This is a genomic window from Micromonospora sp. NPDC005324, assembly GCF_040607155.1.
GTDB classification, from domain to species: Bacteria; Actinomycetota; Actinomycetes; order Mycobacteriales; family Micromonosporaceae; genus Micromonospora; species Micromonospora trifolii.
Genome location: NZ_JBEXGE010000006.1, coordinates 165719 through 274953 on the forward strand (window position 1 = coordinate 165719; position 109235 = coordinate 274953).

Here is a 109235-nt window from a genome sequence, read left to right on the forward strand (position 1 = left end):
CCGCAAGCGCTACATCATCACCGACGTCGGCGCGACCGAGGTCGAGCAGTGGCTGACCCAGCCGGTCGACCCGGAACCACACCTGCAGACGGTGCTCTTCGCCAAGGTCGTGCTCGCGCTGATGCTGGACCGCCCGGCCGCCGAGTACCTCGACACCCAGCGCAGCGCCCACCTGCACCGGATGCGTGAGCTGACCGAGATCAAGCGCGCCGGCAGCCTTGTCGACGCGCTGCTCGCCGACCACGGCCTCTACCACCTGGAGGCGGACCTCCGGTGGATCGAGATGACCGGCGCCCGACTGGACGCCCTGCGGAAAGAGGTACGACCGTGAGCGTCGTGATCGAAGCGCGTGACGTGGAGTTCTCCTTCGGTCAGACCCCCGCCCTGCGCGGCGCCAGCGTCGCCGTGGAGGCGGGCGAGATCCTCGCCGTCATGGGCCCCAGCGGCTCGGGCAAGTCCACCCTGTTGCACTGCCTGGCCGGCATCCTGGTGCCCGACTCCGGCGAGATCCTCTTCGACGGGGCACGGGTGCACGCCATGGCCGAGACCGAACGCAGCAGCCTGCGCCGGGACCGGTTCGGTTTCGTGTTCCAGTTCGGTCAACTCGTCCCCGAGCTGACCGCTGTGGAGAACGTCGCGCTGCCGCTGCTGCTCAGCGGCGTACACCGCAAGCAGGCGCTTCCCAGGGCGGAAGCCTGGTTCGCGCGCCTCGGGCTGGACGGCCTGGAGCAACGGCGCTCCGGTGAGCTCTCCGGTGGGCAGGCGCAACGGGTGGCCCTGGCTCGCGGCCTGGTCGCCGAGCCGCAGGTGCTCTTCGCCGACGAGCCGACCGGCGCGCTCGACTCACTCACCGGCGAGCAGGTGATGGACCTCCTGGTCGGCGCCGCCCGCGAGCAGGGCACCACAGTCATCCTGGTCACCCACGAGCCGAGGATCGCGGCGTACGCCGACCGCGAGGTCATGGTCCGCGACGGGCGCGTGAACGCGCCGGACCGGATCACGTCGTGATCCGCTTCGGGCTCCGCCTCGCCGTGGCCGGCGGCCGTGAGGCGCTCACCCGCCTGGTCGTCATCGCCGCCGCCGTCGCGATCGGCAGCGGGCTGCTGCTGACCACCCTCGCCGGGGTCAACGCGGTCGACGCTCAGCTCACCCGGTACGCGTCGGTGTATCCCAGCGCCTCGGCCGGCGGCGACGCCGACCCGCTGTGGTGGTCGACCCGGGACGACTACTTCCGCGGCGAGCAGATCATCCGGATCGATGTGGCCGCCACCGGTGCGAACGCGCCCACCCCGGCCGGCATCCCGACCACTCCCGGCCCCGGTGAGTTCTACGCCTCGCCCGCGCTGCGGGACCTGTTGGCCGCGCAGCCGGCCGACCAGTTGGGCGACCGTTACCCGGGGCGTGACCTCGGCGCCATCGGCCCGGCCGGGCTGACCTCACCGAACGTCCTGCTCGCCATCGTGGGCGGCACCCCGGACAGCGTCGGCAAGCTGCCCAACGCCAGGCAGGTCAACGACCTCGGTGACAAGCCCGCGCTTCCCGAGGCCACTGTGAACCTCATCCTGGGTGTGATCGCCGGCGGGTTGCTGTTCCCGGTGCTGATCTTCATTGGCACCGCCACCCGGCTCAGCGCCGCCCGCCGGGAGCAGCGTTTCGCCGCGATGCGCCTGGTTGGCGCGACGCCCCGACAGATCTCGATGGTCGCCGCCGTGGAGGCGGCCGCCGCCGCCGTCGCCGGCACCGCCGTCGGCTTCGGCCTGTTCTACGCCTTCCGCGACCCGCTCGCGAGCATCCCGTTCACCGGCATGCCGTTCTTCCCCAGCGACATGTCCCTCGGGGTGCTGGACGTCCTGATGGTGGCGCTCGGCGTCCCGGCCGGCGCGGCGCTGGCGGCCCAGGTCTCGCTGCGCCGGGTCCGGATCTCGCCGCTGGGAGTCACCCGGCGGGTCACCCCCCGGGCGCCGCGCGCGTACCGACTGATCCCGATGGTGCTCGGCGTCGCCGTGCTGTTCTTCGCCATCGGCTTCCGGCCCGAGACGTCCGACGGCCAGGCGGCGGTGTTCCTGCCCGGGCTGCTGCTCATCATGGCCGGTCTGGTCTTCGCCGGCCCGTGGTTGACGATGGTCGGCGCCCGGGTGATGGCCCACTACGCCAACCGCCCGGCGACGCTCATCGCCGCGCGACGCCTCGCCGACAACCCGAAGGCCGGCTTTCGGGCGATCAGCGGCATCATGCTCGCGCTCTTCGTCACGAGCGTGTCCGTCGGCGTGATCACCACGATCGTCGCCAACCGCGGCCCGGCACCCACCGGCTCGACCGACGCGGGCACTGTGACCACCGTCTTCGACGAGGGGGCAGCGTCGGTGCCCGACCCGCTCCTCGCCGAGCTGCGGGCGATCACCGGGGTGCGCTCCGCGACCGCCATCCGGGAGAACCCGGTGGTGACCGACTCCGGCGAGGTCGGGGTGATCGCGTGCACCGACCTTCCGAGCGCGTACGGCCGGTGCGCCGACGGCGCGAGCGTCATCGAGGTGCCGTTCGGCCTCAGCCGCTGGCGGGAGTCGGCGTCGTCCGCGACGGTCTGGCCCGCCGCGTCGCTCACCCTCGACGAATTCCAGCGGCTACCGGTCGGGGGGATGGTCGTCGGCACGGACGGCTCCGCGGCCGCCGTCGAGCGCACCCGCACCGTGCTGGAGGTCGCCTTCCCGACCTTCTGGGTGGGGCCGAACGTGCCCGGCGACTTCGAGTCGGACTTCGCGAACACGCTGCGCGGCTGGGAGCAGCTGGCCAACGTCATCATCATCGCCAGCCTCGCGCTCGGCGGGTGCAGTCTCGCGGTCAGCGTCATCGGTGGTCTCACCGAGCGCCGACGACCGTTCAGCCTGCTGCGCCTCAGCGGCGCTCCGGTGCGGGTCCTGCGTCGGGTGGTGGCGTTGGAGAGCGCCGTGCCGATGCTCGCCGTCGCCGCTGTCGCCATCGGCATGGGCCTCCTCGCCGCCCACCTGTTCCTCCGGGCGCAGATGGACTACACCCTCGTCGCGCCGCAGCCGGGCTTCTACGTGATCGTCGTGGTCGGGTTGGCAGCCTGCCTCGGGGTCATCGCCTCCACCCTGCCGTTGCTGGAACGCATCACCGGGCCGGAGACCGCCCGCAGCGAGTAGTCGTCATCCCGTCGGCCCGGTGGTGGTGAGGGCCACCACCGGGCCGAGGACGAAGACAGCGGGTGGGCCGACGCCCTCTCGGGCGGCGACTGCGCCGATCTCGTCCAGCCGGGCGGGCACCGACCGCTGGTCGGGCAGCCCGGCGTCCTGCACGGCCAGCACCGGGGTCTCCGGGGCGCGACCGTGCTCGATCAGCACGGTCGCGATCTTGGCGATGGTGTCGACGGCCATCAGCAGGACGACGGTGCCCCGGGCCCGGGCCAGCGCCGCCCAGTCGACGAGCGAGTCGGGGTGCCCGGGCGGCAGGTGCCCCGAGACGACAGTGACGTCGTGCGCCACGCCCCGGTGCGTCACCGGCACGCCGGCGAGGGCCGGTGCGGCGAGCGCGCTGCTCACCCCGGGGACCACAGTCACCGGGACACCGGCCGCCACGCAGGCCTGCACCTCCTCGTGGCCGCGCCCGAAGACGTACGGGTCGCCGCCCTTGAGCCGGACCACCCGGCGACCGGCGCGGGCGTGCGCCACCAGGGCCTCGTTGATCGCCTCCTGGGCCATCGACGGGCCACGGGGCACCTTCGCGGCGTCGACCACCAGCACGTCGGGGCGCAGCCCGGCGAGCAGCCCCTGCGGGGCGAGTCGGTCGACCACCACGACGTCCGCCGCGTCGAGCAACGCCTTTCCGCGTACCGTGATCAGGTCGTCGGGCCCCGGCCCGCCGCCGACCACGGCGACCGAGCCGTGGTCGTGGTCGTGCCCGTGGTGGTCGTGCCCGTGGTGATGGTGGTGGCCGACCGGGTCGTCGGGGTGGTCGTGCGGGCGTTGCGGGCGACCCACCTTGTCCGCGAAGCCCGGCATCAACACCCGGTACGCGCAGGTGTCGCAGTTCATCCGGATGTCCCCGCCCAGCGCCTCGGCGTACCGCTGCAAAACGAGGTCGGCGAGGGCGTCACAGTCGCCGATCACCTCGGCGACCCGGACGTCCAGGTCGGGGTGGGCGGCGGCGAACTCCGCCGACTGGGCGACGATCCGGTCCGGCAGCACCCCGGCGAACAGGAAGTACGGCGCCACCACGATCCGCCGCGCGCCGAGGCGGCGCAGCCGCTCCAGCACGGCCGGCACCGACGGCTGCGCCAGGGAGATGAACCCCGGCTCCACCCCCGCGTAGCCGCGTCCCTCCCAGAGCAGCCGGGCGACCTTCGCGACCTCGGCGTTGGCGTCCGGGTCGGTGGACCCCCGCCCGATCAACGCCACCCACGTGTCGGCCCGGTCGGCACCCGCCAGTGCGGCGTCGATGCGCTGTTCGAGGGCTTCGTGCAGAAGCGGGTGGGGGCCGAGCGGGCGGCCGTAGCGGTAGCTCAGCCCAGGATGGCGCTGCTGTTCCCGGGCCATCGCGGCGGGGATGTCGCCCTTGCCGTGACCGGCGCCGGTGAGCACCAGCGGCAGCGCCACCAGCGCCCGGTGCCCGCGGGCGACGAGCGCGCCGACCGCGTCGGTCAGCGGTGGGCGGGACAGCTCGATGAAGCCACCCTCGACGTCGCCGACGTCACCGCGACCGCGGACCCGCTCGACGAGAGCGGCGAACTGCTCGACCCCGGCCGCGCTGCGCGTGCCGTGCCCGACGATGACCAACCCGGTCATGACTTCTCCTCCACGTAGAGCAGGGCGTTGAGGGCGGCGGCGGCGACCGCCGAGCCACCCTTCTCCCCCACGTTGGACACGGCGGGCAGGCCGCTGGCCCGCAGCGCCGCCTTCGACTCGGCGGCGCCCACGAAGCCGACCGGCAGGCCGACGACGAGCGCCGGTGCGGCGTCCACTGTGAGCAGTTCGACGAGCGCGGTGGGCGCGCAGCCGACCACCCAGACCGCTGCGGGTCCGACCCGTTCCAGGGCGATCCGGACGGCCGCCGCCGAGCGGGTGATCCCGGCCGAGCGCCCCAGGGCGGCGGCGGCCGGCTCGGCGACCGGGCAGACCAGCTCCAGACCGGCCCGGGTGATGCCGGCGGCGACCATCGCCACGTCGGTGACCACTGGCGCCCCGGCGCGCAGCGCCGCCAGCCCCGATTCCAGGGCGGCCTCGTCGCAGACCAGCTCGTCGACGTACGCGAGGTCGGCGCTGGCGTGCACCACCCGCTCGGTCACCGCGCGGCTCAGCGGCGGCAGGTGCGACAGGTCGACGCGCTCGCGCAGGATGCGGTACGACTCGGCCTCGATGGGGTGCACCACCCGGCTCATCGGGCTCCTTCACAGGGGTCGGGCTCGACGACGCGGATCGCGTCGACCGGGCAGATCTCCAGGCACTCCAGGCAGCCGGTGCACCGGTCGGCCCGGACCGTGAGGCCACCGGCGACCGGGCGGATCGCGTGCGTGGGGCAGGTGAGCAGGCAGGCGCCGCAGCCCTGGCAGGCGTCGATCGTCACGAACGCCACCGGTACCCCCGGGGTGTGACCATCCGGCCGGCGACCAGCCGCGTGTCGCTGCTGCCGACGACCACGACGCTGTACATGTCGACGATGGCCGGGTCGAGCGTGGCCAGTGTGGCGAGGTGCACCCGTTCGCCGGGGCGGCTGGCGTTGCGCACCACGCCCACCGGGGTGTCCGGTGACCGGTGCGCGGCGAGGATGCCGAGCGCCTTGCCGAGCTGCCAGTCGCGGGCCCGGCTGCGTGGGTTGTAGAAGAGTGTCACGAAGTCACCCTCGGCGGCGGCGGTCACCCGCCGCTCGATGACGTCCCACGGGGTGTGCAGATCGGACAGGCTCAGGTAGGCGTGGTCGTGGCCGAGCGGCGCGCCGAGCAGCGCCCCGGCAGCGAGGGCGGCGGTGACGCCGGGCACGCCCACCACGTCGATGCGCTCGTCGGCGTACTCCAGGGCGGGGCTGGCCATCGCGTACACCCCGGCGTCGCCGGAGCCGATCAGCGCGACCGCCCGGCCGGCGGCGGCCTCGGCGACGGCGGCGCGTGCCCGCGCCTCCTCCGCGCCCAGCCCGCTGGAGAGCACCCGGGTGCCGGGGCGGAGCACGTCGCGGACCTGCTCCAGGTACTGGTCGAGGCCGACCACCACGGCGGCGCGACGGAGCTCGGCCACCGCGCGGGGAGTGCGCAGGTCGGCGGCGCCCGGCCCGAGGCCGACGACGGCCAGCCGGCCGCGTGGCGCGTGTCGGGCCACCGCCACTGTGGCCATCGCCGTCGCGGTCTTCCCCACCAGCAGCGTCGCGTCGTCGGCCCGGCCGTCCGGGCCGAGCAGCGCCGCGGCCTCCGCCACGCTCGGCGTGCCGACCGCGGCGCGGACCACCTCGCTGGGGTGCGGCACGTCGACCGCCGCCAGCCGCGTCGCCGGCCAGGTCACCAGGGGTACGCCGAGCGCGTCGGCGGTGCTGCGGATGCCCGCCTCGTCGGCCTTGATGTCGGCGGTGGCCAGGCAGCGCAGGCTCGCCGGGTCGAGGCCGGCCTCGGCCAGCACCCGGTGTAGCAGCTCCGCCACCTCGGCGGTGGGTACGCCCCGACTCGCGCCCACGCCGGCGATCAGCGATGGCGGCCGCAGCACGGCGGTCCGTTCGTCGAGTGACACGACCCGGTCGGTGACCACCAGCCGGTACCCGTCGTCCGTCGGTTCCTCGTCGGCGGCGCGCACGTTCGGAGGCAGGGCGGGCAGCGGCCAGTCGGCGTCGGCGATCAGCCGGACCGGCTCGCCGTCCAGGATGGCCCGGGACACCGCGGCGACAGCGCCCTGGACGGGCCAGCCGAGGGTGTCCAGCCCCGGCAGGTCGACCGCGTCGGTGGCGGTGGTGATCACCGGTCGGGCGTCCAGCAGGGCGGCGACCTGCTCGGTGAGGGCGTTGCCCCCGCCGGCGTGCCCACCGAGCAGCGCCACGGCGTGCCGGGCCGCCTCGTCGACGACCACCACCGCCGGGTCGGTGCGCTTGTCGTCGAGCAGCGGCGCGACGATGCGCACCACCGCCCCGGTGGCCAGGAATGCGATCACCGCGTCACACCCGGCCCAGGCGGTCCGCAGCGCGTCGGCGACGGTCTCCCCCTCGACCAGCCGGGCGTGCGGCCAGGCGGCGGCAAGGGTGTCGGCGTGCCGGCGGCCGGCGGCGGTGGCCGCCACCAGGCCGATCCGGGCGGGCGTGTTCTGGTCGGTCACTAGCGCTCCCCGGTGAGGACGACCACCGGGTTGGTGGCCGCGAGGCGGATCGACCCGCCGGGCAGGTCGGCGAGGCGGGCGGCGGAGAGCTGGCTGCCTTCGACCGTGTAGCCGGCGGCGCGTAGCAGACCCACGGCCGGCGCGACCCGGTCCAGTGCGGCCAGCGTGAGCACCACCCGCTCGGGTTGGCGGGCCACCACGGCGGTGAGGGCGTCGACACCGCCACCGCCGACGAAGACCGCGTCGGGCTCGGGGAGGTCGACCAACGCCGCCGGAGCACGTCCGGTGACGAGCCGGACGTGCACGGCGTGCACGGCGGCGTTGGCCCGGATGGTCGCGCCGGCCTCGGGGTCCTGTTCGACGGCGAGCACTGCCGCGCCGAGCATCGCGCACTCGATGCCGACCGAGCCGCTGCCCGCCCCGACGTCCCAGATCAGCCGGCCCAGTCGGGGGCGCAGCCGGGCGACGACGAGAGCGCGCACCTCCGACTTCGTGATCATGGAGTCGCGGTGGGCGTACCGGTCCTCCGGCAGCGCCCAGCCGCCGGCCGGCGCGGCGGCGGGCTGGTTGTCGGCGCGCATGCCGCCGGCCGTGCCCCGACCGGACGGGACGTCGGCGGGCACGCCGTCGGTGGACGCGGCGGGTACGGGGTCGGCGAGGCTGAGCAGGACGTGTAGATCGGCCCAGGTCTTGGCGGCGGCCTGCTCGGGGGTGACCGCGCGGATCCGTTCGGCGGCGGCGCCCAGGTGCTCGGCGACCAGCAGACGGCGGGACCAGCCGATCAGGCCGGCGCCCAGTTCGGCCGCGCCGGCGCCGGGCGCGGTGAGCACCGCGACCAGTGGCAGCGCCCTGCAGGCGTTCACTGCGGCTCGGGGGTCGCGCCCGTGCGCGGTGACCACGGCGGCGCCGTCCCAGGGAAGCCCGGCGCGGGCGAACGCGGCGGCCACACTGGACACCGCCGGTACCACCCGCAGCGGCAGCCCGGCCGCGCGCAGCCGCCGAACGATGCCGAACAGGCCGGGGTCGCCGCTGGCCAGCACCACGGCCGGCACCCCGGCGTCGACGGCCTCGGCGAGGCGGCGCAGGGCGGGGGCGAGCGGCCCGAGGGTGATGGTGTCCGCGTCGGCCGGTACGGGCACCGCGGCCAGGTGCCGGGCGGCCCCGACCACCAGCCCGGAGGCGGCCAGCACCGGTGCGAGCGCGGGGTGCGGCGGTGCGCCCGCCGCGTCCAGGCCGACCACTGTCACGGCGGTCACCGGGGCCGAAGGCGTCACGTGGGCCACCGAGGCCGTCGGCGTCATCGGGGCCACCGGCCGGACGAGGCGACGACGTGCGCTCCGGCGAAGTCGACCATCGCCACGTCCACTCTGACCGTCGGCCCGGCGAAGCGCCGCAGCACCTGGCGGACCCGCTGGCAGAGCAGGTCGCCGGCCGGTCCGAGCAGCCAGGCGGCCTCCCACAGCTCGTACGCGTGCCGCCCGGTGTTCGCCTCGGTCACGGCGGCGACGAGCGACGGGTCCCCGCCGGCCTCGGCTGTCACGGCGCCGAGCAGGGAGAGGTCGACCTTGGAGCGGGTGTAGTGGGTCATCAGGATGCCGGCCGCCAGTTTGGCGAGCTTGCCGGCCATGCCGACGAAGACCACACCGGTCATCGCGTCACCCACGGCGGCGGTCACCGCGGCCCCGGTGAAGTCGCCGACCTCGACGAAGCAGACCTCGGGCAGGTCGGGCAGGAGCGCACGGGCGGCCCGCTCGGTACGTCCGCCGGTGCAGAGCACCACGGTCCGTTCGCCCTGGGCGGCCATCACGTGCACGGCCTGTACGACGCTGGCCCGCCACGACGCGGTGGAAAAGGGGCGGACGATCCCGGTGGTGCCGAGGATCGAGATGCCGCCGAGGATGCCGAGCCGACGGTTGGTGGTCTTGCGGGCCATGATCTCGCCCCGGGGCACGCTGATCACCACCCGGACACCTACCTCGCTGAGGTCGACCACCTCGGCCACCGCCTCGCCGATCATCCGGCGGGGGGTGTCGTTGATCGCCGGGCCGCCGACCGCGAGCCCGAGGCCGGGCTTGGTGACAGTGCCGACGCCGGCACCACCGGTCAGCCGCAGGCCGGGGACGTCGGTCCAGTTGACGGTGGCGGTCAGCTCGGCGCCGTGGGTGACGTCCGGGTCGTCCCCGGCGTCCTTGACCACCACCGCTTCGACCCGGACCGGTGGGGTGCCGGTCACCTCGCAGCGCTCCACCGGGAAGCGCACCCGGCGTCCGGCGGGCAGCCCGATCTCCACCTCCTGCTGGGTGGTGCCGGTGACCAGCGCGGTGACGGCGGCCTTGGCCGCCGCCGTCGCGCACGCGCCGGTGGTCCAGCCGGTGCGCAGCGCTGTGGGCCGGACCTTCGCGGTACGTGGCAGGTCCGGCTCGCGCAGCGGCGGCTCGGCGTACGTCATGGTGTCTGCCCCGGTGTGGCTGTCCCCCCGCTGCGGGCGCTGGCCTGGCGGCGCAGCTCGGCGCGGGCGGCCGGCTCGGCCCGCCGGAAGGTGTGGAAGTGCCCGGGGTGGTAGAGGTGCGAGCGGGTGCCCTCGGCGGCCAGGGCCGGGCCGACCAGGAAGAGTGTGTGCTTCCACAGCTTGTGCTGCTTGACGGTCGCCTCCAGGGTGCCGACAGTGCAGCGCACCACCAGTTCGTCGGGCCACGTCGCCTGGTACGCCACCACGGCCGGGGTGTCCTCCGGGTAGCCACCGGCCAGCAGTTCGGCCTGCACCTGCCCGGAGCGGGCGGCGGAGAGGAACAGCGCCATTGTGGTGCCGTGCCGGGCGAAGTCGCGGACCCGCTCGCCGGGCGGCATCGGGGTCTTGCCACCTTCGAGGCGGGTGAGGATGACCGACTGGGCCACCTCGGGCACTGTCAGCTCCCGTCCGACGATCGCCGCGACGGCGGTGAACGAGGACACCCCGGGCACGATCTCGACGGCCAGGTCGAGCGCCCGGCACAGGTCCAGTTGCTCCTGCACCGCGCCCCACAGCGCCGGGTCTCCGGAATGGATCCGGGCCACTGTCAGCCCCTGCTCGGCGGCGCGCTGGTAGAGCGGCAGGACACCCTCGATGGGCAGTTGCGACGAGTCGACGATCTCCGCGCCGGGGCGGGCGTGGTCGAGCACGTCGGCGTGCACCAGGCTGGCCGCCCAGATCACGATGTCCGCCTCGGCGATCACCCGGGCGGCCCGCAGGGTCAAGAGGTCCGCCGCACCCGGGCCGGCTCCGACGAACCACACTTTGCCGTCGCTGGTCACAGCTTTCCTCCTCGGTGCTCGCGGCGGGCCGGAACCAGCAGCGTCGACAGGTACGGCAGGTCGTGCTCGGTGTCGTCGACCGGCCCGATGCGTTCACCGGGCAGCCCCAGGCTGCGCCCGAGCACGGCGTCGGCGAGGCGGCCCTGCCGGCGCAGTTCGGCGAGCAACTCCGGGTGCCGCCGCCAGCCCTTGTAGGCGACGACGGTGCCCGGCCCGGCGAGGGCGTCGGCGAAGAGCGCCAGGCCCGCGGTGGCCGGCAGCAGGGTGAGCGGTTCGCGTCCCTCACAGAGCGGGGTGCCGCTGCGGGCCGCCAGCTCCTGCATGGCGGTGACGCCGGGCACTGTCGCCACCCGCACCGCCGGGCGCAGCGCGCGGACGCTCTGGGCCAGGTAACCGAATGTGGAGTAGACGTTGGGGTCGCCGATGGTGGCGAACGCGAGGGACCGCGCGCCCGCGTCGATCGCCTCGACCACCACCCGGGCGGCGTCGTCCCAGGCGGCCGCCCGGCGCGCGGTGGCCCCACCCCGGTCGTCCAGCGCGAACGGCAGCCGGCGCAGCCGGTCCGCCGCGACGTGGGAGCGCACTGTCGCCTCGGCGCGCCCGGCGTCCGCACCCGGCGGCGTCGGACCGGCGGTCGCGGTGGGCGCCGCCCGCTCCGCCATCACGGGTACGAAGACCAGGTCGGCCTCGCCCAGCAGCCGCACCGCCTTGACGGTGAGCAGTTCCGGGTCACCCGGGCCGACGCCGACCCCGGTGAGCGTGGCGTCGGCGCTCACCGGCACGCCTCGACCAGTCGACGGGCCGCGTCCGGGTGACCGGCCCAGTGGGTGTGCAGGTAGGACGCGTGCACCCGGCCGGCGACGAAGCCGTGCTCGGTGTCGTTCCAGCGCCACGCCGGCGCGTCGCCGTGCCCCGGGTCGGTGGTGGTGCGGTGGAACTCGTGGCCGCGTACCAGCTCGCCGGCGCGCGCCACCGGGGAGTCGGTGACGGCCAGGGCCTCCCGGTAGCCGAGGGTGAGCCGGTCGGTCATCCGGGCCGTCAGGTCCAGTCGGCCGCACATCGGCACCCCGTCCAGGGACCGCCCGAGGTAGAGCAGTCCGGCGCACTCGGCCACGATCGGCCCGTCGAAGTCGGCCAGTTCGGCGCGGAGCGCTGTGTTGTCGGCCAACGTCCGGGCGTACGCCTCGGGGAAGCCGCCGCCGATCACCACCGCCCGGGTGCCGGTGGGCAGCGCCGGGTCCCGCAGCGGGTCGACGGTGACGACGTCCGCGCCGGCCGCGCCGAGCAGTTCGGCGGTCTCCGCGTACGAGAAGGTGAAGGCCGGACCACCGGCGAGGGCGACGCGTGGTCGCTCGACGCCCGCCGGCCCGCCGACGGCGGCGACCGGGTCCCACGCCGGGGCGGTCAGCGGCGGGGCGCTGCGGGCCAGGTCGAGCACGGCGTCGAGGTCCACTGTGGCCTCGACCAGCTCGGCGAGCGCGGTGACGATAGCGACGGATTCGGGTGCCCGCTCGGCGACCGGCACCAACCCGAGGTGCCGGGCCGGCGCGGCCACCTCGGCGGCGCGGGTCACCGCCCCGAGCACCGGTACGCCCACCTCGGCGAGGGCGTCGCGCAGCAGCGTCTCGTGCCGGGGCGAGCCGACCCGGTTGAGGATCACCCCGCCGATCCGTACCGCCGGATCGAACGCGGCCATGCCGAGGGTGAGCGCGGCTGCCGACCGGCCCTGCGCGGTGGTGTCCAACACCAGCAGCACGGGTGCCTCGATCAGCCGGGCGACGTGCGCTGTGGAGGCGTAGTCGCGGCGGCCCACAGCGCCGTCGTGCAGACCCATGACGCCCTCGACCACAGCGATGTCGGCGGGCGTGGGGACGTTCGCGCCGTGTCGCAGCAGGGCGGCGATCCGGTCGGCCCCGACCAGAAACGGGTCGAGGTTGCGCCCGGGTCGCCCGGCGGCGAGAGCGTGGTAGCCGGGGTCGATGTAGTCGGGGCCGACCTTGTGCGGGCTGACCGTCAGACCCCGTCGGCGCAGCGCGGCGAGCAGCCCGGTGGCCACGGTCGTCTTGCCGTGGCCGCTGGCCGGTGCGGCGACCACCAGTCGGGGCAGCGCCCAGTGCGCGCTCACCACTCGATGCCCTTCTGGCCCTTCTGACCGGCGTCCATCGGGTGCTTGACCTTGGTCAGCTCGGCGACCAGGTCGGCGGCGGCGACCAGGCGCGGGTCGGCGTCCCGACCGGTGATCACGACGTGTTGGAAGCCGGGGCGGTCGGCCAGGGCGGCGACCACCTCGTCGACGTCCACCCAGCCCCACTTCATCGGGTAGGTGAACTCGTCCAGCACGTACAGCCCGTAGCGCTCGGCGGCCAGGTCACGCTGGATCTGCCGCCAGCCCTCCAGGGCGTCGGCGGCGTGGTCGGCGTCGCCGCCGCGCTGGATCCAGGACCAGCCCTCGCCCATCTTGTGCCACGCCACCGGCGCGCCCTGACCGGTGCGCTCGTGCACCTCGCCGAGCGCCCGGAAGGCGTTCTCCTCCCCCACCCGCCACTTGGCGCTCTTGACGAACTGGAACACCCCGACCGGCAGGCCAGCCGTCCAGGCCCGCAACGCCAGCCCGAAGGCCGCCGTCGACTTCCCCTTCATCTGTCCCGTGTGGACGATCAGCAGTGGCCGGTGCCGCCGCTGCCGGGTGGTCAACCCGTCAGCGGGCACCGAGCTCGGTTGTCCCTGCGGCATCAGCCGGTCTCCCGTCCCGCGATCTTGCGGTTTCTGTTGGTCATGTGTGCGTTTGATCCCTCATGCCGCAACAGGAAGAGCAAGATCGCGGGGATGGGCGTGGGTGAGGGCTTCCAGGGCGGTTCGGGGGGCCTTCAGCTGGGTGGCCAGGCGGGCGGCCAGGTTGAGGCGTACGGGGCCGGATTCGCAGTCGACGACCACGCAGGGGGCGCCTGTCGCGGCCAGGACCTTCGCCGCCACTGCCGCCCGATCGAGGGGACGAGTGCCCGCGGTGGCTCTCCCGTCGGTGACGACGAGGACCAGTGGGCGGCGCTTCGGGTCGCGCAGGCGCTCCACCCGCAACAGGTCTGCGGCGGCGAGCAACCCCTCGGCCAGCGGCGTACGCCCACCGGTGGGCAGCTCGGCCAGCCGGGTCGAGGCGGCCAGCACCGACGAGGTCGCCGGCAGCAGGATCCGGGCACCGGCACCCCGGAACGTGATCACCGCGACCTTGTCCCGCCGCTGGTACGCGTCGGTGAGCAGGGCGAGCACCGCGTCCTTCACCGTGGTCATCCGCTGCCGGGCGCCCATCGAGCCGCTCGCGTCCACCACGAACAGCACCAGATTGCCCTCGCGCCCCTCGCGAACCGCTTCGCGCAGGTCGTCGCGGCGCAGCCGCAGCGGACCGGTGAGCCGGCCCCGGGCCGCCTGGTGCGGCGCGGCGGCGCGGATCGTGGCCGGCAGGTGCAGCGTGCTCACCCGACCCGCCGGCACCCGGGCGCCGGTGGTGCGGCCCCGCCCGGTGCGGGCCCGCGACCGTCGGCCCGGCACCCCGTCACCCAGGCCGGGCGCGGTGAGCACCCGCGCCTTCAGCCCACCCCGGGGTACGGCCACCGGCTGGGACTCTCCACCACGGGTCGGGTCGTCGTCACCGGTCGCCGATTCCCGGCCACCGCGCGGGCGCGAGTTCTGGCCGTCGCCCGTCTGGTGGTGCGGCCAACCGTCGTCGGCGCCGCTGTCGCCCGGCTGGTGCTGCGGCCAACCGTCACCAGCGTCCGGGCCGTCGGTGCGCCCGTCCGGGCCAGCGTCGTTCCGCGCCGACGAGGGTCCGGCCGCCTCGGGTTCACCCTGGCCGTCGCCGTCGCCCAGCCTGCCAACGCCACTCGGGCCGCCCCCGTCCGGGCCGCCGCCACCGGCCGGACCGCCGCCCGACGGGCCGCCGCCGTCCGGGCCACGGTCGTTCGGGCCACGGTCGTTCGGGCCACTGTCGTCCGGGCCGGCGTCGTCCGGGTCGTCGGGGTGGGCGTCCTGGGCGCGCTGCAACGCCTCGTCGAGGCGCTTCTCGTCCAAGCCCGGGGTGTCGAACGGATCGCGGCGGCGGCGGTGCGGCAGGGCCAGCCGGGCGGCCACCCGGACGTCGTCGATGGTGACCCGGTCCCGACCGTGCCAGGCGGCGTGCGCGAGGGCGGTCCGGGCGGTGACGATGTCGGCGCGCATCCCGTCCACGTCGAACGCCGCGCACACCTCGGCGATCTGCCGCAACGCGGCGTCCGGCAGTCGTACCCCGGGAAGTCGGCGGCGGGCGGCGGCCACCTGGCCGGCGATCTCCGCGTCGGCGTCGGCCCAACGGGCGGCGAAGCCCACCGGGTCCGCGTCGGCGGCCAACCGGCGGCGGACCACCTCGACCCGGACCTCCGGGTCCCGGCTGGCGCCCACCTCCACGGTGAGCCCGAACCGGTCGAGCAGCTGCGGGCGCAGCTCCCCCTCCTCCGGGTTCATCGTGCCGACCAGCAGGAACCGGGCCGCGTGGCTGACCGACACGCCCTCCCGCTCGACGTGGCTGCGACCCATCGCCGCCGCGTCGAGCAGCAGGTCGACGAGGTGGTCGTGCAGCAGATTGACCTCGTCGACGTAGAGCACACCCCGGTGCGCGGCGGCGAGCAGGCCCGGCTCGAAGGCGCGCACCCCCTCGCCGATCGCCTTCTCCAGGTCCAGTGCGCCGACCACCCGGTCCTCGGCGGCGCCCACCGGCAGCTCGACGAGGCGGGCCGGACGGGTCTCGGCGGCGGCGTCGGCCGGGTGGGGGCCGTCCGGGCAGGCCGGGTCGGGCTCGGCCGGGTCACAGCCGAAACGGCAGCCGGCCACCCGGCGCACCGGAGGCAGCAGCGCGGCGAGAGCCCGCACGGCGGTGGACTTGGCGGTCCCCTTCTCACCCCGGACCAGCACCCCGCCGATCGCCGGGGAGACCGCGTTGAGCAGCAGGGCCAACCGCATGTCGGCCATGCCGAGCACCGCACTGAAAGGGTAGGTCACGGTCACTGGGCCTTCTTTCGCTCGCGACTGCGGGGCTCGCAAAACCGGCTCACTCCTCGCGCTCACACCCCGTCCTCCAGATCGCCCTCACTGGCCAGGTACGTGTCCCGCAGCCGGTCGAGGGTGGCCGGCTCCGGCTTGGCCCACAGACCCCGGTCGGCGGCCTCCAACAGCCGCTCGGTGATGCCGCGCAACGCCCACGGGTTGGACTTCTCCAGGAACTCCCGGGTGGTCTCGTCGAAGAGGTACGCGGCGGCCAGGTGCTCGTACATCCAGTCGTCGACCACACCGGCGGTGGCGTCGTAGCCGAACAGGTAGTCCACTGTGGCCGCCAGCTCGAACGCGCCCTTGTAGCCGTGCCGGCGCATCGCGGCGATCCACTTCGGGTTGACCACCCGGGCCCGGAACACCCGCCGGGTCTCCTCACCCAGGGTGCGGGTGCGCACGTCGTGCGGCATCGCCGAGTCACCCACGTACGCGTGCGGTGACGTGCCGGTGAGGTGACGGACCATCGCCACCATCCCGCCGTGGTACTGGAAGTAGTCGTCGGAGTCGACGATGTCGTGCTCACGGGTGTCCTGGTTCTTCACCGCCACAGCGATCCGGGCGAACGAGCGCTCCATGTCGGCGCGCGCCTCCCGCCCGTCCAGGCCACGGCCGTACGCGTAGCCGCCCCACACCGCGTACACCTCGGCCAGGTCGGCGTCGCTGCGCCAGGTCCGGGCGTCGATGAGGGGCAGCAGGCCCGCGCCGTACGCGCCGGGCTTGGAGCCGAAGATCCGGGCGGTGGCCCGCCGCTCGTCGCCGTGCTCGGCGAGGTCGGCGGTGACGTGCGCCCGCAGGTAGTTCTCCTCGTCCGGCTCGTCCAGCGCGGCGACCCGCCGCACGGCGTCGTCGAGCAGCGCCACGACGTGGGGGAACGCGTCACGGAAGAAGCCGGAGATGCGCACTGTGACGTCGACGCGCGGGCGGCCCAGCTCGGCTGTCGGCACCACCTCGATGCCGGTGACCCGCCGGGACCGGTCGTCCCAGACCGGCCGGCACCCCAGCAGCGCGAGCACCTCGGCGATGTCGTCGCCCTGGGTCCGCATCGCGCTGGTGCCCCACACGGTCAGCCCCACCGAGCGGGGGTAGGCCCCGGTGTCGGCGAGGTGCCGGGCCAGCAGGGAGTCGGCGAGGGCAATCCCGACGTCCCAGGCGTTGCGGCTGGGGATGGCCTTCGGGTCGACGGAGTAGAAGTTGCGGCCGGTGGGCAGCACGTTGACCAGGCCCCGGGTGGGCGAGCCGGACGGGCCGGGCGGCACGAACCGACCGTCGAGCGCCCCGAGGGTGTTGGTCAGCTCGTCGGTGGTCCGGTCCAGTCGGGGCACCAGCTCGGTGGCGGCGAAGTGCAGCACCGCGGCGACGTCCGGGATCGGCTGACCGGTCACCTCGGTCACCACGGCGTCGACCGTGTCCACGGCCCAGTCCAGGGTTTCCATGCCGACGACCAGCCGCCGCGCGAGGGCCTCGATGAGGTCGATCGCGTCGGCGGCGGTGCCGGCGGGCCCGTCCACCACGTCGGTCAACGCCGTGGGCAGCGCCAGTCGTTGACCCGGCGACGCGAGCAGCTCCTGCTCGTCGAGGGAGTACGCGGCGGCGAGGGCCTGTCGCAGGCCGGGCAGGGCGCGGGCGCCGCCCCAGATCTGCGGGGCGCGCAGCACCGCGAGGACGAGGTTGACCCGTGGTTCGCCGGTGGGCGCGTCGGCGAGGATGTGCAGCCCGTCGCGGATCTGCACGTCCTTGACCTCGCACAGGTACCCGTCGAGGTGCAGCACGAAGTCGTCGAAGTCGTCCGCGTCGGGCATCGCCTCGGCGTGCAGGTCGTGGTGCAGCTCGGCGGCGCGCACGAGGTCCCAGATCTGGGCCCGCACGGTGGGCACCTTGGCCGGGTCGAGTGCCTGCACCGTCGCGTACTCGTCGAGCAGTTGCTCCAGTTTGGCCAGGTCGCCGTAGGTCTCGGCGCGGGCCATCGGCGGGACCAGGTGGTCGACGACCACGGCGTGCGCCCGCCGCTTGGCCTGGGTGCCCTCGCCGGGGTCGTTGACGATGAACGGGTACACCAGCGGCAGGTCGCCGAGGACCGCGTCGGGCGCGCAGTCGGCGGCCAGGCCGAGGCCCTTGCCGGGCAGCCACTCCAGGGTGCCGTGCTTGCCCAGGTGCACCACGGCGTCCGCGCCGAAGCCACCGTCCGCGACGGGCGCTGTCAACCAGCGGTACGCGGCCAGGTAGTGGTGGCTGGGCGGCAGATCCGGGTCGTGGTAGATGGCGATCGGGTTCTCCCCGAAGCCGCGGGGCGGCTGGATCAGCAGCACCACGTTGCCGAAGCGCAGCCCGGCGAGCACGATGTCGCCGCCCTCGGTGTACAGCTCGCCCGGCGGCTCACCCCAGTGCTCCCGCATCCGCTCGCGCAGCTCGGCCGGGACCTGATCGAACCAGCGCCGGTACGTCGGCCCCGGTATCCGGGCCTCGGCGGCGGCCAACTGCTCCGGGGTGAGCCACTCCACGTCGTGGCCTCCGGCGGCGATCAGCGCGTGGATCAGCGCGTCGCCGTCGTCGGGCGGTGGCGCGTCACCCAGGTCGTAGCCGGCCTCGGCCAGCGCGGCGAACAGCCGGACCGCCGAGGCCGGGGTGTCCAACCCGACGGCGTTACCGACCCGGGAGTGCTTGGTGGGGTACGAGCTGAGCACCACGGCGACCCGCTTGTCGGCGTGCGGCGCGTACCGCAGCCGGGCGTGGCGCACGGCGATCCCGGCGACCCGGGCGGCCCGCTCGGGGTCGGCGGCGTAGACCGAGAGCCCGTCGGCGTCGATCTGCTTGAACGAGAACGGCACTGTGACGATCCGGCCGTCGAACTCGGGGATGGCCACCTGCATGGCGGCGTCCAGCGGGGACAGCCCGGCGGCGCTGTCGGCCCACTGCGCGCGGGTGCTGGTGAGGCAGAGCGCCTGGATGACCGGCACGTCCAGGGCGGCCAGGGCACCGACGTCCCAGGCGTCCTCGTCGCCACCACCGGAGGCGTCCGCGGCGACCGCGCCGCCGGCCGCGAGCACAGTGACCAGCAGCGCGTCACAGCGGGCGAAGAGCCCGAGTGGGCCGGCGCCCGCTGTCAGCCCGCGCAGCGAGCCGCAGAAGATCGGCAGCGGGTTGCCGCCGGCTCTGTGGACCGCGTCCGCGAGGACGTCGACGAAGTCGGTGTTGCCGGCGAGGGCGTGCGCCCGGTAGAAGACGATTCCCACTGTGGGCCGGTCCGGGTCGGCGGGGTGTTCGCCGTGCACGCCGTACGCCGGGGTGGGCGCGGGCGGGGCGAACCCCTCGCCGGTGAGCAGCACCGTGTCGGAGAGGAACCGGGCCAACTGCCCCAGGTTGTCCGGGCCGCCCTCCACCAGGTATGCCAGCGCCTGGGTGACGACCCCGGACGGCACTGTGGAGATCGCCATCAGCTCCGCGTCGGGCAGCGCCTCGCCGCCGAGCACGACAGTCGGTACACCGGTGGCGAGCACCGCGTCGAGGCCGTCCGGCCACGCCTGCCGACCGCCGAGCAGGCGTACGACGACGAGGGCGACCCCGTCGAGCAGGGCGGGCACCTCCTCGGCGGTGACCCGGGCGGGGTTGGCCAACCGGTAGTCGGCGCCGCTGGCGCGGGCGGCCAGCAGGTCGGTGTCGGCGGTGGACAGCAGCAGGATGCGCACGGAAGGCTCCGGAAAGTGACGCCCTGGGCCCTCACGGGGGCGACCGGGGCGATGCGGGTGGGTACGGCGTCAGCCGGTACGACGGCCCTGATGGACGGCGCAGCGACGCGTGGCGTCGGGGCCGGTCAGCGACGGGCGGTCGGCTCAGCGGTGCCGGTGGCCGGTGCCCTGGAGCGCAATACGACGATGATCGTCGATGAAAGAGACGCCGTGCGTCATCGGGTCCTCCTCGGGTGTCCACGCCCTGGGGTACATCCCGACGGCCGAAGTATCCTGGCTTCCGGATCGACGCTCTCCCCCGGCCTTCCAACCGCAGACACACGGCCGTGACTCACGAGGGGGGATCGCTCCCCGGTGACAGTGGCGGGACCGCGTCGGATTCGCACCGACTTCCTTCACTGCCGTCAGGCCGCGAATGCTGCCACACCGCCGCGCCGCCGGTCAACGCGGACCCCACCGCCACGCGGCCACGCTCACCACATTGACCTGCGAAGATATCGCTGCACGGGGATTGCCGCGCCCGATCAGCGGGCGTGGCGTTCCGGGTGGGCCCGGCTCCAGGTCCGCATCCGTTCCGGGTAGCCGGTGCGCGCCGCCTCGTAGAGCGGCACCGCGTGCTTGCGGGCGATGGCCCCGGCCGCGCGGGGCGTTCCGGTACGCCGCCGGATCCACTCGCCGTCGTGGGCGATCGCCATCACTGTGGTGTCCGTCGCGGTCGTCTCCGGCTCCAGGTAGAACTCCACCCCGCGCCGGGTGGCCACGAACGCCTCCAGCGCCGCGAGGTCGTCGCGGGTCGCCTCCCGGTCCAGCTTCGTCGGGGTCGCCTCGGCACCCCGTGACCGCCGATTGAACCAGCTCATGCCCCGCCCCTCTCGTCGACGCCCCTCCAGTGCAGCACCGATTCCTGGCAATACGCTGCACGCCGGATGGGAGAGAGCTGACCCGTGTCGGGAAATCCCTGTGGAACCCACTAGGGGTGGGCGGTGTCATGAGTGTGATCCGAACGGAGGCTCCCCTGGACGACGAGGCACTCGTCACCCGTGCTCGGGAAGGTGACCTGGAGGCGTACAACCTCCTGGTCGCCCGGCACACCGCGTCCGCGTACCGGACCGCGGTGCTGCTCGGCGCCGGCTCGGACTCCGAGGACGTCATCCAGGAGGCGTTTGTGAAGGCGTACCGGAAGCTGTCCCGTTACCGGGGTGACGCGTCCTTCCGGTCGTGGCTGCTCGCGATCGTCGCGAACGAGACCCGCAACCTGCACCGCTCCCGGGGTCGGCGCGACGGTCTCGTCCTGCGGGCCGCGGCAGCGGACCCGACGTCCGAGATCGCCGAGGACGACGCGGTCGGCGCGGTCCTCGCCGGGGAGCGCCGGGCGTCGCTGGTGCAGGCGCTGCGGCAACTGCCGGTACGGGACCGCGAGGTGATCGTCTGCCGGTTCTTCCTCGATCTCACCGAGGAGGAGACGGTGTCGGCTCTGGGCTGGCCCCGGGGCACTGTGAAGTCGCGCACGTCAAGGGCGCTGGCGAAGCTTCGTGGCCTGCTCGACGGTGCGGAGGTCCGGCATGGGTGACCTCGAACGGGAACTGCGCGACCTGGCCGCCTGGCTGGACACCCCCGATCCGCCCGACGTGACCGCCGGCGTCAGCGTACGACTCAGGGCGCCCGCGCCCCGGCGGCGCCGGTGGCGGTCGCTCGCCGCGGTGGCCCTCGTCGCAGTGCTGGTGGCGGTGTTGCCGCCGACGCGGGCCGCGATCGCCGACGTCGTCACGGGGCTGCTGCGCTTCGCCGGGGTCAGCATCGCCACCTCATCCGCCCCGACGCCGCCCGGCGGAACCGCGGCACCGTTGCCCGGGCAGCGTGCCGTCGCTCTGGACGAGGCCCAACGGGCGGTGCGGTTTCCGATCCGCCTGCCGGCGATGCTGGGCCCGCCGGAGCAGGTGCTGGTCGCCGACCCGGACGCCACGGGCCGGTACCGGGTGGCGACGCTGCTCTACGACGGCGGCGCGCTGCGCGTCGACGCGTTCGACGGTCACCTCGACCTGGCCTTCCACAAGGAGGTCACCCCGCCGGGCGCGGACTGGGTCCAGGTCAACGGCGACTTCGCCGTCTGGGTCGACGGCCCACACGTGTTGTCCTACGTGGACCGGGCGGGCGGGATCCGCAGGGAGACCGCCCGACTGGCCGCCTCGACCCTGATCTGGCAGGACAACGACGTGAGCTACCGGCTGGAGGGCAGCCTCACCAAGACCGAGGCGATCGAGATCGCGCGTTCACTGGGCTAGTACGCGGTCGGGTCCGGGCGGGTAGCGAATGTGTCGGACGCACGCGTCGACAGCCGGGCGGAGCGCCCGGTCTACGAGTCGTCTCGGCCCTGCCAGGTCGTCACACACGCCTCGTTGCCCTCGATGTCGGCGAGGACCCAGAAGGCGGGAGCATGGGACGCGGAGACAAGTCGGCCACCGGCCGTCAGCGCGGCGTCGATCCGCCGTGGCGCCTCGTCGTGCGGGACACAGATGTCGAAGTGGATGCGATTGCGGTCAGGGCGTGGCTGATCCATCTGCTGAAACCACATCGCCGGCCCCTGTCCGACCGGGTCGACGATCGGGTCCGTGGGACCGTCGGCTCCCGCCTCGTCCATGTAGCCCAGCACGGCCTTCCAGAACGGCCGGACCGCTGCGATGTCGAGCGCGTCGACAGCGATCTCCACGAGCTGGACCGACCGCGGCGCTCCCGTACCAATCTCAGGCTCCGTCAGTAGCCCGACGTCCCGCACTGCGGTGGAAATCCGATGCGCAAGGTCGATGTCGCAAGCGGTGAGCGCCGCCTGATCCGCCGACTGCAGGGTCAGGACGACCCGGTCTGGCCGGATGTCAGCGCGTAGGTGCCCATCGGCGTCGCCACCGCACACCGCCACCACGCGCGCCGCCACCTCGGTCGCCTGGACCAGTGAGCCGACGGGGACCGACGCGCGCAACGCGCCCAGCAGATAGCGCCATCCCTGGTCGCTGACCGCGTCCGAAGCCGCCCGCCGACCCAGTCTCTGTTCCACGTCGGCATCCTCACATGCGCCCGCAATTCCCCCTCTGTCCCCGCCGCCAACCCGGTAGACGTCCCGGTCGGGGCACTGGGAACCCGGCGGGCCCGGGCGGTGTCGGAAAGGTGCGACGAGTCCTCGGCGCGTACCGGAAGGGGCGGGATGGGTTCCTGGGGCAGGTTGATGCTGGCATCCTCGGTGGTCCTGCTGGCGGGGTGCACGACCACCACCAGCGGCGCGGCGCCGACGGCGAGTGCGGCCACCACGGCGAGCACCGCGACCGCCTGCGCGGCGCGGGTCGAGACGGGGTCGCTGCCCGACTGGGCGGACGCCGGGTTCAGCGGGGACGCGCGGGTTCCGCACGTCTTCGGCGCGAAGGGTGACATCGTGGCGGTGCTGTTCGCCCATCCGCTGCGGCGGGTCCGGACGGACGGGTCGAACAACAAGATCCTCTGGGTGGCCCGCGCCGCCACGACCTCGCCCGACCCGACCGCACCGGCAACCCTGGTGATCACCGCGAGGCTGGACGGCGCCGACACCCGGGTGATCCGGGAGGTCCCCGGTGGCCCCGGTCCGTCGATCATCGACCTGCCGCAGGCCGGCTGCTGGCGCCTCGACCTGCGCTGGTCCGGGCACACCGACATGATGGACCTGGTCTACGCCCCCTGACCGCACCCCTCGGGCCGCCTAGGCTGCCGATCATGCCCTTGGACGCACGGGTCGCGGCGGCCCGCAACAACGCTGAGTGGTGCGACATCGTCTGCGGCAGCCACGGGCTGGCCGGCCGTACCGACGGCGAGGCCTGGTCGGTCCCCCACCGTTCGCCACAGTGGTACCCGGACGCGGTCACAGTGCGGCCGGGCGTCGACGCCGAGGCCCTGCTGGCCCGGATCGACGCGGGGCCCGGCGCGTCGGTGAAGGACAGTTTCGCCGACCTCGACCTGTCCGGGTACGGGTTCCGGGTGCTCTTCGACGCGCAGTGGATCCACCGGCCACCGTCGGCACCACCTGTCGGCACACCGCTGGCCGCTGTCACCACGCCCGACGAGCTGGCGGCCTGGGCGGCGGCCCACGGCGGTGGAGAGCTGTTCCGGCCCGCGCTCCTGGCCGACCCCCGCGTACGCGTGCTCGCCCGCCGCGACGACCGAGGTGTGATCATCGGCGGGGCGGTGCTCAGCGGCGACGGCCCGTACGGCGTCTCCAACCTGTTCACCCGCACCGACAACCCCCGGGACATCTGGCGAGCGGTGTGCGTCACCCTGCCCGACGTGCCGATGGTCGGCTACGAAACCACAGCGGACCTCACGCCGGCGCTCTCCGCAGGCTTCACCACCACCGGCCCCCTACGCGTCTGGCTGCACGCCTAGCGCTCCGGCCACTGGCTCCGCGCACGGACAGCTATGCTGGCGGCATCGGCACCGATCCGGCCATCACCGGGGAGCCTCCGGAAGAACGGGCAGCTCGATCGCCCCGGTAGAACCGGACGTCGCGGCACGTCACGTCGCGAAATGGAGCGGCGCCCGCACCATCGGGGCGCAAGCGGGGTGGTACCGCGGAGTCCTGGCCATACGCCCGGCGCTTCGTCCCCGTGTGGGCAGTGAGCTGATGCCCGCGCGAGCGGACGTGGAGTGTAGGGAGAACGTCGGTGCCGGACGGTCCGTCGAAGTCGCCATTCGTGCCACTGCCCACCAAGATCGACCTTGGTGGCGTGGACCGCGCGGTCATCGAGTGGTGGCAGGCCAACAACGTGTTCGACCGGAGTCTGGAGCAGACGGCCGACGGTCCGCCGTGGGTGTTCTACGAGGGGCCGCCGACCGCCAACGGCACGCCGGGCACCCACCACATCGAGGCGAGGGTCTTCAAGGACCTCTTTCCCCGGTACCGCACGATGCGGGGCTTCTCGGTGCCACGCCGTGCCGGGTGGGACTGCCACGGCCTGCCCGTTGAGCTCGCTGTGGAGAAGGAGCTGGGGCTCAGCGGTAAGCCCGACATCGAGAAGATGGGCGTCGCGGAGTTCAACGCCCTGTGCCGCGCCTCGGTGCTGCGGCACGTGGACGAGTTCGTCCAGCTCAGCGAACGTATGGGTTACTGGATCGACCTGGAGCATCCGTACCAGACCATGTCCCCGGAGTACGTGGACAGCGTCTGGTGGTCACTGAAGCAGATCCACGACGGTGGGCGCCTGGTGGAGGACTTCCGGGTCGCGCCGTACTGCACCCGCGACGGCACGACCCTCTCCGACCACGAGGTGGCGCAGGGGTACGAGACCGTCACCGACCCCTCCGTGTACGTGCGGTTTCCGTTGCGCGGGGACGTGGCCGGCCACAGCGGCGTCGACCTGCTGATCTGGACCACCACCCCGTGGACCCTGGTGTCCAACACCGCCGTCGCCGTACACCCCACAGTGACGTACGCCCTCGCCCGCACCGGGGAGGGCACGTTCATCGTCGCCGAACCGCTGACCCGGCGGGTCCTCGGCGACGAGGCGGAGATCCTGGCGACCGTACCGGGGTCGGCCCTGGAGGGTCTGCGGTACGAACGGCCGTTCGACCTGGTGGACATCCCGGACGCGCACCGGGTGGTCCTCGCCGAGTACGTCACGACCGAGGACGGCACCGGCCTGGTGCACCAGGCGCCGGCCTTCGGCGCGGACGACCTCGCCGTCTGCCGCGCCTACGGGTTGCCGCTGGTCAACCCGGTCGCCCCGAACGGGCGGTTCACCGACGGCATCGACCTGGTCGGAGGGGTGTTCTTCAAGGACGCCGACGCGTTGCTCATCGACCGTCTCAGGACGTCCGGCCGGTTGTTCCGGCACGAACCGTTCGAGCACCCCTACCCGCACTGCTGGCGGTGCCATACCCCGCTGATGTACTACGCGCAGCCATCCTGGTACATCCGGACGACCGAGGTCCGCGACGAGCTGACGCGGGAGAACGAGAACACCAACTGGTTCCCGGAGCACATCAAGCACGGCCGCTACGGCGACTGGCTGAAGAACAACATCGACTGGGCGGTGTCCCGCTCCCGGTACTGGGGCACCCCGCTGCCGCTGTGGCGATGCCCGGACAACCACGTGACCGCTGTCGGTTCCCGTACGGAGCTCGGGGAGCTGGCCGGCGCCGACCTGTCCGAGCTGGATCCGCACCGCCCGTACGTCGACGAGATCACCTTCGCCTGCCCGGACTGCGGCCGGATCGCCACCCGGGTCCCCGAGGTGATCGACGCCTGGTACGACTCCGGGGCGATGCCGTTCGCGTCGTTGGGCTACCCCCACGTGCCGGGCAGCAGGGAGATCTTCGAGCGCACCTACCCGGCCCAGTACATCTGCGAGGCGATCGATCAGACGCGGGGATGGTTCTACACGCTGATGGCGGTGGGCACGCTGGTCTTCGACCGGTCCCCGTACGAGAACGTCGTCTGCCTCGGGCACATCCTGGCCGAGGACGGCCGCAAGATGAGCAAACACCTGGGCAACATCCTGCTGCCGATCCCGTTGATGGACACGCACGGCGCCGACGCGGTGCGCTGGTTCATGGCCTGCTCCGGCTCACCGTGGTCGCCGCGCCGGATCGGGCCCGGCCCACTCGACGAGATCGTCCGCAAGGTGTTGATGACCTACTGGAACACCGCGGCGTTCTTCTCCCTCTACGCGGCGAACTCCACCTGGGCGCCGCACCTGGCGCAGCCGGTCACCCAGCGGCCGGTGCTGGACCGGTGGGTCGTCGGCGAGGTCCACGCCCTCGCGGCGGCCGTCGACGAGCGACTCCAGAACTACGACACGGCGCGCGCCGGCCGACTGCTCGCCGACTTCATCGACGACCTGTCGAACTGGTACGTGCGGCGCTCGCGGCAGCGTTTCTGGGAGGGCGACCCCAACGCGCTCGCCACCCTGTACGAATGCCTCGACATCCTCACGCGGCTGCTCGCGCCGTTCGTTCCCTTCGTCACGGAGGAGGTGTGGCAGCAGGTCGTCCGGCGGGGGGCCGCGTCGGCCCCGGAGTCGGTGCACCTGGCGACCTGGCCCACACCCGACACCACACTGATCAGCACCGAGTTGTCGGCCCAGGTGGCCACGGCGCGGGCGCTGGCCGAGGCGGGCCGGTCCGCTCGGAAGACGAGCAGTCTTCGGATCCGTCAGCCGTTGAGCCGCGCGCTCGTCGGGCTGCCGGCCGGCACCGTTCTCCCGCAGGCGTTGCTGGACGACATCGGCGACGAGTTGAACGTCAAGGTCCTCCAGCCGCTCGATCCCCAGAGCGGGGTGATCGACGTGCAGGTCAAAGCGAACTTCCGGACCCTGGGCCGCCGATTCGGCAACCGCACCCAGCACGTCGCGAAGGCGATTGCCGCCGTGGCCCCCCGGGACCTGGTCGACGGCGTCCGGGCGAACGGGACGTACCCGCTGTCGGTCGACGGTGCGCAGGTCGAGGTGGGCCCGGACGACATCCTGATCACTGAGGTGCCGCGCACCGGTTGGGTAGTGGAGTCCCAACGCGGCGCGACGATCGCGTTGGACACCGAGATCACCCCCGAACTGGCAGCCGAAGGCGTCGCCCGCGACGTCGTCCGCATCGTCCAGCAGGCCCGCCGCGACGCTGACTTCGAGGTCGCCGACCGGATCACGGTGTCGATCGCCGCGCCCGCGGATGTCGCGGCGGCGATCTCCGCGCATCAGAAGCTCATCGCGCACGAGACCCTCGCGCTCCAGCTGACGGTCGTGGACGCGTTGTCGGAAGGGTTCTCCGGCACCGTGGGCGACGGTCAGGAGATCGTCGTGCACGTCGTACGGGCGTGAGCGGCGACGGCGTGACGATCAATGGAGACGGGTCAGGTCTTCCGGGGTCAGACGTAGAGCTCCGGCGGCGATGTTCTGCGCCAGGTGCTCCGGGTCGGTGGTGCCGGGGATGGCGAGCACGTGAGGGCCCTGGTGCAGGGTCCAGGCGAGGCGTACCTGCTGCGGGGTGACGCCGTGGGCGCTGGCGACCGCCTCCACGGCCTCGCCCTGCGCGGTGCTCGCGCCCGCCTCCCGCCCGGTGCCGGCCAGCGCGAAGAACGGTACGAAGGCGATGCCCCGCTCACCGCAGAGCCGGACGAAGGCGTCCTGCTCCCGGTAGGCGTCCACCCCGTAGTTGTTCTGCACGCAGACCACCGGCGCGATGCCCGCCACCTCGTCCAGCTGTTCCGGCCGGGCGTTGGAGAGCCCGAGGTGCCGGATCAGCCCGGCAGCCCGCAACTCGGCGAGCGCGCCGAACCGATCGGCCACCGGCACCGCACCCGGCCCCCGGCCGAGGCGCAGGTTCACCACGTCGAGCTGGTCGCGGCCGAGCCGGCGAAGGTTCTCCTCCACCTGGGCCCGCAACTGCGCCGGGGTGAACGCCTCGGTGAAGCCCGCCTCCGGGTCGTACCCGAAACCGACCTTGGTGGCGATCACCAGGTCCTCCGGGTACGGGGCGAGCGCCGCGCGGATCAGCTCGGTGGCGTAGCGGGCCGGGCCGGTGCCGACGCGCAGGGTGCCCCCGGGCGACACGTAGAACGCGGCGGTGTCGATGTGGTTGACGCCCAACTGCACGGCGCGGCGCAGCAGGGCGACGGCCCGGCCACCGTCGGGGTTCGCGGTGATCCGCATGGAGCCGAAGCCCATCCGGTGCACGGTGCGGTCGCCCAGGGTCCAGGTGCCCGCCGCGGCGGCGGTGATCTCGTCGGTTGGCATCGGGCGACCGTAACCAGTGCGGGTGCGCGGCGCAGTCGGCCGCGCACCCGATACCGTCCGGCGGCGAGGTGGGTTAGCTTTTACCTGCCGACGGAGCAGTTTCAGCGGAGTGCGGCGGGCGCAGCACCGGCACCAGCAGCAGGGTCGGCAGCAGCAGCAGCGGCACCGCCAGCAGCGCGCGCAGGGTGCCGACCTCGTCGCCGACCAGCCCCAGCAACGGCGGGCCACCGAGGAACGCGGTGTAGCCGATCACCGCGACCACGCTCACCCGCACCGCCGCGTGCGCCTCGTCGTCGGCCGCCGCGCTCATCCCGACCGGGAAGCCCAGCGACGCACCCAGGCCCCACAGCGCGACGCCGATGACGGCCACCGGCCCGGAGCCCGCCAGCACGGCCAGGCCGGCGCCGACCACGGCGAGGCCGATGGTGCCGCTGAGCACCGGCACCCGACCCCACCGGTCCAGCGCGATGGTGCCGACGGTGCGTCCGACGGTCATGCCCACCACGAACACCGCGAAGACCGCCGCGCCGGCGGCCTCGCTCACATCCCGTCCATCGATGAACGCCACGGCCAACCAGTCGTTGGCGGCACCCTCGGTGAACGCCGCCACCAGGACGAACAGCCCGATCAGCAGGGTGCGCGGCTCCCGCCAGGCGGCGAGTTGCGCCCGGCGACGGGCGGCGGGGGTGGCGTCCGCCGGGTCGCCGGTGTGATCGCTACCCACGGGCAGGAACGTCCGGGCGGCGAGCGCGGTGCCGGTCGACACGACCACCGCCACCGCGACGAGATGCGCACCGACCGACACGTCGAACCGGGCCGCCCCGGCGCCGAGCGCCGCTCCGGCCACCGAACCGAGGCTCCATCCGGCGTGGAAACGGGGCATGATCGTACGGCTCAGCCGCCGTTCCACCGCCGCGCCCTCGACGTTCATCGCCACGTCGCAGGCGCCGGAACCGTAGCCGAAGGCGACCAGTCCCAGGGCGACGATGGCGAACGACCCGGTCATCGTGGCGCCCAGCCCCGCCACGGTCAGGCCGACCGCGACCAGCACGGTGGCCATCGTGACGGTGCGGGCCGCACCGAATCGCTGGGCGAGCAGGCCGGACGTGGGCATGGCGAGCAGCGCGCCGACGCTCATCGCCAGCAGCAGCAGGCCGAGTCGGCCGGCGGAGAGGTCCAACGCCTCACGGACCGCCGGGACGCGGGAGAACCAGCTGCCGACGGCCAGCCCGTTGAGGGTGAAGGTGACAGCGACGCCGTTGCGGGCGAGCCGCACCGTCCGCAGGGTCGGCGATGCGACGTCCGGGGCTACCGGTCGACTGGTGGGGGCGCTCACGAGGGTGGGTCCTCTTTCTCGGGGTGATCTCCTGGCACGATCGCACACCTGAGAGCGCTACCACCACAACCGGCAACCGCCCCTTACCGCTGCTGGTGCGGCCGGGGCATGATGTGAGCAGGCGTTGGTCCGACCGGACGGGCCGCCGCAGGAGGCGACGATGACGACAGCGGCACACCGACCGGCCACCCTCGAGGACGTGGCCCGGGTCGCCGGGGTGTCCCGGTCCACGGCGTCGCGGGTGATCGCCGGCACGGGGTTCGCCTCACCGGCCGCCCGGAAACAGGTCACGGCAGCCGTCGACCAGCTCGGCTACGTGCCCAACCCGGCCGCCCGGGCGCTCGTCCGCGGCGGCGGCGTACGCCTGGTCGTGGCCGTTCTGGGCACCAGCGCCGCGGTGCTCGACGACCCGTACGTGCACCAGGTGGTCGGCGCTGCCGCCCGGGTGTGCACGCCCGCCGGTGTCGGGGTGGCGCTGTACTGGCTGCCGCTCGGCGACCCCCGCAGCCTCGACCAGCTCGACGGGGATCGCAGCGTGTGCGGGGTGATCCTGGTCAATACCACCGAGGAGCTGCTGGCGGCGGTGCCCCGGTCGTTACGCGGTCGGGTGGTCTCGATCGGCGTCGGCTCGGCGACCGTGCCGTCGTTCGACGTCGACAACGCCGCCGGCTCCGAGGAGGTGCTGCGCCACCTGTACGCCTCGGGTCGCCGCCGGATCGCCATGGTGACCGGCCCCCGGTGGCTGCCCTGCGCGCAACGCCCGGTGCAGACGTACCGCAGGCTCATGGCCGAGGCCGGCCTACCGGAGCGGATACTCCCCGGGGACTTCAGGGCGGCGCGCGGCCGGACGGCGGCCGGCGAGGCGCTGCGCCGCTGGCCGGACATCGACGCGATCTACGCGATCAGCGACGACACCGCGCTCGGGGTGATCGCGGGCCTGCGGGACGCCGGTGCGCGGGTGCCCGGTGACGTCGCGGTGGCCGGCTTCGACGACATACCGTTGGCCGGGATGACCGCCCCGGCGCTGACCACGGCGAGTCATCCGGTGGGGCGGATCGCCGTCGCGGCGGCCACCGCCCTGCTGGACGGGCGCCCGGCGGCTCCGGTGACCCTCTTCCCGTCCGCCCTGGTGGCGCGGGCCAGCGGCTGAGTCGGCGCCCAGTCGAGCGCACCGACGGTTAACCCCGTACGGGCCGGGTAACCGCGTCGGACCTTTCGTCCACCGCGAGGAGCGCCGACCCGTGTCCGACTCCGCGCCGTCGCACTGGGACCCGGCGTCGAGCCCTCGGGACGGCCGGTTGACCGCCCGCCGCCACCTGCCGGTGGGGCCGGGCCGCACCGGGCTGGTGCCGATGACCGGACCTGACGGTGACCGGCTGGCCCTGGGGTACGCCCCGGAGCCGGCGACCGACGGTTCGGCGTACCGGTTGGTGCTGCTCCTGCACGGCGCGGGCGGTTCGGCGCGTCAGGGGCTGGACCTGCTGCTGCCGGTCGCTGACGCGCAGCACCTGCTGCTGGTCGCCCCGGACTCGTCGGCCGCCAGTTGGGACCTGATCGCCGGCGGCTTCGGGGCGGACGTGGGGCGCATTGACGGGCTGTTGGCGACCGTCTTCGACACCTACCCGGTGTCCGACGTGACGGTCGGAGGGTTCTCCGACGGCGCCTCGTACGCGCTGTCGCTGGGCCTGGCCAACGGGGATCTGGTCGACGCGGTGCTGGCCTTCTCCCCCGGTTTCGCCGCGCCACCTGTCACCCACGGCCGACCACGGATCTTCATCTCGCACGGCGTCGACGACCGGGTGCTGCCCATCGACGTGTGCAGCCGCCGCCTCGTCCCCCACCTGCACGACCTCGGCTACGACGTGACCTACCAGGAGTTCCCCGGCGGCCACGACATCCCCGCCCCGATCCGCGATTCCGCCATCGCCTGGCTCACCGCCCCTCCCCCCGGGGCAGGGAACCACCATTGAGCAGTGCGCAGGTCAGACCGGCGGGAGACCGAGGGCGTCCGCGCTCCGGTCCGACACCGCGCTGCCGGCCTACGGCGGCGCAGCGCAACGCGCGACACCACGCCGCCGGCTCACCGCAGCATGCCGTCCGCTCCCCCTTTGGAGCTGATGCCGCAAACGAATCAGGCTCGATGTCGTAAACGATTCAGCTCCAAAGGACCGTCCCACGGCACCAGGCCGGCGGGCCACGGCCTCCCGAGGCGATCGTCTCCCAGCACGCGTCGGACGTGATCACCGGGCTGCTCTGCGCCCCCGGCCCGGGTGCCCGCACGCTGCCGGGCCCGCACCCGACCGGGCCCGGCGACCCGCTCGTCGACCGGCGTCGGTCGGGTCAGCTTCCGGTGAGGGCCCGCAGCAGCGTACGGACGGCGGCGCTCAGGTCGGCGCGGCTGGCGACCGTACCGGGCGGTGGGGCGCTGAGCGCGCCCGCGCCGGCCAGTCGGTCGAAGAGCAGCCCGTCCACGAACGCGACGAACTGGTCGCCCTGCCGGTCGGGGTCGGTGGCCCCGGCCCGGGTCAGCAGGTCCCGGGCCTGCACCCGCAGGCCGGTGCCGTGTTGCAGGATGCCGCGCAGCTCAGGCCGGTGCACCGCCTCCAGCAGGCAGGCGTAGCGCGCGAGGCTCCGGCTGCGTCCGGTGCTCAACCAGCGGTCGAGCACCTCGGCGACGCCGGCGGCGAGGGCGTCGAGGTCGCCGCTGTCGAGCCGGGGGGCGGGGGTCGGGGGTGGCGGGCCGGTCGGCAGGTCGTACGCGGCCAGGTCGGCCCGGTCCCGTTCGGCGAGCCGTCCGACGACCGCCTCGATCAGCGCCTGTCGGGTCCGCAGGTACGCGGAGGTGGTGCCCGGCGGCATTCCGGCACGGCCGTCGACCGCCCGGTGGGTCAGGGCTCGCATGCCACCGTCGGCGATCAGTTCGATGGCCGCGTCGGTCAGCGTAGCGATCCGGTTCGCCCGCGCCGTCATGGCACTCCTCCTTCCCGGGGTCCGCAGGTAGTATCCTCCTTCTACAGCTGTAGAAGGAGGATCGACATGGACGACTCACACGCGGTGGTGGTGGGCGCCGGCATCGGCGGGTTGAGCGCGGCGCTCGCCCTGCACCGGCACGGGTGGAGGGTCACCGTGCTGGAGCGCGCCCCTGAAATGCGCGAGGTCGGCGCCGGCCTGAGCCTGATGGCCAACGCCGTGCGTGCTGTGGACGCCCTCGGCCTCGGCCCGGCCCTGCGCCGGGGTGGACACGGTGAGGCCCCCGGCGGGATCCGCGACCGGCACGGGCGGTGGTTGTCCCGGGTGGACGCCTCGGAGATGATCAGGCAGCTGGGCACCACGGCGCTCGGCGTGCACCGGGCCACGCTGCACCGCACCCTGCGCGAGGCCCTGCCCGCCTCGTCCCTGCACACCAACGCCGCGGTGGAGCACGTCGAGTCGGGCCCGGACCGTGCCGAGGTGCGCTATCAGGGGCCGGACGGCGCGCACACCCTCACCGCCGATCTGGTGGTCGGCGCCGACGGCCTGCGCAGCCGGGTCCGCGCCCAGCTCTGGCCGCACCACCCCGGCCCGGTGTACGCCGGATCGACGACGTGGCGGGCGGCCATCGCGTTTCCGGATCCGATCCCGGCCGCCATCACCTGGGGGCCGGGAGCCGAGTTCGGCATGGTGCCGATCGGCGACGGCCAGCTCTACTGGTACGGCGCGCTGAACGCCCCGCCCGGCGGCCACGCCCCGGACGAGCTGGCTGCCCTGCGCGAGCGCTTCGGCGACTGGCACGACCCCATTCCGGCGCTTCTCGCGGCGACCCCACCCGATGCCGTCCTGCGTAACGACATCCACTACCTGGCGGAGCCGCTGCCCTCGTACGTGCGGGGGCGGGTGGCACTGCTCGGCGACGCCGCCCACCCGATGACCCCCAACCTCGGGCAGGGCGCCGGGCAGGCGATCGAGGACGCGGTGGTGCTCGGCGCGGTCTGCGCCGGCGGTGCCGAGGGGTTGCCGGCCGCCCTGGCCGCGTACGACGAGCAGCGTCGACCCCGCAGTCAGTCCGTCGCGCGTGCCTCCTACGTCGCTGGGCGGTTCGGACAGCAGCTGCACAATCCGATTGCCTTCGCGATGAGGAACGTCGCGTTGCGGGTCACCCCGGGCCGGGTCGCCCTGCGCAGCATGGCCCGCTACGCGGACTGGCGACCGCCGACGGGCTGAGCCGGCCAAGCGATCCGGCCGGTGGCCAGGGCGGCGTACTCCGCCGAGGCGAGGAACTCGGTCAACACCTCCACGGTGCCCGGCGTCCACTGACGACCGTCGAGCACCTCGGCACCGGGGACGAAGAGCATCGCCGCGCCCTCGCCGAGCACCACGTCCTCCTGCCAGGCGCTGGTGCTGCCGAGGAAGTAGTGCTTCACCCGGTCCAGCTCGGGCAGCGTCTGCACTGCGACCGGGGATCTACCAGCAGGACGCACGCGACAATTCTCATCGGACCAGACTACGGGTCGCCGTCGGGGCTAATCAAAGGCGACAGTGCGCCGGTACAATCGGCGACTTCGTTGTGACCGATCGCTGACTGCTGATGGTGAAAGCGATCACACACACTGAGCCCATGAACAGGAGAGTCAACCGCGGTAGGGCACTCCGCGTCGCGGTGTGCCTCCTTCTTCTCGCCGCGCTGAGCGGCTGCATGCAACTCAACATGGGGTTGACCGTCAACGCCGACGACACGGTCGACGGGCAACTCCTGCTGACGGCCCAGAAGTCCGTGCTGAGCGGCCGTAACAAGAACCTCCCGGTCGCCTTCGCGGAGTTGCGGCAGAACATCCCCGCCCTACCGGCGGGCGAGGAGACCCTTTACCAGGACGACACTTTCTACGGCTCCCAGATCAGTTACCGCAAGGCGCCGCTGGCCGGTTTCGACACCGAGAGCGTGAAACTGGTCCGGGACGGTGATCTCTACCGCTTCACGCTGCCGCTCGATCCCAAGAAATATGGCGGAAAGGTTGCGGAGCAGAATCCGCAGAACCAACAGGCGTTCCTCAAGCTCATGTCGTTCGAGATCTCGGTGACCTTTCCCGGCCGGGTGATCGACAGCAATGGCACCGTCAACGGCCGTTCGGTCAGTTGGAAGGTCGATCCCAACCAGGAGAAGCCGGCCGAGCTGCGGGCCGTGGCCGAGGCGCCACCTCGACCGTCCACCTCGCCGGTCGCCGCCGGCGAGGAGGACGACGGCGGATTCCCCTGGCTGCTGGTCGTCGGCGGTGTCCTCCTCCTGCTGCTGCTCGCCGCGGTGGGCGTACTCCTGGTTCGCCGCCGTCATCCCGCGGCGCCGGCTGCGCCCGGTCCGACCCCGCCGCCGGGCCCGCCCGCCGGCGGCCCGGGGCCCGGCTGATCCATCTGGTGGCCGGCCCAGCCGGCCACGCCCGGCCCCGGCCGCCCCCGAAACGACGGCGACCGGCCCCGGTGCTCCCCGCGGGCGCACCGGACCTCACCACCACCACATCCCGGTCGCACCATCGCAGAAGGGGGATCGTCATGAACGATCTCTTCACCTGGGCAGCCCTGGGGACCATCGCCGGCGCGAGCGCCGCGACCCTGCTGGCCACCAACGTCATCGGCGGGCTGATCGGCCCGAGCGGCGACAAGCTCCGCAAGTGGATCGCCATCGCCATCGCGCTGCTGCTGTCCTACCTGACAGCGGCGTTCGCCGACGACGCCGGCGGCGAGAAGTGGGTCATCGCGTTCTTCAACGCGCTGGTCATCTTCTCCGCCGCGCTCGGCGTCAACCAGTTCCCGCCCGGCAACCGACAGGCGACGCCGACCCAGGTCGCGAGCGGTCGCGAGCCCCGAGTCTTCCGTTCCTGGGTCTGAGGGGTGCCGTCATGGTCTTCGGAATTCTCAGCGCAGCCGTTCAGGTCGGCTTCGGCGCCCTGCTCGGCTTCCTCGCCGGTGGCCCGATCGGGCTGCTGATCGGCGCCGTCGTGGGCCTGGTGATCGGCGCGGTCTTCGGCTGGTCGGTGGCCTCCGCCGGGGTGTACGCCTCGGACGCCCGCGGCATCTTCCTCTTCGTCGTCGACCACACCTGGAGTCTGCTCAACACCGTCGTCGGCGCCATCTACCTGACCGTGCACCTGATCTTCGGGCACTCGCTGGACCGGCCCACGTCGCTGAACAGCGGTCGGGTCAGCGTGGTGGAGGGGGTATCACCCCGCTACGCCACCACCATCGGCACCGTCTGCGCCGGCTCCAGCTCGGGCATCCAGCGGCACGAGGACGTGCACATCTTCCAGGGTCGCCTGCTCGGGCCGCTCTACATCCCCCTCGTCCTGGCCAACTACGTCCTGTTCACCATCGCGCCGGTGTGGCTGCTCTACCACGACCACACCAACGCGCCGATCAACCGCTTCACCCGGTACTTCGAAATCGGCGTCTACCCGCACGTGTGGAACGAGGCCATCGCGTACCGGATCCAGGGGACGCCGCCGCGATGACCACCCACGGGCGCGGACCGATCGAGACCGCCACCGCCGAGCTGGTCGCCTGGGTGACCAGCGCGGCGGGGGAACCCGTCCCGGTCGGTCCGCCCCGCGCGTGCGACGACGCCGACGGGCTCACCCTCTGGCCGATGGAGCTGCGCCCGGCCCGGCAGACCCGCTCCAGCGGCGCGGTCCGCGAACCGTACCGGTTCACGGTCCGCCACCTGCTCTGCGTCACCGGACCGGCCGGGTTGCCCCGGCTGGACCGGGTGCTCACCGCCGCGACCAGCGACGGCAGTTACCCGGTCGTGCTGGAGGCCGGCGATCTACCACTGTGGACGGCATTCGGTACGGCGCCCCGACCGGCGCTGCTGATCGATGTGTCGGCGCAGGTGGACCACCCGACTCCGGCCGCGCCGCCGGTGCTGCAACCGCTGCGGTTGCGGCAACTCGACGTGCGCAGTCTCAGTGGGCGGGTGGTCGGCCCCCAGGAGCAGCCACTGGCCGCGATGCGGGTCGAGCTGCCCGGCACCGGGTCCGCCACCCGCACCGACACCGAGGGCCGGTTCCTGATCGTCGGCGTCCCACACGACCCCGAGCACCCGAGCCCGGTCCGGCTGCGGCTGACCGGACGCGGGCTCGTCCTCACCGCCGACGTCGACCCGGCCGAGGACGACATCGTCATCGTCTGCGCGCCACCGACCCACTGACACCCACAGGCACAGGAGGACCGATGCCCAGTTACTTCTCCCCCGGCATCTATGTCGAGGAGGTCCCCAGCGGCGCCCGACCGATCGGGCCGGCGAGCACCAGCATCGCCGCCTTCGTCGGCGTCGCCCCGGACCGCTCCGCCCACCTGGGCAAGGCGGTGCCGGTCAACAACTGGACGGAGTTCCTGCGGCTCTTCGCGGGCGGGGAGCGGGTGGAGAGCACCCCGCTGGCCCGCGCGGTCTTCGGCTTCCTGGACAACGGGGGCGCCCGCTGCTGGGTGGTCAACGTCGGCGAGGGCGGAGCGATCACCGGCTCCGGGCAGCGGCGCGGCGGTCTGCAACTGCTGGAGGCCGTCGACGAGATCTCCATCATCGCCGCGCCCGGCTTCCACGACGTGGTGTCCCACGAGGCGCTGCTCAGCATGGCCGAGCGCACCCGCACCATGGTGGCGATCTGCGACCCGGCGCCGGACATCGACGACATCGCCGCGCTGACCCGGGTCGCCACGCCGTCCTCCGGCAAACCCCCCAAGCCCGCCGAGGGTACGGGCGGCGGCGCGGCCGGCGGTCCCGGCGGCGGTCCGGCCCAACCGGGCGGCTCCGGCGGCCACGAGGGGGCCGCCTACCGGCCGCGACAGTCCGAGTTCGGCGCCTTCTACTACCCCTGGCTGCGGGTCCGCGACCCGATCAGCGGCGAGCTGGAACTCACCCCGCCGAGCGGGCACCTGGCCGGCATCTGGGCCCGCACCGACGCCCTGCGCGGGGTGCACAAGGCACCGGCCAACGAGCCGGTGCGCGGCGCAGTCGACCTGGGCTACCTGGTCACCCGGCCGGAACACGACGTGCTCAACCCCAAGGGCGTCAACGTGATCCGCTACTTCGCCGGCGAGGGGATCCGCGTCTGGGGCGCCCGTACGCTCGCCGCCGAGGCCAGCGAGTGGCGCTACCTCAACGTCCGACGCCTCAGCATCGCCATCGAGCAGGCCATCGCCAACGGCACCCGGTGGATGGTGTTCGAGCCCAACGACTTCACCCTCTGGCGTTCGATCCGGCGCGACATCGGGGCGTTCCTCACCCGGGTGTGGCGCGACGGCGCGCTGCTGGGGCGCAGCCCGGAGGAGGCGTTCTTCGTCAAGTGCGACGAGGAGACCAACCCGCCGGACGTCCGCGACGCGGGCATCGTGATCGCCCACATCGGCATCGCTGTCGTCAAGCCCGCCGAATTCGTGGTGTTCAAGCTGAGCCAGTGGGCCGGCGGCACCGAGACCGAGACGATCGGAGGCTGACATGCCCACCACCGCCACCCCGCAACCCGGGGCCCCGGTCGACCCGTACCGGGCGTACAACTTCCGACTGCTCATCAACGGTGTCACCAACGGCCACTTCACCGAGATGACCGGGTTGGAGGTGAACATCCCCGGGCAGCCGTACCGGGAGCACGGCCTGGGTCGGATGCGGATGGTGCCCGGCCAGGCCGAGTACGAACCGGTGACGCTGCACTTCGGCATCACCGCCTCCCGGGAGCTGTGGGACTGGGTGAACGCCACCGCCCAGGGCACCCTCAACCGGCGCAACGTCTCAGTGGTGCTGCTCGACTCGGTCGGGACGGCCGAGGTGCTGCGCTGGAACCTGATCGACTGCTGGCCCACCCGGTGGCGCGGGATGCACCTCAACACGCTCAGCCACGAGATCGCCATCGCCTCGCTGACCCTGCGCTACGAGGGCCTGGAGCTGGAGACCGGCGGTGCCACCGCGCCGACGCCCGCGTAGCTGGCTGGCCGGCCGGCTGCGCTCGGCGGCCGGTGCGGTGCAGCGCCTCGCCGGGCGGTTCGAGCCCGCCGACCACCTTCCGCCGCCGCCGCAGACGCCCGCGGCGACACCACGCCGTTTCGGGGAGCCTCCGCAGCACTGGCTGGACCTCGTCGCCGCCCACGCTCCCGGCCTGCTGCACGACCTGGACCTCGACCCGCCAGGGGCCGGCAACGCCGAGGCCGGCGCCCGCAGCGACGGGCGGGGCGAGTCGACCGGTCAGGTCGACGCGGACGGCGCGGACCCGGTCGCGGACGCCAGGACCGGCAGGCTCGGCGGGCTCGGCAGGCTCGACAGCGGGGCCGGCGTGGGCGGTCCCGGTGCGAGCGGGGACAAGGGGCCGACGAGGTCGCGTGCCGAGAGCCGGACCGGCGGGCCGGGCCGCCCGTCGCGGGCCGGTGACCAGCCCGACGGCACGGCTGCCGGCCCATTCGGCGACGGCACGCCTTCGTCCAGCTCGGACCTGACCACCCCGTCGGCCGGATCCACCTGGCCGGACGCGTCGACCCCGCCAACCGGTTCGACCCGGCCGCCAGGGCCGGGCGCTGCGATGCCTCCGGTACGGCGGGCGGCCGGGGGCGACACCACGGCCATCGACACGACGACCGTCGACACCACGACCGTCGACACGACAGCCCTCGACACCACGGCCGTCGACGCGGGCGGGCTGCCCCGAGCGGATGGGCCCCGGCAGCCGGTCCGCTCCATGGTGTTCGGGCCGCACAGTTCGCCGATCGGCCGCCCGCACCCTGCGGAGGCGGAGGCCACCCGAACCACCTCACGGCCGCCCCTGGACGCACTGCGGTCCGGCGAGGTCGACCGCTGGCGATCCCCGGAGTCGTTGCCCGTACGACCGGGTGGTCGAGACGGGTTCCGGGGTGACTCGGCGGATGGCCGGGTCCGATCCGGAGAGAACCAGAGCGGGCACGTCCGTGGTGATGCACCGAGCGCGGCCCGGACGTCGCGAGGGGACACCGGGGCCGTGCACCGCCCTCTGGACAGGCCGGCCCGGGGCGGGGCCGGAGAATCCTGGACCGGGTCGACGGCGACGAAGGCCGGAGACCCGTCGACCTCTGTGCGCGGCGACGTGGATCGCCTCGTCGACGGTGGACCCTGGCTGGCCCTGCCCGGCGAATCGGCGCCACCCGGGCGACCGGTCGCGCTGCGCGACGGCGGGACGGGAACGGCCGGCGGCGGACGAACGACCGGAATCGACGGGCCGCCGCCCAGCGCGGCGGCGCGGAGCGTCGACCCGTGGCCGGCGCTGCCCGACGACACCGCGCTGTGGTCGGTCGCCGGCGCGGCGGTGGACACCGCCCAGCTGACCCGGCTGGACCGGGAACAGGCGGGTGACTGATGGAACGCGTCGCCTTCCTCATCGACTCCTCAGGCGTCCGGGTGGACTGCCTGCTCAACCCGGAGACCGTGCAGGTGACCCGGCTCGCCGGCGTACGCCAGCGGGGTGCCGGCGGCGGGCAGCTCACCGGGTCCGGTCTGGCCGACGATCCGCTGGTCTTCACCGGCGGGGGTCGTACCGAGCTGGTGCTGGATCTGCTCTTCGACGTCGACTTCGTGGAGGCGCAACTGCGTCCGGCCGACGTCCGGGTGCTCACCCGTCCGCTGTGGATGCTGGCGGAGAACTCCACCGCCGAGCATGGATGGCTGCGACCGCCGCTGGTCCGGTTGGTCTGGGGCAAGACCTGGAACGTGCCCGGTGTGATCATCGCGGTGGCGGAACGGTTCGACGCGTTCACCGGCACCGGGTCGCCGCGACGGTCCTGGTTGCGGTTGAAGCTGGTCCGCGCCGCCGAGACGGCCGATCAGGCCGAGGCCGGCTTCGCCGAGGAGTTGGCCGCCGCGAGCACCCCGACCGCCGCGCCGGGCAGCGCGGTGATCGCCGCCGGTGACGGCGCGGCCGAGCCGGGTCGCTCCGGTGTACGTTTCGACCTGCTGGCCAACGACGCGCTGGGCTCCCCGCTGCGCTGGCGGCTGCTGGCCGAACACAACCGGATCACCGATCCTCTCGCCGTGCCGGCCGGCACCACCCTCGCCGTCCCACCGACCGTCGGCACCGGTGCGGTGACCGGGTTGGCGCAGGCGGTGGCCGGTGCGGTGGGCGCGGGAGCGTCGCACCTGGGCGCCTCGGTCGCCGGCGCGCCGTGGAACGCGGCGACCGGCCCGACCGGCGCGGCTCCGAGCGCGTCCGGCAACCCCGGGGGTACGCCGTGACCAGCGTCGCGCCCCGGGCGTTGATCGTCCTGCTCGACGGCGTCGAGCTGGTCGGCGCGGTCCGTCAGCGGGTCCGCTCGCTGCGGGTGGCGGCCCGCCTCGACCAGCCCACCCAGGCCGAGCTGGTGCTCGCCACCACCGCCGGGACCGGCGCGTTCGACCCGGCGGTACGCCCCGGCACGGCGCTCGACGTTCGGCTCGCCGACCACGCGGACGCCCTGTTCACCGGTGAGGTCACCTGCGTGGAGGTGGAGTACGCCGCCGACGGGGCGGCGCGGCTGCGGCTTCGGGCGTACGACAGGCTGCACCGGCTGCGCAAGCGGCAGGGGTTGCGGGTCTTCACCTCGGTGACCGCCGTCGAGCTGGCCCGGGAGCTGTGCGGCGCGGTGGGGCTGGCGGTGACCGCCGAGGTCGACGGCCCTCGGTTGGAGCGGCTGCTCCAGCACCGGCACAGCGATCTGGAGCTGCTGCGCGAGGTGACCGGACGGGCCGGGCTGCACCTGGCCGCCGACGCTGACGGCGTCCGGCTGGTCACCCTTGCCGGCTACGGGGAGCCGGTCGCGTTGACGCTCGGCGCCGGGGTGCACACCCTGCGGCTGTCCACGAACACCGACCAGGCCAGCGGGGCCAGCGCGGCCCTGGGCTGGCATCCGCAGCGAGCCGAGGTGATCAGCCAGCAGGTCGACGAGGCGCGCTGCGGGCGACCCGCCGGCGACCGCCCGGACCCGGCTGACGTGGGCGCCGACGGCGTTCGCACCGCAGTGGACCAGCCCGGCCGCAGCGACGACGAGCTGGCGGCGCTGGCCCAGGCCCGCCTGGACACCCGCGCGGCGGCGCTGGCCACGGCCGAGGGGGTGGCCGAGGGCGACCCGGAGCTATGGCCGGGCCGCCGCGTCGACCTCGGCGGGGTGCCCGACCCGGTCGCCGGGACGTACGTGCTGACCGAGGTGGTGCACACAGTCGACGGCAACGGTCACCTGACCCGTTTCTCCACTGTGCCGCCGGCCACCCCGGCGACCTCGACCGGCGGCGCGGCGGTCACCCTCGGCAGCGTCACCGACGTCGCCGACCCGGACGGGCTGGGCCGGGTGCGGCTGACCCTGCCGGCGTACGGGGACCTGGACGCCGGCTGGCTCGCCGTGCTCTGCCCCGGCGCCGGGCCGGGCAAGGGCCTGGTGGCGCTGCCCGACCCGGGCGACACCGTGCTGGTGGTGCTGCCCGGCGGTGAGCCAGCCTCGGGCATCGTGCTCGGTTCGCTGTTCGGCGCTGTCGAGCCGTACGACGCGGGCATCGACGACGGAAAGGCCCGCCGCTGGACGATGCGCACCGCCGGCGGGCAGTCGATAGTTGTCGACGACGTGCGGCGCAGCCTGCGGCTGGGCACCGAGGGCGGCAGCTTCCTGGAGTTGACCCCCGACCTGGCCACCCTGCACGCGGCGTCCGACCTGGTGGTCTCCGCACCCGGCCGGGCCATTGTGGTGCGCGCCCGCAGCGTGGACTTCCTGCACGCCGACTCGACCGAGGACCCGACCACCGCGGCGGAGCAGGCCCGAACGCTTGCCCGCGCCCACCACCAAGGAGGCGGCTGATGCGCTGGATCCACAGTGACTCCGTGATCACCTGCGATCACGACGGCCGGGTCGAGAACCGACCCTCGCGACAGTGGGTGACCGTCACCGGTGTGCCAGTGCTCGTCGACGACGACCCGGAGGGACGCACCATCATCGCCTGCCCGAACTACGGCCCGACCATCAAGCCGTGCACGACGACGCTGACCGTCCGGGTCGGCTACAGCGACTGGGTCCGCGTCGACGGGCACCGGGTGGTGCTGTCGCACCTGGAGGGGTTCACCAACGGCACACCGCCGGGGCTGGTCAAGCACACGGTGCGCGACCCCGCTCAGGGGTTCCTGGGGGCGGACCGATGAGGGCCTTCCGCTTCGTCGGCGCCGGCTTCGACGCCGGCCGCACCGGCGGGTTGGCGCTCACCGCGGCCGGCGGCCTGGCGATGACCGAGGGCGACGAGAGCGTACGGCAGGCGCTGTTCCTGCTCCTGTCGACGACGCCGGGCGAACGGCTGATGCGACCCGGGTACGGCTCCCGGCTGCACCGGCTGGTCTTCGCGCCCAACGACGACACCACTGCCGGTCTGGCCATCCACTACGTCCGGCAGGCCATCGCCCGGTGGGAGCCCCGGGTCGAGGTGATCGACGTGGACGCCGGGCCGGACCCGGACGACGCGTGGCGGTTGGTGATCCGGTTGGACTACCGGGTGCGGGCCAGCCTGACACCCGGGCAACTGGTCTTCTCCGTGGACCTGCTCCCGGTCGACGAACCCGCTCAGGGAGGAGCGTCATGACGCTGCCCGTGCCGCACCTGGACGATCGCGGCTTCCTCGACCTGGTCACCGAGGCCCGGGAACGGATCCGGCAGTCCTGCCCGGCCTGGACCGACCTGTCGGCACACGACCCCGGCATGGCGCTGGTGGAGACGTTCGCGCACCTCACCGAGGTGATGATCTACCGGTTGAACCAGTTGCCGGAGAAGGCGTACGTCTCGTTCCTGAACCTGCTCGGGGTCACCCGGCACGCGCCGACCGCGGCCTGGGCGGACGTCCGGTTCACCCGTACCGGCACCGACCGCGGCGCGGTCCGTATCCCGGCCGGGCTGCGGGTCGCCGCGGCCCGGGGAGCGGACCCCCGGCCGGTCCTGTTCGTCACCACCGAGCCGACGCTGTTGCCCGCCGACGAGACGTCGGTGACGGTACGGATGCACCACTGCGAACCGGTCGAGGCGGAACTGCTCGGGGTAGGCACCGGCCAGCCGGGGCAGGTGCTGCGCGCGGCGCACGCGCCACTGACGCACACCGCCGAGGCGCTGGACCTGCTGCTCGGGGTGGAGGTGCCGGCCGGCACTGTCGAGCTGGGCGCGGCGGCCCGCGAGCACGACGGTCGCACGTTCGAGATCTGGCGGCCGGTGGACAGCTTCGCCGGGCTCGGCCCGCAGGCCAAGGCGTACCTGGTCGACCGCTGCTCCGGCACCGTCATCTTCGCCCCGGCCCTCGACCTGCGACCAGCGGCCGCGTCCGCTGCCACCGAACCGGCCGCGCCGCACAGTGCGGTACCGGTGACCGTCGCGGCGGTGCCGCCGGCCGGACGGCAGATCCGGCTCTGGTACCGCGCCGGTGGCGGGCCCACCGGCAACGTGGCGGCGGGCACGCTGACCAGCCTGCGCGACCCACTACCGGGGGTACGCGTGGACAACCCCGCCCCGGCGGCCGGCGGCCGGGAGATGGAGGCGCTGGAGTCGGTGCTGCTGCGCGGCCCGTACGAGTTCTTCGCCCAGCAGCGGGCGGTCACCGCCCGCGACTTCGAGGTCCTCGCGACCAGCTCCGGCGCTGTGGCGCGGGCGCGCGCGTTCACCCGCGCGGCGGTGTACAGCTTCGCCCGGCCGGGTGAGGTCGAGGTGGTGCTGGTGCCGTACGTGCCGGAGGCGGCCCGGCCGGGCGGTCGGCTGCCGGTGGCGGTGCTGCGCGAGCACGAGGTACCCGAGGCGCGGCACCGGGTCGAGGCGGACCTGGAGGAACGCCGAATGGTCGGCATCCGCTCCCGGGCCACCTGGGCGCGGTTCAAGGCGGTGTCGGTGCGGGCCCGGGTGGTGGTCCGCCGCGAGGAGGACGTGGACGCGGTCCGTCGTCGCATCCACGACCGGCTGCACCAGACGTTGAGCCCGCTGCCCACCGCGCTCAACCCGACCGGCTGGCCGTTCGGCGAGCCACTGCGGGCGTCCAACGTGTACCGGCTGCTGGAGCACGCAGAGCCCGGGGTGCGCTATGTCGAGTCGGTGCGGTTCGTGGTCGACGAGGCCCCCGACGCCGGCGTCCGCGCCCTCGCCGTGGACCAGTACCAGCCGCGCACCTGGTACGCGGGGCGCGGCCCGGTGCTGTTCCGCTCCAGCAACGGCGGCGCGGGTTGGGAACCGGCCGGTCGCTTCGACGACGAGACGGTGCAGCGGGTGGCCCCGGCGCCCGCGCCGGTGCGGCCGGGCATCGTCGCGCGTCCCGGCTCGGTGGCCGTGGTGACGCTGCACGCCTCGGGCGGCTCCCGGGTGCACCTGAGCACCGACCTGGGCGAGACGTGGTCGCTGCTCACCGACCTGGACTCGCGGATCTCCGACCTGGCCTGGCTGGACCGCGACGGCGCGGGCTCGCTGCTGGTGGCCACCGACACCGGCCTGTACGAGGTGTCGCTGCTGCCCGGGGCGGTGCCGTTGCAGATCCTGGTCGACCCGTCCGACGCCGACCGGGGCTTCTACGCGGTCCGCACGTTCGTCTCCGAGCGGGGCGCGCCGGGGGTGGCGGTGGCGGCGCAGGCAAGCTTCGGGGTGTACCTGTCGACCAGCGGCGGCCGACCCGGCAGCTTCAGCCACGTCGGCCTGGCAAACGTCGACAACAGGGTCCTCGCCGTGCAGTACGACGGCCCGGCCACCCTGCTGTGGAGCGGCGCGGGCGAGCCGGACCCGAAGAAGCCCGGCCAGGGCTGCCACCGCACCCGGCTGTTCGAGTCCGACGTGAAGTGGCAGTCGATGCAGGCCGGGTGGGTCGGCGGAACCTGCCGGGACCTCGCGTTCGCCGGCCAGCAGGCGGTGACGGCCACGCAGAGCGGCGGGGTGCTGCGGCTGGACACCCTCGCCGCCCAGCCGCAGTGGCAGTCCGTGTCGGTCAACTGCGGCTTGCCGTTGCGGGACCGGACCCGGTTCGTGCCGGTCGACGCCATCGCGGTGAGCGGCCCGACGGCCGGAGGCGCTGCGGCCGGCGGCACCGGCGCGGCGGAGCGGTTGATCCTGGCCAGCGGTGAACGCGGCGTGCACCGCAGCGCCGACGCCGTCACCTGGACGCCCAGCGCCAACCAGGCCACCGCCGACGTGGTGACCGTTCCCGATACCTGGCTGCTCTGCTCCGGCGAGCACGACATCGAGGTGGTGCGCCAGGATGCGACGCTCGGCGATTGAACGGCTGCTGCCCGCCGCCTACCAGCGGGCCTGCGTGCCGGGCAGCGTGCTCTGGGCGCTGCTGGACGTGATGGAGGGGCTGCACGCCCCGGACGAGGCGATCCTCGCCGAGGTGGACGCGCTGTTCGACCCGTACCGGGCGCCGGACGGGCTCGTCGTGCGGTTGACCCGCTGGGTGGCGATGGACCACGTGGTGGCCTCGCCCCGGCCGGACACCCCGCTGCCGCTGCCGGTGGGTCGGCTGCGCGACCTGGTGGCCAACGCCGCCCTGCTGGCCCGTTGGCGCGGCACCCCGTACGGGATGCGAAGAGCTCTCGAGGTGGCTACCGGGTTGAGTGGTTTCGCTCTGGACGAACCGGCCGACCAGCCGTTTCACGTCGTGGTGCGGGTGCCGGTCGCCGCCGCCGGCCAGCTCGCCGTGATCACCCGCATCGTCGAGGCGGAGAAACCCGCCTCGGCCACTGTCGAGATCGTCCTGGAAGAGGAGTCGTCATGACCACCGAGTGGGCGGTCGTCGCCGCCGCCGAGCAGTTCACAGTCGACCCGCGCAACAGCGGCGAGCTGACCTTCACCGTTTCCAACCCGGGCAACGCGCCGGACACCGTGGTGTTCGACGTGGCGCCCGGTGACGGCTCCCAGCGGGCGTGGTTCACCGTCGCCGAACCCCAACGGGTGGTACCCGGGCAGGGCTCGGTGTCGTTCCTGGTCAAGCTCGCGGTGCCGGCCGGCACCCCGCCCCGGCGCTACGACATGACCGGGTTCGCGTACTCGGCGAACACCGCGCCGGAGGAGAGTTCACGCTCCAGCGGCCGGGTCACGTACGAGGTGCGGGCGGTCGCGCCGCCACGGCGTACCCCGTGGTTGTGGATCGCCGCCGCGGCGGCGTTGGTGCTGGTGGTGGTCGCCGTGGGGGTGGTGTTGCTGACCCGCGACGGCGAGCCGGCCCCCGGCGAGCCGCGGGTGGTCACCGTCGAGGCGGAGAGCCTGGTGCCGGGCGCGGTGGTGGACTCCCCGAAGAAGAGCGCGGCGAAGGTGGAGGCGCAACCCAACTGCTGCGGGGTGACCTGGTCCGGCGACAAGCAGTTGTTCTTCCAGGGGCTGGCCATCGGCGACAAGGTCAGCGTGACGGTGCAGATCCCGGCCGACGGCAGCTGGCGTTTCGCCGCGGTACGCACCACCTCCCTCGACTACGCCAACACCGTGTTCGCCATCGACGGCAACCAGGTCGGCGGCACGTTCCTCGGCTTCACGCCGACAGTGCGAAAGACGGAGTTCCTGGACGTCGGCACGGTTCAGCTCGCCAAGGGCCCCCACCAGGTCACGCTGCTGGTGGTCGGCAAGACGCAGGGCACGAACCGCTACTTCGCGGGCGTCGACGAGATCCGGTTCACCGAGATCGTGGCGCAGGCCGTGGCGCGATGAGTGGTCGGCAGAAGGCGCTGCTGGGGCTGCTCGCCGTCCTGCTGGTGGCGCTCTTCGTGGTCGCGGTCGGCGCGGGCCGCGACGACCGGGGTGATCCGGGGGCCCGGCACGGGTTCGTCGACCGGTTGGGCGCGCTGGGCGGCGAGCGTTCCTCGGTGGATCCGGCGACCGTCAGCGCCGACTGCGCCGACGAGGCGGGCCGGCTGGAGTTCTCCGGCAGCTGCGTGGTGCGGGTCGCGGACCCCGGCGGGCTGCGCACCCTGGTGCTGCGCAGCGCGGCGCGGTTCACCGTCGTCGCCCCGGCGCCCGGCGACGCCGACCTCACCATCCGCGACGAGGTCGAGCCGGCGGCGGACGGCACCGGCGCGGTGGCGAAGATCGCCGTCGACCAGACCACCGAGGTGGGCCTGGTCTGCCCCGGCCTGGGCGGCTGCACTGTCGTCGTGGCCACGTCCTGACCCGACCTGGACCGAGAGGAAGGTGCCGCCGTGGGTGACCTGCGCAAGCCGTTCCTGCTGATGGCCATGCTCGCCATCGTCCTGGCGATCGGGGTGGAGCTCGGCGCCGGGCTGCTGCTCGGCGGCGCCGATGCCGGCGCGGCCCTCGCGGACAGCGCCGGCGCGCTGGACGTAGAGATCGATGACGTGTCCGGGGTCAGCGAACCGTCCGGCCGGGGCACCGGCTACCTGGCGTTGATCGACGCGGTGGCGGTCTGGAGCACCGGGCTGTTCTGCCTGGGCCTGCTGCTGCCCGAGCGTGTCCAGGGGCGGGTGCAGGGCGTCGCCAGCCTGATCTTCTCGATCATCCTGATCATCGTCGGGCTGGTAGCGCTGGTCGTCGCGTTCGTGGAGCTGTCCATCATGGTGTCGCTGTTCCTGGCCGTTCCGTTCGGCACCCTGGCGTACCTGGCGCTGTGGGGGTTCTTTCCGGTCGGCGAGGCGGCGGTGCTGCTCGGGCTGGTGCTGCTGCTCAAGCTGGTGTGGGCCGGGATGCTGGTGCTGGCCCAGCCGCGCTTCCTGCAGAACAAGGGCCTCGTCCTGCTGATCCTCACCACCCTGCTGTGCACTGTCGTGCTGGAGTTCCTGCACAACCTGGTGCCGGTGATCCTGGTCAGCATCGTCGACGACGTGGCAGCGTTGATCTTCGCGATCATCGCGATCATCTGGGGGGTGGTGCTGTTGATCGGCTCCATCCCGGCGATCGTCAAGGCCATCCGCGTCACCGCCGCCCTACCGACCCGCTGACGTTTGCGGTATCGGCAGCGCCCGGCTCGATTGTCTGTGACCCTGACGGCGTGGACGAGACGCCGGGGCGCGACGCCGTGGAGCTGCGCGTGCACGGCATCTCCGGCGTCACCGCCGAACGGATCCTCGACCACCCGATCGTGACCCGGGTCGCCGGGAACACGCACGCGGGCTTCTTCCGGCCCCGGCCGGGCAGCGGCACCGCCGGCGGGGCCACCGACGGTGTCACCGTCGAGGCGTACCGCTGGGGTTCGCTGACCGCCGGCGCGGCGGTCCGGACGGCCTCGATGTTGCTGCTGCTGCCCTTCATGTTGAGCAACCTGGCGATCTGGCTCCGGCCGCCGGGGCACGACCGGTGGGGGCTGCTCGGCGTGCTGTGCCGGTTGATCGCCGGCACCCTGACGGCCACGTTCATGCTGGCGGCGGTGGGCGTCACCCTGGACCTGGTCGGCTGGCAGTGCGTGCCGTACCCCGGGTGCCGGGCCAGTCGCCCCTACCTGGCCTGGCTGCACAACCTCCCGGCCGGGCCCCGGCTGGCCCTGCTGTCGATCGTTCCCCTGCTGGCGCTGCGGGTCGTCTGGGCCATCGGCACCCGGTCGGCGCGGACCTTCGAGGGGTTCGGCCCGTCGTCGGCGCAACGCCTACCCGGTGAACCGGCCGGGAGCCTCACCGACCCCGGCTTCTGGCAGGACGAGCAGACCACGGGTTGGCTGCGGCAACTCCATGTGGTGCTCGGCATCGGGACGCTGAACGTCGCCCTGCTCGCCGGCATCTCACCCGGTGGGGTGGGCGCGCCCGGTCACGCCGCGCTGTTCGGCGTCGCCGTCGGGTTGCTCGTGGTCGGGGCGGCCCTGCTCGCCCTGCCCGTGCCGGCCAGCCCTGCGGGGGCACGACGGTTCCTGCGCCCCCTCTGGGTGGCCACTGTGGTGGTGACCGTGTGCAGCCTCGGCTCGGCCGCGCTCGCTGACGCGAAACCGACCGGATCGGGCAAGCTGCCCGGGTACGAGGGCGCCGCCGCCGGGGTGGTCGCCACGCAGGGCATCCTGCTCCTCGTGCTCACCGTCGTCACGTACACGCGTCAGCGTGCCGCCCGCGACGACGAGCGCCCCTTCCTGCGCGGGCTCGGCACCCCGGTCGTGGCGGCGGTGGCGGTGAGCGTCGGCGCGGCCTTCACCGCGACCCTGGTCTACCGCGTCGCGGACGCCCTCGACCACGGCGACATCCCCGACCCGATTCGGCCCAACCCGCCGATCGTCGGCCCGCTGGACCCGCCGGTGGCCTACTGGTGGGCCGCGCTCGCCGGGCTCGCCGCGCTGCTGATCGGCGCGGCGGTGACCTCGGTGACCCTCCTGTTGAGCCGGCGGCGGCGACGGAGGCAGGCGGCGGGGATCATCGAGCGGGACTACCCCGACGTGCCGGCCGAGGACGCGCACCGGCTGCGCCTGGTCCGGGAGACCATCGCCCGGTCCCGGATCACCGAGGAGCTCGGCCCGCTGCTGCTCGCGTTCCTGCTGATCGCGTCACTCGGGCTGGCCACCGTCGCCTTCGACGTGATCGGGGTCGGTCCCACCCAGCTCGCGGACCGGCTGGGCGGGGACGGCGGCGCGGCCGTCGCGCTCGCCTACGTCACCGACGCCGGGGTCTGGGTGATCAGCCTGCTGGTGCTCTGCCTCATGATCCTCGGCTTCCGCGCGTACCGGTCGGCCCAGACCCGGCGGGTGGTGGCGGTGCTGTGGGACCTCGGCACGTTCTGGCCCCGGATGATCCACCCGTTCGCGCCGCCCTGCTACGCCGCCCGCGCCGTTCCGGAGCTGGCAAAACGGGTCACCGGGCTCACCGCGCGGGGGCCGGTGGTCATCTCCGGACACAGCCACGGGTCGGTGCTCGCCGCGGCCACCATCCTGCAACTACCGCCGTCCGTGCTGGCCCGGGTCTCCCTGTTGACCTACGGCTCGCCGCTGCAACGCACCTATTCGCGGCTCTACCCGGCGTACCTCGGGCCGCAGACCCTCCGCGACCTGGGCGGGCGGATCGGGTGGCGGTGGCGTAACCTGTGGCGCGACACCGACCCGATCGGGGGACCGATCTTCCCTTCGGGCCCGCACGGAACACCGCCCGGCGTCGACGTCGACGTCCGACTGCGTGATCCCCGCAGCCTGACCATCGACAGGGCGGACACCGTGCCGCCGCCGATCGAAGGGCACTGGCCGTACCACACCCAGGCCGCGTACCAGGCGGCGATCCGTGAGCTGACCGACCGGTCCCGCTGATCCGCGCTCACGGCGTCAGCGCGACCAGGGCCGTCACCGCGTCGCGGTCGAGGGTCCCGTCGGCCACCCACACCCGGTACCGGCCGTGCCGGCTCCCACCGGCCGGCACCACCGCCGGGCGGTCGAACGCGAACGCGACACAGACCCCCGGATACATCCCGGTCCGCACGAACCACCGGTCGTCGCGGCCGAGGCCCGTGAAGACCAGTGTGTACGCCCCGCCGCCCGGCCCGGCGCCAGTCAGCGCGAGCCACGGCGCCGCACTGCCGTTGACCGTCTGCTCCCCGACCGCGTCGGCGGTGAACACCGCCGGCTCGCCGTCGGCGGCGGCCCGCCAGAAGAACCCGCCGTAACCGGCCCCGCCCGGGCGGCCGTTGGTGGCCGGGCTGCCCAGCCGGATCTCCCGGTCGTCCGGGGCGACGAGGACGGACTCCATCTCGAGGTGCCAGGCGCCCGGTGCGACCACCGACGCGGCGAGGCACCTCCGCTCGGTCAGCAGCACCCCGCCGGCCCGGTCGCGCCACTGGAGATCGTGCGCGTACCGGCCCGGGGACCGTTCGACCTCGCCGGTGTGCGCGATGACGCCGTGGTCGTCCCGCCAGGTGTAGCCGACGTCGCGCACGTAGGTGCGCCCGCCCCAGAGGTTGCTGCCGTCGACGTCCTGCACCGCGAGGGACGCACCGAGGTGCCAGACATGGTCGGCGGGCAGCGCGTCGGTGACCACAGTCCCGCCGAGCGTGCGTACCGGGTGCAGGTACGGTCGCGGCCCGTGCCGCGCGTCCAGCGCCGGGTCGAGCACGTACTCGGCCACCTCCGTGGCCCCGACCGTCAGCCGCACCGGCTCCCCGCTCACGGCAGCTCCCGGCGGCCGATAACGGCGGCCGGGACTGGCCGGCGGACGGTGACGGCGTGCAGGGCAGCCACCGTGTAGCCGGCGAGGATCGGCACCGCGACCGGGGTGACCAGGACGGTGAGCAGCCCGGCCAGCGCGACGACCCCGGTGAGCGCCGCCCAGCGGGTGGGCGCGTCGAGGCAGGCGCGGGCGGCGGACCGGGCCGAGACCCGCCACCGCCCGCCCCCGTTGCCGCCCACCTCGACGACGACCAGCCCGGCGTACCCGGCCAGGCCGGCTGCGATCAGCGCCGTCACCAGCAGCGCCGCCGGGCCGCCCGGCACCCGACCGGTGGCCAGCGCCGCCAGGTCGGCGGCGAGCAGCGCCGCGGCGGCGAGCGCGAGCAGGCTGACCGGCACACCGGGCAGCACCGCGCGGCCGAACCGGCGCAGTGTCGTGCGCGCCGACGGCCAGCTGCCGGTACGCGTCCAGTCGTGCACCGCCGCGCTGGCCGTGCCCGCCGCCGCTGCGGCGGTGAGCAGGGGCACCGCCGCGAGGGTCAGCAGGATGCCCAGCAGCGCGAGGTCGGCGGCGTCGCGGGCGACGTCGCGCCAGTCCCGCCGCCCGCCGGTGTCGATCGGTTCAGCCCTTGATGCCACTGGTGTTGATCCCCTCGACGAGCATCCGCTGGAACGCGACGAAGAACAGGAAGACCGGCAGCAGCGACAGCACCGACATGGCGAACATCGGGCCGACAGCACTCTGGCTGGTCGAGTCGATGAACAGGGTCAGCGCGACCGGGACTGTGTAGTCCTCCAGCTGGGACAGGAAGACCAGTTGGCGGAAGAAGTCGTTCCAGGTCCAGATGAACGAGAAGATCGCCGTGGTGACCAGCGCCGGGCGGCTCAGCGGCAGGATGATGTGCCGGAAGATGCCGAACGGGCCGGCGCCGTCGATGCGGGCCGCCTCGTCCAGCTCCCGCGGAACGCCACGCATGAACTGCACCATGAGGAAGACGAAGAACGCCTCGGTGGCCAGGAACTGCGGGATGAGCAGCGGCAGGTAGGGCCAGTCGCCGCCGACCAGGCCGAGCGTGCGGAACAGGATGTACTGCGGCACGATCAGCACGTGCTGGGGCAGCAGCAGCGTGCCGATCATGACGGCGAACCACATGCCGCGCAGCCGGAACCGCAGCCGGGCGAAGGCGTACGCGGCCAGCAGGCAGGAGAGCCCGTTGCCGATGACGGTGAGCAGGCTGACCATGGCGCTGTTGAGGAAGAACCGGCCGAAGCTGACGTCGAAGTTGGACCACCCGGCGGTGTAGTTGCCCGGGGTGAACCGCTCGGGCAGCAGCCCGACGTTGTTGACGATCTCCTCCTGGGACTTCAGCGAGGTGCCCACCATCCAGATCAGCGGGTAGAGCACCACGGCGACGATCGCCACCAGGATCAGCAGTCGCAGCACGGGCCGTCCGCCGGGTCGTCGGCGCGCGTTCGGCGGCGCTGCGGTCGTCGGGGTCACCGTCACCATCACCGGTCCTCCCCGTCGGAGTAGTGCACCCAGAACCGTCCGGTGCTGAAGAAGATCGCGGTGATGACCGCGATGGCGAGCAGGAACACCCAGGCCATCGCCGAGGCGTAGCCCATGTTGAGGTCGGTGAAGCCGGTGATGTAGAGGTTCAGCGTGTACATCAGGGTGGAGTCGACAGGGCCGCCGGTGCCGTTGCTGAGCACGAACGCGGCGGTGAAGCCCTGGAAGCCGTTGATGGTCTCCAGCACCAGGTTGAAGAAGATGACCGGGGAGAGCATCGGCAGTGTGACGTTGCGGAACTGGCGGAACCGGCCGGCCCCGTCGACAGACGCGGCCTCGTACAGCTCGGTGGGCACCTGCTTGAGCCCCGCCAGGAAGATCACCATCGGTGCGCCGAACTGCCAGATGGCCAGCACCATCAGTGTTTCGAGGGCCCAGTCCGGGTCGTTGACCCACGGCTTGCCCTGGATGCCGAAGAGGCTCAGCAACGAGTTGAACGCGCCGTCGCGGTTGAACATGTTGACCCAGACGATGGCCAGCGCGACGCTGCCACCGAGCAGGGACGGCAGGTAGAACAGCCCGCGGAACACCCCGACGCCGCGCCAGGCGCGGTTGAGCAGCAGCGCCACGCCGAGCGCCGCGGCCAGCTTCAGCGGTACGGCGATCAGCGCGAAGGTCAGTGTGACCCGCACCGCGTGCCAGTACGACGGGTCGGCGGTGAACATCCGTTCGTAGTTGGCCAGCCCCACCCACTCCACCTCGGAGAAGGGGGTGAGGATGTCGTAGTTGGTGAAGCTCAAATAGAGCGACAGCAGCATGGGGACTGCCGTGATACCCATCAGGCCGATGAGCCACGGCGACAGGAAGACGTACCCCGCCAGACCTTCGCTGTTGCGGAAGCGTCCGGGCCCACGCCTCTCAGCGTGGGCCCGGTCGGATCCGGGACCGCGCCGGGTCGGGTCGGGCGCCGTGGTCAACGCCACGAACAGCTCCTCTCCTCGCCTCGCGGCGCGGTCAGGCGATGGCGGACTTGCACGCCTCGATGAACTGGGCGGCGGCCTCGGCGGGGGTGGCCCTGCCGTACTGCGCGTTCTCGGCGGCCTTGATCAGCTCGGACTTGACCTTGCTGTGCCCCTTGATCGGCACCTGCGGGGACTTGCCGAACTTCTGGGTCAGCTCCGCCTCGACGGCGATCGACTGCTTCATGGCCGGGTCGGTGGTGTCGTCGCTGACGACCCGGCGCAGGTCCAGGTTGGACGGCAGGCCCCGGTCGGTGCCGAGCAGCTTGACCGCCTCCTGGTCGTTGTTCAAGAAGTTGATCACGTCGACCGCGACGTCCTTGTTCCTGCTGCCCTTGAAGACCGACCAGTACATCGAGGCGCGGGCCCACTGCGCGCTCGGGTCACCGGGGTAGGCGATGACGCCCAGCTCGTCCTTGGTGTTCTTCTTCAGGTCGGGCATCTGGTTGGCCCAGACCCAACTGGTGCCCGCCTTGCCGGTGACCACCAACTGCTTGGTGATGTCGGTGGCGTTGCCCTCGTGGATGACGTCGGCGGTCGGGGTGGCCTTGCGGTCCCGGGCGCCCTTCCACAGCTCGAACCACGCGGTCACGTCCTCGGCGGTGAAGCCCAGTTCGTTGCCCTTGTAGAGGTCCTTGCCCTGCTGGCGCAGCCAGACCCAGAACGCCTTGTAGTCGGCGCTCGGGTCCTGGGTGCCGGGCACCTTGGTCCTGGCGGAGACCTGCTCGGCCCAGGCGATGTGCTGCTCCCAGGTCATGCCGGTGGCGGGCTCGGGCAGGCTGTGCCTGGCCAGCAGCGTCTTGTTGTAGACCAGACCCTGGGTGTTCTCCCCGGCGGCCAGGCCAGCGAGCTTGCCGTCGACCACGCCGTACTGCCAGAGGCTCTCCGGGAACTTGGAGGTGTCCAGCTTGCCGGCCTTCTGGTACGAGGTGAGGTCCAGTGTGGTGCTGCGGGCCGCGTACTCGGCGAGGTAGTTGTCGTCGATCTGGAACAGGTCCGGCGGGTTGCCGCCGGCGGTGAGCGTGGCCAGCTTGTCGAAGTAGCCCTGGTTGGCCTGCCAGGTCTTCTCGAAGGTCACGTTCGGGTGCTTCCTGGTGTAGAGCGCGAGGGCGTCCTCGGTCAGCTTGGCCCGGGCGTCGCCGCCCCACCAGAAGATGGAGAGCTTGACCGGGGCGTTCGGGTCGGCGGCGCCGCCGTCGTCGCCGCAGGCGGCGGCCCCGAACATCAGCGGCGCGGCGACCGTCACGGCGAGCAGGCCGCGCAGCAGGCGCCGCCGAGGCAGCGCGGTACGGTGACTGCGCCCGGCAGGCGCGTCAGTGGTGGGGGGCGTTGCGGGGTGCATGTGCGCTCACTCCTCGGCATTAGGAGGCGACGGCGTCACCGGTGGCCGCGGTCGGGATGCCCGGGCCCGCAGGGCAATGCGGGTCCGGGCCACGCGGCGCGGCCAGGGGACGTGCCGGTCGGGCGTACGGGCCCGGGCCGGTCGAGTCGCGGATGACCAGGTCGGTCTGGAGCATTACCTGTGCGGTGGTACGACGGACGCCGATCGCCGTGCCGGCACCGGACCCCCGCGCACCGCGCGGTGACTCGATGTCCTGTTGCAGCAGCATGTCGACGGCCGTCCGGCCGGCGGCCCCGGTGGGCGTGGCCACCGTCGTCAGTTTGGGGCGGGTCAGCCGGCTCAGGGTGATGTCGTCGACCCCGACGACGCTCACCTCCTGCGGCACCCGGACCCCGAGCGCGTCCAGCCCCTCGATCAGGCCGATCGCCATCAGGTCGTTGTAGGCGAGCACTGCCGACACACCGCTGCGTCGCACCTGCTCGGCGACGGCGGAGCCGCCGACCTCGGTGGGCGCGTTGGGGCCGAGCACTGTCAGCTCCGCGCCGCCGGCTCGGGCGGCCGCGCCGGCGGCACGGCGCATTTCCCGATTGGTCCACGAGCTGCGCGGGCCACCGAGCAGCGCGATGCTGCGGTGCCCCAGGCCGACCAGGTGCTCGATCGCCGAGCGGGCGCCCTGCCCGACGTCCATCAGTACGCAGGGCAGGCCGGTCACCTGGCGGTTCACCACGACCAGTGGCACCTCGCGGCTGAGCTGCTCGATCAGGCTGTTGCTCATCCGTGGGCTGCACAGCAGCACCCCGTCCACCTGCTTGGCCAGCGCGTGGACCAGCTCTTCCTCGGCGGTCGGGTCCTCGTTGGTGTCGGCCACGAAGACGTGGTAGTCACGGTGCCGGGCCTGACTCTCCGCCGCCTTGATCAGCGGCGGGAAGAACGGGTTCGCGATGTCCGCGATGATCAGCCCAATGTTGTGCGTCCGCCCGGTGATCAGGGCTCGGGCGGCACGGTTCGGCCGGTAGCCCAGATCCTCCGCGCAGGCCAGCACCCGGACCCGGGTCTCCGGGTTGACCAGGTGTGGAGCGGAGAACGTGCGGGACACGGTGGAGATGTGCACACCGGACGCTCGGGCGACGTCCCGGATGGTGACTGGCACGGCGGCCCCTTCGTCCGATGTGGTGGCGGTCACGCAGGTGTGGCCCATTAATGCAAACGGTTGCGCCACTGTCAACGGTCAATGGTTACGGCTTCGTTGCACCCGCACTCCCCTTGGTGACCTGCTGCCCCTCAAACGCTGACAAATAACGCCGATCCCGCCGTCGTCGTTGACGCGAACGGATCGATCGTGATTACTTCACTGCAAACCTTTGCAGCACCACGGGAGGCGACCGCATGTCACCGAGAGCCGCCGGACGGGCCCGGTACGCCGTCGTGGGCACCGGCGCACGGGCCGAGATGTTCGTCCGGGCGCTGGTACTCGACCACCCCGACACCACCGAGCTGGTCGCCTTCGCCGACGTCAACCAGGCCCGGATGGACGCGCACAACCGCTGGCTGGGCGAGCTGGGTCACCGCCCGGTGCCCACGTACCCGGCCGGTGACTTCGCGGCCATGCTGGACAGAGAGCGCGTCGACGTCGTCCTGGTCACCAGCGTGGACGTCACCCACGACGAGTACGTGGTTGCCGCGCTGCGCGCCGGCCGGGAGGTCGTCACCGAGAAACCGATGACAGTGGACGTGGCACGCTGTCGGCGCATCCTGGACACGGTGACCGAGACCGGTGGTCGGGTGACCGTCGCGTTCAACTACCGCTACAACCCGCTGCACGAACAGGTGCGCCGGCTGCTCGCCGAGGGCGCGGTCGGCGAGGTCGGCTCGGTGCACTTCGAGTGGCTGCTCGACGTCCGCCACGGCGCCGACTACTTCCGCCGCTGGCACCGCGACAAGGCCACCTCCGGTGGGCTGATGGTGCACAAGGCCAGCCACCACTTCGACCTGGTCAACTGGTGGTTGGCCGCCACACCCGTCGAGGTGTACGCGGCCGGCCGACTCTTCTTCTACGGCGAGGACGGTCGCCGGCACGGCTACGCCCGCGACTACGACCGGGCGCACGGCTCCCCCGCCGCCGCCGACGACCCGTTCGCGCTGCGGCTGGACGCCCACCCCCGGCTGCGCGAGCTGTACCTCGACGCCGAGGCCGAGGACGGCTACCAGCGCGACCGTAACGTCTTCGCGCCCGGGGTGAGCATCGAGGACGACATGGCGGTGCTGGCCCGCTACTCCACCGGCGCCACCATGACCTACCACCTGACCGCGTACGCGCCCTGGGAGGGCTACCGGGTGATGGTCAACGGCAGCCGGGGCCGACTGGAGCTGGACGTGGCCGAGAACGACCACGTCGACCGGGGCACCGCCGGCGCGGTCAAGGGCGCCGCCCTGCACGGCGCAAAGGCGCCGGCCGAGGGCGGTGGTGTGACGCTGACAGTGCGCCCGTTCTGGGCCCCGCCCCGGCAGATCCCGGTGGAGGGTCGCAGTCGGCACGGGCACGGCGGCGCGGACGCCCGGATGACCGGGGTGCTCCTCGGCGGTCAACCCGACCCGTTGGGCCGCGCCGCGACCGCCGACGACGGCGCGTTGGCCCTGCTCACCGGCTTGGCCGCCAACCGGTCCTTCGAGACCGGCCAACCCGTCCGCGTCGCCGACCTGCTCACCCCCCGCTGACACAGGAGACGAGGAGCCCCACCCCGTGCCCACGTTCGACCACACCGACCTGCTCCTGCCACCCGAACCGGGCCAGCGCGCGCTGGCCCGGGAGCTGTACGCCCTGGCGGCGGAGCAACCCATCATCTCGCCGCACGGGCACGTCGACCCGGCCCTGCTCGCCGAGGACCGCCCCTTCCCGGACCCGGCGCAGCTGCTCATCGTGCCCGACCACTACCTGACCCGGATGCTGCTCAGTCAGGGCGTACCCCCGGCGGATCTGGGGGTGCCCACCCGCGACGGCAGCCCGGTGGAGACCGACGGCCGGGTGATCTGGCGACGCTTCGCCGCGCACTGGCACCTGTTCCGGGGCACCCCGTCGCGACTCTGGCTGGAGCAGACCCTCCGCACCGTGTTCGGTGTGCACACCCCGCTTCGCCCGAGCACCGCCGACGCCCTCTACGACGAGATCGCGGCCCGGCTCGCCGAGCCGGACTTCCGGCCCCGGGCGCTGTTCGAGCGCTTCAACATCGAGGTCCTCGCCACCACCGAGTCGCCGCTGGACGACCTCGCGCAGCACGCCAAGCTCGCCGCCGACGGGTGGGGCGGGCCGGGCGGGCGGGTGGTCACCACGTTCCGCCCGGACGACGTGGTGGACATGGAGTTCGAGGGCTGGTCGACCAATGTGGACCGCCTCGGCGATCGGGCCGGCGAGGACACCGGCACGTACGCCGGCTACCTGGCGGCGCTGCGGGCCCGACGCGCCGCGTTCATCGCCGCCGGCGCCACCTCCTCCGACCACGGCCACCCCACCGCCCGCACCCTGGACCTGACCCCGGCCGAGGCCGAACGGCTCTACGACCGGGGGCGGCGCGGCGAGGCCGACGCCGCCGACGCGGAGGCGTTCCGGGCGCACATGCTCGTGGAGTTCGCCCGGATGTCGCTCGACGACGGCCTGGTCATGCAGCTGCACCCCGGCGCGGTGCGCAACCACAACCGGTGGTTGCACGCCCGGCACGGCCGCGACGTCGGCGGCGACATCCCGCAGGCCACCGAGTACGTGCACGCGCTCGCCCCGCTGCTGGAGCGCTACGGCAACGACCCCCGGCTGCGGCTGGTGCTCTACACCCTCGACGAGGACACCTTCACCCGCGAGCTGGCGCCCCTCGCGGGCGGGTACGCCGCGCTCCTGCTCGGCGCGCCCTGGTGGTTCCTGGACTCCCCGGAGGTGCTGCGCCGCTTCCGGGAGACGGTCACCGAGAGCGCCGGCTTCTACAACACCACCGGGTTCGTCGACGACACCCGGGCGTTCTGCTCCATCCCGGTACGCCACGACGTGGCCCGCCGGGTGGACGCCGGCTTCCTGGCCCGGCTCGTCGCCGAGCACCGGCTGCCGATGGACGAGGCCGCCGAGACCATCGTCGACCTGGCGTACCGGCTGCCCAAGCGGGTCTTCAACTTCGGAGGACAGGCTCAATGACCGTCACCATCACCTCCGTCGAGGTGCACGACGTGCGGTTCCCCACCGCCGCCCGGGGCGACGGCTCCGACGCGATCAACCGGGGTGACTACTCGGCGACGTACGTCCAGCTGGGCACCGACGCCGGCCCGACCGGCGCCGGGTTCACCTTCACCAACGGCCGGGGCAACGAGATCACCTGCGCGGCGGTGCGCGCCCTGGCCCACCACGTGCGGGGACGCACCATCGAGGAGGTCACGGCCGAGCCGGTGGCGTTCTGGCGCTCGCTCAGCGCCGACGTGCAGCTGCGCTGGCTGGGCCCGGAGAAGGGCGTCATCCACATGGCGACCGGCGCGCTGGTCAACGCGGTCTGGGACCTGCGGGCCACACTGGCCGGCAAGCCGATGTGGCGCTTCCTCGCCGACCTGCCCACCGACGACCTGGTGGCCAGCGTCGACTTCCGGCACATCACCGACGCGCTCACCCCGGACGAGGCGGCGGCCATCCTCGACAAGGGGCGCGACGGGCTGGCCGACCGGTTGGCCACCCTCGAACGTGACGGCTTTCCGTCGTACACCACCTCGGTCGGGTGGCTCGGCTACCCCGACGACAAGGTGCGGGCGCTGACCCGGCAGGCGTACGCCGACGGCTGGCGGGCGATGAAGATGAAGGTCGGCGGCCCGCTCGCCGACGATCTGCGGCGGGCCCGGATCATCCGGGAGGAGATCGGCCCGGACGCGCTGCTGATGATGGACGCCAACCAGGTCTGGGACGTCGACGAGGCGATCACCGCGATGGCGGCGCTGGCCGAGGTGGACCCGTACTGGATCGAGGAGCCCACCCACGCCGACGACATCCTCGGGCACGCCCGGATCGCCCGCGCGGTGGCCGAGTTGACCGCCGGCCGCTGCCGGGTGGCCACCGGTGAGGTGGCCGCCAACCGGGTGATCTTCAAGCAGCTGCTCCAGGCCGAGGCGATCGGGGTGATGCAGGTCGACGCCTGCCGGGTCGGCGGCGTCAACGAGGTCCTGGCCGAGCTGCTGCTGGCGGCGAAGTTCGGCGTGCCGGTCTGCCCGCACGCCGGCGGCGTGGGCCTCTGCGAGTACGTCCAGCACCTGGCGATCTTCGACTACCTGCGGGTGGGCACCGGCCTGGACGGTCGGATGATCGAGTACGTCGACCATCTGCACGAACACTTCGTCGATCCGGTGCGGACCCGCGGTGGCCGCTACCTGCTGCCCGAACGACCCGGTTACAGCGCCACCATGAAGCCCTCGTCGATCGCCGAGTTCCGCTTCCCGGACGGCCCGGCATGGCGGTGACCGTCGGGGCCTCCCGGCTCGGCCTCGGCATGCTCCGCCGGCTGCCCGCCGAGGCCCGCCCGCTGATCCGGCCGGGCACGGTGCCGACCGGCGTCGTCCACCTGGGGTTGGGCGCGTTCCACCGGGCCCACCAGGCCGTCTTCACCGAGGCCGCGGTCGGCGCGGCCGGCGGTGACTGGGGCATCGTGGCCGTCGCCCCGCGCAGCACCGCAGTGGTCGAGGCGATCGCCGCGCAGGACAACCTGTTCAGCGTCAGCGCCCTCTCCGCCGCCGGCAGTTCCACCCGGGTGGTCGGCGCCCTGAGCGGCGTCCGGCACGCGCCCAGCGACCCGGACGCCGTGGTGGCGCTGCTCGCCGACCCGGCGGTCCGCGTGGTGACCCTGACCGTCACCGAGAAGGCGTACCAACTCGACCCGGTGACCGGCCGGCTGTCCCCGGACTCGGCGCTCGCCGCGGACCTGGCCGGCGGCAGTCCGCCGAGCACTGTGCCGGGGCTGCTGCTGCGCGGGCTGGCCGCCCGGGCCGCCGCGGACGCCGGGCCGGTGGCCCTGGTGAGCTGCGACAACCTGCCGGCCAACGGTCGACGACTGCGCGGCATGCTCGACCAGGCGGTCGGCCGGGCCGGCGGGGTGAGCGCCGGGCTGGTCGAGTGGGTGGCCGGCAACGTCACCTGCCCGGGCACCATGGTGGACCGGATCGTGCCGGCCAGCACCCCGGAGACGATCGAGGCGGCCCGGCGGGCACTCGGCGTGACCGACCTGGCCGCGGTGGCCGCCGAGCCGTACGCGCAGTGGGTGATCGAGGACGACTTCCCCGGCGGCCGGCCCGGGTGGGAGTTCGCCGGGGCGGTGCTCACCGACGACGCCGGCCCGTGGGAGCGGTTGAAGCTGCGCGCCCTCAACGGGGTGCACTCCGCCATCGCGTACCTCGGGGCGTTGGCCGGTCGGGAGACGATCGCCGACGCGCTGGAGATCCCGCACCTGCGCGACGTGCTGCGCCAGCTGATCGCCGAGGACGTGGCGGCCAGCTTCACCCCGCCGGACGGGGTGCGGGTGGTCGACTACGGCGAGCAGGCCCTCGCCCGGTTCGGTAATCCGGCGATCCACCACCGCACCCTCCAGGTGGCGATCGACGGCTCTCAGAAGCTGCCGCAGCGCGTCCTGCACACCATCGCCGACCTGCGCGCGGCCGGGCGGTCCGCGCGCTGGGGCGCGCTGGTCGTGGCGTCCTGGTTGCGCTTCGCGCTGGGGTACGCCGACGACGGCCGGCCGTTGCCGTTCCAGGACCCACTGGCCGGGCCGATCCGGGCCGCGCTGGACGCCGGGGCGCAGAGCCCTGCGGGCGCTGTCGACGCGGTCTTCGCGCTGCGCGACGTCATCCCGATGGAGGTGGCCGAGGACGACGAGGTCCGCGCCGACGTGATCGCCTGGCTGACCGCGTTGGAGCGGCATGGCGTCGAGGCCACCCTGGCCGGTGCCCGGTGACCTGGCCGACAGGGACCGGTGGGTGGTGAGCGGGGCCGCCCCGCCGCCCCGGGTGGCGGTGATCGGGGCGAACGGGCACGGTCGCTGGCACCGCCGGGTGATCGCGCCCCTGCACGCCGCCGGTCGGCTGCGGTTGGCAGCCCTGGTCGACGTCCGACCGGTGGAGGACGATCCGGCCGCCCCGGTGCCGCCCGGGGTGGCGGTCTTCACCGACCACCGGGCGATGCTCGCCGCCACCCGACCGGAGGTGGTGGTGATCTGCACGCCGCCGCACACCCACCTGGCGATCGCCCGCGACGCCCTGGCCACCGGCGCGGACCTGCTGCTGGAGAAGCCGCCGGTGCTGTCGCTGGCCGAGCACGAGGAGTTGACCTGGGCTCTCACCGCCGCTGGCCGGGTGGCCCAGGTCGGCTTCCAGGCACTCGGCTCGGCGGCCCTCACCGCGCTGACCGACGCGCTGGCCGCCGGCCGGCTGGGCACTGTCACAGGCATCTCCACCATCGCCGCGTGGCTTCGGCCGGACGCCTACTACACCCGCTCCCCCTGGGCCGGTCGGCGGAGTCTGGACGGCCGGCCGGTGCTGGACGGCGCGCTCGCCAACCCGCTCGCGCACGCGGTGATGCAGTGCCTGGCGATCGCCGAGGCGCTCGCCGGGGCGACGCCCTGGCCGGTCGCGATCGAGGTGGAGCGCTACCGGGTCCGGCCGATCGAGGTGGAGGACACCGCGGTGCTGCGGGTCCGGTTCCGCGCCGGGCCGCCGGTGCTGGTGGCGGTGACCCTCGCCGCCGAGGAGTTCGTGGCGGGCGAGGTGGTGGTGACCGGTACGGCGGGCCAGGCGGTGCTGGAGTACCCGACCGACCGGCTGCGGCTGCCCGGGGACGTGGTGACCCGCCGGGTGCCGGGGCGGCTGGGGCTGCTGGAGAACCTGCTCGCCCACCGGGTCGACCCGTCGGGCGTGCCACTGATCGCGCCGCTGGCCCGTACCGCGCCGTTCACCGCGCTGCTGGACGCGTTGCGACCCGCGCCGGAGCCCCGGCTGCTCGACGGCGAGCTGGTGACCACCCTCGGCGAGGGCGGGGAGCGGGTCCGCCACCTGCGCGGCGTCGTCGACGTGTTGCGCCGGGCGGCCGAGCGGGGGGCGCTGCCGAGCGAGCTGGGGGTGCCGTGGGCGTCCGCCGCGTACCGCGCCGAGCTGGCCGGATAGACGAAACCTCCACCACTGACGAACGGAGAGAGTCGATGCGCAGAATCCTCGGCGGCGCCACAGTGGTCGCCCTTCTCCTCGGCGCCACACCGGCCGCCGCCGCTGCCCGTCCGGACGTCCCGTCCGCCGACCGGCTCTCCTGGCTGGCCGACCACCTCGGCCGGCAGACACTGCCCGAGCGCGACGGTTGGGCGGCCGACGGCCCCGGCACCACCGGCGGCTCGGCGGCCACCCCCGAGCGGACCCGGGTGGTCCACGACCGGGCGGAGCTGGTCGCCGCGCTGGGCGGCGACAACGCCGGCAACGCCGCCGACGCCACCCCGAAGCTCATCTACGTCGACGGCGTCATCGACGGCTTCGAAGGGCCCGGCGGCACGCCGCTGAGCTGCGCCGACCTGGCCGACCCGGGCTACCGGTTGGACGCCTACCTGGCCGCGTACGACCCGGCGGTGTGGGGACGGGTGCCACCGAGTGGGCTGCTGGAGGAGGCTCGGGTGCGCTCGGTGACCAACCAGACCCGGCAGACCCAGATCAACGTCGGGCCGAACACCACGATCGTCGGGCTGCGCGGCGCTCGACTGACCGGGCTGACCCTCATGATCGACCGGGCGTCGAACGTCATCGTCCGCAATCTGACCCTCGTCGACGCCCGGGACTGCTTCCCCGCCTGGTCGCCGACCGATGGCGAGGCCGGCAACTGGAACAGCCAGTACGACCAGATCTCGGTGCGCCGCAGCGAGAACGTCTGGGTCGACCACAACACCTTCACCGACGGCGACAACCCGGACAGCGCCCAGCCGGTGCACTTCGGTCGGCCGTACCAGGTGCACGACGGGTCGCTGGACGTGACGCACACCGCCAGCCTGGTCACCGCCTCCTGGAACCGCTTCACGGGTCGGGACAAGCTGATGTTGATCGGCTCGTCCAACACCGTCGGCCCGGACGTGGGCCGGCTGAGGGTCACAGTGCACCACAACCTCTTCGACGGCGTCCTGCAACGGCTGCCCCGGGTGCGTTTCGGTCAGGTCGACGTCTACAACAACCACTACCGACTCGGTGGCGACGACTTCCAGTACGCGCTCGGCGTCGGTGTCCAGTCGGCGATCTACGCGCAGAACAACTTCTTCACTGTGGACCCGGCCGTCGACCCGGCGGACCTGCTCTACGACTGGGGCGGCACCGCGTTGACCGAGCGAGGCTCCTGGGTCCGCCAGGGCGGCGGCGCGGCCCGACCGGTCGACCTGCTGGCGGCGTACAACGCGACCCATGACCCCGACCTGGCCGCGGACGCGGGCTGGACGCCCACCCTGCGCCGCTACCCCGTGCTGCCGGCGCCGCTGGTCCCCCTCCTGGTGAACCCGCTGGCCGGCGCCGACCGGCTGCCGGTCTGACGGCTCGGCGCGCACGCGACTCGCGGTCGGGTCGGCGACGTACGGGCTCATCGATGTGGTGAAGATCGGCTATAAGTGACGCATGGACTTCCCGCCGCACCTGGGCAGCATGCCGATGCACGCGATCACCGAGATCCACGGCGAACCGGGCCTGCTGGAACGTTTCCGGTTGGAGGTCCAGCAGTTCGACGACGCCGCCCGGGCGCGGTTGACCGCCGCGCTCGACCTCGCCGCCGAACTGCACCGCGACGATCGACGCGTCCGCGAGCCGTACCTGAACCACCTGTTGCGGGTGGCGATCCGGTTGATGCACCACTACCAGGTGCGGGACGTGGACGTGATCGTCGCCGGTCTGCTGCACGACGCCGTGGAGGACCACCCGGTCGAGCTGGCCGACGGCGACCCGGGCACCGACCCGACCGGGGCCGCGCTGGCCGCGCTCGCCGCGCGGTTCGGGCCACGGGTGGCCACCCTGGTCGCCGCGGTCACCAATCCGGCGTACGACCCCGAGCGGGACCGCAACGCGCAGTACCGGGAGCATCTGGCGGTCAGTCTGGACCGGGAGCCCTGGGCCCGGGTGATCAAGGTGTCGGACTTCACCGACAACGGCGTGGGCGTGATCCACACGGTCGGGCCGAAGGTGGTCTCGTCGGCCCGGAAGTACCGGCCGCTGGTGCCGCTCTTCCGGGACCTGATCGGCCGGCCGGACACCCCGCTGTCGCCCGCCGTGAAGCGGCACATCTTCGGCCAGCTCGACCTCGCCGAGGAGCGGTTCAGCGCCATCCTGGACCAGCCCGCCCCGAACTGACCCGCCCTGTCGGTTCACCCGACCGGGTTTCGTGACGAGCTCTCAGATCACCCAGTCGGAGGCGGTGGCCGCCCTCGGCGAGCACGGCCTCTCGGCGACGACCGGCACGGAGGGACAGTGGGCCTCTCCGGCGCTACCCTCGGCGGCGGCTTCGGGTTTCTCACCCCCTATCTCGGCATGGCCTGCGACAACCTGATCGGCGTGGAGATCGTCGTCGCGGCGGGCGCCGACGGGGCGAAGGTGCTCGACGTGGACCCGCGGAACTACCCGGACCTGCTCTGGGCGCTTCGCGGAGCGGGCAACGGCAACTTCGGGATCGTCACCCCCTGACCTACCAGGTCGCTCCGCTCACCAGCGTCGCCTACCTTCAGGTGACCTGGCCCGGTCTCGGCGACCTGCACGAGGTCCTCGACGCCTGGCAGCGCGTCGCACCCTTCACCGACCCGCGCCTCGGCAGCCAGATCGAGGTCCACCCTGCGCCACCCGTACCGCCGGGCGCGGCCAACCCGCCTTGTGCGCAACCTTTGCTCTGCTTCAACCGGCGCAACAGTTCGGGCGCCGATCTGTTGCGCCGGTTGAAGCAGAGCAAAGGACGCGTGGGAGACGTTGGGGGTCGGTCAGGCCGGCGCGCGGGGCGGGACGTCGGGATGGTGGCGCGGCCGCTCAGGGGTACGGGAGCGCGGAGCCGGACTTGCCCGCCTGCACGAGGTGCTCCAGCCAGGGTGTCGGGGCGACACCCAACTCCCGGTGCAGGTCGGCGCGGAACAGCTCGAAGCGCCGTACCGCCTCGTTGATGTTGCGCTCCGCCAGGTGCACGGCGATCAACGCACGGGTGGCGCTCTCCCGCAGCGGCTCCAACTGCACGGCGGTCAACGCCACCTGTACCGCCTCGCCGAACCGCCGCCGCGTGGTGAGCCACTCGGCGAGCGTCTCCAGCGCGTACAGCTGGGTCTGGCGCAGCCGCTCCCGCTCGGTCAGCACCCAGTCGTCGTACCAGCCGGGCAGCAGTTCGCCGGTCGCCAACGCCGGCACGCCGGGGCCGACAGCGACCGGCGCACCCCCGGCCAGCAGTGCGGTGGCCGCGGCGCCCAGGGTGGCCACGTCGCTGGTCACCCCGGCGGCCAGGGCCAGCCGGTCGTCCTCCTCCACCAGCGGCTCGGGGGTGACCCGGTGCAGCCGCCAGAGCATGGTGCGCAGGTTGGCCCGGGCCCGCTCCTCGTGCGAGCCGGGCCAGAGCGTGCCGGCGGCCTCGGAGCGGGCACACCGCTGGCGTACGCCGAGGTAGGCCAGCAGTCGGCGGGCGCCCTGCGGCACCGCCACCGCCCGCCCGTCGCGTTCCAACCCGAACCCACCGAGCAGCCGCAACGCGTACCGGCCGGGCTGCCCCGCGTCGGTCTCGGTTGCCCCGGTGCGAAGGTCCTGCGTTACCTCGTGCACAGCCATGCTTGCGCCTCTCGCACCCGATCGCCCCGTGGCAGTTCCACGCTCGGGTGTGGACGGTCGACGCGCCAGCGCAGTGTCGTCTCACCGACCCGGGGAACGGTGGAGATCAACCGTTCGCCGGACTCGGGCCCGGCCGTTCAGCGCAGCTTGCTCAGCGTCCGGGCGTACGCGGTCCACTCGGCGGCGTCGCCGACCTCGGCGCGCACCCCGGCCTCCTTCATGATGCCGAGCACCTGCTCGGGCTGGGCGTCGGCGAGCTTGCCGAGGGTGCTGATCCCGGCGCGGGTCAGCGCCGCCCGGGCCTTGGTCGGCACCCCGGCGAGCATGGCGATGTCGGCGTCGGCGACGTTCTCCAGCTCGGCCTCGATGCCGAGCGCGGCGGCGACCGCCGACTGCGCGCCGACAGTGGTCCGGACGATCACCGCCTCCCGCTCGCTCACCTCGCCGAACATCGCGTCCACACTCGGGTAGGCCGTCTCGGCCGGCAGCACCTTGAGCACGTCGCGGACCGTCCGGCCGTCGGCCAGCTCGTCATCGCCGAAGAAGCGGATGAACTCCGTCAGCTTCACCTCGCGCGGGAAGCGCTGCCGGACGTCGCCGTTCTCGGCCGCGTACCGCTCCAGATAGGCGGCGCCCCTGACCTTCGGGCCGGCGACCACGTCCACGCCCAGGGTCTCCACGGCGGGCAGCACGATGGTGCCGGCCTTGGTCTGCCAGATGCTGACCTTCTTGTCCAGGAACATCGTGGTGCCCATGTACTTTCCGAAGTCCAACGTGCTGATGTAGTTGGGGATCTGCTCGATGGCGTGTGGGCCGAGGGTCACCTTGTTCTCGTGCACAGTGGAGTGCAGTCGGTTGATCTCCGCGCGGATCTCGTCGAGCAGCCGGCGCAGGCTCACCCGCATCGCCGCCATGCAGGAGAACGCCTTGGCCAGGTCGGTGCCGAGGTGGTCCAGGTCGTGCTCGATCCGGTGGAACCGCTCGTTGAAGCCCTGCTCGCCGGGGGTCTGCCCGGCCTGCACCACGTCCTCGCCGTCGACCCAGTCGCTGTGGGCGAAGGTGCGGGCGAACGGCGGCGGCGCGCAGCCCGGCTCCACCGCCGGGAACGACTCGGCGTAGCTGAACACCCGCTTCGCGCTGCCGACGTTCTCGTAGATCCAGGACGAGACCAGCACGCTGGCGTCCGACTGCGGAATGCCGTGTTCGGTGAACATCCGGTAGAGCTCGGTGACTGTCAACCCGTCGTAGTTGATCTCGCTCGCCATGATGATGTCCCTCTCAGAGCTGGTCGTACACGCCGCGGTGCCGGCGCTGCTGGAAGGTGCGGAAGGTGCGGGCCACCGCCGGGGGCAGCGGCTCGGCCGTGCCGTCGTCGTCGAGGTCGACGTGGTCGCGCCGGATGCCGAACGTGTTGATCTCCACCCCGAGCGGGCAGACCCTCGTCAGCGCGTTCATCAGCCGCTCGTACTGCGCCAGTGTCAACGTCACCCCGTCGGGCAGCTCCACCCGGAACTCGTACGGGTCGGTCAGGCCGGTGCGCACGTAGGACAGCGCCACCACGGCGACCAACCCGGCGTGGGTGGGCCGCAGCGTGGTCCGCGCGCCGACCGCCTTGATCTCCGCCGTGCCGCCGCCGAGCCCGACCGTGTACCAGCGGAACCCGGTGGCCCGGCGCTCGCTGAGGTTCAGCCCGGCCTGGGGCAGGCCGATCACACTGCACACCAGCAGCACCCGGTTGCCCGTCTCGACCAGCGGCAGCGCGGCGGCGAGATGCTGGTCGCGCAGCAACCGGACCAGCCGGGCCAGTCGGTCGCCGGCGGCCGGCTGACCGGCGATCAGCGCGCCGGCCAACGCCGCCGGCAGCTCGATGGTCTCCACCAACTCGTCGGGGAGCCGGTTCAGGGCGGCCACCACCGGTGCCGGATCCCGCACCGCCGGCAGACCGGCGGCGGCCAGCACCTGGTCCACCGGCTGTCCGGCCGGCCGGGTCGGCACCGCCGCCCACCGGGTCCGGGCCACCGCGTCGGTCAGCGGCGCCCACGCCGGCTCCCCGGCATCGGTCCAGGCCCTCGCGGCGGCGGACAGACCGGCCAGCAGCAGCGCGTTGCCGGCCGGGTCACCCGGCGCGTAGAACTGCGCCTCCACCGCCGTGTCCGCGCCGAGGGCCGCGCTCAGCGGCGCGGTCACCGCCAGCCCTCGGGTGGGCAGGTGGGACAGGTACATCCGGGTGGTGCTGATCCGGTGCACTGTCGGCAGGCCGCACACCCGCCACAGCCAGGCCAGCTCGCCGTCGGCGGCAACCGTTGGCACACCGGCGGCGCGGGCCGCCGCGATCAGCGCCTCGGCGGTCCGGTCGCCGGTGGGTGCCCGGCCGGCGTCCAGCACCCGGTTGCGCAGATCGGTGGCCTGCGCGGGGGTCGGCCAGCTGACGTCGACGCCGAGACCCAGCTCGTACCGGCTTCCACCGGCGTCGTCCTGGGCTCGGGTCACCTGCCACACGATCGGCGAGCCGAGCGCCCGGCAGACCCGCCCGGCGCGGTCCAGGGCGGCGGCCAGCGGCGGCGCGACGCCGTGGGCGCTGTCGAAGGTGTACGACTGACGCAGGCTGGCCCGCAGGGCCGTCACCTCGGTCAGCCGGCTGGTCGGCAACGCCCGGCCGGCGTGCGTGGTGTTGTTCGGCGGGGTGTTGGCGGGCAGCACCAGGCGGTCGCGGCGCAGTTGGGCGAGGAAGTTCGTGCGGTGCTGCGGATCGCCGACGGCGACCAGCCGGATCGCCACAGCGAACCGGTCGTCGTCCTCGCGCACTGTGAACCGGGCGCCGCCGGGCAGGTCGGCGAAGAGCCCGGCGTTCGGGTCGGTGTCCGCGCCGGGGCCATTGAGCAGGTGGCGTACCGCGCCCGGGGTGGGCAGCAGGAACCGCCGGTAGAGCCCGAGCCGGTGGGCGTACGCGGCGTCCGGCTCACGGGCCGGCGGAGGAAGCCGGCGCGCGTACACCTCGCCGTTGACCGGCTCGTGCACCAGCTCGTCGACGAAGCGGGCCACCCCCACGTCCGCGCCGATCCGGTCCAGCGCGTCGCGCCGGGCGTGCGCGAGGGTCCGGTACGCGTGCACCTCCCGGGCCGCGCGGCGCAGCCGGTGCTTCTCGTACGACATCAGGTAGAGCAACCGGCCCAGGTTGCCCTCCAGTACTGCCAGCTCGACCAGCGCGGGAAGCGCCGCACCGGTGACCGCCGTGGCGGCGGCACCGTCAACGGACCGCTCGACCGCGACGGCGACCGGGAACGACGCGACCAGCGGCTCGTCGGCGGTGTCCGGCACGTACGCCGGCACCGACGCCCCGGCGGCCGACCAGGGCGCGAAGACCACCGGCGGCAGCACCCGCTCGCCGGTCCCGCCCGGGTCGACGGTGACCGTCACCCGCACGGTCTCCTCGGCCAGGTCCCGGCGCAGCACCACGGTGAGCAACGGGTGTCGGCTGGTCCAGTCCACCGCGGCCGCGCCGCTGGCGGCGATCGGCACCACGACCCGCCGGACGGTGCCCGGGTACGGGCCCTCCAACTGGTCGACGAGGTTACGTTCGACGGACGGGTCTGCCCCGTCCACCGGCACCCGGATGTCGGTCACCATGCCCCCGCTCAGACGATCCGGAACGGCCGGGGGTCGTCCCGGTCGACGTAGACGGGTACCTGGTTCGCGGCGAGCACCGCGTTGTCGCCGACCGGCAGCCGCTGCACTCCGTCGCCGATGGGCGCGCTGCCGGTCACCACCACCGCCGAGTCGGCCGGGAAGCGGACCAGCCGCAGGTCGCGGACGTCCGCGACGCCCGGCTCGTTCATCAGCGTCCAGATCACCTCGGCGGCGCGGACCGGCTCGCCGAAGGGCAGCTCGTCAACGTAGCGGCGCAGTCGGGCGTGCAGCCGGGCCCGCAGCTCGGTGGCGGCGGTGGAGGCGTTCACCGTCTCCCGGGAACCGGTGGGCAGCGGCAGGCCCCGGATCACCAGGTCGGCCTCGACGCCGATGCCCACCTCGTCGGCCCGGTCCACCGAGGCGAAGATGCCCACCGGGCGCAGGTCCTCGATGACCGACTCGACGGCGGCGTGCAACCCGTCCGGGCCGTCCCAGATGGCCGCGGCGGTGGGCGCCACCAGCACCGTGACGTAGTACGGACTGCCCAGGTCACGTTCGGTGCTGAAGACCCGTTCGATGAAGGTGAAGTTGCCGAAGATGGACTGGTTGAGGTCCAACCCGCCCCGACCGTCGAAGACCTGCACCTGGCGTACGCCGGGCACTGTCGCCACGGCCAGGCCGATCGCCTCGGCGGTCCAGATCGAGCGGGGGGCAGCCAGCAGCAGCTGCCGGTAGCGGGCGTCGGAGACCTGCTGTTCGCCCCCGGTCAGCGCGACGGTGTGGGTGATGTCCACCAACTCGGCGCCGGCGGCCTGCTCGGCGTCGTCCAGGTCGGCCAGCAGGGTGTCGGCCCGGTTCCACCTGTCGATCTTCTGGCTGGCCTGGGTCGGGTCGAGGTTGTGCGCCGCGCCGGGATAGAACGCGGCGACGGCCGGCACCCGTTCGCCGACGGCGGCGGAGAGCACCACCGTCTCGTCCAGGGCCACGTGGTGCCCGCCCGGTGTGGACAGCCGGGCGCCCCGGGGCAGAGTGAGCTGGGTGCGACCGGTGGGCAGCGCCGCCTTCAGCTTCAGCTTCACGGTCCCCCGGGCCGACAGGTAGGGCCGGGGGATGCCGAGTTCCTCGCCGAGGCGGGTCAGCGCGTCGGCGGTCGCCGACACGACGTAGGAGTTGTCGTAGACCGCGCCGAGCGCCGCCCACAGCCGGGCGTCCTCCAGGGCGGCCAGTTCGAGGACCTTGCGCAGCACCGCGCCGCTGGTGAGGTCGATGTCGTCGCCGAAGAGCAGCCGGGCGGTGGCCAGCTTCTCGGCGAGCAGCCGGGCGAAGGACTTCGGCACGAAGCCGGTCTCGACGATGCCGAAGCCGGTCGAGCCGGTGGCCCGCAGCGCGGCGGCGTCGACGGCCAGGACGTCGGCCAGCTCGGCCGGGAGGGTGGGATCAGACACTGGGCAGCTCCCCGAGATGCACCGAGAGCCGGTCGTCGGTGATGGTTTCGAACTGGACCTGCACCTGGAGGGTGCGAGACGAGCGCAGCGCCGCCCCGGCGGCGTCGTCGGCGCCGGTCGCACCGACGCCCAGCCGCCCGTCGTCGAGGTTGACGTCGACGATCTTGCGGACCCGGGGGTCGCGGTCGAGCAGGGTGATGATGCCGATGCGCACCTGTTCGCGGATCAGGTTCGGCTCGATCTGCTCGGCGAGGGCGTTGAGGCCGTCGAAGCCGAACGTGGCGTCGAAGACGTTCGAGCCGCGCAGGGTGGTCAGCGCCACCGCGAGGCTCTGGGCCACGTTCCCGGTGCCGGCGACGAGGGCCAGCACCCGGCCGTTCGGACCGTCGTCGAAGACGACGTCGCGGGCCAGGTCCACGCCCGGCATCGTGGTTTCGAAGGCGAGGCCCCAGCCGAGGTAGCGGCGCTGGGCGGCCTGCCGTTCGCGCTCGGTCCGGTCCACCTCAGACCGCCTTCAGCTTGCTCTGCCCGGCGCTGGCGGACAGCCCGGGGCTGGAGCCGTCGGTGGCGCCGCTGAGCGAGTCAACTGCCACCCCGGCCCCGCCGACAGTGAGCTTGCTGGCGGCACCGGTCGCCGTGGTCACCGTGCTGCACTGCTTGGTGGAGTTGCTGGTGGTGATGGTGCACCCGGCCACCGACTTGCCGCTGATTCCGTCCGGGCGGGTCACCGCGACGTTGTCGACGGTCAGCTTGCTCTGCCCGGCCGGGGTGACCTTCCCCTGGTTGGGGCAGTGCACGTCGCTCGACGTGGTGAGCACGAAAGCCATGTCTACCACTCCTCAGTGGACGTTCATCGCGTTGTCGACCTGAACGTCGACATCGTCGGCGGCGATGTTGACGGTGCCGCCGCTGATGTTCACCGCGCCGTTGCCCGCGTCCAGGTCTATCTGGGTGGCGGTGATGGTGATCGAGCCGTCCTGCTTCATCACGATCGACGACCCGCCGGCGGCGTGCTCGATGGTGATGCTGTCGGCCTCCTCCGCGCGGGCCGGGCGCTGACCGCGACCCTGCAACTGGGCCCGGCCCACCCGCACTGTCAACTCCCCCAGCTCGATGACCCGGTTGCCGTCACCGTCGGTCAGGTCGTGCGCCACCTTGCCGTCGTGGTCAGCGGGCACCACCGTGTCGCCGATCGACGAGCGGCTGTTGCTGGCAACCCCGACCGGCAGGGACAGCCACCAGTCCCCCGGCTGCGACACCGGGGCGTGCCCGGTCGGCCAGAGCGCGCCCACCTCCACCGGGTCGTCAGGCGCGCCGTTGCGGTAGGCCATCGCCACCCGGGTGCCCGGGTAACGGGGCAGGATGAGCCCGCAACCACCCCAGGCGAACGGGGTCAGGTAGGTCACCCCGGGCAGCGGCGCGGGTTGCTCCCGGCGTACCGGCAGGCGGCGGGCGCCGTTGGGTCGACCGTCCGGGCGGGCCAGCCCCTCCCACACCGTCTCGGTCTGCGCCGGTGGCTCGACCGCGCCGCTGGCGTTGGTGGCCGCCGCGCGTACCTCGCCGATCTCCAGGCCACGCGTCTCACCCCGAGCGGCGCGGGCCGCCCGCCGCACCGCCTCGGCGGCGGCCACCCCGGGCGACGACGCCGGGCCGGCCGGCTCGGCGGCGCCCACCCCGGAGGCGTCGCTCCAGCTGTCCCATGCCTGGGCGCCCGAGGTGACCTCGACGCCCTGCACCACAGTGACGAAACCGGCGGTACGCGACACTGTGTGCCGGGCGGCGCTGAGGTAGAGCAGCTTCGCCCCCGCGCCCAACTCCCCGGTCGACGGGGCGAACGGCGCCGCGAACGAGCCGAGCAGCGCCGCGCCGACGCTGCCCAGCGTGGTGGCCTCGTCCACCGCCGGCGGGTCGAAGCACACCAGGTCGCCGGGTTTCAGGTCGGGGCGGCCCTTGAGGGTCAGGGTCCACGCCCGACGGCGCGGGGCCGCGGTGCCGCCGGACTCGGTGGCGGCGTACGGGTCGGTGTCCTGGCTGCCGTTCTCGGTGCAGGCCAGCAGGCCGGTGGCGAGGGTGAGCGGCTTCGGCTCCCCCTCCGGGTACGGGACGGGCCGCTTGCCGACGTGCACGGTGCCGTCGCGGATCAGCAGCATCCCCCGCCCGTACGCGTTGAGCGACTGCTGCAGCGCGCCGCCGATCCGCTCCACGGCGGCGCGGTAGAGCAGGCCCGCGCCGAAGGCCACCCGCTCGTCGCCGGCCGCCTCGGTGGCGCCCCGGGTCATCGTGCCGTCCGGGTTGGCGCCCCAGGTCGCGATGTCCACAGTGGCGCGCTCGGCGACGGCCCGGATCGCGGCGGTGAAGGTGGCCGCCTCGAACCGCTCCGCGACCCGCTGACCGAGCCGGGCGTACGCCTGCTCGACGAGGGTCAGCTCGGTGTCGTAGGTCCGCTCGCCGGTGAGCCGACGCACCTTGGTCACCCGCAGCACGGCGACCAGCGCCTGGGTCAGCTCGGCCGGGGTCGGGCCGGCGTTGACGCCGACCAGGTTGGTGAAGAACGCGCCGACGGAGGTGTTCGCGTCGCGCCAGTACAGGTGCAGCTTCGCTACCAGCGGCGATTGGCCCTCGGCGGTGCGCAGCGCGGCGAAGTGCTCGTCGATCAGCCCCTGCACGGTGATCGTGTACGCGCCGGGGCCCAGCCCGTCGGGCAGCGCGGCGTCGATGGCCGCGTAGTAGTCGGCGCTGGACAGGGTGAGCGTGGCGTCCTGGCTGAGCCCGGTCGGGGTCTCGCGGTGGAACGTCACGGTCCAGCCGGCGTCGTTGCCGACCGCGCCCTGGCGTACCTGGCCGGTCTGGAACGGCGTGAGCGTCATCGCAGCACCCTCCGCAGCTTCTTGTCGAGCAGGTAGCGGTAGCGCAGCCGGGCGGGGCCCAGCTCGGACTCGACGCGCTGCGCGGGTGGGCGGCGACGCCAGACGAACTCGTTGATCGGCGGTGGCCCGAACTGGTCCATGGCACGGTCGGCCCGACGCCAGGCCAGCGCGATGGACGAGCCGTAGTCGCCGGAGCCGCGGACCGTCCCGGCGTGCAGCAGCCAGCTCAGCACCAGCAGCTCCACGGCGACCGGGGCTCCGACTCCGGCGTCGCTCGACAGGCCGGCGTCGGGGCAGACGCGGCGCAGGCCGGCGGCGAGCGGCACCGAACCGAGGATCCGGGTGCCCTGGCGAACGACGAGGCGCAGTGGCACCCGGCCGACCAGGGCGGGTGGCCGGGGCGCGGCCGACGGCGCGGGCCGGGGCGCCAGGTCGTCGGCGGAGCTGCTGACCACGGCGAGCGGGTCGGTGTGCAGCCACTGCCGGGCCAGACCGGTGGGCAGGATCAGCACCGCGTGCACACCGGCGCCCAGCTCGACGCGGTGCGGGAGACCGGCGGTGAGGCTCTGCCGCACCTCGGTGAACCCGTCGGGCACCTCGACGGGTGTCTCCGGCAGCAGGTAACGGTCGATCGGGAACGGCGGCATCAGTTCCCCAACCCGTCGGCGAGGGCGCCGACTCCGATGCTGGCCACGTCGAGCAGCTTGCCGAGCAGGCTGGGACGGGGCACGTGGACGAGGGTGATGGTGGTGTCCAGGACGTCGCGGCGGGCGGCCGAGGCGTTGAAGGTCAACGACTGCACCTGCATGTCGGTGCGAATGGTCATCGAGGTGACCAGGATCAGGCCGCCGAACTTCCCCCCGGAGTACGCCGCGAGGGCGGTGCCGCGTTTGCTCGCCTCGGCCATCGTCTCCAGGGCGAACTTCCACGCGTAGCGTTCCGCGCCGACCAGCACCCCGGTCAGGGTGATGGTGTCGTCGTGGGTGGCCACGATGGCCTTGTGCGCGGTGGAGCCGATCGGCGGCAGGTGGTACGTCTCGGCCAGCGAGATGGCGGTGACCGCCCAGAGCGGGATGGGCAGGATCCCGTCGCTGATGATCGCGGACGGCACCGTGCCGTACCGCATGAAGCTGCTGGTGATGGCCATACTCAGCGCCCTCCGGTGGGTGGCAGCGGCACCGGCGTACCGGTGGGTTCGACGGCGAGGCCCAGATCGCGCAGCGCCTGGGTGATCTCGCGGACCTCGCCGGCGGCGCTGGTGACCCGCAGCCGCAGGCGGCGGGCCTCCAGTGCGGCGCTGATCCGCGCGGGCCGGGTGGACGCGGAGCCGCGCCGGTTGATCCGCTCGATCTCGGCGGCGGCGTCCTCCATCCGGGAAATGGCGTCGAGGATGCGCGGGTCGGGGGTGAAGCCGGGATCGTCGCGGTGCAGGCGGGCGATGGCGTCACGGAAGTCGGCCGCGTCACGGCGCAGGTTGGTCACCAGGTTGTCGGTGAGCGCGCTGACACCGCCGACGCTGGCGGCCCGGTGCGACTTGTCGTCGATGAGCCACACCCAGCCGTCGTGGCCGATGCCGACCAGGTCGGTGCCGGCGACCTTGACGTTGGCGTCCGGTCCCTTCAGGAACAGCTCGATGCTGCTCAACGAGAACGCCGCGCTGTACTCGCCGAGCACGCCCCGCCCGTAGGTGACCATGTCGTGGCGCAGGTAGGCACGGAAGCCGGGGCCGTCGTCGGCGCGTCCGCCCCGTTCGCGGAAGCGCCGCCACAGTGTGGTCAGGGCCTCCGGGTTGTGCACGGCGAGCTGCTGGGTGAGCCAGACGTCGCCGCCGGCGACGACCGCCCGCAGGTCCGGGTCGCCGATCCGGGCGAGGGCGTCGGCGAGCCGGGCCTCGCTCATCTGCAGACCGCGGGACCGGGCCCGACCCAGGTCGTCGACGGCGGCGCGCAGCCGGGTTACCTCGTCGGGGCTGAGCCGGCCACCGAGGCGGGTCTCCAGGTCGGCGACGGCGGCCCGCTTGCCGCCCTCGCCCTCGGCGGCCACCGCCCGCCAGAGCGCGGCGGGTTCCAGCTCGGCGGCGCGGCGCACCGCGGCCTGCCGGTCCGCCGGCATGGCCCGGAACGCGTCGCCGACGATCGCGGCGGGCTCGACGTGCCGGCCGGCCGCGCCGCCACCGGCGTCGAACTCGCGCAGCAGCGAGTCGGCGTACGCGGCGGAGTCGTCGGCGAGCCGCAGCGGCGCGTCTCCCACGATGCCGTCGCGGGGTCGGCTCAGCTCGCGCATCTCGGTGTTGAGCTGGTCGAAATACTCGCCGAGGGTGGCCACCCGCACCCCCTCGGGCAGGGTGCCGCCCTCCAGCACGTGGTCGAGGATCGCGGCGATGTTGTCCCGCAGCACGGCGATGCGTTCCAGCCGGTTCAGCGCGTTGCCCAGGTGCAGGTCGCCGACGTCGTCGACGATGCGGCGGATGAGGTGTTCCAGAAGTCGCCGTGAGCGCACCTCGCCGGCCTCGCTGTGCGCGGCCACGGTCCGCATGAACTGTCGCAGCCTCGGGTTGGCGTCGGCGGCGGCGTGCACGGCGGCGGCGTCGAGGAACCGGCCGGCGCGGAACCGGCGCGGCCCGGTCACGGCCGCACCACCGGGACGCGCGGGCCGGCGGCGGCGCCACCGGCTGGGGCGTCGAGCACCATGAGGATGAACCGGGCCCCCTCCGGACCACCGACCGCGCCGCTGAGCATCGCCTCGCGCTCCACGTACGCGAGCACCGGCTCCATCAGCTTCTGCACGACCCGTTCCAACACCTCGTTGAGCAGGATCTCGGTGAGGAACCCCTGGAGCAGGTCACGGGACGCGGCCTCGATGATCTGCCGGGTGACGCGGCGCACCACGTACCCCCGGGCGGCGCGCAGCCCGGCGCGGACGCCGAAGCGCAGCGCGACCCGGCCGCCGCGCACGGCCGCGCCGCCGATGGTGCCGGCCTCCGGGATCAGTGACAACGCCAACCCGAGGTACGCGGCGAACAGCTCGACCTCGACCTCGGTGCGGGTGAGCACCAGTTCCGGGTCGAGCATCGAGGTGTAGAGGCGCTCGCGCTGGTGGGCGTGTGCCACGTCCACGGCGGCGACGGCGACCCCGACCACGAAGCCCAGCGGCGGGCAGAGCAGCGACAGCGCGATGATCCCCACCATGACGGCGAACGCGCTGAGCGCCTCCCGGCCCAGCTCGGTGCCGAACAGGTCGTCGATACCTGTGGCGTAGTAGAGGTTGCCGCCGAAGAACTCGCCGATCTGCTGGTGGGTGACCAGGTGGATGCCCTGGAGCGCGAAGCGTCCACGGGGGATGGTGGCCGACGGGATGTGCTCGCTGATCCGGCTGGACCGGAAGGCGAACCGGGCATCGGTGCGGGCGCGGCCGAGCATCTCGGTGTTGTGGCGCCGCATGTCCTGCAACACCCGCCACAGCTCGTCGCGGATCGCCGACCGGTTACCGGCGAAGCGGGCCAGCACGTCGGGCAGGTCGGTGATCTGTTTGACCAGCGGGTCGATGCCCTCGGCCTCGCCGCGTTGGATGACCAGCGCCTGTTCGATCTCGGCGAGGGTCCAGAGCACGGCATGCGAGTCGCGGATCCGCGTGGTGCCGTCCTGTTCGACGATCTCCCCCGCCGCGCCGGGGCTGCTCAGTGCGGCCTCGGTGGCGAGGAAGGCGCTGGAGATGGCCCGGGCGGCCCCGTACCAGGCGGTGGACGGGTTGGCCATGCTCACCGTGGCGAGGGTGCCGCCGCCGACGTCGGTGTGCGCGGACACCCAGCGGGCGGCCTCGTGGCGGCGCAACCGCTCGCGTAGCCCCTGAAGCTCGGCGTAGTCGGTGAGCTGGGAGACGATGAGCCGCTCGAAGATCGGCGCGTACCTGTCGAAGTGGGCGATCCGCGCGTCGATGCCGGTCCGGGAGCTGAGCAGCAGCTGCACCAGCATGGCCTGGTTGCCGACCATGAACAGCTGCCCGACCGCACCCTTGACGGCGGGGCTGAACGCCTGGACGAAGTGCAGGTTCCAGGACGCGGACGTGTCGATCCAGCCGCCCTGGATGCGGGCGAAGTGCTCGGGCTGGCTGTAGCGGCCCATCACCCGCTGGGCGAGGCTGTCCAGTCGGGGCACCACCCCGGCCAGGTGTCGCAGGAACTGCACGGCGGGTGAGGCGACCGGCCGGAAGTCCAGCGGACCGAGCCGGCCGCTGCCCTCCGGCACGGGTCGGGTGAACGCCTCCCGCTCGGTCGAGCCGACCAGCAGGCTGATCGCCGCGGCCCGGCCGCGCAGCATGGCGGCGGCCTGGAGGCAGAAGTTCGCCGGGTATCGGCACGGATCGCCCATCTGCAACCGGAACGCGATGTCGTCCATCAGCCGGCGCAACTCGTCGCCGTCCGGGCCGAGTGCGGCCAGCTCCGGCTCGCCGTTGAACGGTGCGCAGGCCCGCAGTTCGGAGTGCTCGCCGGCGACGGCGGGAAACCGTCGACCCTCCACGCCGGGCGGGGCGCTGGGGCTGCTCGGGTCGAAGACGAACCCGCCCCGCCGGGCGCTCCCGGTGCCGTCCCCGCCGCTGCCACCGGCGTCACCGCCGGGCCCGGTGCCGGTGCCCAGGCCGCCGACGCCGGTGCCACCCGGCCCGGTGCCGGACCCGGTGCCCGTTCCGGGTCCACTGTCCGTGCCGGATCCCGTGCCGCTGCCGACGCCGCCGCCGGGAGGCGCGTTCGGGTCCCGTGGCGTCGCAGGGCGCTGCTCGACGCTGATCGGCAACAGGTTGGCCGTACCGGTCCAGTGCAGCGTGGCGTCGGTCTCCTCGGTGCCCACCAGCAGCAGCGACACCCCGCCGACGCGGACCACCACCAGGCTGGTCGGCAGCGCCCCGCCCACCGAGGCGAGGATCCCGTCGACCCGCCGGGTCACCTCCACGTCGACGGCCCGCTCGATCTGCGTGCGGTACTCCTCGACGCTCGTCGTCTCGCCGCGCGGCTGGGCGATCCGCAGCCGCTGCCGGATGTCGTCGCCGAGCTCACCGTCCACCATGGCCACCAGCCCGGCCCGGTCGGTGACCGGCCGACGCTCCACAGTCCCGGGCTGCGGGCTGGGCACCCGCGCCTCCACCTCGAAGTGCGGCTGCGGGGTGGCCCGGAACACCGTCTCGCCGAACGTGTCGAAGGTCAGGTACGACAGCGGCGTGGTGGTCACCATGACCAGCCACACCTGCCGGCCGGTGGGGTCGATCACCCGGGCGATGACCCCCTGCGGGGTGCCCGACGGCAGGCCACCGTGCTGGCGTACGGCCTCCCGGGCCAGCTCGGCGAAGTGGCCGACCAGATAGGTGACCGGCCGCAGCAGCCACTGGTGAGTGACCCGGGGCAGCTCGTCGCTGTTCACCGGCACCTCGGCGGCGTCCCCACCGTCGTCGTAGGACGGCACCCGGTAGACGGCCAGCAGCTGGCGCATCCGAGACGCGTCGAACAGTTCCTCCGCCGGCTGGCTCAGCGGCACGGCGACCCCGGGCGGCAGCCCCGGATCCAGCCGCGCGGCGGTCACCACCTCGTCGATTCGCCGGCGCAGCCGGGCCTCGACGGCCCGTCGGTCGTCCGGGGACACCCGCGCTCCGTCCGCGCCGGCCCAGAGGAAGGTCGGCGCGTTGGGGCGTACCTCCAGGTAGCCGCCGTGGGGCGCGACCACCTCGCGGCGGGAGCGTTCCAGGGCGCGGGCCAGCGCCGCGCCGAGCGCGTCGGTCACCGCCTCCGGGCGTTCGGCCAGCGACCGGGCGTCCACCCGGATCCGCACCGGAACGTGCACCGAGATGGCCACCGTCAGAACCGCCCGTCCAGGTGCTCGGCGAGGCGGGCGAGCGCGAGGTCGGCGAGCGCGTCGGCGTCGACCGCGCCGCCGGCCGCGACCACCTCGATCTCCACCGGGAAGTGGTACGCGATGACCGCGCGGTCGTCCTCGGCCACCTGCTCGGCCTCCGCCTCGCTACCGGCCGCCGGCAGCACCACCTCACCCGCGTGCACCAGGGCCAGCCCGGTACGGGTGACCCGGGCGGCACGGCCAGCCACGGTCGCCATCTGCTACCTCCGGTCAGTCGTCGTCGGGTCAGGGCAGGACGGACGGGTCGCCGGTCTTCGGGTCGACCGAGGCCGCCAGGCTGAAGCCGCTGAAGGTCGCCGCCGGTGCGCCCGAGATGGTGGCGGTGGTCGGTGTGGCGCTGGTGATCAGGCAGTCCCGCAGCACGAACGACGAGAACGACCAGTCGTCGCCGGTGTGCTCGAGCAGCGCGATGTCGAACAGCTCGCCGTCCAGGGCCAGCTTGGTGAGCCGGCCGGCGACGTCCCCGATCGCCTTGACGGTCATCGTGAAGTTCATCGAGACGGGCGCGTGGATGGCGCCCAGGTGGGTCACCTCGCACGAGTGCAACGCCTCGATGTTGAGCGAGAAGGACGGGCTGAACGAGTCGATCGGGCTGATCAGCACCGTCTCGGTGCCCTTTGTGTACTGCACCGCGAGGCGGGTCTTCCACTCCATGGTCTGGTTCCTCCGGGTCAGAACTTGGCCACGAGCGTGACCAGCAGGCGGCTCACGGCCGGGCCGTAGGTGACGGTGACGACCAGGTCGACGGTGCGGTCGGCCCGGGCGGCGGTGACGATCGAGGTGTCGGTGGCGGTACGCGCGACCTCGGGGATGGCGAGGATGTCCAGCACCGGGATCTCGATGCGGTAGTCGTTGATCACCGCCTGCCGCTTGAGCGGGCCGAGGATGCCGTCGACCTGGGTCTTCAGCAGCGTCATGCCCGGCTTGGTGATCCGTGCGTCACCGACCAGGCCGATCAGGCCGGCGCGCAGCATGAACTCGATCTGGTCGAGGGTGCGCACCAGGTCGACGTGCAGCAGGCTCGCGTCGGAGGTGAACAGCCGCCCGTCGGCGAAGTGCAGGCTCTCCCCGGTGATCAGTGTCGGGTCGATGATCGGCGTCAGGTTGGCCTCGGAGAGCCCCTTGATCTCCGCCGGGCTGTACTGCCTGGCCACCGGGACGGCGACCCCGCGGATCTTCTTCAGCACGATGCTGTGGTGCACCGGAAGCCCGGCCACGGCGGCCATCGCGGCGGTGGCCGCGTCGCCGTCCGCGCCCCGGGCGGCGATCATCACCATCCGGCTGGTGCTGCTCTTGAGCGGGTTCGCGGCGGTGCTGATGTCCGCGACGTAGGTGGGGCCCTTCTCGGTGGCCGGATTGACCATGGCGAAGCCGATCCGCCGCTGGCCGGCCGCGGACATCGTCTCCACGTGCGCCTTGAGCGCGTGCAGCCCGGTCGGCGCTCCGGCACCGGCCGGGTTGCCGACACCCGACTCGTTCGCCAGCGACACCATCGTCACGTCGTCGGCCGCCTCCAGGCCGCTCAGGGCGGCCGCGTATTCGTCACCGGCGACCTTGACCCCGTACACCTTCGCCGGACGCGGATCCTGGAGGAACGCCAGCTCAAGGGAGTTGTAGAGGGCGTTGCGGACCACGTTGCCGGCCTGTCGGCGGGCGAAGTTGGTGACCGCGTCGTCGAGGGTCTCGATCCGCACCGGCGTGTTCGCCGGCGCGGAACCGCCGTCGGCCGTGGCCGGTGCCTTGCCCACGACCGCGATGACGCCCGGCGAGCGCTGGGCCAGCGGCGCCGGTGGCGGCACGATCCGGACCTCGATGTACGGGAATGCTGCTGTCGGTGCCACGGGTCCTCCCGGACGAAGTTGCTGCTGCTGTCGTTGTGCGGCTCCCCGCCACCGCGGTCGTTGTGCGGCTCACGAGTTCAGGGCGGCCAGCCCTATGCCGCTGCGGGCGAGCCACTGGCCGGCCCGGGCGAACCGGGCGGCCCGCTTCTGCGCGTCGGTGCCGGTGTCACCGCCGGGCCAGCCGTCGTCGTCGAACGTCTCGATGGGGACCACCCAGACGGCGACCACCCGGTGCCGCCGTCGCACGTCGTCCGATGCGGGCACGTCCAGACCGAGCTCCTCCGCGCGGGCCCGCACCAGGCGGGTCTCGACCAGCAGGTCGGCCAGGGAGAAGCCCTGGTCGCGGATCAGCACGGCAGCGGCGAACGGCAGCGGGCGTGGGGTCGGCGGGGCGGCCGACGGGGCGGCGTAGCGCAGCTTCACCGTGGCCCCGGCGGCCTGCCCGCGCATCCGGGTCACCAGATCGCCGGCGTTCGCGGCGCCGACACCGGCGAGCAGCCGGTCCAGGTGGGCGTCGGTGAAGGCGGCCGGCTGGTGCAGCCCGGCCCGGAGCCGGGTCACCAGCCGGGTGCGCCGTTCGGCCTCCAGCTGGGTCGGGTCGGCCGGCAACGCGCCCAGGTCGGCGACGATCTGCGGGTCCACGTCGAAGGCGGGCACCGCCACGTCGAGGTCCTCGACCCGGTCCCGGGCGGCGCTGGTCCGCACCACCAGGCTTCCCCGCCACAGGGCGTCGATACGCAGCGCCGAGCCGCCGAGGCCGTGCAGGCGTACGCGTAGCTCGGTGCGGGTGGTGCCGCCGGAGCCCAGCCACTCCCCCTCGGCCACCGTGACCGGCGCGGCGGCGAAGCCGAGGGTCAGCTCGTCGAAGACCGCGGCGTACGGCGGCCCGACCGGCATCGCCTCGGTGTCGTACGCGGCCTCGACCAGGTGCGCCAGCGACGCGTCATCGAAGAGCGCGGCGCGGGTGCCCGGATCGGCCAACCGCACCAGCACCCCGTCGACGAAGTCCACCGCACGGCCTCCCCGCTGCCCGCGCCGGTGCACAGTGCCCGGCCCGGCACGAGGATCGCGAAGGCGCCGTCACCCGAGCGTCACCGCCACCGTCACAGTGCCCGAACCCGGCCCGGACTGTCGGGAACTGAGCACCCACACAGCGCGGCCCGAGGCCGTGTCGCTCCTGAGCGCGATGCCGCACAGTCATCGTGATGCCGCACAGTCATCACGCTCATCCCAGCTCGTGCTCCGAGACCGCCGTCACCCACCGGGAGCCGTGCGAGCATGCCGATGCTGACCCAGACGTACGCGTTGGCGCCCACGAACCCCCACGGTCCAGCCGACCCGTTGGCGAAGACCCAGACCAGCCCACTGCACAGCACCACGTAGCCGACGGCACCGGCCCACGTCCGACGACGGGTCGTCGCGTCGACCGGCGGCCACGGCAGCGTGGACGCGGCGAGCACCACCAGCCCTGGCACCAGCCACACCAGGTGGTGCACCCAGGTGACCGGGCTGACCAGGCACGCGGCGACTCCGGTCAGCGCGAAGCCGGCCCGTTCGTCACCGTCGCGCACGGCCCGGCGTACCCGTAGCGCCCAGACCGCCAGCACGGCGACGACCAGCACCAGCCACAGTCGCCGGTCCGGGTGCGCCGGATCGAGCCGGGCGACCAGGCCGAGCAGCGACTGGTTCGACACGTACGCCAACTCACCGACCCGGTCGGTGTCCCACAGCGCCTCGGCGAAGAACGTGCGGCTGGCCTGCGGCGCGAACGCCGCCGCGACCACTGTCGCGCCGACGGCGGTGCCGATGGCCGTGGCCGCGGCCCGCCAACGCCCGGTGACCAGCAGATACCCGATGAAGATCGCCGGGGTGAGTTTGACGGCGGCGGCCAGCCCCATCCCCACGCCGGCCAGCCGACTGCCCCGCTCCAGCAACCACAGGTCCAGATAGACCAGCGCCACCAGCAACAGGTTGACCTGCCCGAAGCTGACAGTGTCGCGCACCGGGTTGAGCCCGGCCAGCAGACAGCAGGCCAACGTGAGCGCGTACCAGCGGGTCCAGCCGTGCCGCCGGGCCAACGGGTCCACCAGCAGGTGCAGCAGAAACGCGACGGCCAACACGGTGAGCAGCAGGTTCGCCGCGATCGTCGGGTACCAGGCCAGCGCCGCCATCGGCAACATGCTCACCGCGGCGAACGGCGGATAGGTGAAGCCGTACCCGTTGGCGGTCGTCCATCCGTACAGGTCGCCGCCGCGTACCCAGTGCCCGACCGCTCCGTGGTAGACACCGACGTCGAACCAGCCCCGATGCCCGGGCAGCACCGCGATGGCCGCCGCGAGCAGGGTGACCAGACCGAGCACCGTCACCACCTGCCGACGACCCGCGTTCATCGGGCCACCTCCACCGGGGCGGACGGCACCAGCAGGCGCAGCGAACCGACCGCGACCAACCCCACCAGCACCCCGGCGGCGGCCAGCACCGCCTGCGCCGCGTCCGGTCCGAAGCCACTGGGCAGCGCCACGAACGCGAGCACCACAGCGCCCAGCGCCGCCGCCGGCCGGGCCCGCCCGTGCGCCGCCGCCGCGATCAGCACCAGACCCCACAGCGCGTACCAGGGCCGGGTCGCCGGGCCGAGCAGCGCCGCCGCCACCAGCACCAACCCCAGCGCGTACGCCGGGCCGAGCCGCCGCCGATGCCACCACACGCCCACCGCCACGGCCAGTACGGCGGCCACGCCCAACGCCAGGCAGAGCCGCATCGGGGCATCGCCCAGGTGCAGACCGAACCGCCCGGCCCCGCGCGACGCCACCCGACCCAGCGCGCTGGAGATCGACCAACTGTGGCGGTACATCGGGGTGCCGAGCGCGCCGACCCACCCGTACCCGATGCCGGTGGCCCAGGTGACCACGGCGGCGGTGCCCAGCGTGAACCCGGCGGTGCGGGCCACCGAGGTCGGCAGCCCGCGGTGGCGCGCGGCGAGCGACACGACCACCAGCAGCCCGACCACCGCCGGCACCTTGACCAGCGCGGCGAGGGTGACCAGCACGGTGGCCGCGCCGTAGCGGTGCTCGAAGGCGAGACTCAGCCCGGCCACCAGCAGCCCCAGCATCACCGCCTCGTTGTGGGCGCCCGCGACGAGGTGCAGGGGTACGAGCGGATTGAGCACGCCCAGCCACAGCGCGGCGGCCGGGTCGACACCACAGTGCCGCGCCAACCGGGGCAGATACGCCACCAGCAGCGCCACCCCGGCCAGCGCCACCAGTCGCAGACCGAGCACGCCCAGCACCACCTTGCCGCCGGTCACCCCGGTGACCCCGGCCGCCACCGCGAGGAACACCGGCCCGTACGGCGCGGGGGTCTGCTGCCACATCTGCGGCACCTCACCGGCCAACGCGCCGCCCAACTGGGCCACCCCGTGCCGGTAGACGTCGATGTCGGCGAGGACCATCGCGCCCTGCGCCAGGTAGCTGTACGCGTCCCGGCTGAACAGCGGCGGCGCCACCAGCAACGGCCCCGCCCAGCAGAGCAGGGTGAGCGCGGCGGAGCGCCGGTCGACGACCTCGTCGGGTCCGTGCGGGTGCCGGCCCGCCCACCACCAGGCGGCGACGAGCAGTGTCAGGCCGGCGTACCCGCAGAGCAGACCCGGCCCCGCGAGCTGCCGCAGCGCACTCCACCACCCGGCGTGCGCGCCGACCGGGAGCGCACCGGCGGCCAGGCCGGCGCAGGACAACAGCGTGGCACCGACTCCCCCGAGCAGCCGGTACGCGACGACGGTCGGCAGTGTGCGCACCCGGGCAGGATGTCGTCCACGGCTGACCGCTACGCGACGCCCGGACGATCACCAGGCGACGTCGCGATGTCGGACCGGCTCGGCCGTCCCGCCGTCGACGGCGCATGGTCTGGTTCGTGTCGATATGCGGTCTACTCGTGCCGGCGTGGCGGCAGGCATATCGGTCACCGGTTGTTAGCGTGAAACGCGGATCCGTGACAGTGGAGGGGTGCCATGACGGACGCCCCCGACGGGAGGCCGAGGCCCGCGGACCAGTGGCGGCACCGGGGCGTACGAGGGTTGACCATCGCCCGCGACGCCGGTGTGCGCGGCTGGCGGTGGTGGGCGCGAAGCTGGGATCGGCTGGTCGCCGCGCTCCAGGACGAGGCGCCCGTCGGGTCCGCTACCGCGCCGTCACCGTCCGGTCCACTCGTCGAACAACGCGACGCACCCCGGCTGATCGCGGTCCCGGCACGCGGGTACGTGTACTCGTTCTACATCCGCGCCAGTTTCGCCTGGTCGTCACCGGCCAGCCTGCGGTCCGAGGTGCTGAGCTGGTACGTGCAGTACTTCCAACCGAACGCGATCCAGCGGCTGACCCGGCTCGCCGCCGACGCCGCCCGGGACCTGCCCCCGCACCGGGCCGGTGACCTGGAGGTGGCGTTGCTGCGGGCGCTCGCCGACGATCCCCTTTGGCACTACCAACGGGGCGACATCACGCTGACCTGCCGCCCCGACGCCGCCGTACGACTCGACGAGCGGATCATGCCGGCGCTCCAGCCGCACGTCGACCGCCTGGTCAAGCTGGAATACCAGTTCGACGAGCAGATCCGAAAGGCCCGGTACGCCGAGGAGCTCAGCCGCCAGTGGGCGACGATCCTGGATGATCACGCGGACGACGACGACCTTGCCGACGCCCGCGACCACATGCTCACCGCGCACCGAGAAGCAGCGAGATGGATAGCCGAACTCCTCCACCAACACGGCGAGCACCCGCCAGAGTCGGCACCCCCGCCCAGAGTCCCCCCGAGCAGGTCCCCCGCCCCGCCCCGCTCCGCCCCCCCATGATCACGTGATGAAAAGTAGGTCTGGGAGGCCGCTGGGACCTGTTTTTCGTCACCTGATCATGGGGCGGGGCGGGCGCGGTTGGCGAGAATGGCCACCGTCTCCCGGCGGACCTGGACCGGGTCCGCGGTGAGGCGGCGGTGCGTGAAGCGGACGACGAGGATGCCGATGGAGGCGAGCAGGGCGTCGCGGCGGAGGTCGATCTCGCGCTCGGCCGGATCGCCGTGGCTGGTTGCGCCGTCCAGCTCGATGTTGACCCGTTCCGCCTCGGCGAACATGTCGAGATAGAACGTCCGAGCACCGACCCGTACCCGCGCCTGCCGAGTGAACGTCGGCATTCCCGGTCCGGTGAAGACGTGGTCGTGGCCCCAGATCTCCAAAGGGCTGCGGCATCCAGCGGCGAGCCGGTCCAGCAAGTCGCCCAGTGCCCCACGATCGGGCATCCGGGGCACCTCGGTAAGAGCGGCAGCGAGGCGCTGCGGCGTGGTCAGCCGGTCGTTGACCGTACGGATGAGCAGGCTCGATCGGTCGACCGGCGCCAACAGCGCCCAACAGTCCACGAGGGTCCGGTCGAGCCGGACGACCTGCAACCCTCCCCGTGCCACCACCTGGGGCGGCGCAATCGCGAAGGCGGAGCGGTGGGCTACGACGAGATGCGGCCGATCACGCAGGCCTGACCCTCGTAGCAGGTCGAGATAGAGCGGTTCCCCCGGCGGCTGGCGGCGTAGGCCCCACACGTCGAGCGCAGTCAGACGACTCAGCGCCCCACGCCCGCCGGCGTACGCCAGCGCAGCGCGTCGGGCCACGTCCCACTCGACGCGGGCCAGCATCGGCAGGTCGGTGGTGGCGTGACGGATCAGCACGGCGTCGCCGTAGACACCGGGTAACAGCCGTACCAGCTGGTTCGCCCGCCGGGCGGTCTGGATCGTCCAGGCTGGGGCCGCCCGCAGCAGGTCCCGTCGAGTGACCAGCCCATCGCCGCGGACGAGGAGGGATTTTATGCGCGCGTCCACCGGCTCACCCTGCCGTCTTGCGCAGCCCTTGCGCGGGCTGTTGTGGACTGCGGAGGCGACTGTGGATAGCCGTCTGGGCCGACGCAAGATGTGGTAGGTGGCCGTCAATACTCGTGGCACGGTGTCCGGCTCTCTGCCAGACCAGCCTCAAGACACTGGGTGGGGAGGTCACGAAGCTGCGCCGGTCAGATCGGGGAATTGGCGTCCTCGATGCGCTGCGCGCGTACCGACGGGAGGAAGTCGACCTACTCGGCGCGGCTCAAGACGCCGAACGCTTAGTGCGAACCGCCCCCCGCAACGAGCTGCGGTGTGGGTCTTCCCGTCCAGGCCCACACTTCCAGCGCTTTCCGGTCGACGAGCGTGATGTCGAGCTGCTGCGCTATCTGGATGCCGTCGCCCGCGGTGAAGAAGCTGTTCGTCACGAGCATGCAGATCTCGCCACCGTGGATGACCCGGCAGGTGCCGGCGAACCGCTGGATCGCGGCACTGCCCACCCGGTTGCTGACACTCTGCCGCTTGCACTGCACCACGACGCGTCGGCCGTCGGGGGCGACCGCAATGACGTCCGCTCCCCGGTCACCGGAGCCGCCGCAGACCGTCACATCTCGAAAACCGGACGCGACCAGAATCCGCGCGAACCACTGCTCGAACTCGGGTCCGCTCATCGTGTCGGTCACCGCGATCAGCCGGTCCCGCTGGGCTTGGGCGGCCCGCTCGCGGGCACGCTGCTTCGACGCGACAAGATCCACCGCGGTCACCCCCGCGATGATGAGGCTCACCAGGAGAGCGGACCAGTATGGATGCCGCTGCACGAAGTCGATGACCATGCGGAAGAGCACGAAGCCGACGACGGCACACAGCGCCAGAACCCAGCCGTTGGCCGATCTGCCGCCACCGGCCACGCGGCGGACCGTCGATCTGCGCCGAACGCTGCCACTGCGCCGCCTTCGGTAGTGCGACCGAACCCGCGCGCCACCCTTCCTGGTGTGTGACCTGACATAGGGCACGAGGCACCTCCTCAGTCGAGGAAGCCTCAGTGTCGCGGTAGTGTGCGACAAACCGCCTGCACGGTCGTCGACAGTGTCCGGTACCCGTCAGCCGCCGTCCCACATGGGAGCGCCCGCAGCGACCCCCGGCACCGCCGCACTCAGGCGGCGGGCACCTCAGACGCTGCGGTGGACCGGTCGACCAACGCCTTCCGCAGCGTCGCGGACTGCTCCACCGACCCCCCGCGCACCCCGAGACTGTGCCGGGCGGCCCGGTAGTACCCGTCGCGGGCCTCGTCGACCCGGGTCAGCATCTCCACCACGTCCGACGGCGGCTCGACGATTCCCCGGGCGAGCCGTTCGACCTGCCAGATCGCGTCCCGCCAGTTGGCGGCGGCGACGACCGTCGGCTCGTCGCCGAGCAGCAGCAGGTTCTCCCAGACGATGGTGCGCCGGGCGTCCGCCTCAGCCAGCCGGACCAGCCCCTCCTCGCGGTCGATGGGGTGGCTGCGCGATCCCGGCCGGTGCTCGGCCGTCAGTCGCAGCGCCACCGCGTGACTCTCCTTGAGGGCGTGCGCGTAGTCGACGTACGCGTCGAGCCGCCGCTCGTCCCAGCGGACGCTCTGACTGCGCCGCCACCGGGCGCGGTCGGCGAGCGAGGTGGCGAGGATCGTGCCCAGGGTGCCAACCAGGACGCCGAGGAGAGCCGGAAGCTGCGTCAGGAGCGTGCTCACGCGATCAAGGCTGCCAGCCCCGGGCAACCCCGCCACGCCTCAGGTTCGGCGGGTCGCCAGGATTGCGAGGGTTTCCCGGCGTACTTCGTCGACGTCGTACACGAGGCGGCGGCGGGCGAAGCGGACGACCAGAATTCCGACGGCCGCCAGCAGGGCATCACGGCGCAGGTCGATCTCCCGCTGGCTTGAGCTGCCGTGGGTGGTGGCCCCGTCGAGCTCGATGTTGACCCGTTCCCGCTCGGCGAACATGTCGAGGTATACCGTGCGCCGCCCGACCCGGACCGGCACCTGTCGGCGGAACGCCGGCATCCCGGGACCGGTGAAGACCTGCTCGAGTCCCCAGATTTCCAGCGGACTGCGGCAGCCGTCGGCAAGCTTCGTCAGCAGACGCCGGAACGCCGCCCGGTCGATCAGCTTCGGCACCCGCTCCAGGGCTGCCGAGATCCGTTCCGGGGTGGTCAGCCAGTCGTTGACCGCTCGAATCACCAACTCCTGCCGGTCAGCGGACGACAACGTCGGCCACGAGTCGACGAGGGCCTGTTCGAGACGGGTGACAGTCAGGCCCCGCCGGACCACCACCTGCGGCGCCTCGATGGTCAGGCCCCGGCGCCGATGCACGATCACCCCGGGACGGGTGCGCAGGCTCGCGTTCGCCGGCGCACTCAAGTGCACGAGCTCACCAACCACCTCGGGGCGCAATCCCCACACGGTGAGCGCGCTGAGATGGCTGAGCGCGCCGTAGCCGTTGGCCCAGGCGAGGGCCGCCCGCTGACTCATGGTGGGGCCGAGTCGACTCAGGACCGGAGCGCCGGGTCGCCCACCGACGAGGTGCGCCGCCGCGAACACCTCGGGGAGCACCCGTACCAATTCGCCGTTACGGCAAGCCTGCCGAATCGTCCACGACGGCACCACCTGGCCGGCCGCCCCGCGCGTCACCAGTCCTCCGCCAAGCTCCACGAGGTCCCGAAGCACCGAGTTCACGCCCCGAACCGTGAAGCACGCCCCAGCCCTCGGCAACCACACCAGCAGGCCCTTTGTGGACAGCCGCCCACCTGTGCACAACGCCCCGGCTACGGCCGAAGCGTGCTAGCTGTACTGATCGGTGGCAGTTCAGGAGGGCTGGCGTCGGCGTGTCGAATCGCTCAGCTGCCAACGATCATCGGGGCGCCCGAGCTGCGGGTCAGGACGGGACGTCGCGGTGGCGGAAGGCTGCCACGCCGACCACCAGGAGCAGCGCGGCCACCGCCGCCAGCACCAGCAGGGGAAGCGCCGCCGGGTCGACAGCGGGCACGGCCGGCACATGGGTGTACGGCGAGACGTTGAGCGCGGCTTGCGGCAGCTCCAGCACCGCGCCGAGCTGCCCGAGGAGCAGGAATACCAAGAGCGCCGTCCAGGACAGCACCACCGACCAGCGGGGCAGCAGCCCGAAGATCGCAGTCACCACCCCGGCGATCACGAGCAGGGCGGGCAGGCGCAGCAGCGCGGCGCCGCCCAGCTCGACGGCTTGGCCGAGCGGGTCTCCGGTGACGATGCCGTAGCCGAGGCCGGTGGTCACGCCGGCGAGGAGCAGCAGGGCGACGGCGCCGAGTGTCGCGGCGAGCACCTGGGTGCCGAGCCAGCGGGTGCGGCTGACAGCCGTGGCGAGGGCGGCCTCCAGCACCCCGTCGGCTTCGTCGCCGCGTACACGCAGCAGGGCCTGCACGACGTACGCGCCGATGGTCAGAGCGAAAAGGCCGAGCATCGCGGCCAGGTACGCGTTGATCAGGTCGGCTCCGCCGCCCATCGCGTTGATCGCTTCGGCGGCGGCCGGATTCGCGTCGATCATGTCGTTGAACTCGTCGGCGGCGACGCCCATGGAGAGGCCGAGTACTGCCACGCCGACCGCCCAGCCGAGCAGCGTGCCGCGCTGCATCCGCCAGGCCAACCCGGTGGGGCTGAGCAGCCGTGGCGCGCCGGTGGCCGGGCCGCGTCGGGGGGCGATCAGCCCGGCGCCCTGGTCGCGTCGCTCGGCGAGGGCGTACGCCAGCGCCACGCCGGCGAGCAGCAGCGCGACGGGTAGGGCGAGCACCCACCAGCGTTCACCGTCGAAGGCTCGTACCTGGTTGCCCCAGCCGAGCGGGGAGATCCACGACGGCCAGGCGCTCCGCACGCGGGTGCCGTCGGCGCTCTGTTCGCCGAGGACGTCTCCGGCGGCGCGCAGCACGAAGAAGAGTCCGACGGTGGCGGCGGCGAGCGCGTTGGCGCCGCGTGCGGTGACGGAGAGCTGGGCGGTGACCGCGGCGATCGCGGTGAAGGCGACCCCGACGCCGCCGATCGCGGCCGCTGCCGCGACGGAGCCGGCGAGCGGCAGACCGGCGCCGACCAACGCGACCGCGAGCAGCACGGCGGCCAGTGCGTTCGCCGTGACGATGACGAGCAGCGCTGCGCTGAGTGGCGCGTACCGGCCGACGACGTTGGCGCCGAGCAGTTCGGCCCGACCGGTCTCCTCGTTCTGGCGGGTGTGCCGGGTCACCGCGAAGGTGCTCAGCAGCGCGACGATCAGGGCCAGCGTCACGTACGTCTCGGCGACCACCACGGCACCGAGGTCGGTGCCGTGGATGGGGCCGTTGAAGGCGCGGGCGACCAGGCTGGACGCCGAGGTGGTGGCGTAGCCCTGCCGGGTCTCCTGGTCCGGGTAGATGCCGGCGACGCTGCCGGCGAGGGCGTAGCCGAGCAGGGGCGTGCCGAGGATCCAGATGGCGAGGCGGATCCGGTCACGGCGCAGCACGAGCCGGGCCAGAAGGGTCGTGCCGGTGAGGGCGCTCACCGGACACCGCCCTGCGGGGCGTCAGCCTGCGCGTCGGCGTCCGAGGCGCCAGCGGCGGGACCCTCCGGTGAAGCAGCGACGGGAGCGCCCGATGACGCAGCGGCGGGAGCGCCCGTGGCGGCGACGGCGGGAGCGCCCGTGGCAGTGGCGGCCGGGTCGTCGCCGTAGTGGCGTAGGAAGAGCTGCTCCAGGGTGGGCGGCGTGCTGGTCAGCGCGCGCACGCCGAAGCGGATGAGCTGGCCGAGCAGCTCGTCGAGGTGGGCGGGGTCGACCTCCAGGTGGATGCGGCCGTCGACCTCGTGCACGTCGTGCACGCCGGGTAGCGCGTCCAGGCCGGTGACCGGGCGGGCGGTCTCGACGGTCACCGCCGTGCGGGTGAGGTGGCGCAGCTCGGTGAGGGTGCCGGATTCGACGGTGCGGCCCTCGCGGATGATGCTGACGCGGTCGCAGAGCGCCTCGACCTCGGCGAGCACGTGGCTGGAGAGCAGCACTGTGGCGCCGGCCTGCTTGATCCGCCGGACCTCGTCCTGGAACACCGCCTCCATGAGGGGGTCGAGGCCGGAGGTCGGCTCGTCGAGCACGTACAGCTCCACCGGGGAGGAGAAGGCGGCGACGATGGCTACCTTCTGCCGGTTGCCCTTGGAGTAGGTGCGGCAGCGGCGGGTTGGGTCCAGGTCGAAGCGGTGCAGCAGTTCGTCGCGGCGACGCCGGTCGAGGCCGCCGCGCAGTCGCCCGAGCAGGTCGATGGCTTCCCCGCCGGTGAGGTTGGGCCAGAGGCTGACGTCGCCCGGCACGTACGCCAGCCGGCGGTGCAGGCGGACCGCGTCGCGCCACGGGTCGGCGCCGAGCACCTGGGCGTCGCCGGAGTCGCGGCGGAGCAACCCGAGCAGGATCCGGATGGTGGTCGACTTTCCGGAGCCGTTGGGCCCGAGGAAGCCGTGCACCTCTCCCTGCTCGACGTGCAGGTCCAGCCCGTCGAGTGCCCGGATGGCGCCGAACGTCTTGACCAGATTGCCGATCGAGATGACGGGCATGGGCCCTCCTGCCTTGGCTGCGTCGACCGTCACCACTGTACTGACCGTTGGTCAGTCGAATCAACGGTGATCGTGCCCACTGGTCAGGACGTCGCTAGGCTGGCCCGCATGACCGCCGATCCCGCGGACGACACCCGCACCCGGATCCTGCGCGCCGCGCTCGACCTGTTCGCCGAACACGGCTACCAGCGCACCTCGCTGCGCCAGATCGGCGAGCGGCTGCGGCTGACCAAGACCGCGATCCTTTACCACTTCCCGGCCAAGGAGCATCTGCTCGCCGCCCTGGTCGAGCCGTTGGTGGCGGACCTGGAGGCGCTGCTCGACTCGGCCCAGACCCAGCCCGGCGATCGGGCCCGGTGGACGGTGCTGGAGGGCTGGGTGGACATCATGCTCGCTCATCGCCGGCCGCTCGGCATGCTCTTCCACGACATCGCGCTGATCGGTCGGGGCGACACGTACCACCGCCTGATGGAGATCGCGATGCGGGCCAACGACCTCATTGCCGGGCCGAACGCGGGGCGTCGCGAGCGGGTCCTCGCGATGCAGGCGGTGGGCGCGTGCAGCGATCCCATCGTCTTCTTCATCGACGTTCCCGACGAGGTGCTGCGCGCCGACATGCTCGACGGCGCACGTCGACTGCTGGCCCCGCTGCCCGCTGCCGCCGCGGCCGGGCCGCTCGCGGACGTCGCACCCGGGCCGCTCGCGGACGCCGCAGCCGGGCCGCTCGCGGACGCCGCACCCGGGCCGCCCACGCACTCCGTAGCCGGGACGCGCACGGACGTCGCAGCCGGGCCGCACTCCGACGCGACAGTGGGGAGCGCGATCCCGACGGAAGCGGCGAGCCGGCGTCGGCGGCCGGGACGGCCGCCCGCGCTGGGCCGGGAGCAGGTCGAGGCGGCCCGGCGGATGCACGCGGCGGGCACCCACTCGGTGGACGCCATCGCGGCCGAACTGGGTGTTTCGCGGGCCACCGTCTACCGCCACCTGACCGCGCCATAACGAGACAGTTCCTGGACTGTTTCGAGACGGTTGTGATCCGGGGTTCAGGCCGCCAGGGTGGCGTAACGGCCGTTGCGGTCCAGCAGGCTGTCGTGGGTGCCGGCCTCGACGATCCGACCGTGGTCGAGCACCGCGATCTGGTCGGCGTCGCGGACCGTGGAGAGCCGGTGCGCGATGGTGATCGTGGTGCGCCCCTGGGCGAGCACGTCGAAGGCCCGCTGTACGGCGCGTTCGGTCTCGGTGTCCAGCGCGCTGGTGGCCTCGTCGAGGACCAGGATGCGCGGGTCGCGCAGCAGCGTCCGGGCGATGGCGAGGCGTTGCTTCTCACCGCCGGAGAAGCGGTGGCCGCGTGAGCCGACCATGGTGTCGTACCCGTCGGGCAGCCCGGCGATCAGGTCGTGGATCTGGGCGGCGCGGGTGGCGTCCTCGATCTCGGTGTCGGTGGCCTCCGGCTTGGCGTAGCGCAGGTTCTCCCGGACGGTGGTGTGCAGCAGGTACGTCTCCTGGCTGACCACGCCGACGATCGCGGCCAGGTCCGCCAGGCGCAGGTCGCGCAGGTCGACGCCGTCGACGGTGATCCGGCCGGCGGTCGGGTCGTGCAGCCGGCTGACCAGCCCGGCGAGGGTGCTCTTGCCGGAGCCGGTCTCGCCGACCAGGGCGAGGCTGGTGCCGGCGGGCACGTCGAGCGTGATCCCGGCAAGGGCGGCGGTGTCGCTGCCCGGGTAGCCGAAGGTGACGTCCTCCAGGCGCAGGTCGCCGCGGACCCGGGCGGGGTCGAGGCGGACCGGCTCGGCGGGGTCGTCCACGTCGACCGGCAGGTCCAGGTATTCGAAGATCCGGGCGAACAGCGCCAGCGACGCGGTGAGCGAGACACCCACGTTGAGCAGCCCCATCAGGGGCCGGAACAGGCCGCCCTGCAGGGCCGTGAAGGCGACCAGGGTGCCGATGCTCAGCGTGCCGGCGGTGCCGGGCAGCCCGGCGGCGAGGTAGATGACCGCCGGTACGGCGGCGAAGATGATGCTCATCGAGGCCATCCGCCAGCGGCCGGCCAGCTCACTGCGCAGCTCCAGGTCGACCAGGCGGGCCGAGGAGGCGGTGAACCGGTCGACCAGCGCGGGGCCGGTGCCGAGGGTCTTGGCCAGCTGTATGCCACTGATCGAGAGCCCCTCCTCGACGGTGACGTTGAGGTCGGCGAGTTCGCGTTGCCGCTGGGCGGTGATCTCGCGGCGCATCCGGGCGACCCGGCGGGTCAGCCAGATGGCCGGCGGCAGCACCACGAGCGAGACCAGGGAGAGCTGCCAGGAGAGCGCGACCATGGCGACAGTGGTGGCGACGACTGTGGTGAGGTTGGCGGCGACGGCGGTGGCGGTGGAGGTGACCACCGACTGCATGCCGCCGATGTCGTTGGTGATGCGGGACTGCACCTCACCGGTGCGGGTGCGGGTGAAGAAGCCGAGCGACTGGCGCTGGAGGTGGCTGAACACGTCGGTGCGCAGCCGGTGCATGACCCGCTGGCCGACCTGGGTGGAGATCCAGGTCTGCACGACGCCCAGGGCGGAGGTCACCGCCGCGACGGCGACCATGCCGAGGACCAGCCAGACCAGAAGCGTCACGTCGCCCTGCGGCAGGGCCCGGTCGATCACGGCACGCAGCAGGAACGGGGTGGCCATCGCGATGATCGAGGAGACCACGATGATCGCGGTGACGACGGCCAGCGCGGGCCGGTGGGGGGTGAACAGGCGGCCGATGCGGCGCAGCGACACCTGACGGGCCTGCGCCTTCTCTTCGGCGCTGAGGGTGCGGTGGCCGCGGTCGCGGCCCTTCGGGGTGGGTTCCAAGGGGGAACTACCTTTCGTCGGCACTATTGCTGAGGTTACCTCATCATGAGGGAACAACCACGTCTACTGCTACCGTATTCCGGTGACCGAGCACACCGTCGACACCGCCGACGACGACAGCCTGGCGGAGACGTTCTGGGCGGTGGCGTCCCGTCTGCGCCGGCAGACCCGGGACTCACTGGCGCCCTGGGACGTCACCCCCAGCCAGTCCCGGGCCCTCGGCGTGCTGGCCCGGCACGGCGAGGTACGCCCCGGCACCCTCGCCGAGCACCTGCGCATCGCGCCCCGCTCGGCGACCGAGGTCGTCGACGACCTCCAGACACGGGGGCTTGTCGAACGCCGACCCGACCCGGCCGACCGCCGGGCGACCCTGGTCGCGCTCACCGAGGAGGGCGACCGCGTCAGCACCGCCATCCGGGCCGCCCGACGGGCCGAGGCCGACCGCTTCTTCGGCCACCTCAACGACACCGACCGCGCCGAGCTGGCCCGCATCCTGCGCACCCTGCGCGGCTGACGGGTTTGCCCGCCGCCGGCACGGGTAGCCAGCGGCCCCGTCCGGTCGGCGGGACCGGCCGGCACCGGTCGGGGCGAGGTGACGGGAGGCCCGGCTGATGTGCGGGATCAGCGGGGAGGCGCGATTCGACGGCCGCTCGCCCGACGCGGCGGCGGTCACCCGGATGACCGAGGCGATGCGCTCACGCGGCCCGGACGACGAGGGCCTGTTCACCGACGGTTGGGTGACCCTGGGGCACCGCCGGCTGACCATCATCGACCTGTCCGAGGCGGGCGGGCAGCCGATGGTCCGCGACGACCTGGGCCTGGCCCTGGTCTTCAACGGCTGCATCTACAACTACCCGGAGCTGCGCGAGGAGTTGCGCCGAGCCGGCTACGCCTTCCACTCCACCAGCGACACCGAGGTGATCCTGGTGGCGTACGCACACTGGGGTGAGCGTTTCGTCGACCACCTGGTCGGCATGTTCGCGATCGGGCTGGTCGACCGGGTGCGGCGGCGGCTGATCCTGGCCCGCGACCGGCTCGGCATCAAACCGCTCTACCTCGCCGAGACACCGGGTCGGCTGCGGTTCGCCTCCACCCTACCCGCGCTGCTGCGGGCCGGCGACGTCGACACCGGCATCGATCCGGTGGCGCTGCACCACTACCTGTCCTGGCACTCCATTGTGCCCGCGCCGCGGACCGTGCTGCGTGGCGTGCGCAAGCTGCCGCCGGCCACCCTGCGGGTGATCGAGGCGGACGGGCGCAGCCGCGAGGACGTCTACTGGCGACCCGACTACGTGCGCGAGCCTACCGACGCGGGGATGGACGCCACCGACTGGCGGGCCGCGATCGGCGACGCGCTGCGCGCGGCGGTACGCCGACGGCTGGTCGCCGACGTCCCGGTGGGGGTGCTGCTCTCCGGCGGACTGGACTCCAGCCTGATCGTGGCGCTGCTCGCCGAGGCCGGCCAGCAACACCTGCGGACGTTCAGCATCGGCTTCGACAGCCGCGACGGCGAGTCCGGCGACGAGTTCCACTACTCGGACCTGGTGGCCCGCGCGTACGACACCGACCACCATCGGATCCGGCTGGCCGACGACGACCTGGTGCCCGCCGTCCGACGGGCCGTGCTGGCGATGACCGAGCCGATGGGCAGCCACGACGTGGTCGCCTTCCACCTGCTCTCCGAGCAGGTGGCGCAGCACGTGAAGGTGGCCCAGTCGGGGCAGGGCGCCGACGAGGTGTTCGCCGGCTACGGCTACCACCAGCCACTCATCGAGGCGCCCCGGCACGGCGCCGCCGAGACGTTCGCCGCCGCGTTCTTCGACCGCGGCCACGAGGAGCTGCGCCGGATCGTCGGCCCGGCGTACGCGCTGGAGCACGACGCCAGCCGGGACCTGCTCACCGGGCAGCTCGCCGCGCCCGGGGCGCAGACCGCGCTGGACGCCGTGCTGCGCCTGGACACCCACCTGATGCTTCCCGACGACCCGGTCAAGCGGGTGGACAGCATGAGCATGGCGTGGGGTCTGGAGGTGCGCACGCCCTTCCTCGACCAGGACCTGGTCACCCTGGCCGCGCACTGCCCACCGGAGCACAAGGTCGCCCAGGGTGGCAAGGGCGTGCTCAAGGACATCGCCCGGGAGGTGCTGCCCGCCGAGGTGATCGACCGGCCGAAGGGCTACTTCCCGGTGCCGGCGCTGCGCAACGTGGACGGTCCGGTGCGCGAGCTGGTCGCCGAGGCGTTGCAGGCGCCGGCCGCACGCGAGCGAGGACTGTTCCGCCCGGAGTACGTGGCACATCTGCTCGCTGAGCCGGACCGGGCGGAGGCGGCGGCCGGCAGCAACAAGCTGTGGCAGCTCGGTCTGCTGGAGCTGTGGCTGCAGACCCACGACATCCGCTGATCCCCGGCGCGTTGTCAGGGACGTCAGGCGGGGGCGGTGCGGGCGACCAGGTCGCCGAGGACCGCGTGCAGATCCCCGGCGCGCTCCAGCACCCGCCGCTGCCGGGTGGCGCCGGTGCCGTCGCGGCGCAGCCGGGCGAGCTGCGCCAACACGTACCCGAGGTCGCCGTGGCGCAGCAGGGCCGGGGCGATCACCGCCATCAGCTCGTCGACGAGTGCCCAGGCGGGCCGGGTGCCACCGGCACGCAGGTCGATCAGCTCGCCGTCGAGGCCGTCGTGGGCGGCCCGCCAGTGCGCCGCGGCGACCAGGCAGTCCCGGACGTCCGGGGCGGTCACCCCGGCGCGCACATCGTCGGCGAGGGTGGCCACGAGGGACCGGACCAGCGCGGCGACCAGCACCGCGTCGTCCACCTCGGTGCAGACGTCACCGACCCGCACCTCCACCGTCGGGTAGGTCGACGACGGCCGGGCGTACCAGTAGACCATCGCCGCGTCGAGCATGATGCCGGCGGCGATCAGCTCGTCGACGGTGCGGTCGTAGTCGGCGGCCGAGTCGAAGTACGGCGTCGGTCCGATGCTGGGCCAGCGTTCCAACTGCATCGAGCGCCAACTGGCGTGCCCGGTGTCGTACCCGTCGTGCAGCGGCGAGTTGGTGGTGATCGCCTGCACCACCGGCAGCCACACCCGCAGGTGGTTGCAGACCTGCACGGCCAGTTCCCGGTCGGGCAGCCCGACGTGCACGTGGCAGCCGCACACCGCCGGGTCGTGCGCCACCGGACCGTACCGACGCGACATCGCGTGGTAGCGCGGTTCGTCGGGGACCGTCCGGTGCGGTTCGGCGACCGGGGTGGCACCGACCGCCACCAGCCGGGCACCGGCCGCCGTGGCGGCCTCGGCGGCAAAGCGGCGCAGCGCCACCAGGTGCGCGCGCAGTTCGGTGAGGTCGGCGCAGACCGGGGTGACCATCTCCACCATGCTGTGCCGGAACTCCTGGCGGCTCTGGTCCCGGGCGGGGCCGCGCAGCGCGGCGAGCACCTCATCGGCGACCGGGAGGTTCCGACCGCTGTCCGGGTCGAGCAGCAGGTACTCCTCCTCCACGCCGAGCGTGAGGGTGGACAGGTCGGGTGCGGTGTCGACGGCGGTCGGACGGTACGCCATGGCCCCTCCCCATCCCCTGCTGCGGCGGTGCCTCGGGTTCCCGGCCGCCCCTGCGGCAAACGCGCCCTCAGGGCGTCGCCAGGGCCGCCGCGCGTGCGGTGAGAAAGGCCCGTTCGGCCGCGTTGTCCGTCAGGGCGACGGCCGTCCGGTACGCCTCGACGGCGTCCCCGCCCCGGCCGAGCCGGGCCAGCAGGTCGGCGCGGACCACGTGGTAGACGTGGAAGCCGACCAGGTCGAGGCGGTCCACAGCGGTCAGCGCCGCCGCCGCGCCGGACACCTCGGCGAGCGCGACGGCCCGGTTCAGCGCCACCACCGGACCGGGGGCGACCACCCTCAGCTGGTCGTACAGCTAAAGGATCTGGGCCCAGTCGGTGTCGGCGGCGCGCCGCGCGGTGCTGTGCACGGCGGCGATCGCGGCCTGGATCTGGTACGGGCCGGGCCGGTCGCGGCGCAGGCAGCGGCGAACCAGCGCCTGACCTTCGGCGATCAGTGTGCTGTCCCACCGGCGCCGGTCCTGCTCGGCAAGCGGGACCAGGTCGCCGGCGGCGGTGGTCCGCGCCGGCCGGCGGGCTTCGGTCAGCAGCATCAGGGCGAGCAGGCCGAGCGCCTCCGGTTCGTCCGGCATCAGCTCCACCAGCAGCCTGGTCAACTGGATCGCCTCGACGCAGAGCTCGGCGCGGACCAGGTGCGGGCCGGCGCTGGCCGTGTACCCCTCGTTGAAGATCAGGTAGAGCACCGCGAGGACGCCGTGCAGCCGGTCGGGCAGGTCGGCGTCGCGGGGCACCCGGTACGGGATCCCCGCGTTGCGGATCTTCGACTTGGCGCGGACCAGCCGCTGCGCCATCGTCGGCTCCGGCACCAGGAAGGCTCGGGCGATCTCGGCGGTGCTCAGGCCGCCGAGCAGCCGCAGGGTGAGGGCGACCCGGGTGCTCGGCGCGAGCGCAGGATGGCAGCAGGTGAAGATCAGACGTAACCGGTCGTCGCGCACCGGTCCCTCCTCCACGGGTGGGTCGGCGGCGTACAGCAGGGCCGCCTGGGCGTGCCGGTCGGCCCGGGACGCCTCCCGCCGCAGCCGGTCGATGGCCCGGTTGCGGGCGGTGGTGATGATCCAACCGGCCGGGCTGGGCGGCGGGCCGCTGCGCGGCCAGCGTCGCACCGCGATGACGAAGGCCTCCTGGACGGCCTCCTCGGCGAGGTCGATGTCGCCGAGGAGGCGGACCAGGACCGCGACCGCGCGGCCGTACTCCGCGCGGAACACCGCCTCCACGTCGGGCACTGTCAGTCGCCGGCCCCGCCGTGGAAGGGGCGCACCTCGATCGGCAGGGTGGTGGCCAGCGCGTAGCGGCGACCCCAGTGCAGGGCGGCGTCCAGGTCCGGCACGTCGATGATGGTGATGCCTCCCAGGTACTCCTTGCCCTCCACGAACGGCCCGTCGGTGATGAGCACCTCGCCGTCGCGGGCGCGCAGGACGGTGGCGGTCTCCGGGCCGTGCAGGCCCTGCCCGAAGACCCACGACCCGGTGGACGCCAACTCCTCGCGCAGCTCGCCGAGCTGACGCATCACCCCGGCCAGGAACTCCGGCTCCGGCGGCAGCTCACCCTGCGGCTGGTGGATGCTGAGCAGGTAGCGCGTCATTGTTCCTCCTCACGGACGGCCGGCCCGTCGCCGACCTCTCATCCTCCACACGATCGGCCTCCGCTCAGATCGACAGGCCGCTGCAAGAAATCTCAGGGCGGCTCCGCCCAGTGTCGGCACCTCCTTTGCACTGCTTCACCGGACGCGACGATAAAGGGGATCAAGTGTCGCGTGGGTTGAAGCAGAGCAAAGGACGCAAGACGGGGGTACGGTCCGCCGGTGCGGTGACCGGAGCCGGTAGTCATGCCCGCGACGGTTGTGGGTAGACCCCGGTGTGGTCGACGGCTTGCGGGTGGTCGTGGTCGGCGCCGGCTTCTCCGGTCTCGCGGCCGCGCTGGCGCTGAGCCGCGCCGGCGCCCAGGTACGGGTGCTGGAGGCCCGCGACAGGGTGGGCGGTCGGGTGCTGACCCGGTGGCTGCCCGAGCTCACCCAACTAGACCTGGGAGCGCAGTGGATCGGTCCGACCCAGGACCGGATGTACGCGCTGGTCGCCGAGCACGGGCTGGCCACCTTCGCCTCGGCATCGTTCGGCGTGCCCACAGTGCTCTGGGCCGGTGAGCGCCGGGCCGAACCGCCGGAGCAGGTGGGCCGGGTGCTCGGTCTGCTCGACGAGTACGCCGCACGTCTGGATCCGGCCGCACCCTGGGCGACGCCGGAGGCCGCGCTGTGGGACCGGACGACCCTCGGCGGGTGGCTCGCCACCACGGCTGGGGACGACGACACCGCCGACTACCTGGGGCGGCTGCTCGCCGGCGGGCTGCTGGCCACCGGCCCGGACGAGCTGTCCCTGTTGCACCTGCTGTTCTACCTGCGCAGCGCAGGCGGGACCGGGCCGTTGCTGGGGATGGCCGGCGGCGCGCAGCAGGACCGGATCTTGGGCGGGCCGCCGGCGCTGGCCGAACGGATGGCCACCGCCCTGCCGCCGGGCGCGCTGACGCTGGCCGCGCCGGTGCGGGCCATCGAACAGACAGTCGACGGCGCAACGGCCTGGACCGACACCGGGCGCGTCGACGGCGACGCCGTGGTGGTCGCGCTGGCCCCGGCACTGGCCGGCCGGATCCGGTACGACCCGCCGCTGCCCCCGCTGCGTGACGGGCTCACTCAGCGCATGCCGATGGGTTCGGCGTTGAAGGTGCACGCCGTCTACCCGGAGCCGTTCTGGCGTGCCGACGGGCGCTCCGGGGTGGCCACCAGCAGCGCCGGTCCGCTCACCGAGACGGTCGACAACTCCACCCCGACCTCGCCGCTCGGGGTGCTGACCGGCTTCAGCTACTCCACAGACGCCGCCACGCTGCGTCGGATGTCCCCCGCGCGGCGTCGGCGATGCCTGCTGGAGGCGTTCGCCAGAGTGGTCGGGCCACGCGCCGAGGATCCGGTGGATCTCGTCGAGCACGACTGGTCGGCCGACGAGTGGACCCGGGGCTGTTTCTCCGGTGCGCTCACCCCGGGCACCTGGCGGACGTACGGCCCGCACCTACGGGCACCGGTGGGACGCGTGTACTGGGCGGGCACCGAGACGGCCACTCGCTGGAGTGGCTACCTGGAGGGCGCGGTGCGCGCCGGTGAACGGGCGGCAGCCGAGGTGCTCACCGGTTGAGCGGCACGACCGCGGCCGGCCCGGTCTCGGCGGGACCGGGCCGGCTGCGGCCCACGGTGCGACCCGGCCGACCCGGTCCATCAGACGTCCGGGCCGGCGCGGGCGCCCCGGTCAGGGGTAGGTGGTCAGGTACACCGTCTGGTTGGCCGCGTTCGCGGTACCACCGGCGTTGTTGATCACCCGATTGATGGTGCCGACGCCACCGAGCGAGACGGTGACCATGTTCGTGAAGCGCACGTTCGGGTTGGTGGGCACCTCGAAGGACCGCTCCTCGACCACCGCGGGGTTGACGTTGAAGTAGCTGTAGCTACCCAGCCCGAACGCCTGGTGACTGGTCACCGAGTCGGCGACCTTGTACGCGGCGTAGCCCCGGGTCGACCCGTTCATCCAGGCCGCCTGGTTCGGTACGTCGTAGGGCAGCTCGTTCTGGTAGAAGTACGTCCGCCCGCCGTTGCCGTTCCAGATGGTCTGGTACTTCTGGTAGTGCTCGACGAAGAGGCCGTACATGGTGACGTTGTCGCCGTTGACGGTGAGCCCGGTGTCGGCGGTGTTCAGCGTCCACCCGGTCGGTACGCCGCTGGCGGCGTGATCGGCCCGCCACAGCCACATGTGGTCGCCGATCACGTTGTCGCTGTTGACAGTCAGCGTGTTGGTGGCCCTGCCGACGTGCGGTCCGCCGATGCGGAAGAACACGTCGTGCAGCGAGGTCGGGTTCGTGGCGTGGCTCGCTGACGAGCCGGACGGCCCGACCTCCATCAGCACCGGCGAGTTCGTCGTACCGGCCTCGAACATGATGCCGGCGACCTTCACGCCGTCCACGTCGGCCACCCGCATGCCCACCGTGCCGTTGTCGGCCTGGATGGTGGCCAGGCCGAGACCGAGCACGACAGTGTCGGCCCGGTTGACCTGGATCGGCTCGGTGATGCGGTGCACGCCCGGGGTGAAGAGCAGGTGCCTCCCCTGAGCGAGGGCCGCGTTGATGGTGGCGGCGCTGGTGCCGGGCTGGACCACGAAGAACTGCGACAGCGAGAGGGACGAGCCGGCCGGGGTCTTGTTGTACCAGCTGGTGCCGGTGGAGTTGGTGCGCAGCGCCGGCACGAAGACCCGGTACTCACCGCTGCCCGTGACGTACAGGAACGGCTTCTCCCGTACCTGCGGGGTCTGCGGGATGACGGTGTGCGACGGGTTGGGGAAGCTCGGCGCGGGAGCGCCGTTGACACCCTGGAAGACCATGTTCCACACCGAGCCGGTCCAGCCGTTGCCGAACTCGCTGTTGCGGGAGTACCACTGCTGCTGCGAACCGGAGACGACGAGGCCGTCGATGCGGGTGTCGGCCATCAGGCCACCGCTGGACCAGCCGTCACCACCGTTCCAGAGCTGGATCTGGTTCTGCGCGCCCCGCAGGTGCATCCGCCGGTACGGCGCGGCCTGGGACACCGCCCAGCGCTCCACGGTCTGCCCGGCGGGCAGGGTGACCGACAGGTTCTCGGCGGCCCGCCAGAAGTTCTGGGTGGCGTTGCCGCCGAACCAGAACGCCTCGGTGCGGACGTGGCCGTTGAGGTTGACGTCATCAGGGCTCATGCCGAGGCCGGCGACCTGGGTGAAGAAGCCGAGGTTGACGTCGGCGGTGTAGTTGCCGGGCTTGAACAGCACCGCGTAGCGCTGCGGGCCGAACTGGTTGGTCTCCTGCTGGGTGAAGAGGGTGTTGAGTCGACTCTGGATGGTCGACGTCGGCGTGCTCGGGTCGAAGACGAAGGTGTTCGGCCCGAGGTTGGGGTTGTACGGGTCGGTGGGCGTCACCGGGGGCTCGTTGGTGCCGCCACTCTCGCCGTAGACCTGGAACTCCCAGAGCGAGTACCCGTAGCCGGTGCCCCGGGTGGTGCCGTTCATGCGGACGTAGCGGCCGGCGCCGGAGACGGTGAGGTTCTGGGTCCCTCCGGTGCCTGTGGTGGTCGAGTAGATCGTGGTCCAGGAGGACCCGTTGTCGGAGGTCTGCAACTGGAAGGCCCGGCCGTAGGCGGCCTCCCAGATCAGGGTGACCTGGGTGATGGTGGCGCGGGCGCCCAGGTCGACCTGGAGCCACTGTGGGTCGCTGAACGCGCTGGACCAACGGGTGCCGGTGTTGCCGTCGACCGCGGCGGAGGCCGGGGTGCCGGCGTTCTCGGTGGACGAGGCGGTGGCGGGGCGGCCCTGGGACAGCAGGGTGGGGGCGGCCTGCGCGGGTGTGGTGGCACCGGTCGGGGTGAGCGCCGCGACCAGGGCCACGGTGAGCCCGACCAGCAGGTGCCGGACGACGCGTCGAGGACGCGGGCGTACGGATGTTGCACGAGATGTCATGACATCGCCTGTCGATAGGGGGGTACGGGGGGGTGCCGCGCGGATGGGATCGGCTCGCCCGTGGCGCCGTGGGTGGTGCCGCCGATGCGGCGTCGCGGGAGGGAGAGCGCTCTCGTAGGAGTGTTGCGGCGAGATTGCGACGGCGTCAAGACATCGATCTATAACTTCGTTATTTATCCCGAGGATCTTTTTTGCGTAATTTGCCGGCGGCGGTGACGTCGCCCCCGCTCAGCGGCGGACGCCACCCTCGGTGAGGAAGCGGGCGATCGGGAGGGTGGCCGCGCCCAGCGCCACAGCGTCCACCCCGAGCCGGCAGAGCTCGATCGACGCCTGCTCGTACGGCTGGCGCAGCGCCTGCCGACCGGCGGCCTCGCGCACGGCCGGCAGCAGGTCGCCGAGGGCCATCGCCGCCCAGCCGCCGAGCACCACCCGCTCCGGGTTGAACAGGTTGATCAGGTTGGCCACCCCGGCGCCGAGGTAGCCGGCGGTGTCCTCCAGCACCCGCCGGGCGGTGGCCGAGGTCTCGGCGGCGGCGACCAGCGCGGCGATCTGGGACTCCTCGTCCTCGCCCGGCACCGGTCGACCCCGGCGCGCCTCCCGGTAGCGGTCGATGATCGCCTCCGCCCCCACGTACGCCTCCAGGCAACCGCGCGCGCCGCACCGGCAGACCCGGCCGCCGTACACCAGGGTGGTGTGCCCCCACTCCCCCGCGCTGCTGGACGCACCCCGGTAGGTGGCGCCGTTGGTCACCACCGACGCGCCCACCCCGGAGCCGACAAGCGCGAAGACGGCGTGCCGGGCGCCCCGGCCCGCGCCGAACCACATCTCGGCCTGGCCCAGGGTCTTCGCGCCGTTGTCGATGTGCAGCGGCAGGTCGGTGCCGGCGCCGATCAGACGCTCCAGCGGCACCCGGTCCCAGCCGAGGGCCTGGGCGTGCACGACGGCCTCGGTGCCCTGCTCGACCACGCCGGAGACGCCGATGCCGACGCCGAGCACGTCGCCGGGGGTCACCCCGGCCTGGCCGGTGACCGCGTCGATGCCGGCCAGCACGTGCCCGGCCACCAGGTCGGGCTCGGTGCGGGCCGGGTCGAGCGGGTACTCGACGCTGGCCAGCAGGGTCATCGCGAAGTCGAACAGCTCCACCCGGACCCGGGTCTCGCCGACGTCCACGCCGATCACGAAGGCGAAGCGGGGCGCGATCCGCAGCAGCATGCTGGGCCGACCGCCGTCGGACTCGGCGGCGCCGGCCTCGGCGACCAGCCCCTCGTCGATCATGTCGGCCACCACGTTGCTGACCGCGGGTTGGCTCAGCCCGGTGCTGCGCACCAGGTCCTGCCGGGTGAGCGGGCCGTCCAGGAAGAGCTTGGTCAGCAGGGCGGACCGGTTGCGCAACCGCACGCTGCGGTTGGTGGCACGCGCCAGCTCCACTCGTCACCTCGTTCCCGTCGGGTGGTTCGAGGCGACTGTAACCGCCCCGTGCTTGACGACCCACCGGCCAGCAACTTTAATGACGACATAAATTAAGCCGTGATGTAACTCCCGGGAAACGCCGACGGACCCCGACGGCGCACCCCCGAACCCTGTCCGCAGCCGGCCCCCGTCGCCCGACCCCTATCGGTGACGAAGGCCGGCGGACCCCCACCACGCACCGGAAGGGCTGACCCGTGTCGAGACGACACCTCGGGATATTCACCGCCGCCGTACTGGCGGCCGCCTCGCTGACCGCCTGCGGAGGCTCCGGCGACGACTCCGCCGCGTCGCCGAAGACGCTCACCTACTGGGCCAGCAACCAGGGCGCCAGCCTGGAGGCCGACAAGACCACCCTCCAGCCGGAGTTGGACAAGTTCGAGAAGCAGACCGGGATCAAGGTCACCGTCGAGGTGGTCCCCTGGTCGGATCTGCTCAACCGCCTGCTGGCCGCCGCAGCCTCCGGCAAGGGCCCGGACGTGGTCAACATCGGCAACACCTGGTCGGCGTCGTTGCAGGCCACCGGCGCGCTGGTCGAGTTCGACGACGCCACCCTGCAGGCCGTCGGCGGCAAGGACCGGATCGTGCCCGCCGCGCTCGCCGCCGCCGGCGCCCCCGGCAAGCCGCCGGCCGCCGTGCCGCTCTACAGCATGGCGTACAGCCTGTACTACAACAAGAAGTCGTTCGCCGACGCCGGCATCACCGCACCGCCGACCACCTGGGAGCAGCTCGCCGAGTACGGCAAGAAGCTGAGCACGGGCGGCAAGTGGGGCCTGGCGATCGAGGGCGCCAACCCGTCGGAGAACGCCCACCACGCGTTCACCTTCAGCCAGCAGTACGGCGGCGAGTGGTTCGACTCGGCCGGCAAGCCGACCTTCGACACCCCGCAGAACGTCTCGGCGATCAAGCGGTACGTCGACTTCATGGCCGCCGACAAGATCACCAACCCGAGCAACGCCGAGTACGCGCAGAACCAGTCGGTCTCCGACTTCGCCAACGGCAAGGCCGCCATGCTGCTGTGGCAGTCCGCCGGGTCGAACCTGAAGACGCAGAACATGCCGGCCGACGCGTACGGGGTGGCCCCGGTGCCGTTCCTGGCCAGCCCGCCGGCCGGCGGCAAGAAGGTCAACAGCATGGTCGCCGGGATCAACATGGCGGTCTTCAAGCACACCAAGAACAAGGACGGCGCGCTGAGCTTCGTCAAGTTCATGACCAGCGACGAAGAGCAGACGATCCTCAACAAGACGTACGGCTCGCTGCCGGCGGTGAAGACCGCGGCCTCCGACCCGGCGTTCAGCGCCACCGAGCAGAAGACCATCCAGGAGACCCTGGTCACGACCGCGGCCCCGCTGCCGCAGGTGCCCGATGAGAGCACCTTCGAGACCCTGGTCGGCACCGCGATGAAGGAGCTGTTCGCCGACGCGGCCAGCGGCAAGCCGGTCACCGAGGAGTCGGTGAAGGCCAAGCTGACCGACGCGCAGCAGAAGATGCGCTGACCCAGGCGTCACCGGTGGCCGTGGTGCCGGTCCTCCGCCACCTGCGGCGTTTGTCGGGGCGCGCGCCGGGTAGCCCCTGCCGACCGTGCCGAGCCCTACCGCGGAGGACAGACATGATG

Annotated in this window: 93 protein-coding genes, 2 pseudogenes and 1 riboswitch (1 of these 96 cut by a window edge); of the genes and pseudogenes, 42 read left to right on the forward strand and 53 right to left on the reverse strand. The window is 73.1% G+C overall.

The window, feature by feature from the left end:
• The 3 genes in view from ABZS40_RS08835 to ABZS40_RS08845 are tightly spaced (each overlapping or abutting the next) and all read left to right on the forward strand, a layout consistent with a single transcriptional unit that may run on beyond the window.
• Positions 1 to 331, forward strand: the 3' portion of a protein-coding gene (locus ABZS40_RS08835) for a PadR family transcriptional regulator (RefSeq protein ID WP_091398392.1). It extends 194 nt beyond the left edge of the window; the window shows 331 of its 525 coding nt (coding positions 195-525); its start codon lies off the left edge, out of view; its stop codon occupies positions 329 to 331.
• Positions 328 to 1008, forward strand: coding sequence for an ABC transporter ATP-binding protein (locus tag ABZS40_RS08840; protein WP_354942741.1), 681 nt, complete (start codon positions 328 to 330; stop codon positions 1006 to 1008). The genes ABZS40_RS08835 and ABZS40_RS08840 overlap by 4 nt, the downstream gene beginning before the upstream one ends.
• The gene (locus ABZS40_RS08845; RefSeq protein ID WP_354942742.1) at positions 1005 to 3161 is read left to right on the forward strand and encodes an FtsX-like permease family protein; all 2157 of its coding nucleotides are present in this window, start codon (positions 1005 to 1007) and stop codon (positions 3159 to 3161) included. The genes ABZS40_RS08840 and ABZS40_RS08845 overlap by 4 nt, the downstream gene beginning before the upstream one ends.
• Positions 3162 to 3164: 3 nt before the next feature.
• Here ABZS40_RS08845 and cobA read toward each other — a convergent pair whose 3' ends face one another.
• From cobA to ABZS40_RS08910, 13 genes are all read right to left on the reverse strand, one after another.
• Positions 3165 to 4799 (reverse strand): uroporphyrinogen-III C-methyltransferase, encoded by a 1635-nt coding sequence (gene cobA / locus ABZS40_RS08850; protein ID WP_354942743.1) that lies wholly within the window; start codon positions 4797 to 4799, stop codon positions 3165 to 3167.
• On the reverse strand, positions 4796 to 5392 hold the full coding sequence (locus tag ABZS40_RS08855; RefSeq protein WP_354942744.1) for a precorrin-8X methylmutase: 597 nt from the start codon (positions 5390 to 5392) through the stop codon (positions 4796 to 4798). The genes cobA and ABZS40_RS08855 overlap by 4 nt, the downstream gene beginning before the upstream one ends.
• Positions 5389 to 5586, reverse strand: a complete 198-nt coding sequence (locus ABZS40_RS08860) for a 4Fe-4S binding protein (RefSeq protein ID WP_112601048.1) — start codon at positions 5584 to 5586, stop codon at positions 5389 to 5391. Before ABZS40_RS08860 ends, ABZS40_RS08855 begins: the two co-directional genes overlap by 4 nt.
• Positions 5574 to 7301: a precorrin-3B C(17)-methyltransferase gene (gene cobJ, locus ABZS40_RS08865; protein WP_354942745.1), complete on the reverse strand. Its 1728-nt coding sequence runs from the start codon at positions 7299 to 7301 to the stop codon at positions 5574 to 5576. The genes ABZS40_RS08860 and cobJ overlap by 13 nt, the downstream gene beginning before the upstream one ends.
• Complete coding sequence (gene cbiE / locus ABZS40_RS08870; protein ID WP_354942746.1) at positions 7301 to 8602, reverse strand: precorrin-6y C5,15-methyltransferase (decarboxylating) subunit CbiE; 1302 nt, start codon at positions 8600 to 8602, stop codon at positions 7301 to 7303. The genes cobJ and cbiE overlap by 1 nt, the downstream gene beginning before the upstream one ends.
• Positions 8599 to 9750 carry a cobalt-precorrin-5B (C(1))-methyltransferase gene (locus ABZS40_RS08875; protein ID WP_354942747.1) on the reverse strand — a complete coding sequence of 384 codons (1152 nt, stop codon included), beginning with the start codon at positions 9748 to 9750 and terminating at the stop codon, positions 8599 to 8601. Before ABZS40_RS08875 ends, cbiE begins: the two co-directional genes overlap by 4 nt.
• Complete coding sequence (gene cobM / locus ABZS40_RS08880) at positions 9747 to 10592, reverse strand: precorrin-4 C(11)-methyltransferase (RefSeq protein ID WP_354942748.1); 846 nt, start codon at positions 10590 to 10592, stop codon at positions 9747 to 9749. Before cobM ends, ABZS40_RS08875 begins: the two co-directional genes overlap by 4 nt.
• Positions 10589 to 11368 (reverse strand): precorrin-2 C(20)-methyltransferase, encoded by a 780-nt coding sequence (gene cobI, locus ABZS40_RS08885; protein WP_354942749.1) that lies wholly within the window; start codon positions 11366 to 11368, stop codon positions 10589 to 10591. Before cobI ends, cobM begins: the two co-directional genes overlap by 4 nt.
• The gene (locus ABZS40_RS08890; RefSeq protein WP_354942750.1) at positions 11365 to 12720 is read right to left on the reverse strand and encodes a cobyrinate a,c-diamide synthase; all 1356 of its coding nucleotides are present in this window, start codon (positions 12718 to 12720) and stop codon (positions 11365 to 11367) included. The genes cobI and ABZS40_RS08890 overlap by 4 nt, the downstream gene beginning before the upstream one ends.
• Positions 12714 to 13325, reverse strand: coding sequence for a cob(I)yrinic acid a,c-diamide adenosyltransferase (cobO, locus tag ABZS40_RS08895; protein ID WP_354942751.1), 612 nt, complete (start codon positions 13323 to 13325; stop codon positions 12714 to 12716). The genes ABZS40_RS08890 and cobO overlap by 7 nt, the downstream gene beginning before the upstream one ends.
• 60 nt (positions 13326 to 13385) lie before the next feature.
• Entirely contained in the window at positions 13386 to 15587 is a 2202-nt protein-coding gene (locus ABZS40_RS08900) for a VWA domain-containing protein (protein WP_354942837.1), read from the reverse strand.
• A gap of 92 nt (positions 15588 to 15679) precedes the next feature.
• The gene (cobN, locus tag ABZS40_RS08905) at positions 15680 to 19348 is read right to left on the reverse strand and encodes a cobaltochelatase subunit CobN (RefSeq protein WP_354942752.1); all 3669 of its coding nucleotides are present in this window, start codon (positions 19346 to 19348) and stop codon (positions 15680 to 15682) included.
• A gap of 266 nt (positions 19349 to 19614) precedes the next feature.
• Positions 19615 to 19744: riboswitch (cobalamin riboswitch) on the reverse strand.
• 128 nt (positions 19745 to 19872) lie between these two features.
• Entirely contained in the window at positions 19873 to 20208 is a 336-nt protein-coding gene (locus tag ABZS40_RS08910; protein ID WP_124771482.1) for a hypothetical protein, read from the reverse strand.
• Positions 20209 to 20336: 128 nt separating this feature from the next.
• Here ABZS40_RS08910 and ABZS40_RS08915 point away from each other — a divergent pair, with 128 nt between their 5' ends.
• Both ABZS40_RS08915 and ABZS40_RS08920 read left to right on the forward strand, forming a co-directional pair.
• On the forward strand, positions 20337 to 20918 hold the full coding sequence (locus tag ABZS40_RS08915; protein WP_354942753.1) for an RNA polymerase sigma factor: 582 nt from the start codon (positions 20337 to 20339) through the stop codon (positions 20916 to 20918).
• Entirely contained in the window at positions 20911 to 21630 is a 720-nt protein-coding gene (locus ABZS40_RS08920) for a hypothetical protein (protein WP_354942754.1), read from the forward strand. The genes ABZS40_RS08915 and ABZS40_RS08920 overlap by 8 nt, the downstream gene beginning before the upstream one ends.
• A 71-nt stretch (positions 21631 to 21701) precedes the next feature.
• Here the strand turns inward: ABZS40_RS08920 and ABZS40_RS08925 are convergent, their stop codons facing one another.
• Positions 21702 to 22397 carry a VOC family protein gene (locus ABZS40_RS08925; RefSeq protein ID WP_354942755.1) on the reverse strand — a complete coding sequence of 232 codons (696 nt, stop codon included), beginning with the start codon at positions 22395 to 22397 and terminating at the stop codon, positions 21702 to 21704.
• 168 nt (positions 22398 to 22565) lie between these two features.
• Here ABZS40_RS08925 and ABZS40_RS08930 point away from each other — a divergent pair, with 168 nt between their 5' ends.
• The 3 genes from ABZS40_RS08930 to ileS all read left to right on the forward strand — a co-directional run bounded on the left by ABZS40_RS08930 (position 22566) and on the right by ileS (position 27174).
• Positions 22566 to 23051 (forward strand): hypothetical protein, encoded by a 486-nt coding sequence (locus ABZS40_RS08930; RefSeq protein ID WP_354942756.1) that lies wholly within the window; start codon positions 22566 to 22568, stop codon positions 23049 to 23051.
• A 32-nt stretch (positions 23052 to 23083) separates the two neighbouring features.
• Positions 23084 to 23749, forward strand: a complete 666-nt coding sequence (locus tag ABZS40_RS08935; RefSeq protein WP_354942757.1) for a hypothetical protein — start codon at positions 23084 to 23086, stop codon at positions 23747 to 23749.
• A 278-nt stretch (positions 23750 to 24027) separates the two neighbouring features.
• Positions 24028 to 27174 carry an isoleucine--tRNA ligase gene (gene ileS, locus ABZS40_RS08940; RefSeq protein WP_354942758.1) on the forward strand — a complete coding sequence of 1049 codons (3147 nt, stop codon included), beginning with the start codon at positions 24028 to 24030 and terminating at the stop codon, positions 27172 to 27174.
• An 18-nt stretch (positions 27175 to 27192) separates the two neighbouring features.
• Here the strand turns inward: ileS and ABZS40_RS08945 are convergent, their stop codons facing one another.
• Both ABZS40_RS08945 and ABZS40_RS08950 read right to left on the reverse strand, forming a co-directional pair.
• Entirely contained in the window at positions 27193 to 28089 is an 897-nt protein-coding gene (locus ABZS40_RS08945) for an aldo/keto reductase (protein ID WP_354942759.1), read from the reverse strand.
• Positions 28090 to 28162: 73 nt separating this feature from the next.
• Entirely contained in the window at positions 28163 to 29425 is a 1263-nt protein-coding gene (locus ABZS40_RS08950; RefSeq protein ID WP_354942760.1) for an MFS transporter, read from the reverse strand.
• A 160-nt stretch (positions 29426 to 29585) separates the two neighbouring features.
• Between ABZS40_RS08950 and ABZS40_RS08955 the strand changes: the two genes are divergently transcribed.
• The gene (locus ABZS40_RS08955; protein WP_354942761.1) at positions 29586 to 30575 is read left to right on the forward strand and encodes a LacI family DNA-binding transcriptional regulator; all 990 of its coding nucleotides are present in this window, start codon (positions 29586 to 29588) and stop codon (positions 30573 to 30575) included.
• A 91-nt stretch (positions 30576 to 30666) separates the two neighbouring features.
• A complete protein-coding gene (locus ABZS40_RS08960) occupies positions 30667 to 31395 on the forward strand; it encodes a phospholipase (RefSeq protein ID WP_354942762.1) in 729 nt (242 codons plus the stop codon).
• A 370-nt stretch (positions 31396 to 31765) separates the two neighbouring features.
• Here ABZS40_RS08960 and ABZS40_RS08965 read toward each other — a convergent pair whose 3' ends face one another.
• Positions 31766 to 32395 (reverse strand): TetR/AcrR family transcriptional regulator, encoded by a 630-nt coding sequence (locus ABZS40_RS08965; protein WP_354942763.1) that lies wholly within the window; start codon positions 32393 to 32395, stop codon positions 31766 to 31768.
• A 66-nt stretch (positions 32396 to 32461) separates the two neighbouring features.
• Here ABZS40_RS08965 and ABZS40_RS08970 point away from each other — a divergent pair, with 66 nt between their 5' ends.
• On the forward strand, positions 32462 to 33625 hold the full coding sequence (locus tag ABZS40_RS08970) for an FAD-dependent oxidoreductase (protein WP_354942764.1): 1164 nt from the start codon (positions 32462 to 32464) through the stop codon (positions 33623 to 33625).
• Here ABZS40_RS08970 and ABZS40_RS08975 read toward each other — a convergent pair.
• Complete coding sequence (locus tag ABZS40_RS08975; protein ID WP_354942765.1) at positions 33595 to 33882, reverse strand: hypothetical protein; 288 nt, start codon at positions 33880 to 33882, stop codon at positions 33595 to 33597. The two genes, ABZS40_RS08970 and ABZS40_RS08975, sit on opposite strands and share 31 nt — an antisense overlap.
• 137 nt (positions 33883 to 34019) lie before the next feature.
• On the opposite strand from ABZS40_RS08975, the gene ABZS40_RS08980 reads away from it, so the two are divergent.
• From ABZS40_RS08980 to ABZS40_RS09060, 17 genes are all read left to right on the forward strand, one after another.
• Positions 34020 to 34802 (forward strand): DUF3153 domain-containing protein, encoded by a 783-nt coding sequence (locus ABZS40_RS08980; RefSeq protein ID WP_354942766.1) that lies wholly within the window; start codon positions 34020 to 34022, stop codon positions 34800 to 34802.
• 143 nt (positions 34803 to 34945) lie between these two features.
• Positions 34946 to 35281 carry a hypothetical protein gene (locus tag ABZS40_RS08985; protein WP_354942767.1) on the forward strand — a complete coding sequence of 112 codons (336 nt, stop codon included), beginning with the start codon at positions 34946 to 34948 and terminating at the stop codon, positions 35279 to 35281.
• An 11-nt stretch (positions 35282 to 35292) separates the two neighbouring features.
• A complete protein-coding gene (locus ABZS40_RS08990; RefSeq protein ID WP_354942768.1) occupies positions 35293 to 35901 on the forward strand; it encodes a glycine zipper family protein in 609 nt (202 codons plus the stop codon).
• Positions 35898 to 36596, forward strand: a complete 699-nt coding sequence (locus ABZS40_RS08995; RefSeq protein ID WP_354942769.1) for a carboxypeptidase-like regulatory domain-containing protein — start codon at positions 35898 to 35900, stop codon at positions 36594 to 36596. Before ABZS40_RS08990 ends, ABZS40_RS08995 begins: the two co-directional genes overlap by 4 nt.
• A gap of 23 nt (positions 36597 to 36619) precedes the next feature.
• The gene (locus tag ABZS40_RS09000; protein ID WP_354942770.1) at positions 36620 to 37882 is read left to right on the forward strand and encodes a phage tail sheath subtilisin-like domain-containing protein; all 1263 of its coding nucleotides are present in this window, start codon (positions 36620 to 36622) and stop codon (positions 37880 to 37882) included.
• 1 nt (position 37883) lies between these two features.
• On the forward strand, positions 37884 to 38366 hold the full coding sequence (locus ABZS40_RS09005) for a phage tail protein (protein WP_124815287.1): 483 nt from the start codon (positions 37884 to 37886) through the stop codon (positions 38364 to 38366).
• Positions 38341 to 39762 carry a hypothetical protein gene (locus ABZS40_RS09010; RefSeq protein ID WP_354942771.1) on the forward strand — a complete coding sequence of 474 codons (1422 nt, stop codon included), beginning with the start codon at positions 38341 to 38343 and terminating at the stop codon, positions 39760 to 39762. The genes ABZS40_RS09005 and ABZS40_RS09010 overlap by 26 nt, the downstream gene beginning before the upstream one ends.
• Complete coding sequence (locus ABZS40_RS09015) at positions 39762 to 40634, forward strand: hypothetical protein (protein ID WP_354942772.1); 873 nt, start codon at positions 39762 to 39764, stop codon at positions 40632 to 40634. Before ABZS40_RS09010 ends, ABZS40_RS09015 begins: the two co-directional genes overlap by 1 nt.
• Positions 40631 to 42223, forward strand: coding sequence for a contractile injection system protein, VgrG/Pvc8 family (locus ABZS40_RS09020; RefSeq protein ID WP_354942773.1), 1593 nt, complete (start codon positions 40631 to 40633; stop codon positions 42221 to 42223). The genes ABZS40_RS09015 and ABZS40_RS09020 overlap by 4 nt, the downstream gene beginning before the upstream one ends.
• A complete protein-coding gene (locus tag ABZS40_RS09025) occupies positions 42223 to 42561 on the forward strand; it encodes a hypothetical protein (RefSeq protein ID WP_238679353.1) in 339 nt (112 codons plus the stop codon). Before ABZS40_RS09020 ends, ABZS40_RS09025 begins: the two co-directional genes overlap by 1 nt.
• Positions 42558 to 42992 (forward strand): GPW/gp25 family protein, encoded by a 435-nt coding sequence (locus tag ABZS40_RS09030; RefSeq protein ID WP_030489705.1) that lies wholly within the window; start codon positions 42558 to 42560, stop codon positions 42990 to 42992. The genes ABZS40_RS09025 and ABZS40_RS09030 overlap by 4 nt, the downstream gene beginning before the upstream one ends.
• Entirely contained in the window at positions 42989 to 45643 is a 2655-nt protein-coding gene (locus ABZS40_RS09035) for a putative baseplate assembly protein (RefSeq protein WP_354942774.1), read from the forward strand. The genes ABZS40_RS09030 and ABZS40_RS09035 overlap by 4 nt, the downstream gene beginning before the upstream one ends.
• Positions 45624 to 46139, forward strand: a complete 516-nt coding sequence (locus tag ABZS40_RS09040; protein WP_238679351.1) for a phage tail protein — start codon at positions 45624 to 45626, stop codon at positions 46137 to 46139. The genes ABZS40_RS09035 and ABZS40_RS09040 overlap by 20 nt, the downstream gene beginning before the upstream one ends.
• Positions 46136 to 47065, forward strand: a complete 930-nt coding sequence (locus ABZS40_RS09045) for a hypothetical protein (RefSeq protein WP_354942775.1) — start codon at positions 46136 to 46138, stop codon at positions 47063 to 47065. The genes ABZS40_RS09040 and ABZS40_RS09045 overlap by 4 nt, the downstream gene beginning before the upstream one ends.
• The gene (locus ABZS40_RS09050; RefSeq protein ID WP_354942776.1) at positions 47062 to 47523 is read left to right on the forward strand and encodes a hypothetical protein; all 462 of its coding nucleotides are present in this window, start codon (positions 47062 to 47064) and stop codon (positions 47521 to 47523) included. Before ABZS40_RS09045 ends, ABZS40_RS09050 begins: the two co-directional genes overlap by 4 nt.
• A 30-nt stretch (positions 47524 to 47553) precedes the next feature.
• Positions 47554 to 48309: a hypothetical protein gene (locus ABZS40_RS09055; protein ID WP_354942777.1), complete on the forward strand. Its 756-nt coding sequence runs from the start codon at positions 47554 to 47556 to the stop codon at positions 48307 to 48309.
• A gap of 50 nt (positions 48310 to 48359) precedes the next feature.
• Complete coding sequence (locus ABZS40_RS09060; protein ID WP_354942778.1) at positions 48360 to 50579, forward strand: hypothetical protein; 2220 nt, start codon at positions 48360 to 48362, stop codon at positions 50577 to 50579.
• 7 nt (positions 50580 to 50586) lie between these two features.
• Here ABZS40_RS09060 and ABZS40_RS09065 read toward each other — a convergent pair whose 3' ends face one another.
• Genes ABZS40_RS09065 through ABZS40_RS09090 form a run of 6 tightly spaced genes read right to left on the reverse strand, consistent with a single transcriptional unit; the run spans position 50587 to position 56452 of the window.
• Entirely contained in the window at positions 50587 to 51432 is an 846-nt protein-coding gene (locus ABZS40_RS09065) for a PmoA family protein (RefSeq protein ID WP_354942779.1), read from the reverse strand.
• On the reverse strand, positions 51429 to 52070 hold the full coding sequence (locus tag ABZS40_RS09070; RefSeq protein WP_354942780.1) for a hypothetical protein: 642 nt from the start codon (positions 52068 to 52070) through the stop codon (positions 51429 to 51431). Before ABZS40_RS09070 ends, ABZS40_RS09065 begins: the two co-directional genes overlap by 4 nt.
• Positions 52054 to 52941 (reverse strand): carbohydrate ABC transporter permease, encoded by an 888-nt coding sequence (locus tag ABZS40_RS09075; protein WP_247669105.1) that lies wholly within the window; start codon positions 52939 to 52941, stop codon positions 52054 to 52056. The genes ABZS40_RS09070 and ABZS40_RS09075 overlap by 17 nt, the downstream gene beginning before the upstream one ends.
• Positions 52941 to 53924, reverse strand: coding sequence for a sugar ABC transporter permease (locus tag ABZS40_RS09080; protein ID WP_354942781.1), 984 nt, complete (start codon positions 53922 to 53924; stop codon positions 52941 to 52943). The genes ABZS40_RS09075 and ABZS40_RS09080 overlap by 1 nt, the downstream gene beginning before the upstream one ends.
• A gap of 31 nt (positions 53925 to 53955) precedes the next feature.
• Positions 53956 to 55302, reverse strand: coding sequence for an extracellular solute-binding protein (locus ABZS40_RS09085; RefSeq protein WP_354942782.1), 1347 nt, complete (start codon positions 55300 to 55302; stop codon positions 53956 to 53958).
• Between the two features lie 19 nt (positions 55303 to 55321).
• Positions 55322 to 56452 (reverse strand): LacI family DNA-binding transcriptional regulator, encoded by a 1131-nt coding sequence (locus tag ABZS40_RS09090; protein WP_238679341.1) that lies wholly within the window; start codon positions 56450 to 56452, stop codon positions 55322 to 55324.
• 236 nt (positions 56453 to 56688) lie between these two features.
• On the opposite strand from ABZS40_RS09090, the gene ABZS40_RS09095 reads away from it, so the two are divergent.
• From ABZS40_RS09095 to ABZS40_RS09130, 8 genes are all read left to right on the forward strand, one after another.
• Entirely contained in the window at positions 56689 to 58017 is a 1329-nt protein-coding gene (locus tag ABZS40_RS09095; RefSeq protein WP_354942783.1) for a Gfo/Idh/MocA family oxidoreductase, read from the forward strand.
• Positions 58018 to 58042: 25 nt separating this feature from the next.
• Complete coding sequence (gene uxaC / locus ABZS40_RS09100) at positions 58043 to 59476, forward strand: glucuronate isomerase (RefSeq protein WP_354942784.1); 1434 nt, start codon at positions 58043 to 58045, stop codon at positions 59474 to 59476.
• Positions 59473 to 60777: an enolase C-terminal domain-like protein gene (locus ABZS40_RS09105; RefSeq protein ID WP_354942785.1), complete on the forward strand. Its 1305-nt coding sequence runs from the start codon at positions 59473 to 59475 to the stop codon at positions 60775 to 60777. Before uxaC ends, ABZS40_RS09105 begins: the two co-directional genes overlap by 4 nt.
• A complete protein-coding gene (locus ABZS40_RS09110) occupies positions 60768 to 62261 on the forward strand; it encodes a mannitol dehydrogenase family protein (protein ID WP_354942786.1) in 1494 nt (497 codons plus the stop codon). Before ABZS40_RS09105 ends, ABZS40_RS09110 begins: the two co-directional genes overlap by 10 nt.
• The gene (locus tag ABZS40_RS09115; RefSeq protein WP_354942787.1) at positions 62227 to 63465 is read left to right on the forward strand and encodes a Gfo/Idh/MocA family oxidoreductase; all 1239 of its coding nucleotides are present in this window, start codon (positions 62227 to 62229) and stop codon (positions 63463 to 63465) included. Before ABZS40_RS09110 ends, ABZS40_RS09115 begins: the two co-directional genes overlap by 35 nt.
• Before the next feature lie 35 nt (positions 63466 to 63500).
• Positions 63501 to 64856, forward strand: coding sequence for a polysaccharide lyase family 1 protein (locus ABZS40_RS09120; protein ID WP_354942788.1), 1356 nt, complete (start codon positions 63501 to 63503; stop codon positions 64854 to 64856).
• An 82-nt stretch (positions 64857 to 64938) separates the two neighbouring features.
• Positions 64939 to 65664 carry an HD domain-containing protein gene (locus tag ABZS40_RS09125; RefSeq protein ID WP_354942789.1) on the forward strand — a complete coding sequence of 242 codons (726 nt, stop codon included), beginning with the start codon at positions 64939 to 64941 and terminating at the stop codon, positions 65662 to 65664.
• A 117-nt stretch (positions 65665 to 65781) separates the two neighbouring features.
• Entirely contained in the window at positions 65782 to 65994 is a 213-nt protein-coding gene (locus tag ABZS40_RS09130; RefSeq protein ID WP_354942790.1) for a hypothetical protein, read from the forward strand.
• A gap of 333 nt (positions 65995 to 66327) precedes the next feature.
• On the opposite strand, the gene ABZS40_RS09135 is transcribed toward ABZS40_RS09130, so the two are convergent.
• From ABZS40_RS09135 to mptB, 17 genes are all read right to left on the reverse strand, one after another.
• Positions 66328 to 67107 carry a BTAD domain-containing putative transcriptional regulator gene (locus ABZS40_RS09135; RefSeq protein ID WP_354942791.1) on the reverse strand — a complete coding sequence of 260 codons (780 nt, stop codon included), beginning with the start codon at positions 67105 to 67107 and terminating at the stop codon, positions 66328 to 66330.
• A gap of 137 nt (positions 67108 to 67244) precedes the next feature.
• On the reverse strand, positions 67245 to 68372 hold the full coding sequence (locus ABZS40_RS09140) for a hypothetical protein (RefSeq protein ID WP_354942792.1): 1128 nt from the start codon (positions 68370 to 68372) through the stop codon (positions 67245 to 67247).
• Between the two features lie 13 nt (positions 68373 to 68385).
• A complete protein-coding gene (locus tag ABZS40_RS09145; protein ID WP_354942793.1) occupies positions 68386 to 70734 on the reverse strand; it encodes a hypothetical protein in 2349 nt (782 codons plus the stop codon).
• 8 nt (positions 70735 to 70742) lie between these two features.
• Positions 70743 to 72179, reverse strand: a complete 1437-nt coding sequence (locus tag ABZS40_RS09150; protein WP_354942794.1) for a baseplate J/gp47 family protein — start codon at positions 72177 to 72179, stop codon at positions 70743 to 70745.
• Positions 72172 to 72681, reverse strand: a complete 510-nt coding sequence (locus ABZS40_RS09155) for a hypothetical protein (RefSeq protein WP_354942795.1) — start codon at positions 72679 to 72681, stop codon at positions 72172 to 72174. Before ABZS40_RS09155 ends, ABZS40_RS09150 begins: the two co-directional genes overlap by 8 nt.
• A 1-nt stretch (position 72682) precedes the next feature.
• Positions 72683 to 73006, reverse strand: a complete 324-nt coding sequence (locus tag ABZS40_RS09160; protein ID WP_354942796.1) for a hypothetical protein — start codon at positions 73004 to 73006, stop codon at positions 72683 to 72685.
• A 12-nt stretch (positions 73007 to 73018) separates the two neighbouring features.
• Positions 73019 to 75046, reverse strand: a complete 2028-nt coding sequence (locus tag ABZS40_RS09165) for a hypothetical protein (protein ID WP_354942797.1) — start codon at positions 75044 to 75046, stop codon at positions 73019 to 73021.
• Complete coding sequence (locus tag ABZS40_RS09170) at positions 75043 to 75693, reverse strand: hypothetical protein (protein WP_354942798.1); 651 nt, start codon at positions 75691 to 75693, stop codon at positions 75043 to 75045. Before ABZS40_RS09170 ends, ABZS40_RS09165 begins: the two co-directional genes overlap by 4 nt.
• The gene (locus tag ABZS40_RS09175) at positions 75693 to 76193 is read right to left on the reverse strand and encodes a hypothetical protein (RefSeq protein WP_354942799.1); all 501 of its coding nucleotides are present in this window, start codon (positions 76191 to 76193) and stop codon (positions 75693 to 75695) included. Before ABZS40_RS09175 ends, ABZS40_RS09170 begins: the two co-directional genes overlap by 1 nt.
• A gap of 2 nt (positions 76194 to 76195) precedes the next feature.
• Positions 76196 to 77674 (reverse strand): hypothetical protein, encoded by a 1479-nt coding sequence (locus ABZS40_RS09180; protein WP_354942800.1) that lies wholly within the window; start codon positions 77672 to 77674, stop codon positions 76196 to 76198.
• Positions 77671 to 80886 carry a hypothetical protein gene (locus ABZS40_RS09185; protein ID WP_354942801.1) on the reverse strand — a complete coding sequence of 1072 codons (3216 nt, stop codon included), beginning with the start codon at positions 80884 to 80886 and terminating at the stop codon, positions 77671 to 77673. The genes ABZS40_RS09180 and ABZS40_RS09185 overlap by 4 nt, the downstream gene beginning before the upstream one ends.
• A 2-nt stretch (positions 80887 to 80888) precedes the next feature.
• On the reverse strand, positions 80889 to 81143 hold the full coding sequence (locus ABZS40_RS09190) for a hypothetical protein (protein ID WP_354942802.1): 255 nt from the start codon (positions 81141 to 81143) through the stop codon (positions 80889 to 80891).
• 28 nt (positions 81144 to 81171) lie between these two features.
• Positions 81172 to 81600 carry a hypothetical protein gene (locus tag ABZS40_RS09195; RefSeq protein ID WP_238679320.1) on the reverse strand — a complete coding sequence of 143 codons (429 nt, stop codon included), beginning with the start codon at positions 81598 to 81600 and terminating at the stop codon, positions 81172 to 81174.
• Positions 81601 to 81617: 17 nt separating this feature from the next.
• A complete protein-coding gene (locus ABZS40_RS09200) occupies positions 81618 to 82787 on the reverse strand; it encodes a hypothetical protein (RefSeq protein WP_354942803.1) in 1170 nt (389 codons plus the stop codon).
• Between the two features lie 69 nt (positions 82788 to 82856).
• Entirely contained in the window at positions 82857 to 83798 is a 942-nt protein-coding gene (locus tag ABZS40_RS09205; RefSeq protein WP_354942804.1) for a hypothetical protein, read from the reverse strand.
• Between the two features lie 92 nt (positions 83799 to 83890).
• Positions 83891 to 85177 carry a glycosyltransferase 87 family protein gene (locus ABZS40_RS09210; RefSeq protein ID WP_354942805.1) on the reverse strand — a complete coding sequence of 429 codons (1287 nt, stop codon included), beginning with the start codon at positions 85175 to 85177 and terminating at the stop codon, positions 83891 to 83893.
• The gene (gene mptB, locus ABZS40_RS09215; protein ID WP_354942806.1) at positions 85174 to 86577 is read right to left on the reverse strand and encodes a polyprenol phosphomannose-dependent alpha 1,6 mannosyltransferase MptB; all 1404 of its coding nucleotides are present in this window, start codon (positions 86575 to 86577) and stop codon (positions 85174 to 85176) included. The genes ABZS40_RS09210 and mptB overlap by 4 nt, the downstream gene beginning before the upstream one ends.
• A gap of 213 nt (positions 86578 to 86790) precedes the next feature.
• On the opposite strand from mptB, the gene ABZS40_RS09220 reads away from it, so the two are divergent.
• Positions 86791 to 87624: a hypothetical protein gene (locus tag ABZS40_RS09220; protein ID WP_354942807.1), complete on the forward strand. Its 834-nt coding sequence runs from the start codon at positions 86791 to 86793 to the stop codon at positions 87622 to 87624.
• Positions 87625 to 87680: 56 nt separating this feature from the next.
• Here the strand turns inward: ABZS40_RS09220 and ABZS40_RS09225 are convergent, their stop codons facing one another.
• The 6 genes and pseudogenes from ABZS40_RS09225 to ABZS40_RS09250 all read right to left on the reverse strand — a co-directional run.
• Complete coding sequence (locus ABZS40_RS09225) at positions 87681 to 88634, reverse strand: DUF559 domain-containing protein (protein WP_354942808.1); 954 nt, start codon at positions 88632 to 88634, stop codon at positions 87681 to 87683.
• A 275-nt stretch (positions 88635 to 88909) separates the two neighbouring features.
• Positions 88910 to 89536: a restriction endonuclease gene (locus ABZS40_RS09230; RefSeq protein ID WP_354942809.1), complete on the reverse strand. Its 627-nt coding sequence runs from the start codon at positions 89534 to 89536 to the stop codon at positions 88910 to 88912.
• Between the two features lie 245 nt (positions 89537 to 89781).
• The gene (locus ABZS40_RS09235; protein ID WP_354942810.1) at positions 89782 to 90354 is read right to left on the reverse strand and encodes a hypothetical protein; all 573 of its coding nucleotides are present in this window, start codon (positions 90352 to 90354) and stop codon (positions 89782 to 89784) included.
• A gap of 39 nt (positions 90355 to 90393) precedes the next feature.
• Positions 90394 to 91335 (reverse strand): DUF559 domain-containing protein, encoded by a 942-nt coding sequence (locus tag ABZS40_RS09240; protein ID WP_354942811.1) that lies wholly within the window; start codon positions 91333 to 91335, stop codon positions 90394 to 90396.
• A 199-nt stretch (positions 91336 to 91534) separates the two neighbouring features.
• Complete coding sequence (locus ABZS40_RS09245) at positions 91535 to 93160, reverse strand: anibiotic ABC transporter (protein WP_354942812.1); 1626 nt, start codon at positions 93158 to 93160, stop codon at positions 91535 to 91537.
• Positions 93161 to 93324: 164 nt separating this feature from the next.
• Positions 93325 to 94194, reverse strand: a pseudogene (locus tag ABZS40_RS09250) (ABC transporter ATP-binding protein); the annotation flags it as partial.
• Between the two features lie 108 nt (positions 94195 to 94302).
• On the opposite strand from ABZS40_RS09250, the gene ABZS40_RS09255 reads away from it, so the two are divergent.
• On the forward strand, positions 94303 to 95193 hold the full coding sequence (locus ABZS40_RS09255) for a TetR family transcriptional regulator (RefSeq protein ID WP_354942813.1): 891 nt from the start codon (positions 94303 to 94305) through the stop codon (positions 95191 to 95193).
• Between the two features lie 44 nt (positions 95194 to 95237).
• Here ABZS40_RS09255 and ABZS40_RS09260 read toward each other — a convergent pair whose 3' ends face one another.
• Complete coding sequence (locus ABZS40_RS09260; RefSeq protein ID WP_354942814.1) at positions 95238 to 97031, reverse strand: ABC transporter ATP-binding protein; 1794 nt, start codon at positions 97029 to 97031, stop codon at positions 95238 to 95240.
• A gap of 82 nt (positions 97032 to 97113) precedes the next feature.
• Here ABZS40_RS09260 and ABZS40_RS09265 point away from each other — a divergent pair, with 82 nt between their 5' ends.
• Positions 97114 to 97545, forward strand: a complete 432-nt coding sequence (locus ABZS40_RS09265) for a MarR family winged helix-turn-helix transcriptional regulator (RefSeq protein WP_354942815.1) — start codon at positions 97114 to 97116, stop codon at positions 97543 to 97545.
• Between the two features lie 97 nt (positions 97546 to 97642).
• On the forward strand, positions 97643 to 99427 hold the full coding sequence (locus ABZS40_RS09270; RefSeq protein ID WP_354942816.1) for an N-acetylglutaminylglutamine amidotransferase: 1785 nt from the start codon (positions 97643 to 97645) through the stop codon (positions 99425 to 99427).
• Positions 99428 to 99450: 23 nt separating this feature from the next.
• Here the strand turns inward: ABZS40_RS09270 and ABZS40_RS09275 are convergent, their stop codons facing one another.
• From ABZS40_RS09275 to ABZS40_RS09285, 3 genes and pseudogenes are all read right to left on the reverse strand, one after another.
• Positions 99451 to 100584, reverse strand: a complete 1134-nt coding sequence (locus ABZS40_RS09275; RefSeq protein WP_354942817.1) for a glutamate--cysteine ligase — start codon at positions 100582 to 100584, stop codon at positions 99451 to 99453.
• 67 nt (positions 100585 to 100651) lie between these two features.
• Positions 100652 to 101860 (reverse strand): annotated as a pseudogene (locus ABZS40_RS09280) (RNA polymerase sigma factor).
• A 2-nt stretch (positions 101861 to 101862) separates the two neighbouring features.
• Positions 101863 to 102219 (reverse strand): YciI family protein, encoded by a 357-nt coding sequence (locus tag ABZS40_RS09285; RefSeq protein ID WP_354942818.1) that lies wholly within the window; start codon positions 102217 to 102219, stop codon positions 101863 to 101865.
• Positions 102220 to 102493: 274 nt separating this feature from the next.
• Between ABZS40_RS09285 and ABZS40_RS09290 the strand changes: the two genes are divergently transcribed.
• The gene (locus ABZS40_RS09290; RefSeq protein ID WP_354942819.1) at positions 102494 to 103816 is read left to right on the forward strand and encodes an FAD-dependent oxidoreductase; all 1323 of its coding nucleotides are present in this window, start codon (positions 102494 to 102496) and stop codon (positions 103814 to 103816) included.
• A gap of 111 nt (positions 103817 to 103927) precedes the next feature.
• Here the strand turns inward: ABZS40_RS09290 and ABZS40_RS09295 are convergent, their stop codons facing one another.
• Together ABZS40_RS09295 and ABZS40_RS09300 are read right to left on the reverse strand one after the other, a co-directional pair.
• Positions 103928 to 106153 carry a discoidin domain-containing protein gene (locus ABZS40_RS09295; RefSeq protein ID WP_354942820.1) on the reverse strand — a complete coding sequence of 742 codons (2226 nt, stop codon included), beginning with the start codon at positions 106151 to 106153 and terminating at the stop codon, positions 103928 to 103930.
• Positions 106154 to 106381: 228 nt separating this feature from the next.
• On the reverse strand, positions 106382 to 107581 hold the full coding sequence (locus ABZS40_RS09300; protein WP_354942821.1) for an ROK family transcriptional regulator: 1200 nt from the start codon (positions 107579 to 107581) through the stop codon (positions 106382 to 106384).
• 236 nt (positions 107582 to 107817) lie between these two features.
• Between ABZS40_RS09300 and ABZS40_RS09305 the strand changes: the two genes are divergently transcribed.
• Positions 107818 to 109116 carry a sugar ABC transporter substrate-binding protein gene (locus tag ABZS40_RS09305; RefSeq protein WP_354942822.1) on the forward strand — a complete coding sequence of 433 codons (1299 nt, stop codon included), beginning with the start codon at positions 107818 to 107820 and terminating at the stop codon, positions 109114 to 109116.
• Positions 109117 to 109235: the final 119 nt, after the last annotated feature.

Bases quoted from the DNA above. Each gene is read 5' to 3' on its own strand.
- ABZS40_RS09125 (WP_354942789.1), top strand. From the start codon at position 64,939: ATGGACTTCCCGCCGCACCTGGGCAGCATGCCGATGCACGCGATCACC.
- ABZS40_RS09030 (WP_030489705.1), top strand. From the start codon at position 42,558: ATGAGGGCCTTCCGCTTCGTCGGCGCCGGCTTCGACGCCGGCCGCACC.
- ABZS40_RS09165 (WP_354942797.1), bottom strand. From the start codon at position 75,046: ATGACGCTCACGCCGTTCCAGACCGGCCAGGTACGCCAGGGCGCGGTC.
- ABZS40_RS08930 (WP_354942756.1), top strand. From the start codon at position 22,566: ATGCTGGCATCCTCGGTGGTCCTGCTGGCGGGGTGCACGACCACCACC.
- ABZS40_RS09000 (WP_354942770.1), top strand. From the start codon at position 36,620: ATGCCCAGTTACTTCTCCCCCGGCATCTATGTCGAGGAGGTCCCCAGC.
- ABZS40_RS08855 (WP_354942744.1), bottom strand. From the start codon at position 5,392: ATGAGCCGGGTGGTGCACCCCATCGAGGCCGAGTCGTACCGCATCCTG.
- ABZS40_RS08900 (WP_354942837.1), bottom strand. From the start codon at position 15,587: ATGGCCGACATGCGGTTGGCCCTGCTGCTCAACGCGGTCTCCCCGGCG.
- ABZS40_RS09040 (WP_238679351.1), top strand. From the start codon at position 45,624: ATGCGACGCTCGGCGATTGAACGGCTGCTGCCCGCCGCCTACCAGCGG.
- ABZS40_RS09275 (WP_354942817.1), bottom strand. From the start codon at position 100,584: ATGGCGTACCGTCCGACCGCCGTCGACACCGCACCCGACCTGTCCACC.
- ABZS40_RS09135 (WP_354942791.1), bottom strand. From the start codon at position 67,107: ATGGCTGTGCACGAGGTAACGCAGGACCTTCGCACCGGGGCAACCGAG.
- ABZS40_RS08995 (WP_354942769.1), top strand. From the start codon at position 35,898: ATGACCACCCACGGGCGCGGACCGATCGAGACCGCCACCGCCGAGCTG.
- ABZS40_RS09005 (WP_124815287.1), top strand. From the start codon at position 37,884: ATGCCCACCACCGCCACCCCGCAACCCGGGGCCCCGGTCGACCCGTAC.
- ABZS40_RS09140 (WP_354942792.1), bottom strand. From the start codon at position 68,372: ATGGCGAGCGAGATCAACTACGACGGGTTGACAGTCACCGAGCTCTAC.
- ABZS40_RS08935 (WP_354942757.1), top strand. From the start codon at position 23,084: ATGCCCTTGGACGCACGGGTCGCGGCGGCCCGCAACAACGCTGAGTGG.
- ABZS40_RS09045 (WP_354942775.1), top strand. From the start codon at position 46,136: ATGACCACCGAGTGGGCGGTCGTCGCCGCCGCCGAGCAGTTCACAGTC.
- ABZS40_RS09035 (WP_354942774.1), top strand. From the start codon at position 42,989: ATGACGCTGCCCGTGCCGCACCTGGACGATCGCGGCTTCCTCGACCTG.
- ABZS40_RS09050 (WP_354942776.1), top strand. From the start codon at position 47,062: ATGAGTGGTCGGCAGAAGGCGCTGCTGGGGCTGCTCGCCGTCCTGCTG.
- ABZS40_RS09105 (WP_354942785.1), top strand. From the start codon at position 59,473: ATGACCGTCACCATCACCTCCGTCGAGGTGCACGACGTGCGGTTCCCC.
- cobO (WP_354942751.1), bottom strand. From the start codon at position 13,325: ATGCCGCAGGGACAACCGAGCTCGGTGCCCGCTGACGGGTTGACCACC.
- ABZS40_RS08920 (WP_354942754.1), top strand. From the start codon at position 20,911: ATGGGTGACCTCGAACGGGAACTGCGCGACCTGGCCGCCTGGCTGGAC.
- ABZS40_RS08915 (WP_354942753.1), top strand. From the start codon at position 20,337: ATGAGTGTGATCCGAACGGAGGCTCCCCTGGACGACGAGGCACTCGTC.
- ABZS40_RS08955 (WP_354942761.1), top strand. From the start codon at position 29,586: ATGACGACAGCGGCACACCGACCGGCCACCCTCGAGGACGTGGCCCGG.
- ABZS40_RS08990 (WP_354942768.1), top strand. From the start codon at position 35,293: ATGGTCTTCGGAATTCTCAGCGCAGCCGTTCAGGTCGGCTTCGGCGCC.
- ABZS40_RS09285 (WP_354942818.1), bottom strand. From the start codon at position 102,219: ATGACGCGCTACCTGCTCAGCATCCACCAGCCGCAGGGTGAGCTGCCG.
- ABZS40_RS08945 (WP_354942759.1), bottom strand. From the start codon at position 28,089: ATGCCAACCGACGAGATCACCGCCGCCGCGGCGGGCACCTGGACCCTG.
- ABZS40_RS08965 (WP_354942763.1), bottom strand. From the start codon at position 32,395: ATGACGGCGCGGGCGAACCGGATCGCTACGCTGACCGACGCGGCCATC.
- ABZS40_RS09085 (WP_354942782.1), bottom strand. From the start codon at position 55,302: ATGCACCCCGCAACGCCCCCCACCACTGACGCGCCTGCCGGGCGCAGT.
- ABZS40_RS08985 (WP_354942767.1), top strand. From the start codon at position 34,946: ATGAACGATCTCTTCACCTGGGCAGCCCTGGGGACCATCGCCGGCGCG.
- ABZS40_RS09190 (WP_354942802.1), bottom strand. From the start codon at position 81,143: ATGGCGACCGTGGCTGGCCGTGCCGCCCGGGTCACCCGTACCGGGCTG.
- ABZS40_RS09295 (WP_354942820.1), bottom strand. From the start codon at position 106,153: ATGACATCTCGTGCAACATCCGTACGCCCGCGTCCTCGACGCGTCGTC.
- ABZS40_RS09270 (WP_354942816.1), top strand. From the start codon at position 97,643: ATGTGCGGGATCAGCGGGGAGGCGCGATTCGACGGCCGCTCGCCCGAC.
- ABZS40_RS08875 (WP_354942747.1), bottom strand. From the start codon at position 9,750: ATGACGTACGCCGAGCCGCCGCTGCGCGAGCCGGACCTGCCACGTACC.
- ABZS40_RS09145 (WP_354942793.1), bottom strand. From the start codon at position 70,734: ATGGTGACCGACATCCGGGTGCCGGTGGACGGGGCAGACCCGTCCGTC.
- ABZS40_RS09025 (WP_238679353.1), top strand. From the start codon at position 42,223: ATGCGCTGGATCCACAGTGACTCCGTGATCACCTGCGATCACGACGGC.
- ABZS40_RS09160 (WP_354942796.1), bottom strand. From the start codon at position 73,006: ATGGCTTTCGTGCTCACCACGTCGAGCGACGTGCACTGCCCCAACCAG.
- cobA (WP_354942743.1), bottom strand. From the start codon at position 4,799: ATGACCGGGTTGGTCATCGTCGGGCACGGCACGCGCAGCGCGGCCGGG.
- ABZS40_RS09195 (WP_238679320.1), bottom strand. From the start codon at position 81,600: ATGGAGTGGAAGACCCGCCTCGCGGTGCAGTACACAAAGGGCACCGAG.
- ABZS40_RS09095 (WP_354942783.1), top strand. From the start codon at position 56,689: ATGTCACCGAGAGCCGCCGGACGGGCCCGGTACGCCGTCGTGGGCACC.
- ABZS40_RS09170 (WP_354942798.1), bottom strand. From the start codon at position 75,693: ATGCCGCCGTTCCCGATCGACCGTTACCTGCTGCCGGAGACACCCGTC.
- ABZS40_RS08910 (WP_124771482.1), bottom strand. From the start codon at position 20,208: ATGAGCTGGTTCAATCGGCGGTCACGGGGTGCCGAGGCGACCCCGACG.
- ABZS40_RS09075 (WP_247669105.1), bottom strand. From the start codon at position 52,941: ATGGTGACGGTGACCCCGACGACCGCAGCGCCGCCGAACGCGCGCCGA.
- ABZS40_RS09255 (WP_354942813.1), top strand. From the start codon at position 94,303: ATGACCGCCGATCCCGCGGACGACACCCGCACCCGGATCCTGCGCGCC.
- ABZS40_RS09015 (WP_354942772.1), top strand. From the start codon at position 39,762: ATGGAACGCGTCGCCTTCCTCATCGACTCCTCAGGCGTCCGGGTGGAC.
- ABZS40_RS09175 (WP_354942799.1), bottom strand. From the start codon at position 76,193: ATGGCCATCACCAGCAGCTTCATGCGGTACGGCACGGTGCCGTCCGCG.
- ABZS40_RS08970 (WP_354942764.1), top strand. From the start codon at position 32,462: ATGGACGACTCACACGCGGTGGTGGTGGGCGCCGGCATCGGCGGGTTG.
- cbiE (WP_354942746.1), bottom strand. From the start codon at position 8,602: ATGACGCCGACGGCCTCGGTGGCCCACGTGACGCCTTCGGCCCCGGTG.
- ABZS40_RS08980 (WP_354942766.1), top strand. From the start codon at position 34,020: ATGAACAGGAGAGTCAACCGCGGTAGGGCACTCCGCGTCGCGGTGTGC.
- ABZS40_RS09110 (WP_354942786.1), top strand. From the start codon at position 60,768: ATGGCGGTGACCGTCGGGGCCTCCCGGCTCGGCCTCGGCATGCTCCGC.
- ABZS40_RS09115 (WP_354942787.1), top strand. From the start codon at position 62,227: ATGGCGTCGAGGCCACCCTGGCCGGTGCCCGGTGACCTGGCCGACAGG.
- ABZS40_RS09210 (WP_354942805.1), bottom strand. From the start codon at position 85,177: ATGAACGCGGGTCGTCGGCAGGTGGTGACGGTGCTCGGTCTGGTCACC.
- ABZS40_RS09220 (WP_354942807.1), top strand. From the start codon at position 86,791: ATGACGGACGCCCCCGACGGGAGGCCGAGGCCCGCGGACCAGTGGCGG.
- ABZS40_RS09120 (WP_354942788.1), top strand. From the start codon at position 63,501: ATGCGCAGAATCCTCGGCGGCGCCACAGTGGTCGCCCTTCTCCTCGGC.